Annotated in this window: 91 protein-coding genes, 1 pseudogene and 3 riboswitches (2 of these 95 cut by a window edge); of the genes and pseudogenes, 69 read left to right on the forward strand and 23 right to left on the reverse strand. The window is 40.9% G+C overall.

From position 1 onward, the window contains the following. Positions 1-37, forward strand: the end of a protein-coding gene (yycI, locus tag H9647_RS17690) for a two-component system regulatory protein YycI (protein WP_191802424.1). 710 nt of this gene lie to the left of the window's left edge; 37 of the gene's 747 nt are visible here — the last part of the coding sequence; its start codon lies off the left edge, out of view; its stop codon occupies positions 35-37. A gap of 6 nt (positions 38-43) precedes the next feature. Beyond that, positions 44-850: an MBL fold metallo-hydrolase gene (locus H9647_RS17695; protein WP_191802426.1), complete on the forward strand. Its 807-nt coding sequence runs from the start codon at positions 44-46 to the stop codon at positions 848-850. On the opposite strand, the gene H9647_RS17700 is transcribed toward H9647_RS17695, so the two are convergent. Continuing rightward, complete coding sequence (locus H9647_RS17700; RefSeq protein WP_191802428.1) at positions 819-1,025, reverse strand: hypothetical protein; 207 nt, start codon at positions 1,023-1,025, stop codon at positions 819-821. The two genes, H9647_RS17695 and H9647_RS17700, sit on opposite strands and share 32 nt — an antisense overlap. A 468-nt stretch (positions 1,026-1,493) precedes the next feature. On the opposite strand from H9647_RS17700, the gene H9647_RS17705 reads away from it, so the two are divergent. The 5 genes from H9647_RS17705 to H9647_RS17725 all read left to right on the forward strand — a co-directional run bounded on the left by H9647_RS17705 (position 1,494) and on the right by H9647_RS17725 (position 7,122). Further along, positions 1,494-2,741, forward strand: coding sequence for a S1C family serine protease (locus H9647_RS17705; RefSeq protein WP_191802430.1), 1,248 nt, complete (start codon positions 1,494-1,496; stop codon positions 2,739-2,741). A 290-nt stretch (positions 2,742-3,031) separates the two neighbouring features. After that, on the forward strand, positions 3,032-3,199 hold the full coding sequence (locus H9647_RS17710) for a CxxH/CxxC protein (protein ID WP_160035581.1): 168 nt from the start codon (positions 3,032-3,034) through the stop codon (positions 3,197-3,199). A gap of 187 nt (positions 3,200-3,386) precedes the next feature. After that, positions 3,387-3,866, forward strand: coding sequence for a 23S rRNA (pseudouridine(1915)-N(3))-methyltransferase RlmH (gene rlmH / locus H9647_RS17715; protein ID WP_191802431.1), 480 nt, complete (start codon positions 3,387-3,389; stop codon positions 3,864-3,866). Positions 3,867-4,518: 652 nt separating this feature from the next. Beyond that, positions 4,519-5,604, forward strand: coding sequence for a 5-methyltetrahydropteroyltriglutamate--homocysteine S-methyltransferase (locus H9647_RS17720; RefSeq protein ID WP_191802433.1), 1,086 nt, complete (start codon positions 4,519-4,521; stop codon positions 5,602-5,604). Positions 5,605-5,631: 27 nt separating this feature from the next. Next, positions 5,632-7,122: an aldehyde dehydrogenase family protein gene (locus H9647_RS17725; RefSeq protein WP_191802435.1), complete on the forward strand. Its 1,491-nt coding sequence runs from the start codon at positions 5,632-5,634 to the stop codon at positions 7,120-7,122. Between the two features lie 253 nt (positions 7,123-7,375). Here the strand turns inward: H9647_RS17725 and H9647_RS17730 are convergent, their stop codons facing one another. Then, positions 7,376-7,828, reverse strand: coding sequence for a HEAT repeat domain-containing protein (locus H9647_RS17730; protein WP_191802437.1), 453 nt, complete (start codon positions 7,826-7,828; stop codon positions 7,376-7,378). Between the two features lie 615 nt (positions 7,829-8,443). Between H9647_RS17730 and H9647_RS17735 the strand changes: the two genes are divergently transcribed. Then, positions 8,444-12,214, forward strand: a complete 3,771-nt coding sequence (locus tag H9647_RS17735; protein WP_191802439.1) for an AAA domain-containing protein — start codon at positions 8,444-8,446, stop codon at positions 12,212-12,214. Positions 12,215-12,321: 107 nt separating this feature from the next. Here H9647_RS17735 and H9647_RS17740 read toward each other — a convergent pair whose 3' ends face one another. Continuing rightward, positions 12,322-13,674 carry an MATE family efflux transporter gene (locus tag H9647_RS17740; protein ID WP_191802441.1) on the reverse strand — a complete coding sequence of 451 codons (1,353 nt, stop codon included), beginning with the start codon at positions 13,672-13,674 and terminating at the stop codon, positions 12,322-12,324. A gap of 130 nt (positions 13,675-13,804) precedes the next feature. Between H9647_RS17740 and H9647_RS17745 the strand changes: the two genes are divergently transcribed. The 15 genes and pseudogenes from H9647_RS17745 to H9647_RS17815 all read left to right on the forward strand — a co-directional run bounded on the left by H9647_RS17745 (position 13,805) and on the right by H9647_RS17815 (position 29,374). Continuing rightward, complete coding sequence (locus tag H9647_RS17745) at positions 13,805-14,488, forward strand: TetR/AcrR family transcriptional regulator (RefSeq protein ID WP_191802443.1); 684 nt, start codon at positions 13,805-13,807, stop codon at positions 14,486-14,488. A gap of 107 nt (positions 14,489-14,595) precedes the next feature. After that, entirely contained in the window at positions 14,596-15,213 is a 618-nt protein-coding gene (locus H9647_RS17750; RefSeq protein ID WP_191802445.1) for an NAD(P)-dependent oxidoreductase, read from the forward strand. Between the two features lie 367 nt (positions 15,214-15,580). Then, complete coding sequence (locus H9647_RS17755) at positions 15,581-16,672, forward strand: hypothetical protein (protein WP_191802447.1); 1,092 nt, start codon at positions 15,581-15,583, stop codon at positions 16,670-16,672. Between the two features lie 577 nt (positions 16,673-17,249). After that, positions 17,250-18,239 carry a biotin synthase BioB gene (bioB, locus tag H9647_RS17760; RefSeq protein WP_318245335.1) on the forward strand — a complete coding sequence of 330 codons (990 nt, stop codon included), beginning with the start codon at positions 17,250-17,252 and terminating at the stop codon, positions 18,237-18,239. A 377-nt stretch (positions 18,240-18,616) separates the two neighbouring features. After that, positions 18,617-19,162 carry a 50S ribosomal protein L25 gene (locus H9647_RS17765; protein ID WP_191802449.1) on the forward strand — a complete coding sequence of 182 codons (546 nt, stop codon included), beginning with the start codon at positions 18,617-18,619 and terminating at the stop codon, positions 19,160-19,162. Positions 19,163-19,334: 172 nt separating this feature from the next. Continuing rightward, positions 19,335-20,345, forward strand: coding sequence for an alpha/beta hydrolase (locus tag H9647_RS17770; RefSeq protein ID WP_225229382.1), 1,011 nt, complete (start codon positions 19,335-19,337; stop codon positions 20,343-20,345). Between the two features lie 48 nt (positions 20,346-20,393). After that, on the forward strand, positions 20,394-21,101 hold the full coding sequence (locus H9647_RS17775) for a DNA alkylation repair protein (RefSeq protein WP_191802451.1): 708 nt from the start codon (positions 20,394-20,396) through the stop codon (positions 21,099-21,101). A 129-nt stretch (positions 21,102-21,230) separates the two neighbouring features. Continuing rightward, complete coding sequence (locus H9647_RS17780; RefSeq protein ID WP_225229383.1) at positions 21,231-21,374, forward strand: hypothetical protein; 144 nt, start codon at positions 21,231-21,233, stop codon at positions 21,372-21,374. Between the two features lie 15 nt (positions 21,375-21,389). After that, positions 21,390-21,581, forward strand: a pseudogene (locus H9647_RS17785) (DapH/DapD/GlmU-related protein); the annotation flags it as partial. Between the two features lie 189 nt (positions 21,582-21,770). Further along, positions 21,771-22,442 (forward strand): DUF4956 domain-containing protein, encoded by a 672-nt coding sequence (locus tag H9647_RS17790; RefSeq protein ID WP_191802453.1) that lies wholly within the window; start codon positions 21,771-21,773, stop codon positions 22,440-22,442. A 12-nt stretch (positions 22,443-22,454) separates the two neighbouring features. After that, positions 22,455-23,921: a CotH kinase family protein gene (locus H9647_RS17795; protein ID WP_191802455.1), complete on the forward strand. Its 1,467-nt coding sequence runs from the start codon at positions 22,455-22,457 to the stop codon at positions 23,919-23,921. Positions 23,922-23,935: 14 nt separating this feature from the next. Further along, positions 23,936-26,077, forward strand: coding sequence for a hypothetical protein (locus H9647_RS17800; protein ID WP_191802457.1), 2,142 nt, complete (start codon positions 23,936-23,938; stop codon positions 26,075-26,077). A 12-nt stretch (positions 26,078-26,089) separates the two neighbouring features. Further along, positions 26,090-27,274: a HEAT repeat domain-containing protein gene (locus H9647_RS17805; protein ID WP_191802459.1), complete on the forward strand. Its 1,185-nt coding sequence runs from the start codon at positions 26,090-26,092 to the stop codon at positions 27,272-27,274. Then, positions 27,243-28,643: a glycosyltransferase family 2 protein gene (locus H9647_RS17810; protein WP_191802461.1), complete on the forward strand. Its 1,401-nt coding sequence runs from the start codon at positions 27,243-27,245 to the stop codon at positions 28,641-28,643. The genes H9647_RS17805 and H9647_RS17810 overlap by 32 nt, the downstream gene beginning before the upstream one ends. A 23-nt stretch (positions 28,644-28,666) precedes the next feature. Further along, positions 28,667-29,374, forward strand: a complete 708-nt coding sequence (locus H9647_RS17815; RefSeq protein ID WP_225229384.1) for a polyphosphate polymerase domain-containing protein — start codon at positions 28,667-28,669, stop codon at positions 29,372-29,374. Between the two features lie 89 nt (positions 29,375-29,463). On the opposite strand, the gene H9647_RS17820 is transcribed toward H9647_RS17815, so the two are convergent. Continuing rightward, positions 29,464-30,336, reverse strand: a complete 873-nt coding sequence (locus H9647_RS17820) for a hypothetical protein (protein ID WP_191802463.1) — start codon at positions 30,334-30,336, stop codon at positions 29,464-29,466. A 378-nt stretch (positions 30,337-30,714) separates the two neighbouring features. On the opposite strand from H9647_RS17820, the gene H9647_RS17825 reads away from it, so the two are divergent. The 5 genes from H9647_RS17825 (at position 30,715) to H9647_RS17845 (ending at position 37,525) form a co-directional block, all read left to right on the forward strand. Further along, on the forward strand, positions 30,715-31,947 hold the full coding sequence (locus tag H9647_RS17825) for an MFS transporter (protein WP_191802465.1): 1,233 nt from the start codon (positions 30,715-30,717) through the stop codon (positions 31,945-31,947). 66 nt (positions 31,948-32,013) lie between these two features. Then, a complete protein-coding gene (locus H9647_RS17830) occupies positions 32,014-33,039 on the forward strand; it encodes a LacI family DNA-binding transcriptional regulator (protein WP_191802467.1) in 1,026 nt (341 codons plus the stop codon). Positions 33,040-33,112: 73 nt separating this feature from the next. Continuing rightward, entirely contained in the window at positions 33,113-35,308 is a 2,196-nt protein-coding gene (locus tag H9647_RS17835; RefSeq protein ID WP_191802469.1) for an alpha-galactosidase, read from the forward strand. Between the two features lie 203 nt (positions 35,309-35,511). Further along, a riboswitch (glycine riboswitch) is annotated at positions 35,512-35,593 on the forward strand. 161 nt (positions 35,594-35,754) lie between these two features. After that, positions 35,755-37,104 (forward strand): amino acid permease, encoded by a 1,350-nt coding sequence (locus tag H9647_RS17840; RefSeq protein ID WP_191802471.1) that lies wholly within the window; start codon positions 35,755-35,757, stop codon positions 37,102-37,104. Between the two features lies 1 nt (position 37,105). Continuing rightward, positions 37,106-37,525 carry a DUF3237 family protein gene (locus tag H9647_RS17845; RefSeq protein WP_225229385.1) on the forward strand — a complete coding sequence of 140 codons (420 nt, stop codon included), beginning with the start codon at positions 37,106-37,108 and terminating at the stop codon, positions 37,523-37,525. Between the two features lie 119 nt (positions 37,526-37,644). Here the strand turns inward: H9647_RS17845 and H9647_RS17850 are convergent, their stop codons facing one another. After that, positions 37,645-38,247, reverse strand: a complete 603-nt coding sequence (locus H9647_RS17850; protein ID WP_191802472.1) for a hypothetical protein — start codon at positions 38,245-38,247, stop codon at positions 37,645-37,647. A gap of 372 nt (positions 38,248-38,619) precedes the next feature. Here H9647_RS17850 and H9647_RS17855 point away from each other — a divergent pair, with 372 nt between their 5' ends. The 8 genes from H9647_RS17855 to mqo all read left to right on the forward strand — a co-directional run bounded on the left by H9647_RS17855 (position 38,620) and on the right by mqo (position 50,664). Continuing rightward, a complete protein-coding gene (locus H9647_RS17855) occupies positions 38,620-40,350 on the forward strand; it encodes a methyl-accepting chemotaxis protein (protein WP_191802474.1) in 1,731 nt (576 codons plus the stop codon). Positions 40,351-40,509: 159 nt separating this feature from the next. Then, the gene (locus H9647_RS17860) at positions 40,510-41,229 is read left to right on the forward strand and encodes a cytochrome c biogenesis CcdA family protein (RefSeq protein WP_191802476.1); all 720 of its coding nucleotides are present in this window, start codon (positions 40,510-40,512) and stop codon (positions 41,227-41,229) included. Positions 41,230-41,243: 14 nt separating this feature from the next. After that, entirely contained in the window at positions 41,244-41,765 is a 522-nt protein-coding gene (locus H9647_RS17865) for a redoxin family protein (RefSeq protein WP_191802478.1), read from the forward strand. Positions 41,766-41,785: 20 nt separating this feature from the next. Further along, a complete protein-coding gene (gene msrB, locus H9647_RS17870; protein ID WP_191802479.1) occupies positions 41,786-42,895 on the forward strand; it encodes a peptide-methionine (R)-S-oxide reductase MsrB in 1,110 nt (369 codons plus the stop codon). A 100-nt stretch (positions 42,896-42,995) separates the two neighbouring features. Then, a complete protein-coding gene (locus H9647_RS17875) occupies positions 42,996-43,763 on the forward strand; it encodes a response regulator transcription factor (RefSeq protein ID WP_191802481.1) in 768 nt (255 codons plus the stop codon). Beyond that, the gene (locus tag H9647_RS17880) at positions 43,760-45,493 is read left to right on the forward strand and encodes a sensor histidine kinase (RefSeq protein ID WP_191802483.1); all 1,734 of its coding nucleotides are present in this window, start codon (positions 43,760-43,762) and stop codon (positions 45,491-45,493) included. The genes H9647_RS17875 and H9647_RS17880 overlap by 4 nt, the downstream gene beginning before the upstream one ends. A gap of 228 nt (positions 45,494-45,721) precedes the next feature. Then, on the forward strand, positions 45,722-48,892 hold the full coding sequence (locus H9647_RS17885) for a glycosyl hydrolase 53 family protein (RefSeq protein ID WP_191802485.1): 3,171 nt from the start codon (positions 45,722-45,724) through the stop codon (positions 48,890-48,892). Between the two features lie 266 nt (positions 48,893-49,158). Beyond that, entirely contained in the window at positions 49,159-50,664 is a 1,506-nt protein-coding gene (gene mqo, locus H9647_RS17890) for a malate dehydrogenase (quinone) (protein ID WP_191802487.1), read from the forward strand. An 81-nt stretch (positions 50,665-50,745) separates the two neighbouring features. On the opposite strand, the gene H9647_RS17895 is transcribed toward mqo, so the two are convergent. The 3 genes from H9647_RS17895 to H9647_RS17905 all read right to left on the reverse strand — a co-directional run bounded on the left by H9647_RS17895 (position 50,746) and on the right by H9647_RS17905 (position 53,702). Beyond that, positions 50,746-51,639: a formylglycine-generating enzyme family protein gene (locus tag H9647_RS17895; RefSeq protein WP_318245336.1), complete on the reverse strand. Its 894-nt coding sequence runs from the start codon at positions 51,637-51,639 to the stop codon at positions 50,746-50,748. A gap of 302 nt (positions 51,640-51,941) precedes the next feature. Next, positions 51,942-52,463 (reverse strand): cupin domain-containing protein, encoded by a 522-nt coding sequence (locus H9647_RS17900; protein WP_191802489.1) that lies wholly within the window; start codon positions 52,461-52,463, stop codon positions 51,942-51,944. A gap of 39 nt (positions 52,464-52,502) precedes the next feature. Then, the gene (locus H9647_RS17905; protein WP_191802491.1) at positions 52,503-53,702 is read right to left on the reverse strand and encodes a NupC/NupG family nucleoside CNT transporter; all 1,200 of its coding nucleotides are present in this window, start codon (positions 53,700-53,702) and stop codon (positions 52,503-52,505) included. A 212-nt stretch (positions 53,703-53,914) separates the two neighbouring features. Beyond that, positions 53,915-54,015: riboswitch (purine riboswitch) on the reverse strand. Between the two features lie 199 nt (positions 54,016-54,214). Between H9647_RS17905 and H9647_RS17910 the strand changes: the two genes are divergently transcribed. From H9647_RS17910 to H9647_RS17935, 6 genes are all read left to right on the forward strand, one after another. Then, positions 54,215-54,949 carry an SDR family NAD(P)-dependent oxidoreductase gene (locus H9647_RS17910; protein WP_191802493.1) on the forward strand — a complete coding sequence of 245 codons (735 nt, stop codon included), beginning with the start codon at positions 54,215-54,217 and terminating at the stop codon, positions 54,947-54,949. Positions 54,950-55,018: 69 nt separating this feature from the next. Next, the gene (locus H9647_RS17915) at positions 55,019-55,438 is read left to right on the forward strand and encodes a MarR family winged helix-turn-helix transcriptional regulator (protein ID WP_191802494.1); all 420 of its coding nucleotides are present in this window, start codon (positions 55,019-55,021) and stop codon (positions 55,436-55,438) included. A gap of 487 nt (positions 55,439-55,925) precedes the next feature. Further along, on the forward strand, positions 55,926-57,401 hold the full coding sequence (locus H9647_RS17920; protein ID WP_318245337.1) for a protein adenylyltransferase SelO: 1,476 nt from the start codon (positions 55,926-55,928) through the stop codon (positions 57,399-57,401). Between the two features lie 194 nt (positions 57,402-57,595). After that, complete coding sequence (locus tag H9647_RS17925) at positions 57,596-59,155, forward strand: tetratricopeptide repeat protein (protein ID WP_191802498.1); 1,560 nt, start codon at positions 57,596-57,598, stop codon at positions 59,153-59,155. Positions 59,156-59,266: 111 nt separating this feature from the next. Further along, entirely contained in the window at positions 59,267-60,388 is a 1,122-nt protein-coding gene (locus H9647_RS17930) for an SGNH/GDSL hydrolase family protein (protein ID WP_191802500.1), read from the forward strand. Between the two features lie 338 nt (positions 60,389-60,726). Beyond that, positions 60,727-61,854 carry an ATP-binding protein gene (locus H9647_RS17935; RefSeq protein WP_225229386.1) on the forward strand — a complete coding sequence of 376 codons (1,128 nt, stop codon included), beginning with the start codon at positions 60,727-60,729 and terminating at the stop codon, positions 61,852-61,854. A 64-nt stretch (positions 61,855-61,918) separates the two neighbouring features. Here H9647_RS17935 and H9647_RS17940 read toward each other — a convergent pair whose 3' ends face one another. Next, positions 61,919-63,364: a DEAD/DEAH box helicase gene (locus tag H9647_RS17940; protein WP_191802504.1), complete on the reverse strand. Its 1,446-nt coding sequence runs from the start codon at positions 63,362-63,364 to the stop codon at positions 61,919-61,921. A gap of 293 nt (positions 63,365-63,657) precedes the next feature. After that, positions 63,658-63,742, forward strand: a riboswitch (cyclic di-GMP riboswitch). A 157-nt stretch (positions 63,743-63,899) separates the two neighbouring features. Between H9647_RS17940 and H9647_RS17945 the strand changes: the two genes are divergently transcribed. Beyond that, on the forward strand, positions 63,900-69,065 hold the full coding sequence (locus H9647_RS17945; RefSeq protein ID WP_191802506.1) for an NPCBM/NEW2 domain-containing protein: 5,166 nt from the start codon (positions 63,900-63,902) through the stop codon (positions 69,063-69,065). A gap of 51 nt (positions 69,066-69,116) precedes the next feature. On the opposite strand, the gene H9647_RS17950 is transcribed toward H9647_RS17945, so the two are convergent. Then, positions 69,117-69,824, reverse strand: coding sequence for a Dph6-related ATP pyrophosphatase (locus tag H9647_RS17950; RefSeq protein ID WP_191802508.1), 708 nt, complete (start codon positions 69,822-69,824; stop codon positions 69,117-69,119). A gap of 201 nt (positions 69,825-70,025) precedes the next feature. On the opposite strand from H9647_RS17950, the gene H9647_RS17955 reads away from it, so the two are divergent. The 4 genes from H9647_RS17955 to dnaN all read left to right on the forward strand — a co-directional run bounded on the left by H9647_RS17955 (position 70,026) and on the right by dnaN (position 73,589). Next, positions 70,026-70,853 (forward strand): hypothetical protein, encoded by an 828-nt coding sequence (locus H9647_RS17955; protein ID WP_191802510.1) that lies wholly within the window; start codon positions 70,026-70,028, stop codon positions 70,851-70,853. A 33-nt stretch (positions 70,854-70,886) separates the two neighbouring features. Continuing rightward, complete coding sequence (locus H9647_RS17960) at positions 70,887-71,900, forward strand: serine hydrolase domain-containing protein (protein WP_191802512.1); 1,014 nt, start codon at positions 70,887-70,889, stop codon at positions 71,898-71,900. Positions 71,901-72,146: 246 nt separating this feature from the next. Continuing rightward, positions 72,147-72,386 (forward strand): ribbon-helix-helix domain-containing protein, encoded by a 240-nt coding sequence (locus H9647_RS17965; RefSeq protein WP_191802514.1) that lies wholly within the window; start codon positions 72,147-72,149, stop codon positions 72,384-72,386. Between the two features lie 51 nt (positions 72,387-72,437). Beyond that, positions 72,438-73,589, forward strand: coding sequence for a DNA polymerase III subunit beta (gene dnaN, locus H9647_RS17970; RefSeq protein ID WP_191802516.1), 1,152 nt, complete (start codon positions 72,438-72,440; stop codon positions 73,587-73,589). 103 nt (positions 73,590-73,692) lie between these two features. Here dnaN and H9647_RS17975 read toward each other — a convergent pair whose 3' ends face one another. Continuing rightward, on the reverse strand, positions 73,693-74,610 hold the full coding sequence (locus H9647_RS17975) for an aldo/keto reductase (protein ID WP_191802518.1): 918 nt from the start codon (positions 74,608-74,610) through the stop codon (positions 73,693-73,695). 188 nt (positions 74,611-74,798) lie between these two features. Here H9647_RS17975 and H9647_RS17980 point away from each other — a divergent pair, with 188 nt between their 5' ends. The 3 genes from H9647_RS17980 to H9647_RS17990 all read left to right on the forward strand — a co-directional run bounded on the left by H9647_RS17980 (position 74,799) and on the right by H9647_RS17990 (position 78,115). Continuing rightward, on the forward strand, positions 74,799-75,137 hold the full coding sequence (locus tag H9647_RS17980) for a zinc ribbon domain-containing protein YjdM (RefSeq protein ID WP_160032524.1): 339 nt from the start codon (positions 74,799-74,801) through the stop codon (positions 75,135-75,137). A 200-nt stretch (positions 75,138-75,337) separates the two neighbouring features. After that, positions 75,338-76,393 carry an LLM class flavin-dependent oxidoreductase gene (locus tag H9647_RS17985; protein WP_191802520.1) on the forward strand — a complete coding sequence of 352 codons (1,056 nt, stop codon included), beginning with the start codon at positions 75,338-75,340 and terminating at the stop codon, positions 76,391-76,393. A 156-nt stretch (positions 76,394-76,549) separates the two neighbouring features. Continuing rightward, entirely contained in the window at positions 76,550-78,115 is a 1,566-nt protein-coding gene (locus H9647_RS17990; RefSeq protein ID WP_191802522.1) for a histidine kinase N-terminal 7TM domain-containing diguanylate cyclase, read from the forward strand. A gap of 12 nt (positions 78,116-78,127) precedes the next feature. On the opposite strand, the gene H9647_RS17995 is transcribed toward H9647_RS17990, so the two are convergent. Next, complete coding sequence (locus H9647_RS17995; protein WP_191802524.1) at positions 78,128-79,015, reverse strand: diacylglycerol/lipid kinase family protein; 888 nt, start codon at positions 79,013-79,015, stop codon at positions 78,128-78,130. A gap of 170 nt (positions 79,016-79,185) precedes the next feature. On the opposite strand from H9647_RS17995, the gene H9647_RS18000 reads away from it, so the two are divergent. Together H9647_RS18000 and H9647_RS18005 are read left to right on the forward strand one after the other, a co-directional pair. Continuing rightward, entirely contained in the window at positions 79,186-79,512 is a 327-nt protein-coding gene (locus H9647_RS18000) for an ArsR/SmtB family transcription factor (RefSeq protein WP_191802526.1), read from the forward strand. Between the two features lie 116 nt (positions 79,513-79,628). Beyond that, entirely contained in the window at positions 79,629-81,425 is a 1,797-nt protein-coding gene (locus H9647_RS18005; protein ID WP_191802528.1) for a SulP family inorganic anion transporter, read from the forward strand. A 72-nt stretch (positions 81,426-81,497) separates the two neighbouring features. On the opposite strand, the gene H9647_RS18010 is transcribed toward H9647_RS18005, so the two are convergent. Continuing rightward, positions 81,498-82,049, reverse strand: coding sequence for a helix-turn-helix domain-containing protein (locus H9647_RS18010; protein ID WP_191802530.1), 552 nt, complete (start codon positions 82,047-82,049; stop codon positions 81,498-81,500). 226 nt (positions 82,050-82,275) lie between these two features. Between H9647_RS18010 and H9647_RS18015 the strand changes: the two genes are divergently transcribed. From H9647_RS18015 to H9647_RS18025, 3 genes are all read left to right on the forward strand, one after another. Further along, positions 82,276-82,668, forward strand: a complete 393-nt coding sequence (locus H9647_RS18015) for a DoxX family protein (RefSeq protein WP_191802532.1) — start codon at positions 82,276-82,278, stop codon at positions 82,666-82,668. 239 nt (positions 82,669-82,907) lie between these two features. Next, positions 82,908-83,336 (forward strand): MarR family winged helix-turn-helix transcriptional regulator, encoded by a 429-nt coding sequence (locus H9647_RS18020; RefSeq protein ID WP_191802534.1) that lies wholly within the window; start codon positions 82,908-82,910, stop codon positions 83,334-83,336. After that, positions 83,333-84,559 carry an MFS transporter gene (locus H9647_RS18025; RefSeq protein ID WP_191802536.1) on the forward strand — a complete coding sequence of 409 codons (1,227 nt, stop codon included), beginning with the start codon at positions 83,333-83,335 and terminating at the stop codon, positions 84,557-84,559. The genes H9647_RS18020 and H9647_RS18025 overlap by 4 nt, the downstream gene beginning before the upstream one ends. A 96-nt stretch (positions 84,560-84,655) precedes the next feature. On the opposite strand, the gene H9647_RS18030 is transcribed toward H9647_RS18025, so the two are convergent. The 5 genes from H9647_RS18030 to H9647_RS18050 all read right to left on the reverse strand — a co-directional run bounded on the left by H9647_RS18030 (position 84,656) and on the right by H9647_RS18050 (position 90,787). After that, on the reverse strand, positions 84,656-86,599 hold the full coding sequence (locus tag H9647_RS18030) for an FtsX-like permease family protein (RefSeq protein ID WP_191802538.1): 1,944 nt from the start codon (positions 86,597-86,599) through the stop codon (positions 84,656-84,658). Further along, a complete protein-coding gene (locus H9647_RS18035; protein WP_191802540.1) occupies positions 86,596-87,351 on the reverse strand; it encodes an ABC transporter ATP-binding protein in 756 nt (251 codons plus the stop codon). The genes H9647_RS18030 and H9647_RS18035 overlap by 4 nt, the downstream gene beginning before the upstream one ends. Positions 87,352-87,447: 96 nt before the next feature. Then, positions 87,448-88,452: a sensor histidine kinase gene (locus H9647_RS18040; RefSeq protein WP_191802542.1), complete on the reverse strand. Its 1,005-nt coding sequence runs from the start codon at positions 88,450-88,452 to the stop codon at positions 87,448-87,450. Beyond that, entirely contained in the window at positions 88,449-89,138 is a 690-nt protein-coding gene (locus H9647_RS18045; protein ID WP_191802544.1) for a response regulator transcription factor, read from the reverse strand. Before H9647_RS18045 ends, H9647_RS18040 begins: the two co-directional genes overlap by 4 nt. Positions 89,139-89,497: 359 nt before the next feature. Beyond that, positions 89,498-90,787: a multicopper oxidase domain-containing protein gene (locus tag H9647_RS18050; RefSeq protein WP_191802546.1), complete on the reverse strand. Its 1,290-nt coding sequence runs from the start codon at positions 90,785-90,787 to the stop codon at positions 89,498-89,500. 254 nt (positions 90,788-91,041) lie between these two features. Here H9647_RS18050 and H9647_RS18055 point away from each other — a divergent pair, with 254 nt between their 5' ends. The 8 genes from H9647_RS18055 (at position 91,042) to rlmN (ending at position 100,938) form a co-directional block, all read left to right on the forward strand. Then, positions 91,042-92,613 carry a stalk domain-containing protein gene (locus tag H9647_RS18055; protein WP_191802548.1) on the forward strand — a complete coding sequence of 524 codons (1,572 nt, stop codon included), beginning with the start codon at positions 91,042-91,044 and terminating at the stop codon, positions 92,611-92,613. Positions 92,614-92,945: 332 nt separating this feature from the next. Then, a complete protein-coding gene (locus H9647_RS18060; RefSeq protein ID WP_191802550.1) occupies positions 92,946-94,457 on the forward strand; it encodes a copper amine oxidase N-terminal domain-containing protein in 1,512 nt (503 codons plus the stop codon). A gap of 171 nt (positions 94,458-94,628) precedes the next feature. Further along, positions 94,629-95,483, forward strand: a complete 855-nt coding sequence (locus H9647_RS18065; protein ID WP_191802552.1) for an alpha/beta hydrolase — start codon at positions 94,629-94,631, stop codon at positions 95,481-95,483. Positions 95,484-95,574: 91 nt separating this feature from the next. Beyond that, the gene (locus tag H9647_RS18070; RefSeq protein ID WP_191802554.1) at positions 95,575-96,423 is read left to right on the forward strand and encodes a helix-turn-helix domain-containing protein; all 849 of its coding nucleotides are present in this window, start codon (positions 95,575-95,577) and stop codon (positions 96,421-96,423) included. Between the two features lie 149 nt (positions 96,424-96,572). Beyond that, the gene (locus H9647_RS18075) at positions 96,573-97,565 is read left to right on the forward strand and encodes an ABC transporter substrate-binding protein (RefSeq protein WP_191802556.1); all 993 of its coding nucleotides are present in this window, start codon (positions 96,573-96,575) and stop codon (positions 97,563-97,565) included. 22 nt (positions 97,566-97,587) lie between these two features. After that, a complete protein-coding gene (locus H9647_RS18080) occupies positions 97,588-98,598 on the forward strand; it encodes a FecCD family ABC transporter permease (protein WP_191802558.1) in 1,011 nt (336 codons plus the stop codon). After that, on the forward strand, positions 98,591-99,613 hold the full coding sequence (locus H9647_RS18085; RefSeq protein WP_191802560.1) for a FecCD family ABC transporter permease: 1,023 nt from the start codon (positions 98,591-98,593) through the stop codon (positions 99,611-99,613). The genes H9647_RS18080 and H9647_RS18085 overlap by 8 nt, the downstream gene beginning before the upstream one ends. A 236-nt stretch (positions 99,614-99,849) precedes the next feature. Continuing rightward, positions 99,850-100,938 (forward strand): 23S rRNA (adenine(2503)-C(2))-methyltransferase RlmN, encoded by a 1,089-nt coding sequence (gene rlmN / locus H9647_RS18090; RefSeq protein WP_191802562.1) that lies wholly within the window; start codon positions 99,850-99,852, stop codon positions 100,936-100,938. A 115-nt stretch (positions 100,939-101,053) separates the two neighbouring features. Here rlmN and H9647_RS18095 read toward each other — a convergent pair whose 3' ends face one another. The 3 genes from H9647_RS18095 to H9647_RS18105 all read right to left on the reverse strand — a co-directional run bounded on the left by H9647_RS18095 (position 101,054) and on the right by H9647_RS18105 (position 105,122). Continuing rightward, a complete protein-coding gene (locus tag H9647_RS18095; protein WP_191802564.1) occupies positions 101,054-102,556 on the reverse strand; it encodes a peptide MFS transporter in 1,503 nt (500 codons plus the stop codon). Between the two features lie 476 nt (positions 102,557-103,032). Continuing rightward, the gene (locus tag H9647_RS18100; RefSeq protein ID WP_225229388.1) at positions 103,033-104,076 is read right to left on the reverse strand and encodes a FecCD family ABC transporter permease; all 1,044 of its coding nucleotides are present in this window, start codon (positions 104,074-104,076) and stop codon (positions 103,033-103,035) included. Beyond that, the gene (locus H9647_RS18105) at positions 104,076-105,122 is read right to left on the reverse strand and encodes a FecCD family ABC transporter permease (protein ID WP_225229389.1); all 1,047 of its coding nucleotides are present in this window, start codon (positions 105,120-105,122) and stop codon (positions 104,076-104,078) included. The genes H9647_RS18100 and H9647_RS18105 overlap by 1 nt, the downstream gene beginning before the upstream one ends. A gap of 195 nt (positions 105,123-105,317) precedes the next feature. Here H9647_RS18105 and H9647_RS18110 point away from each other — a divergent pair, with 195 nt between their 5' ends. Then, positions 105,318-106,118, forward strand: coding sequence for a hypothetical protein (locus tag H9647_RS18110; protein ID WP_191802566.1), 801 nt, complete (start codon positions 105,318-105,320; stop codon positions 106,116-106,118). A gap of 93 nt (positions 106,119-106,211) precedes the next feature. On the opposite strand, the gene H9647_RS18115 is transcribed toward H9647_RS18110, so the two are convergent. After that, positions 106,212-107,114 (reverse strand): ArsR/SmtB family transcription factor, encoded by a 903-nt coding sequence (locus H9647_RS18115; RefSeq protein WP_191802568.1) that lies wholly within the window; start codon positions 107,112-107,114, stop codon positions 106,212-106,214. Positions 107,115-107,367: 253 nt separating this feature from the next. Here H9647_RS18115 and H9647_RS18120 point away from each other — a divergent pair, with 253 nt between their 5' ends. The 4 genes from H9647_RS18120 to H9647_RS18135 all read left to right on the forward strand — a co-directional run bounded on the left by H9647_RS18120 (position 107,368) and on the right by H9647_RS18135 (position 111,686). Continuing rightward, positions 107,368-108,597 (forward strand): extracellular solute-binding protein, encoded by a 1,230-nt coding sequence (locus H9647_RS18120; protein WP_191802714.1) that lies wholly within the window; start codon positions 107,368-107,370, stop codon positions 108,595-108,597. A gap of 80 nt (positions 108,598-108,677) precedes the next feature. Next, the gene (locus tag H9647_RS18125; RefSeq protein ID WP_191802570.1) at positions 108,678-109,556 is read left to right on the forward strand and encodes a carbohydrate ABC transporter permease; all 879 of its coding nucleotides are present in this window, start codon (positions 108,678-108,680) and stop codon (positions 109,554-109,556) included. A 56-nt stretch (positions 109,557-109,612) separates the two neighbouring features. Then, a complete protein-coding gene (locus tag H9647_RS18130) occupies positions 109,613-110,521 on the forward strand; it encodes a carbohydrate ABC transporter permease (protein ID WP_191802572.1) in 909 nt (302 codons plus the stop codon). A 148-nt stretch (positions 110,522-110,669) separates the two neighbouring features. Further along, positions 110,670-111,686 carry a Gfo/Idh/MocA family protein gene (locus tag H9647_RS18135; RefSeq protein WP_191802574.1) on the forward strand — a complete coding sequence of 339 codons (1,017 nt, stop codon included), beginning with the start codon at positions 110,670-110,672 and terminating at the stop codon, positions 111,684-111,686. A gap of 15 nt (positions 111,687-111,701) precedes the next feature. Here the strand turns inward: H9647_RS18135 and H9647_RS18140 are convergent, their stop codons facing one another. Further along, positions 111,702-112,148, reverse strand: coding sequence for a hypothetical protein (locus H9647_RS18140; protein ID WP_191802577.1), 447 nt, complete (start codon positions 112,146-112,148; stop codon positions 111,702-111,704). 273 nt (positions 112,149-112,421) lie between these two features. Between H9647_RS18140 and H9647_RS26205 the strand changes: the two genes are divergently transcribed. Beyond that, a protein-coding gene (locus tag H9647_RS26205) for a rhamnogalacturonan lyase family protein (RefSeq protein ID WP_318245334.1) crosses the window boundary here: on the forward strand, positions 112,422-115,343 show its 5' portion. It continues 2,208 nt past the right edge of the window; 2,922 of the gene's 5,130 nt are visible here — the first part of the coding sequence; its start codon is at positions 112,422-112,424; its stop codon lies beyond the right edge, outside the window.

Below are 115,343 nucleotides of genomic sequence, written 5' to 3' on the forward strand. Positions count from 1 at the left end.
GGTGATTAGTCCGAAGACAGAAAAACCGGAGGAGTAATGAGTTATGGGGATACGTTTTACCGTGTTGTCGAGTGGTTCGACAGGGAATGCGACAGTCGTTCGTAATGATGATACGGCTTTATTAATAGATGCAGGACTCAGTGCGAAGCGAATTGATGAACTTATGCTAGAGCGGGACATGCTGGGTTCACAACTGGACGGGATCTTAGTTACACATGAACATTCAGACCATATTCGGGGTCTTGGTGCGGTGGCACGGAAATATAATTTACCGATCTATGCAAACACGAACACGTGGAAAGCGATGCAAAAATCGATTGGTAAGATCGCCGAGGAAAACATTCGAATTATGGAGAGCGGAGAGGTAAAAGAGTTTAAATCACTTCGCGTGGAGTCATTTGGTATTTCTCATGATGCTGCAGAGCCTGTAGGCTATTCTTTCTATGATGGTAAAGAGAAACTTAGTGTAGCGACCGATCTTGGCTACATGAGTGATAAAGTTCGCGATGCGATCTCAGATGCAGATGTCATGGTACTAGAAGCCAATCATGATATTGATATGCTTCGAATGGGACGATACCCATGGAATACCAAAAGACGGATTATGGGCGACCTCGGTCACCTGTCTAATGAAGCAGCAGGTGCTGCTCTTAGCGAACTAATGAATGGGATCACGAAACGTGTATATTTGGCTCATCTGAGCCGTGATCATAATATGATGGAACTCGCCAAACTTACGGTACGAAATGCAATGGAAGAACGAGGATGCTTCTATAAGGATAGCGAATTCCAACTTTGTGAGACGTATTATGACCGGCCTACACCGTGGGATAAGGTGAGTTCTCCATAAAGCTGTCGAGATCGGCAGCTTTTTTTTCTACCTCTTCCCGGGTAAGGATGTTTTTTTCGATGAGCAGCTCAATGATGGTACTTAACGCAAGCGTGTTGCGGTAATGCTCTTCTTTGAGATCCGCTAATTTGGCGGCAAGACCGACCTCTTCCATAGCCGTGTATACACGATTCATAATGATACCTCCTTCTGATTTGAGCAGCCAAGTATATGAAACTTTCAGCGAGTCTAGTAAGCTCTTAATTGTATTGTAGTCAGACAGGGGCAAAAACATTCCTGTTTTTTCCTGTTTCTTGAAAAGTAAGGGTCATGCTATGCTAGAAAAGCTTTTTATGGAGTTTCATTTTGGTATAAAAATGGGAATAAAGACCTTGTTTTTCTGGCTTGTGTGGACAAAAAATGAGGTTTATAATCCATTTACGTTGCCGCGCTTAAAGCGGTAAAATGATGGTGATATATGTAATAGAGACTGATTTCTTACCCTTTTTTCGAAACTTTTTCGTTTCATATGTGTTAACTATAGTAGAGAAGATATGAGACCTGTAGCAATTTTTATAGATAACAATTCATGTGAACAGAGAAATAAGCACGTATTAAGGCAGTAAACGGTCTTGATGCAAGTGATACGAGGGGAGAGAATCCAATGGGATTGTTTGACGATGAGTTTTATTCCACCAAAGTATCAAAACGGACCGGAAATCTTCCAAACCGAATTAGAGTCAGCCGCAAAAGATGGTGGCCGAAAACAGTAAAGAATACGGAATCTTCCACTTTCTCAACGATTCAGGTTGCTGTAATCAGCTCGGTGATTAGCGCCATTGTATCTGTGACTTTATTTGCGTGGATTGTATATCCAGGAGATACACAAATGGCTTTTGCTGGACAAAGTTCTTATGCAAGCGGAGGGGCTGGCTCTTACGAGACACAAATCATGCAAGCGGGAGATAAAGTTCGTCCGGCTGTAGTAAGTATTGTGAGTCATAAAGAAGTTGAAGGTTCTAAAATTTCGGATTCGGCTTTAGGGTCGGGTGTTATTTTTAAAATTGAAGGTAAAAAAGCATATATCATGACCAATCATCATGTTGTCGATAGTGGTGAGAACTTAGAAGCTGTAACCGTAGATGGTGTATCCAAGGAAGCAGAACTGATCGGTAAGGACCGAATCAGCGATATTGCTGTGCTATCCATTGATAGCAGCGGAATTAATACAGCAGTAGAGCTCGGAGATTCTACCAAACTGCGCCGAGGTCAGACCGTACTTGCCATCGGAAACCCATTAGGACTTGGCGGTACGATGACAAGAGGGATTGTAAGCTATATTGATCGTCAGATTCCGGTCTCTATTAACCAGGACGGAGTATATGACTGGGAACAGTCGGTCATTCAGACGGATGCTGCCATTAATGAAGGGAACAGCGGTGGTGCCTTGGTTGATTTAGAGGGGAATTTAGTTGGTATTAATACGATGAAGATTGCGGATACTGGTGTGGAAGGGCTTGGGTTTGCGATTCCAACGCATGATGTGATGACGATTGTCGATGATCTGATGGTGGATGGAAAAGTATCTCGTCCTTATCTCGGTGTCTACACCGTAGATTTAACCAGCCCTTACGCTCCGCTCGATAAAGAACAGCGGGAAGAGATGAAGCTGCCTGAATCCGTTGAGGAAGGCGTGATCGTGCTCGAATCATCCGGTCCAGCAGAAGAAGCAGGGCTTAAGATGAATGATGTCATTGTGGAGTTCGATGGAAAGAAAATTAATTCAACACTCGATCTGCGTAAGCACCTGTATGAGAAGAAGAAAATTGGCGATGAACTCAAAATAAACTTTTATCGTGATGGGAAGCTGACGGAAGTTTCCACTAAGCTTACAGATAAACCTAATGAATAGCACCAGAGCGAAAAACGGTTTTCCCCGGGCAGGTGGAAGCCGTTTTTTATTTGCTCATCATGCATGGCAGGTTACTCGATCTGGGAAGGATAAACACAGGCAGCAGCAAGGATCACGATGAAAAGTCCTATTCTACCCAATTGTTAGGGAGGAAAAAGGATAAAGGGTTTCTTTTCATGCGCAGGTATGGTAGAACAAGAGAAGGAGCATGTCCATATGTGAGGGCGTTTGTCTCGCAGCATAAGGACACAGCCGTAAGAAGGGTAAAGACAGAAAGGATGCTTGAGTGAATGTACACCGTATGTAAAGATCATGTGGAGCATGCCATTGACCAATTTGTTGATGAATTCGAGGATGCACCCGATATTGTAGATTTGAAAGAAACCGAATTCTCCGACTGGGACCCGCCGGTAAAGTGCTCAGAATGTGATAACAACGCGGAGTTCTTAGTGGTCTAAGAGGTTCATACTTCGCACGGATATAGTTGAATAGTAAACATGGGGAGAGCGTGAAGTTTACGCTCTTTTTGCTTGTATATATAACGTAGATGGTAAGTGGATTAAGAAGATGAGCAAAGGTATAAATTAAGCGTGAATGTTAGTACATAACGGTGGATAGCCGTGTTATATAGGAGGTATGCAGAATATGTTTATTCAAATTATTAGTGTAGGGAAATTAAAAGAGAAATATCTGGTACAGGGAATCCAGGAGTATGCAAAACGACTGGCACCTTATATCAAGTTCCAGGTGATTGAAGTTTCGGATGAAAAAGCTCCCGAAAACATGAGTGATGCGGAGATTCAGAATGTGAAGGACCGTGAGGGAGAGAAGATCCTTGGTCATATCAAAGGCGATGCCCATGTGATTGCATTAGCACTGGATGGTCATCTGTGGAGTTCGGAAGATTTAGCAGCGGAGATCGATAAGCTCGGTACTTATGGGACAAGCCATATCGTCTTTGTGATTGGCGGTAGTAATGGATTGTCCAATGCGGTACTTCGGCGTGCACAGCAACGTCTGAGCTTCGGACGAATGACCTTGCCGCATCAGCTCATGCGTCTCGTACTCGTGGAGCAGATTTACCGTGCGGTGAAGATTAACCGCGGGGAACCGTATCATAAGTAGGGCGAAGTTCCGGCAGGAGTAATCCCCAGGCACTGTCACCACAATCAAACCTAAAGATCGAAAGCATTTAGCAGAACTTATGAGTAACACATTTTCTCATTTTATATGTATGTTTACACAAGAGGACATTGGGAGTTTTTTATGTTAGTGGAGAATATCAGTTTCAGTTTAAATGGTAAGCGTATGTTATTGAATTCTTGGTTCCAATAGATTAAGCAAAGCCGCTTTGCTTAATTATTTTGTTTTTTACTTTGGTAATTTAAGTGAAATGGGTTTAGACGGTATGACTTTGGTATCACCCTTTTTCAGCTAAAACAATTAAGCAAACACAATGGAGCCGTCCAGTGCTTGGGCGGCTTTTTACTTGCCGTTACAGGCAGCGCGGTAAACCGTACCATAAATAGTAGTAATATTTATGATATAAAATACTTTGAGAGTTCCGAGATGAGCATAAACATAATTAAGTTATCATTATGACCCCTGCTCCTCGCTCACCCTAAATCCACTACCATAGGAGGTTGTGGATTTTTGCGTATTAAAGTCTTTTAGCTATTGTTAAAAGCTATGACTAGCCATGCTTTTTTCATATAACAAGCATTCCTTTTCATCATGCTATACTCATTAGACTAAAAAGTTAGAAGGAGAAATAGTTATGATACCATTTCGTAATGATCATGTAGGTAGCTTTCTACGCCCTGCAGATTTAAGTCAGGCACGTGAACAATATAAATTAGGCAACATCACATATGAGGAATTAAGAGCTGTGGAAGATAAAGAGATTATTCGAATTATTGAAAAGCAAAAAGAAAATGGCGTATTGGCAGTTACTGATGGTGAATTCCGCAGAAGCTGGTGGCATTTTGACTTTCTGGGCGGCTTGGATGGCGTAGAGTTGTATGAGCAAATAGACGGACCAAAATTTCATAATATGCAAACTCGCAAGGGTGGGATTCGTGTTGTTGGTAAAGTTGATTTCTCGAGTCATCCCTTTGTTCAGGATTTTGAGTTTTTGAGAAAGCATGCAGGTGACGCAGTGGCGAAACAGACTATTCCAAGTCCAAACATGCTTCTATATCGATTGGAGAATGACGTCAATATATATAAGGACAGAGAGCAATTCCTTCAGGATACTATTGCGGCGTATCAAAAAGCCATTCAAGCCTTCTATGATGTGGGATGTCGGTACCTGCAATTAGATGATACAGCTTGGGCAGACCTATTCTCAGAAGCTGGTCACGATAAGCTACGTGCTAAAGGTCTAGAACCGGCAGAAGAATTGAAAACGATGCAGCGAATGATTAATGAATCCTTGTCTCATAAACCGGCAGATTTAGTTGTGACTATGCATATTTGTCGTGGTAACTATAAATCGAACTATTTCTCAACGGGTGGTTATGATTACGCTTCTGAAGTTATCTTTGGAGGCTTAAACGTAGATGGATTATTTTTAGAATTTGATGATGAGCGCTCAGGTGGTTTCGAGCCATTAAAGTATGTGAATCGAAAAGATTTGAAAATCGTGCTTGGTTTACTCACATCGAAAACAGGCGAGTTAGAGGATAAAGAACAAATTAAAGCTCGGATTGCAGAGGCAGCAACCTATGTACCACTTGAGCAACTTTGTTTGAGCCCACAATGTGGCTTTTCGTCTACAGAAGAAGGCAATATTTTAACGGAAGAACAACAATGGCGTAAACTTCGTTATGTTAAGGAAATCGCAGAAGAAGTTTGGAATTAATCCATCTAAATACGGAGGGGATGTAAAATGACGATACAAGCAGGCCAAGAGACAATTATAGTTGAAGCGTTAATTAATGGTCAAAATGTAAAATCCCTTTCGCAGTTAGCAAAAGAGAATCCGACAAACCCAACTGAGATCGTAGGCTATTTCCCTGTCACTACGAAAGAACAAGCGGTTGAAGCGATTGAAGCGGCGGCAGGGGCTTTTAAAACATGGAAACAGACCTCCATTGATGAACGCATTATTATGATGCGCAAAGCGATCGAGAAGATTAGAGCAGCTGAGAATGAAATTGTGCATTTGCTGTCTAGAGAGCATGGCAAGCCCCTGTATGATGCACACGGTGAAGTTTATGTTTCGTTAATGTGGATGGAGTTTGCTTGTAATGAAGCTAAACCGGCTCTACAGGAAGAGATCAAAGAGCATGAGAATGGCAAAACGATTCTTTCCTATGATTCAATTGGTGTGGTGGCAGCGATTAGTCCATGGAACTATCCCATTGCTCTATCTACGATTAAGATCGCTCCTGCCTTACTTGCGGGCAACACCATTGTGCTTAAACCAAGCCCATTTGCGCCACTGGCGGCAGCTAAAGTGGCAGAAATTATTGCGAGTGAGTTCCCGGCTGGTGTAATCAATGTCGTTCATGGTGATGCGGATGTGGGCGTTGAACTGACTAGTAATCCTTATGTTACTAAAATTGCCTTTACAGGTGGAACAGCAACAGCTAAGCATATTATCAAAGCTGCTTCGGAAACGATTAAGGATATGACGCTTGAGCTTGGTGGTAATGATGCGGCTATCTTCTTGGAAAGCTTTGATGTTCATGATGAGCGAGCAATGCGCCGGATTGTCATTTCTAATTTCTTGACAGCAGGCCAGATCTGTATGATTGCCAAACGTGTGTATGTACACCGTTCTATATATGATGAGTTTGTGGGAAAATATATAGAGGCGGCAAATCGCTGGATTCGAATTGGTGATCCATTTGATTCAAATACGACGGTAGGCCCGGTTAATAACCTGAAGCAGAAAAATTACGTGCTTGGTTTGGTTGAAGATGCGCAAAAGCGCGGGGCTAAGGTCATTCTTCTCGGTCAAATTCTTGATCAGAAGCTGTTTGACCAAGGTTACTACCTACAACCTACGCTTGTTTTAGGTTGCAATGTTCATGATCCGATTGTGGTGGAGGAACAGTTTGGACCTACGGTGCCGATTCTGCCATTTGACGATGAAGAGCAGGTTATTCATCTACACAATGAAAGTATTTATGGATTGACGAGTTCTGTCTGGGGGAAAGAAAAGGATGCCATCTCCGTCGCACGTAAACTCGAAGCTGGAACGACGATGATCAATACAGCTGCTGTGCAGGGGCTCGACGTTCGGTTCCCTTTCGGTGGCTTCAAGCAATCTGGTATTGGCCGTGAATACGGCGTGGAAGGTATCCGCACTTATACAGAAAAGCATGTCATCAACGTTCCGAAGACACTGGATCTTCCTTATATACCAGAATAAATTTTATAGCATACAACTTCGATATCGTACAGGGAATTTACATGTGAAATGGAAGTAGGCTCTAACTTTTCGCCTTGTTTACTGATCTTTAAGAATCAGTAGACAGGGCGTTTTTTTGTCAGATAAGTTTGAGCGCAGCAACTTTTCAGAAAAAAACAACACATATCTGATGGAGGTGACCCTGAAGAAATAAGGAAGCCACTCCATTATTTTGGAGTGGCTTTGTACTCAGCTATTATACGGTGAACGGCGGCTATCTTCTACCTAGTGTCTCCCAAATTCCATGGAGCCAGGAGTCGAACTCAGCATCTTTGTCGCCCTCGTAAGTATCATAAATATCCAGACGTGTCTTTTGCAGTTTTTCCTTAAATTGCTCAAATGTGTGACCTTCAGGAAGGCTTTTTTTAATCCGCAGCAAAATTTTGTTAAGACCTTTAAACAGCTCACCTTTGTTTTTGTCAGGCATTTGTACATCTTCATCCAACTGCTTGAGCTTGTGATATGCGGCTTCACGCACCTGGAACACTTGATCACTTGTCAAAACATGCTGCAGCAACTTAATGGTAGGTGCTGTATTCCAGTTCCCCAATTCGTTCACCGCATTTAGCCTGTCTCTCCAGCTTGCCGTCCGATTAGCCGCTCGTTTGAGCTCTTCAAAGTTTTCCGGTAGTTCGTTAACTGCTCCAATATCATGGTTGTTCGTCAAAATTCAATCTCCTTAATCATCGCCATCTCGGCAGAATGATGAATGTTATTTATGTGAACACTATTATAGCACGAACCTGACTAAACTACTCCTATGAAGCTGATTGACAGCCTGAAAATCACATTCACCAAATGTTAAAGATGTATCAACCTATCTAATCTCCTTGCCCCTCTTTTTTTTATGAATGAAGTCTACTGTGATTCTATAGTGTGTAGAAAAATAAGATTAAAAGAAGAAGAGAAAGTCCTTATCATACAAGGCGCCTCTCTTCCTTAGCTTCATAGGATTTTGAACTGAGGTTTGAAACACTTATAGCTTGCGGATAAGCCATCCCCATCTCGAATACCACAACTTGAGTTTTTTCATCAATCCACTGCAAATAGCTAAATTCTCTCAGGAAGATTGAAATTAATAGAGAATTAATTACCACTCCATTCATTGGAGTGGTTTTGTTTTGTAATAAATTTTATTGTCCATTCAGGGGATTAAATGAGTTGAGTTTGAACATGAAACATAAAAATTTGTTTTCTGTTACTATATACACATATGTAGATCCATAATTCACCATAATAATATAGTTCTATATAACCATTTTAACGAAAGAAGAGAGACAACATGAAAAATCATTTAATACACATGCGTGATAAGCTAAATAGCATAAACAAACGTAATCGCTCCATTCGCTTATTAAAAATTTATCAAAAATGGAGTTTTGACCTTAAAAGTATAGATACATTAGAGGCAAATGAAGACTCTCAGTCGATTTTAAAGAAGGTTATAGATCAGAAAGTTAAAGGGAACATTACGTTATTGCAACCTTCCCTGAATGATGACAAATCAATAATCCTATCACAAAAGCTTAGTGACCTTTATCGACAAATTAAAGCATTGGAAGATGAAACGGGAGTACATGACCTATATTTAGGCTATCCTTTTCTATCTGGTACTCTCCTCGATGGAACTTTTATTCAAGCGCCCTTGTTTTTGTTTCCGATCCGATTGGAAAAAGATAATACTTTGATGCAAAAATGGGTTCTACATTTGGAAGAGGGCGGACCACAGCTTAATCGTACGCTCTTCTTGGCGTTGAAAAAATTAAATAAACTTGGCTTCTCAGAAGATATTTTTGATGAGGCTAATACAGTTGCGGCTTCCATGGATTTTTCCGAAATTATAGATTTTTTAGAAAGACAGCAGTTGAAAGTTCAGTATGATAAAACAGGTCTCCGCCGTTTAAAGGAGTATAAGGCGAGTGATATTCCAGAAATAGCGAATATAACCCTGTTGGAGAATGCGGTCATTGGTGATTTTCCACAAGGTGGTTCATCGATTGTTCGTGATTATGATGAGTTAATTAACTTATCAGAAACGAGCAAACTCTCACTTGTTGGAGAGTTGATTAATTCTGAAGGTGATTTGTTTATCGAGGGCGGAGTATTACTTGATCAAGTGAAGAAAGAAGAGCAGCCTAATATTAAAGAGGATATATTAAATCTGTTACAAACGGATGGATCGCAAGAAGAAATTTTACGAGAAGTCCGTCATCAAAAAGGATTAGTTGTACATGGGCCTCCTGGAACGGGGAAATCGCAAGTTATTGTGAATCTAATAACCGACGCACTTCATCAAAAAAAGAAGATACTTGTTGTCTGCCAAAAGCGAGCGGCACTAGACGTTGTTTATCAACGGATGAACAGTCTTGGGCTTGGTAATCATGTTGCTCTTGTACATGATGAGAAGGGCGACCGAAAAGAACTTTATCAAAAGATTTCGACCGTTTTAGAACAAAATGAGGTGCAGTTTGCAGAAGCGGTTGAGGAGCTAATTAATGTCACTTCTCGGTTAAATAATCAAGAACAGTTGCTGGACACGATTGCTAAAGCACTCTATGAAAGACAGCCCCATGGATATAGATTGTATGAACTCTATGGAAAATCAAAACCAATAACGAATTCAAATAAGATCATTTACTTAGAAGGTGTGGCTGATCGATTAACAAAAGAATCTCTACGAGATGTGGTGGAGGCATTATATACATATGGAGAGTGGTACGAACAGTTCGGAAAAGAGACCTACCCATTACGTGACAGAAAGAGTTTTGCTAACTTTGATATGAAAATGAAGTTAGAAGTGATTGAAAAGTTGAAGACATTAATCGAGAAAGCCGAAAAAGCAACAGCTTATATTGAAACTTTAGATATTGAAAAGATAACACCTGCTTATACATGGGAAGTACAACAACGCTTAAATAAAATCTATCCGGACCTAGATAGAAATGAAGGACGTACCCTTCAACGCTTACGTATATTTTGGTGGACTACAGTTACTGGTAAATCTATTATTGAAGAGATTACAAATGGAGAGAAGTTTAAAGGAACAAGTTCTAGTGATTGGGTAAGGATAAAGCAGTCATTAAAGAGCATGCACAATCTAGCATCATTAACCAAGGATATGGCTAATGATATGAAAGCCCTGTCTATGTTAATACAAGAAGAACAAGTGAAGAAGTTACAGGATCGAGTAGCTGAAGGTGATATTCCATTAAAAGAGTTAAACTTATTATTAGAATATCTCTATCGTGACTTTGATGATCTGAAATTAATGGATACGTTCTGGGTTCAGGCAAGCAATGACATAAAAAGTGTTATTCATGCCTTACAAGGAAAACAATTTGATGAAGAGCAACCATTGTCGGAGTCTTGGGTCGAAATCTTTAGAAATTCGGTATTTCTTCATTGGATTGATCAAATCGAAATTAAGTATCCAGATGTGCAAAAAATCTCTACAAACGAGTTTGGAAGAATACGTGAAGCATTTTCCAATCTGTTAGAGGAAAAACGGAAAGTAGCAGCAAAGTACTTGATTCATGAATTGAAGAATAAGGTAAGCATCTTACATCATGAACAAGGAAAAAATACAAAAGAGTTAAAACATCAGACGGGTAAGAAGAGAATGATTTGGTCCCTTCGTAAATTAGTGAATAATTTCGCGGATAAAGGATTAGTTGATATTTTACCAGTCTGGCTTGCTTCGCCAGAGATGGTATCTTCTATTTTTCCGTTAAAAGAAGGTTTATTTGATATTGTGATCTTCGACGAAGCTTCCCAGTTAACTGTGGAAAGTGGTATACCGTCTATATATCGGGGTAAGCAAATTGTTGTAGCGGGAGATGAAAAACAGCTTCCTCCATCCAATATGTTCCGAGCAGGATACGCTGATGAAGAAGACGAGGAAGATGAAAAATATGATACGGATGAGTCAGTTAGCTTACTTAACTTAGCCAAACGACGTTTCCCGGAGAAGATTTTACAATGGCATTATCGTTCTAAGTATGAAGAGTTAATTAATTTTTCTAATCATGCATTTTATAACGGCTATGTTCAAATGGCTCCAAACGTAACTCCTTTTAGTGAGCCACCGGCTATTGTCTGGAAGCGAGTTAATGGTAGATGGATGAACCAATCTAACGAAGTAGAAGCTTTAGAAGTAGTGACGCAGCTAAAACATGTACTACTAGAACATCCAGGAAAAACAGTTGGAGTCATCACCTTCAACTCGAAGCAGCAATCTAAAGTACTCGATGTAATTGATTATGCTGCGGCAAATGATGAGGAATTTAGAGTGCTTTATAGTGAGTTAATGGCTAAGGGATTAGATGAAAGGTTATTCGTAAAAAACATTGAGAATGTACAGGGGGACGAGAGAGATATTATTATTTTCTCCATAGGTTATGCCAAAAATGAAGAAGGAAAAGTTTATAACCGGTTTGGATCACTTAACCAAAAAGGTGGAGAAAATCGTTTGAATGTAGCGGTTACCCGTGCGAAGGAAAGCATTATTGTTATTTCTAGTATAGAACCCGAAGAACTGAATGTAGCCAACGCATCTGAGCGTGGACCAAAGCTATTAAAGTCTTTCTTGAAATATGCCAGGGCCGTTTCAGCAGGGAAGATTGAAGAGATCCAATCTGTAATTCAAGAGATCAACGAAGCAGTCAACACACACGTTGTAGAACAATCTCTTCACTTCGATTCTCCATTTGAAGAACAGGTATATCAGCGACTCCGTAATTTAGGTTATGAAGTTACCACACAAGTAGGAATGTCTGGCTATCGTATCGACATGGCAGTTACCCATCCAAACGATAGTTCTAGATTTATTCTTGGAATAGAGTGTGATGGAGCTATGTATCATAGCTCGCCGAACGCTAGAGAACGAGATGTTTATCGGCAACGATACTTAGAATCAAGAGGTTGGATCATTGAACGAATATGGAGCAGGAATTGGTGGAAGAATTCTACAAATGAAATAGAGCGTATTGACCAGCGAATTAAGGAGTTGTGTCGGAAAGAAGAAGTTCGAGCTAAATTGGAAGAGGGAATATAACCTTCATGAGGTTTATTGAGGATAGAAGATCTTATTCCCTGCTTTGTAGCGAAAATAAGCTGGATCAGGAAATGTCCTGATCCAGCTTTTTGCATGTTATAGATTTTTTAGTGAACTAAACTATCCAAATCCGGCTGTAATTTATTTCGCAAAACATACATCATGATGGCACCAACAAGGAATGCGACAGTATCTGCAATGACAAGTGACCAGACCACTCCGTGGAAGCCATTCATATGATTAGCGATATAGAGCACAGGAATCAGAGTAATTCCTTGTATAACTGACATAATGAATGCAGCAGTTCCTTGCGCTGTTGCCTGGAAGATCCCCATAAATAACGTGGTCATTCCTGAAACGAATAAGGACAAGAATGTCACATGCAGAATGTAGCTGCCCATTTCAACTAATTGCGGGTCATTCGTAAATAAACCAATTAGGTTATCGGAAATGAAATAGACGATGATGCCGAACACAACGGCTAACCCCATAATGGCTTTGATCGTGAATCCAATCGTTTTCTTCATGCGTAATTTATTCGCTGTAAAAGAGAAGGCAATAAGCGGCACGACTCCCTCGCATAATCCCATTAGTATAAACTCAGGCAATTGCAATAATCGAGATGAAACTCCGTAAGCCGCCACGGCCAGATCACCATATTCGACAAGAAAATGGTTAAAGATGAGCGACATTGCGCCCATGAAGATACTCATAATAAAGACAGGAGTTCCGATTTTGAGAACATTGCCTAGAATGTCCTTAGTAGCCTTGAACCATTTTGCGGATACGGTTAGGAATTGACTCTTGTATCCCATATGGAAAGCAAAGAATACACTCGCAACCAAGTTGGAGACGACCGTAGCGGACGCGACGCCAATTATGCCCCAATGGAAGACGAAAACAACCATTGCATCGAGGATAATATTTATGACAACACTGAGAATCATACCGATCATCGACGTGATTGCTGCACCTTCTGAGCGTATGATATTTTCTAGTGTGAAGAACAATACGACGAATGGTGAGCCGATAAGCATAACCGTGACATAGTCCTTCGTAAATTCGAAGGATTCAGGTGTTGCCCCTAATCCTTGAACGATGGAATCGATTAAAGGAAGGCCGACAGCCATCAGAATAAGACCGAGAACTAAGCTGCTATAAAAAGCAAATGAAGATACATGTTTTACCTCATCATACTTTTTCTCTCCTAGCAAACGGGAGATGAACGTACCGCTGCCCACCCCAATCAGGTTGCCTAGCGCCATAATGATCGCGAATAACGGTAAGGTTAATGCGAGAGCGGTTAACACGGCAGTATTGTGGAGCGTACCAAGGAAGTAGGCATTCAAGATGGAGTATATGACACTCATTGACGTGCCTAGCATCATCGGTATTGCAAAGTGAGCTACGGCTTTTGCGACCGGTGCTTTCTCAAAATAATGGAGGTTTTCTGCATCCATGCGGATCACTTCTTTCTTTTTCATGTTTATCTAACAGTGTTAGTTTGAGTCTAACAGTGTTAGATGGTATCATGAACTTATAAATCTGTAAAGCATAAACTTACACTGTTAGATAAAAGGGCGGATATCAATGAAAAAAAAGCAGCAGCCTCAAATTTCGGAAGATAAGATTTTGGAAGCCTCGTGGGAGCTCTTAGGAGAGGAGGGAATTGAGAGATTCAGCATGAGACGTTTAGCCGACAGGCTAGGGATTCAGGCTCCCTCTCTGTACTGGTATTTCAAGGGCAAACAGGATCTCTACCAGCGTTTAGCTAACCAGATATCCAAAATAATTCTGGAGGAGTTTCACTCTGAAGGGGATTGGAAGGAACAGCTGACTACGCTTGCGGTAACAGTACGGAGCGTGCTTAGCCGCTATCCCTGCTCTACACAGCTCATGATGATGACACTGCCTCATGAACCGGACATCATTCGTTACACCAACCGCATGCTTCTTTGTGTAGAATCGACACCGCTTGAGCAAGAGCAGAAAATACAAGTGGTTACTACGCTTGCGAACTATGTTTACTACTTCGTCTTAGACGATTACCAGCATGAGCGCAATGTCTCCGCCATCCTTAAGGAACAGAAGTCACTTCCGGGTGAGGAGATGATTCGTCTTCTGGACTCCATGAGCGAAGCGGAAGCAGGACTGTTCCGGAGCATGTTCACAAACGGGCTGTTCAAGCTGATGGGGACGGATCGTGCGTTTGATTTTGGATTGAAGCTGATTCTGCTTGGGATTGAGCAGGTGATAAAAGAGCAGGAAAAGTAGAATATAAAAAACCGCTCATCCGGTTACTGGATAGCGGTTTTCAATTAGGATTTACCTTGATATTATCAAAAAGTGAAAAGAATGATGGAAAAGGAAGGTGAAGTGTTATGAAAATTATTGTTTTCGGAGCAACGGGCGGTGTAGGCCAATGTGTTGTGAAACAGGCAGTAGAGAATGGTTTCGAGGTAACAGCATTTGTACGGACACCAACAAAGCTAGAAGTTACACACGATAATGTGAAAATTATAAAGGGAAATGCTTTCAACCAAGCAGAAGTCACAGCAGCAATTGCTGGTCATGATGCGGTCGTGTCATGCTTAGGCTCCAATCAAGGGATGAAAAAATCAACCGATCTCCAGGAGATGACGAAAAATATTGTTGCTGGCATGCAGGAGCATGATGTCAAACGAATCGTCTATACCGCATCCGCAGGGATACATAACGAGCTACCAGGGATAAGTGGGAAACTGATCATGAGAATGCTTAAGAATACTCTAGCAGATCACAGGGCTGCTACGGATTATATTGAGACACATGGACTGAACTACACCATTGTTAGACCCTTGGGATTAACCAATCGTCCCTTTTCAGGAAAGTACAGAGAATCTGCGACGAGTGTACCGAAAAACTCAAGATCCATACCACGTGCTGACGTTGCACACTTTATTCTAAAAGCATTAAATAATTCAGAATATGAAAATACATCGATTGGAATTGCTACTTAGAAAATAACAAAACTCTACTGACGTCGAGGATTCCCGGAAGACCCGTACGGCTCAGGACGAAAAGGTCCTGCTGGGACAACCCAGAGCTGACTGCCATTGCTGATCGCCATCGCAAGTCGGTTACGCCGCGGTGAACCGCATTTAAATAGGGCAAAGTATTTATTCTGTATAAATACGTGTTGCAGTTAATATAATGGTCTAGTCGAACCCATTTGTTGTCGAAATTATACTCGGCTTTCAGACAGATGGCAGTTCCGCAATAAAGCCAGAAAGTTACATATTTTTACTAAAAACCCATATTTGTGTTTCGAAAATCAATAACAGGTTTAAGAGTAACTTATTATACATAAGAAAGAGGAGAACAAAATTGAGAAAACTAAGTAAACGTGGTACCAGCAAGGCACTAATTATTTTGATGTTAACTGTTCTTTTTATTTCAGGCTGTAGTGCGAGTAACAACGGAAATAACGCATCGGGCGGTGACAAAGAGGAGAAGATATTTACTTCTAAAGACTGGCAGGTCCAGTTGACTTTGGATAATGGTTGGGTAGAGGACCCAGCTCTCAATGAACAGGCCATTCTGGCAGTTTCCGAGAGAAAAAATGAAAAATATGTCATAGTAAATTCTTTTCTAAAATCTAGTTTGGCGGACGATGCTACATTGGATGATTTCAAAGTTATATTTACTAATAACATTAACTTGTCTATAACAAATGCGGAGGAATCTAACAACAAAACAATAAATGTGGCTTCTACTGAAGCTGAGCTATTTGAAGTTACCGGTGAGGCACAGAAGGTGAAAGTGCATTATTTAGTGGCTTTACTTGAAAAGGGCGGCTCTTTTTATCAAATTATTACATGGTCTACACAATCTAAATTTGAAGATAATAAACAAGAGCTATTACAGGCGATTGAATCATTTAAGGTATTAAAGGAAACACCAACAACTCCAGCCTCTACTTCTCCCTCCGAATCTACAGATCCTAACAACAAAGACGATGAGAATACAGAAGTAACCACCATGACGAGCGATGACAAGAAGGCAGAAATTACGATTCCTGCTTATATGACATACGAACTTGAGTTGTCTCCTGATGCTGACATTCAAGCCTCACGTATGCAGCAAGAAGAATATTTGATGGTTCTACGTGAGGGTAAAGATGTTTTTGCCGATAACTTCACTTTGACCGATTATTATACAGCGGTTACTGACTCTATGTCTCAAACATTATCGAATACCACTATAACAGAACCCAAGGAAATTGAGATCAATGGACAGCCAGCTGTGCAATTCGAGCTAAACGGGGAAATCGACAAAGTTAAAATTAGCTACCTGATCACACTTGTAGAAACAGACGGTAACTTTACTCAATTGTTATTCTGGACTCTTCAAAATCGCATGGATGAAAAACGCGACATGTTCATCAATGCTGCTGGTACGTTTAAAGAGGTTCAATAATCCATACTATTTATGCAAACGGAATAAGACCCTGACTCCAAAGACTTGGAGTTCAGGGTCTTATTCTTTTTCTCTCTTGAAAATAAAAAATGCCCCTCCAAAGAGGAGGCTGTAATCGAAGTATCCATAGTAAGAAGTATTTACCAAATTGTTTCCGAATTGCTCTTGTATTTATACTTCTTTAATTGTATTTACTAATTCACCGCAGTCTGTTAAAATACCAACAGTTAATTGTTAACCTAAATATTTTTTTATTGGTTTACAATTAACTGTGATTTGATGGTGAACTGACATGACAATGCATTGTAATTGTTCGCCGAAATGAATAAAGCGTACCTGTGACATCCTTTTACCCAATGGAAGACTACAACAATTCGTATCTTTTAATTATCGAATATGGCGGCTTAGAATCGCTTGAACACTACTGCAGCTTAAAGGTGATTGGTCGGTTTCCTACTTGGTGAAAAAAAAACGGATATGGACACCTTGATACATATCGTTCGATCAAAGATTCAGTTAGCTTCAATTAGACAAGCAATTCCATTTTAATCTATGGGGGATGATGAAAATAATAACGATGGAGAATGATCTCATTTGGCAGTCGCTCGCAAGTAAATCGCTACGTGGGGAATGTTTAACGCTTGAAGAAGGACTAGCTGTTCTTGAAGCCGATAATGACCACGTACTTCCGCTGATGCAAGCTGCATTTCAGGTAAGAAAGCATTTCTACGGTAAGAAAGTGAAGTTAAACATGATCATCAATGCTAAAAGTGGACTTTGTCCCGAAGACTGCGGCTACTGCTCGCAATCCATCGTCTCGACAGCTCCTGTGAAAAAATACACGCTGCTAGATAAAGACACCCTCTTAGCGGGCGCACACGAAGCGATGGCTCGAAAGGCAGGAACGTATTGCATTGTTGCTTCTGGGAAAGGTCCGACAGATAAAGAGTTGGATCAGGTCGTTTCTGCAGTCAAAGAAATTCGTGAAACGTTGCCACTAAAAATTTGCGCATGTCTGGGAATATTGAAGGATGACCAAGCCGAACGGCTCGCTGAGGCAGGCGTTCACAGGTACAACCACAACTTGAACACGAGTAAAACTAATTACCCGTCCATCACGACAACTCATACATATGATCAACGCGTCGAAACGATAGAAAAGGCGAAGACGAGCGGCATGTCTCCTTGTTCCGGCGTCATTATCGGAATGGGAGAGACAAATCGCGAAATCGTAGAAATGGCTTTTGCATTACGAGAGCTTGATGCAGATTCGATTCCCATTAATTTTCTCAATGCGATTCCGGGCACTCCGCTTGAGCATGCAGGACGAACACCGGCAATGAAAGCGCTGAAGGTATTGGCTTTGTTCCGGTTTATCTGTCCGTCTAAAGAAATTCGTGTGGCGGGTGGGCGTGAAGTGAATTTGCGAACGCTACAACCATTGTCTCTATATGCGGCAAATTCGCTCTTCGTAGGTGATTATTTAACCACGGCAGGCCAAGAAGTGTCGGCTGATCAACAAATCATTGAAGACTTGGGCTTTGAAATTGAGTTAAACGCGTTGTAAGCTGATTCTGCTTGGGATTGAACAGGTGATAAAGGAGCAGGAGAAGTAGATTGTAAAAACCGCTAATATGGTTATTGGATAGCGATCTCAATGAAGTTTAACGGGCAGAAAAGAACATTTATCATATTTACAGAAAAGTATCATATCGACATAAACACCAATACATGGTATGGTTGGTGAAACCCATAGGCATTCCACTCCTCGGAGCGGAGTGCTTCGTCTATATTTGCGGGTTTTTTACATTTAAAGTATTACTATCTACCCGAAAAAGGATGGAGGTCATGATGCTGTGTTTCTCTATTGATCCCTGCTCAGGGACGGTTCGACGGCTGCTATTAATGTGCGCTAAGATCACTCATATAAAGGAGAGGTAGAGCATGGCTACATCCATTCATACAGAAAGACGTCCACAATTGAATCCTTCCGGACTGCGTAATTTACGTCAGGAGGGGCGTTTGCCAGGGGTTGTATTCGGGAAAAACGCAGACAATCAAATTATTCATATTTGCACCAAACAATTTGAAAAGTGGATAAAGAAGGGGGCTTCCGGCTTTATTGAGCTGAAGATCGAAGGCGATAACTCGTTTACGGTTCTATTGGAAGATCTTCAACGGAACCCAGTAACCCGCGCGCCTTTGCATGTCGATTTTCAACTCGTTCAAACCGATGAGATCATTCGGACGAAGCTAGGGGTCAAGATCATAGGTATTCCTGCCGGAGCGAAGTGGGGAGGAGTTGTGCAAATTCAAGACCCGTATGTGGAAGTGGAGGCATTGCCGAAAGACCTGCCATCTACAGTTGAGCTGGACATCAGCGCGATGGAAATCGGAGAAACGCTCTTCGTGAAAGACCTGGTCCTACCGCCGGAAGTGATAGTTATCTCCGGTGATAACGAACTCCTCGTATCGGTGTCGAAGCCTTAATGCCTATGAGGCCATTTTCATCTGTGAAGTGCCTTTAAATAGTTAGATATAAATATGTATCAGGCAATTTAATGAAATGAGTCCGGTAATTATACCGGGCTCATTTTTATTTATGTCTGCAAGTGGTCTATAGTGTTCAATATAGTCTTTTGATTCCGGAGTTCTATATTGCATGAAATCGAAAAAAAGAGGTGATGAGATGAAAGTGACGACCGACATGATCGATAAGCAACTGCGATTCAGAGGAAAGCTGTTCGATTCACTGATGAAATCGAAGAATGAACAGAAATGGCAGAAGGCAATGTATAAATTGAAGAAGCGATCAGATCGATCAGCGGGAAAGAACATCGAGGGTCTCCATTGCAGCGAAGAATGGATAACGAGAAGAGACGGCTCGAAGCTGCGAATTCGGATCTATAAACCACTTGGAGACACTAATCAAGTACCTGGCGTTCTTTGGATTCACGGCGGTGGCTATGCAATGGGTATCCCGGAGATGTTTGGTGGAGCGTACAAACGATTAATCCATGCCAGCCCGTGTGTAGTCGTTGCACCCGATTACCGCCTATCCATCGAAGCACCATATCCTGCTGCACTGGATGACTGTTACGACACGCTTTTGTGGATGAAAAGTCATGCCAAGGAGCTCGGTATAAGAGAAGACCAGCTGATGGTTGGAGGAGAAAGCGCAGGAGGCGGACTTACGGCTGCTCTTACGTTGTGCGCAAGAGACCAGGAAGAGGTCAGTATCGCTTTTCAAATGCCGATCTATCCGATGATCGATGATCGAATGGATACCGAATCAGCCAAAGCGAATCATGCACCAATCTGGAATTCTGATTATAATCTGTGGGCATGGAAGCTGTACCTTGGGGAGTTATACGGTGGAAATGTGCCTCCATATGCAGCTGCCGCAAGGGAAACGGATTACAGCAGTTTGCCGCCAACCGTTACTTTTGTTGGAGACATCGAGCCGTTCAGGGATGAAACTGTTCAATATGTAGAAAACCTACGGAGTGCTGGCGTACCGGTTGAATTTAAAATGTTCCAAGGCTGTTATCACGGCTTCGATATCATCCATCCGAAAGCGCAAGTGAGTAGGGAGGCTCATTCCTTTTACATCAACGCATTCAAATATGCGGTGAAGCATTATTTTGCGAAGCAGCCAACGGACGGAGTCTGAATGGAACATATACAATCATATAAACCTTTAAAAAAGGAAGTGCGGACAATGGATCTAGAAATGGTCATGCAAGAGCTTGAAGCTCTCGGCAAGGAACGAACCAAGAAAATATATCAGTCGAATGGTGCGCATGAACCGCTTTTTGGTGTGGCTACAGGAGCGATGAAGCCGCTCTTTAGAAAAATAAAACGAAATCAGCCATTGGCTGAGGAACTCTATGGTACAGGAAATTACGATGCTATGTATTTTGCAGGGATGATTGCTGATCCTAAAGTGATGACGGAGGCGGACTTTGAGCGTTGGATAGATCGAGCTTATTTTTATATGCTATCGGACTATGTAGTTGCCGTAACTTTGGCAGAAACAGATATAGCACAAGAAGTTGCTGATAGGTGGATTGCAAGCGATATAGAGTTAAAGATGTCAGCAGGGTGGAGCTGCTACTGTTGGCTGCTCGGCAATCGTCCAGATGGTGAATTTTCGGAAGAGAAAATAGCTGCTATGTTGGATCTTGTAGCGAGCACCATTCATGATGCACCTGAACGCACAAAATATGCGATGAACAATTTCATTTACACTGTGGGACTATCCTATCTGCCTCTCCATGATAAGGCGGTCGCAATCGCGAAGGAATTAGGGCCGGTAGAGGTTAATGGTAATAACAATAAAACCAAGTTTCTGAATGCTTCTGTTAATCTTCAAAAGGCAATAGATAAAGGGCAACTCGGTTTTAAACGAAAATATGTAAGGTGCTAGTGTAATAAAAGAGAGCCCTCATTACGTTTGAGGACTGTCTTCTTACATATTATTGGGCGGAGTATCCGCCCACCGATAATTAACGTAATTTAACAGATCGCCATCTACTATAATCATCAATAACTGAAAGTGGGAGAAGAGTTACATAAAGCCCAAAAGGAATGGGGTCTATCTGCAGAGGATATTGCGCAAGCAGTCGCTTATGTTATTGATACACCGGAGAGAGTATCTGTTAGTGATATGATCATTCGTCCAACAAAACAAGAAGTATAATAAAGGTCAGGTGGGTATCCCTCTCCTGTTGTGATTGGAGAAAATGTATGGATTGGGTCGAGCGCAACGATATTACCCGGGGTAACGATTGGGGACAACGCTGTGGTTGCCGCGGGAGCCGTTGTCACTAAGGATGTGCCAAAAAACACGGTTGTTGCAGGAGTGCCGGCAAAAGTAATTAAGAAAATAGATACAAATTTAAATTAATTTCATAATAACTTTCGTTGCTTTAATCGGAACGATATAAATTTGATATCAAAGTTTATATCGTTTTTTATTTACAACTCCAATTCTTGACGACATTTATTGTTGATGCTATCTTATCTACTAGCTATAAAGGATTGGTAGTTTACACCTATCCTTTATTAATCAATTTTAAGTTTGGAGTTGTGATTTATGAAAGATGCTTTATATGAACTTTTGTATGGTAGTTCGGCTGATGTTACGACTACGCAGCTACTCGGGAATACGTTAGTCGCATTAGCACTGAGTTTAATCGTATTTATTACATATCGGTTCACCTATGGAAGCATTCTGTATAGTAAGAAATTTAATGTTTCCCTCATTATGTTAACCTTAATAACTACCGTAATTATGAGCATTATTGGTGGAAATATCGCTCTGTCATTAGGGATGGTCGGGGCTCTTTCTATTGTTCGTTTTCGTACTGCAGTTAAAGATCCGCGTGATACAGCGTATATCTTCTGGACCATTGCTATCGGATTAGGAGCAGGTTCAGGCAGTTTAGCGATTACTATTATCGGGACTGTTATCATCTCCTTAGTATGTTTTGTTTTTAACTATGGTATTGGAAGTGATGAACGATATTTAATTATTATCCGCTCTGAAAATATAGACGAATCTCTAGAAAATATTAGAGCGCATATGTTTAAAGTGTGCAAGGGTTATAAATTACGTTCAGAAACGGTAAATGATCAGTTTGTTGAACTTGTTTATCAAATTAAGCTAAAAGGCAATGCTTCAACCAAGGAATATGAATATATGAAAAAGATTAAAGGCGTTATTTCAATTAATGTAGTTTCTCAAAATGGAGAAACACTAGAATAGGTGTATGACAATATGAACAAAAGAAATAATGGAAGAAAAACGTTGTTGTTCATTATGGTCATATTATTGATTGCTAGTTTTATTGTTGCAATTCCTCGATTGACCTACTCTTCTGAATATGGAAAAGAAAATTCCGAGAAAAAGGTAACCTCAATTCCTGATGTACATTCATGTGAAGGAGATCACAATTTACCGGTTGTTATTATTGATACTGATGGTCAAAATATTGAAACCATATCTGATACTTCAATTAATGAAAAGACGGATAGGTATAATGTGGATTTCTCCTTATATGATGTTAATTCTGATGGAACCACCTGTATGGATCCGCAAACAAAACCAGCAATTAAAGAAAAGGTGGAGATTGGTATCAGAGGACAATCTTCACGCATTAATCCCAAGAAACAGTTCTCTCTAAAATTTATTAATGAGACCGGGGGAGACAAAGATGTTTCCCTATTAAATATGCCCAAAGATAATGAGTGGGTATTAAATGGGGTTTCTGCAGACAGTTCCCTGATTCGAAATCATATAGCTTACCAAGTTTCGGGTGAAATCATGGCATTTGCACCCGAAACTCGGTTTGTTGAAGTGTACATCCTTGATGATCAAACAAATGAGGTCAACGATGTAAGCTACCGTGGTGTATATATGCTGATGGAGAAAATCACACGTAGTTCGGATCGGGTAAATATAACAAAAACCGATGAGCGCTACACCGACACGAGCTTTATCATTGCTAGGGACAAGATTAAAGAAGGAGAGCCTGTTTTAGACAGTTTATGGAGTAGTGTCTTAACAGATCAAATTGTAAGCGCGGATGGTACGGTCAAGAAAAGAAGTAGACTTACGTATGTATATCCTGGCAAGACACGGATTACGGACAACCAAAGACAAATAATAGATAACTATATTAATGATTTTGAATTGACCTTGTATTCTCGTGATTTTGCCGATAAAAAAAGCGGATATCGTAAGTACATTGATGTGAAGTCATTTGTAGATTATGCGATCATTAACGACTTTTTTAATAATGTGGATGGTGGTGATGTAAGTACATATTTTTACAGGGATGTAGGTGGTCGTTTACATGCAGGACCCGTTTGGGATTTCGATTTGATATTGGGATCACCTAGAAACTCCTCATATTCTAGTGCAGAAGGATTTAAAATGTTCAATACCACTTGGTTTGATCAGCTTTTTAAAGATCCTTATTTTGTTGATACTTATATTAAAAGATATCAGTATCTTCGCAAAAATGTATTATCAGAAAAATATTTATATGATTTGATAGATAATGCTGTTGAAGAACTGGGAGATGCTGTTCAGCGAAATCATGCTAAATGGAACGTTGCTACGTCGCAAGCAGAAGAGTATAAAAAAGAAATTCAACAAATAAAAGACTATATTGCGAAACGGGCAAGCTGGATTGATCAGAATACAGCTATCTTATACAGAATGAACGAGAGTGATTTGTAAGGGATTGATGTAACTTGCGTAAATTCATGCTAATTGTCTTTGGTACCATATTAATCATCATGTTGATGATTTATCTGTTTTTTCTAGGTGGTTTACATGTTAAAACAGGTGCTTTTAAAAACTCGACTGAAGAACAGGGTGTTCATTATGCAGTAAGAGTCAGCGATGATCAGATTGAACGTTATGATGGTGAAAAATGGAGTGAATTTGTGGTAAAGGGTATTTCTTTAAGTGACAGTGTACCCAATAAAGAGCAACTAAGTTCAGATCAACTGGAAAATAAAATTAGTACATGGCTAGATCAAATTAGCAAGATGAATGTCAACACCATTCGTATTCCTTCTATTCAATCGCCAGCTTTATATAGTGCACTGTACGAGTTTAATAAGAATAATCAGAATCCTATATATATCATTCATGATATCCCTATAGATGAAGATTTAATTGATGGTGAATATAAACGAACAAAGGAAGAAATATCGAAACAGTTACAAGCAAATATTGAAGATACCATTGATGTTGTCCATGGCAGAAAGATGATGTGGAGTAAAGATATTTTTACAAGCAGATGGTATGCAAATGATATTTCTCCCTATGTACTAGGCTACGTTATTGGTAACTCATGGGATTCCACATTGGTGAAAATTATAAATAAGAGAGATCAAGAGTATTCATCTTATGATGGGAAATATGTTACTGCAGAATCTTTAAATGGATTTGAATATATAATGGCTCAGGCAGTAGATTATACTGCCCAATATGAAACTGAAAAATATAATCAGCAGCGATTGGTGTCCTTCCTAAACACCACTGAGCTTGATCCTATTATACATTCGGCGCAATCCAGTGTGTTTCGCGATACAGAATTGAATATTGAGAAATTCAATATAACGAATGATTTTCATACTGGAATTTTTGCTAGTTATCAGGCATCACCAAACGATACCGATTTTCTAAACATCAGCTTAGAAAATTCTCTCCCTTCAGAGAACGAAGGATCCTTTGAAGCATATTTGCAACAATTAAAAAGCATCCACCAAAAACCGATTGTGATCACAAATATTGGATTATCTACTTCTAGAGGTATGTCCAAAGAAGATGAATATAATCATTACAGTCGTGGAGGAATGACCGAAGAGGAGCAAGGAACATACCTAACAGAGTTGCTCGATGATATATATCAAAATCAATATGCAGGGGCCATTATATATAATTGGCAGGATGAGTGGCAAAGGAGCAGAACCTGGAATACACGTCATATAAAAAACATAGACAATACAGAAAACTGGTTAGACGTGCAATCTAGTGAACAACATTTTGGAATTATGCAGTTTGTTCCAAGCAATGAGCAGGCTGTTAAAGTGGATGGGATCACCACGGATTGGAATGAAGAAGATTTACTATACGATAATGAAAATGGGCAATTGTACGCTAAGTATGACCCAAGCTATTTATATCTTATGATTCAAAAGGAAAAATTTCATTTCACTAAGGATCATCTGCATATAGCTATTGATGTTAACCCATCTATAGGAACCCAAAATTATGAAAAACATAATGGGTTATTTAATGTAAATGCCGACTTTGTAGCTAGAATACAAGGGGTAAACGATTCAGATATTCAGGTTCAGTCAAGGTACAATATTTTCGATTTTCGTTATAAGTATTACGCTAATATCGTGGATAAAATGACAACGATCCCTACCGAAAATACAAATACATTTGATCCAATCTATCTATTAACACGGAATGTATTTCAAAATGACGGAACCATGGAGAAAGTATCACCAAAATATATGGAAACAGGTACGCTTACATTTGGAAGCTCAGATTATGATTCTAACGAATATAATTCACTTGCCGATTTTTATGTGAAAGAAGATGTAATAGAACTTCGAATTCCGTGGCTATTAATTAATGTGATTGACCCGATTGGCGGGATTGCATTAGGTGATTTTTATAAGGATGGAATCAATGCTAAAGTAAAAATAAATCAAATTGGTTTACAGGTTTTTACGGAGAGCGATGGGCAGATAACAAAAGTTACTTCTCCTAGCTATATAAGTCTAAAGAATAATAACATTCAATATCAGGAAAGAACCAAAGAATCTTATGAAGTGCTTCAAGCCTATTTTGAAAATGTAGACGACTCTTAAGAAAGGACTAATATGGATCTGATATACTTCTTTATTATTTTCTTCTTCGTTATTTTACTTCTTGTTATTTCATATATTGTTTTTTCAAAAGTGAAACAAGGAATGGACCAAAGAAGAGTCAGCCAATTGGAAAATGAAATGCAGCCGATTGTTGACAAGTATATGGAATCAGAAAGTGGATCTAAAATTTCAGAAAAAGAAATTTCAGATCTGCGGAAAAAGGTTCAAACCAAGACAGGCCTCCAGGCATTTAATTCTATTTATTTTGCCAGAGTGAAACAGGACGGTTTAACTGAGAAGCTGCATCAGTTGGTCACTCTTATCATTGATTTCCAAATGTTAAATAACAATCGCATCGTGCGCAATAAGTATCGAAAGAGCTATATCTTATATTTGTGTGCTGAATATTATATGAATTCGGAAGAGGTTATTGATTTTGCACTAGAAAGTCTAGAAGATCCTTCGCTATATGTGAGGAATAATGCACTCCGAGTCCTTAGAAATACAGGGAATGTGGATACCATTATTGATGCATATCGCAAAATCTCAAAAGGAAAATTGTACTTTAATAATAAAGTGATTGTGGATTTTATGGGTAGTTTTCGCGGGGATATGCAAGAGTTGAATAAAGCTTTAGCTAGTAATATGGTTGAATTCAGCCCAAAAATACAACGAGGTATTATGGATCATTTTACAAATCGTAGAATAAGTGAATATTCTAATGAGATTTTACGATTCATTGAGGCATCTAGTGATAAGGAAATAATCATTGCGGGAATCCGATATTTTGGAGTCGTTCATAAGCAAGAGGCATACCCATTTATTGTCGAAAAATTCAAAAGTAAAAGCTACGAAATTAGAGCAGTGTGTGCCAGAGCCATTGGTTTATATCCTTGTGAAGAAACGATTACATTACTCAAGGAATATATAAAAGACGCGAATTGGTTCGTACGGTACAATTGTGCTTTTACACTTTTTCACTTAGAAGAAGAGAACATTTTTAATAAGGATAGTTCCATCGGGAAAGTCATTTGTGAAAAGGACACTTTTGCTAGAGATATCATGATTTACACTCTCTATTCCAAAGGTTTAATCAACTCTGATAATGATCAAGTTAAATTAGCCTGCTTCCAGATCGAGAACGTGGAAAAGGAGGAGAGAAGAGATGGATTTAAAACAAATCATCTTGTTCATTAATTTCTTTTTCTTGGTCTATATGTTTTTATATGCGGTGTATGTGTTTTTAAATACCATGGTAGCTTCTTTTCAGCTTGATGATTTTTCTATAAAGAAAAGCCATATGGTTTACCCGCAGCTTAATAATAGGGAGAACTATATTCCTATTTCTATTATTGTTCCTGCCTACAATGAAGAGGTAACGATTATAAGTTCTATCACCTCTTTATTGCACCTAAGGTATCCCAAAGTTGAGATTATTATTGTTAATGATGGTTCGAAAGACTCCACCATGCAAAAAGTGCGGGACCATTTTGAGTTAAAAGAAGTGAAACGCCCTATTCATAAACAAATAAACTGTAAAGAGATAAAGAGTATTTATGAAGGTGATTTTGAAGGAAAGCAAATCGTACTTGTAGATAAACAAAATGGGGGAAAGAGCGACGCTCTTAATACCGGGATTAATGTAAGCAGATATCCCCTGTTTATTTGTATGGACGCTGATTCTATTTTAGAGTACGACTCTTTAGAGAAGATAGTTGTACCGTTTTTGGAAAGTGATGATGTAGTTGCGGTTGGAGGAAATATTAATGTTGCCAATCAGGCCACGATCCAAAATGGTAAAATAGTAAAAATAGATACTCCAAAAAAATGGCTCGTTATGTTCCAAATGATTGAATATTTCCGTGTGTTTCTGATGTCACGTGTAGCCATGAATGGACTCAATGCGAATTTAATTATTTCTGGGGCATTTGGTTTATATAATAAAAAAGCAGTGATTAAGGTGGGCGGATATACTACAGATATCATTGGCGAAGATATGGACTTAATCGTAAAGCTGCACTGCTATTATCGAAAAAACAAACTTCCTTATAAAATTGAGTATGTACCAGATGCCTTTTGTTGGACTCAAGTCCCTGAGAAAGTATCGGTGCTGAAGTCGCAAAGAAAACGTTGGCATATAGGCATGGGACAAGCCCTCTTTTCACACTCTTTTATGTTTTTTCGTCCCATGTATGGAACGGTGGGTATGATTTCTTATCCGTATTTCGTTTTATTCGAGTATATAACCCCGATATTAGAGATTCTCGGAATATTAACGGTTACGTTATCCTTTTTCTTTCATATGATTAATCTAGAATTTCTTATTTTCTTTTTAATTTTTTATATGGTATTTAATATACTCGCTTCCTGGATTTCGATTATATTCTGTAATTATTTATTTAGTGATTCTCTGTCTCTAAAAGGTGTCATTAAACTTCTTGCTGTATCGGTATTTGAATGTATCGGTTATAGACAAATGTGTTCACTATTTCGAATTGGTGCTTTTGTGGGTACACGAAAAGGAAAGCACAAGTGGGGAAATATGGAGCGTGTTTCAATGGAATAAGGGAACGAAAGGATTTCTTACTAATGAGTGAAACAACTTTGAATGTATCAAGAAAAGAAATGAAGTATGTGATCAATTCTTTTCAGTATGCTGAGTTATCAAGCGTGTTGAATGATGTTCTTATCCCCGATAAAAACAATAAAGCTTTTGGATACCTCATTCGTTCTTTATATTTTGATACCCCTTTTAATAAGGATTTCTATGAACGAGTAGATGGAATAGAAAATCGCAAAAAAATTAGAATAAGAACGTATGATGTGAATCATCCAAAGGTAAAGTTAGAGATTAAACGGAAATTTGGCTCTGCACAAAGAAAAGATAGTGTCGTTATTGATCGTGAAGATGCCCAAAGATTAATGGAATGTGATTACGATGTTTTACTAAAATATAATAGTAAAGCAGCGAATACCATTTATAATATTATGAAGATTGATCATTATCGTCCTGTTGTTATCATTGAATATCGGAGAAAAGCATTTATACATCCTACCAATGATATTCGGATAACGCTCGATTCAGAGATACGCAGCAATGAGATTGATTTAGATTTTTTTAACCAAGATACGATTCTGTATCCGCTATTTGATTTTGATACAAAGGTCTTGGAAGTGAAGTATAATAAATTTTTATATCGGTGGCTTAGTGACATCCTAGGAAGATGTGATGTTAAGCAACAATCGGTTAGTAAATATAGTTTATCACGAGGCTTTTTTGAGAATTATATGTCATAAATATCAGAGTATAAAAATGGTGTCTAGAAGAAGGATTGGTTCTTTCTTTTAGACACCATTTTTTCATATTCTTTCGATGGGTTAGGGATTTATTGCGATCGTTTTTTCATACTCTCGAAGGAATGAATAGCAATTCCAGCTATACGACCCTTGTAATGGTCCTGTACAAGTTTGATCTCGGAAACGAGGGTGTGTTTATTTTCATTATGAAACGAGACATGTTCTTCAGGAGTTTTTTCAGTTTCAACGGCAATCGTTATTTTTTTGTTTTCTTGCTCGGCCCAGTCCACTTCTTGCGTGCTGATGTCGATAATCCCATTATTGCCTTCTGCAAAATTTCGATATGCCATGATCGTAGTTTCATCTGTATTTTGTATCAGCCACTGCGATAGGTAACCTTGTCCGTATTTATTATCAAAGGGTACCTCATCAAACCAAAAAGGGATATCCACTCCTAAACTTGTGTTCCTATTTTCAGCGAAATCCTTTAGTTGCAAGAGGAGGGTTTGAAACTGGAAGATGATTTCCTCCTGGTTTGTTTCCCAATTTTCTAACAAATAAGGCTCGATATCGAGATGCATACCTTTAAATTGCTCATGAAGAGGCGCATCTGCTTGGTAGTTATGAAACCATTTTAAAAACTGTTCTTTACTTTCATGGTCTGTAATACCCCAGTCAGGTGCACCATCTAATGCATATACTTCTACCCCTTCTTTTTGCAATGAAGAAATAAAGTTTCTGTAGGTTTCGTTGGTAACCTTTGAAGAGTACTGTAAATATACAGAATGAATGTTCATGTTATGAATGGACTCCACGGTACGTTCCATATCCGTCTCTATAACAGAGGTATCCCAAATCCATGTGGCATAGGGTGCGGTATCTCTGTTTGAGAGCCATTTACCTAGTGCCGCAATAAGAAATATGATCAAAAGAATTGAAATTTTAGCTTTATGACGAATCAAAAAAACACCTTCTTTAATAATACTTAGTCTATTGAAATGTCCACTAACTATTATCTCGAAAAACAGGCTTTTTGTGTCGGTAAAATTTTGTGACTAAATGTATGAGAGTGTAGTTATTGATCGTGAGGATGCTTCTAAGTAATTTTAGTAAAATAAATTGATATTATAACTAATTTTACTTAAATAATATAAAATAAATCATTAAAAATCAGCATTTTACTAGATATATGAACAAAATCATGTCTAGTATTGTAGTTTCCAATATTTTTTGCTACACTAAATTTACTAAAACAAGGTTAATATAACTAGTTATTTTATGTAATCGCTTTATGTAATCGTTTTACTGCTTTCTTGAAAAAAGATGAAAGAAGGATTGAAATGAAGACGCTTAATAAGAACTATTGGTTATTTGGATGTTTCTTTTTACTGTATTTCTTTGTTTGGGCTGCATGTAATATGTTTTTATCTTTGTGGCTGTCACAAGTAGGGGGATTAAGCTCTACAAGTACAGGAATTGTCTTTTCTGCAATCTCTATCGCAGCCATTTGCTATCAACCGTTTTTTGGAATTATTTCAGATCGATTGGGATTAAAGAAAAATTTATTATGGGTTTTCGTAGGACTGTTAGTTCTGATTGGTCCTTTCTTCGTCTATCTATTCCCTGCTTTGCTCAAAACCAATATCATTCTTGCAGCCATCGTTGGAGGCGCTTACCTTGGTGCTGTTTTTAATGGCGGGGTAGGAGTAATCGAAGCCTATATTGAAAAAGTCAGCCATGTAAATGATTTTGAGTATGGCCGCGTCAGAGTGTTTGGTAATATCGGTGCTGCAATTAGTACCTTTGTAACCGGTCATTTATTTGCTACCAATCCAAATATTATTTTTTGGATTTGCTCCATTGCAGCGATTTTATTAGCACTCGTATTAAGCTTTGCAAAAATGAGCGGAAACAATGCTGAAGCGCTCTATAATGGGGATCAGCCCTCCGCACCTAAAGTTTCGACAGTTTCTCTGTTTAAGAACAGAAAGTTCTGGTTTTTTGTAATCTATGTACTTGGTGTTGGCTGTATTTATGATGTATATGATCAGCAATTTCCAGTCTACTTTACTCAGTTCTTCTCATCAGAAGGTCAAGGTACGGAGGTGTTTGGAAACCTTGTCACCCTCCAAGTATTCCTTGAAGCAATCGTCATGGTTCTCGCACCATTTATCATCAATAAGTTTGGTGCAAAACAAGCACTAATCTATGCTGGATTTATTATGTCATTCCGAATACTGGGTTCCAGTATTGCAGACGGCCCTGTTGCTATCAGTCTATTAAAATTAATGCATGCCGCAGAAGTGCCTATTTTACTTGTCGGTGTATTTAAATACATTTCAGCTAATTTTGATATGAGATTATCGGCAACCATCTATTTGATTGGATTCCAGTTTTCAAAGCAAGTAGGAGCCATCTTCTTATCAACCATCGCTGGTAATATGTACGATACTGTCGGTTTTAAAAGCGCTTACCTACTCTTAGGTACGGTTGCCCTCGTCTTTACACTTGTATCCATATTCACGTTGTCTGGAGAGAAGAGAGCGAAACTGGGTGAAGTAAGTCTTTCCTAGTCTCTTAGGTTAATATTCATGGTATGATATTTAAGTAAAATTAACTTAAAAAGTATAGGTGATACCATGATAACTATTAAAGATATAGCAAGACATTCCAAAGTTTCTACTGCAACAGTTTCAAGAATATTGAATAACGATCCGTCACTTTCCGTATCTGAAGAAACAAGAAAAAGGGTTTTGGCTATCGTTGATGAGTTAGATTATAAACCGTTACGAAAGAAAAGTGTGAAGGTAAAAAAACAAGAAGAAGCCTACAGCATTGGCGTCATTATGTTGAATGATGAAACGATTGATCCCTATTTTCAGTCCATTCGACTTGGGGCGGAAGATGCCTGTAATCAATATCCCTTACGTATCGTTTCCACGATGATCGTTGGGAAAAGTCAAATCACAGCTGATAGTGTAAGTGGGTTAGATGGGTTAATTGTCATCGGAGATGTAGATATCGCTGATTTAAAAGGGATTTATGCTCATAACAACAATATAATCGCTGTTGACTATTTACCAAAAGATACGAACGTTGATGTTGTTATCTCTGATTTTGAAGGCGCTACAGAGCTCGTTATTTCCTACTTACTCGAACTTGGGCATACGGATATTGCTTATATCGGCGGAAAAGGAGAAATTTTTGGCGTCAGCAAGTTTAAGACGAGCGATAAAGAAGATACCAGACAGAGTACTTTTGAAAAAACGATGAAGGAAAAAGGATTATATAATCCGGAGAAAGTCTTGATCGGTGAGTGGAGTACAGCAAGCGGGTATACGTTAATGAAACAGCTGATTGAAATGAATGATCTGCCAAGTGCGATTGTTGTCGGAAGTGATCCTACCGCAGTGGGAGTGCTTCGGGCGCTTCATGAAGCAAATATCAGGGTTCCTGAAGATGTATCTATATTTAGTTATGACGATATCGAAGCTGCGGCTTATATGAATCCTCCGTTATCCACCGTAAAAGTGTATGGTGATGAAATGGGAAAAACAGCAGTGAAACTCCTCTATGATCGTTTGAAAGGGAGAACCATTCCACTAAAGGTAATTCTTCCTGCGGAGTTGGTCATTCGAGATAGTGTTAAACCAAAAACATGCTAGAAAGATCAATTAACCTATTATAGGCACGGTTATAAAGGAGCAATCAAATTGAGATAGGAGTTGTTTTATTAAAATGGGAATTCATTATAATTCTGAAAATAAGACCTTCCATTTGAGGGCTAAAGGTACCAGCTATGTAATGGGTGTATTACGTGATGGGTACCTTGCGCATTATTACTGGGGCAGAGGTGTTAGCGACTATCGGCATTCTAATGCTATTCAATATGTAGACCGGGGATTCTCGGGAAATCCTTATGATCATAGACATGATCGTACGTTTTCTCTGGATACATTGCCGCAAGAATACCCGCAGTATGGGAATACAGATTTTAGAAAGCCTGCTTACCAAGTTCAACTGGATAATGGCTCAACCATTACAGACTTACGGTATGTTGATCATAAAATTATAAAAGGAAAAACGCCGCTAGAGGGTCTTCCTTCTACCTATGTTGAGAAAGAGGATGAGGCAGAGACTCTTGAGATCATGATGGAGGATTCGTTGATTGGTCTGAAGGTGATTCTAACTTATACCGTCTTTGAACAATTCAATGTGATTACTCGGTCTGTCCGTTTTGTGAATGAAGGAGCTCATTCTATCAAATTACTCAGCGCACTAAGCTCATCCGTTGATTTTCGAGATGCCGAATTTGACTTTTTACACCTGCATGGCGCCCACGTAAAAGAAAGACATATTGCACGTCAGCCGCTGCGTCATGGAATCCAGTCTGTGGAAAGTACAAGAGGGGCAAGCAGTCATCAACATAATCCGTTTATGGCGCTTCTCAGAAAAGATGCAACTGAAGATCATGGAGAAGTATATGGATTTAACTTTGTCTATAGCGGGAACTTTTTAGCTCAGGCTGAGGTGGATCAATTTAGAAATACGCGTGTAACGATGGGAATTAATCCATTTGATTTTAGTTGGAAACTGGAGAACGGCGAGAGCTTCCAAACACCTGAAGTTGTTATGGTGTATTCATCCGAAGGGCTTGGCGGGATGTCTCGAACATTCCATGAGTTATATCGTACCCGTCTAGTTAGGGGAACTTACCGAGACAAAGAACGTCCGATATTAGTTAATAACTGGGAAGCTACTTATTTTGATTTCAATGCAGAGAAGATTATGGATATTGCTAAAGTAGGTCAAGATTTAGGGATTGAATTATTTGTTCTTGATGATGGCTGGTTTGGCAAACGTGATGATGATACTACCTCGCTGGGGGACTGGTTTGTTGATCGCAATAAGCTCCCTGAGGGTCTTGATCATCTTGCGGAGAGTGTAAACAACATAGGTATGCAGTTTGGGCTGTGGTTTGAACCGGAGATGATCTCTGTTGACAGCGACCTGTATCGTGACCACCCTGATTGGTGTCTTCATGTACCCAATCGCAGCCGTTCGGAAAGCCGTAGACAGCTTGTACTCGATTTTTCGAGGGATGATGTATGTGAAGAAATTACGAAACGGGTTTGCAACATCTTGGCGAGTGCTCCCATTTCGTATGTGAAATGGGATATGAATCGACATATGACGGAAATTGGTTCGGCTCTTCTTCCGGCAGATCGGCAAAGAGAAACCGCACACCGTTATATGCTGGGTCTATATAAAGTAATGGATGCCATTACATCTTCTTTCCCGGACGTTTTATTTGAAAGCTGCTCCGGTGGCGGTGGAAGATTTGATCCAGGAATCCTGTATTATATGCCGCAGACATGGACTTCTGATAATACAGATGCGGTATCACGTTTGAAAATACAATATGGTACAAGTCTTGTTTATCCGATCATTTCAATGGGATCCCATGTTTCCGCTGTTCCCAATCATCAAGTTCACCGAGTCACATCGTTACAGATGCGGGGAGATGTAGCTATATCCGGTAATTTAGGATATGAGCTTGATTTGACTCAAATGACGGATGAGGAGAAGGAGATCGTCAAAGAGCAAGTTTCCAATTACAAAGAAATCCGTGGATTAATTCAGTTTGGAGACTTCTATCGACTGGAAAGTCCTTTTGAAGGCAATATTACGTCTTGGCTGTTCACGAATAAAGATAAGTCAGAAGCCATTGTATTCTATTTCCGTGTTTTAGATGAGGCAGCTGCACCTAGCACCTTCTTAAGACTAAAAGGAATCGATCCTGCGAAGCAGTATGCACTAGCTGGAGATGAGCAAGTATTCGGCGGGGATGAATTAATGTATGCTGGTTTGCATATTCCCGTTGAGATAAAAGGGGACTTCCAAAGCTTAGTTTGGCATTTAAAGGAAGTGTAGTTCTTTATGGAGAAGAAGGCAAGAGATAGAATCTCTTGCCTTCTTCTTTTGATTAATGATTGATGTACGGGTTTTACAGTTGTGTGAATGTCATTGACAAAATATTTGTCTGTGATTAATATTGTGAACATATTTAAAAGAGTGAACACACTTAAAAATTGAATAACTAGCAGGCTATGATTGCTATGGATCACACTATAGCAGGAGCAGCTTCTGGAGAGACCATGAAATATTTCATGGCGCCGAAGGGTTCACAATCTCAGGCAAAAGGACAGAAGAGTACTAGATAATTTATTTGTTATACATATTTATGTGTTTAACGAATCTTATTTATTACTTTTAATGACCTTGAGAGATTGGAGAATATCCAATCTCTTTTTTTATTTTTATTTTTGCTGTTTAGGGTTGAAGAAAAGAATTTTTAGAATGGTAAGGGAGAGATACGTATGGCACAACAAGAGTTACAGAGGGGTTTAGAGAATCGTCATGTACAGCTCATCGCGATCGGCGGAACGATTGGTACTGGATTGTTTTTAGGATCTGGTAAAGCGATACAACTGGCCGGCCCTTCAATCATCATTGCTTATCTAATCATAGGTATCGCCATTTTTTTTGTAATGAGGGCACTGGGGGAACTGCTGTTATCTAAAGCGGGTTATCAGTCCTTTACGGATATTGCCGAAGATTATCTTGGTCCGCGGGCAGCATTTGTAACGGGATGGACTTATTGGTTCTGCTGGATCATGACCGCTATGGCGGATGTAATTGCGGTTGGAGTGTATGTACAATACTGGTTTGATATTCCCCAGTGGGTACCCGAAGTTATCTGTGTAATTATCTTATTAGGACTTAATTTGTTAACAGTAAAGAACTTTGGTGAACTCGAATTTTGGTTTGCACTAATTAAGGTAGTCACGATTCTCGCTTTAATTGGTATTGGCGTTATCTTGCTCGTGATTGGATTTAAAACAGATACAGGAATGGTTACGGTAAAAAATATTTGGGAGCATGGTGGAATCTTTCCACACGGAATATCTGGATTCTTACTTTCGTTTCAAATGGTTGTGTTTGCCTTTGTCGGTGTGGAGTTAGTAGGCGTATCGGCTGCGGAAACATCGAATCCAGAAAAAAATATTCCATCGGCCATTAATAAAATTCCTTTACGAATTTTGTTTTTCTACGTTGGTGCAATTATTGCCCTATTATGCATCAGTCCTTGGACGGAGCTTAGCGCAACCGAAAGTCCTTTTGTTAAAACATTTAGTTTAGTTGGGGTCCCAATTGCTGCAGGAGTGATTAACTTTGTCGTATTAACTTCAGCTGCTTCTGCTTGTAATAGTGGAATGTTCTCAACCAGCCGAATTTTATATAGTTTAGGAGGCAATAAGCAGGCACCTTCCTTTTTCTCTAAACTAAATAAACATCATGTGCCCAGAAACGGATTATTGGTATCAACGCTTGTCCTATCCGCGGGAGCTCTGCTTAGCAAACTGATTCCAGAACAAGCATTTGGAGTCGTCACCACAATTAGTGCCATTTGTTTCATTTGGGTCTGGGGTGTACTCCTCATATGTCATATCAAATATAAGAAAACACAGCCTGAGTTACATGCAAAATCGAAGTTTAAAGCACCGTTCACACCTTTTGTGAATTACGTTGTCTTAGCACTGTTTGCATTTATTCTCGTTATTATGCTGTTTGCGGATGAAACACGTCCAGCATTACTGTTAACTCCTCTATGGTTTGTTTTGTTATATATTTTGTACACTCTGAATAAGAAGGGGACTGCGGACTAATATGCTGACATGGGAAGAGGTATTCACCGTACAAGTTAAGATTGATAAGTCAGCCGAGCTTCAGAATAGTGATGGAGATACAGTGATCATGATTTCTTTTACAGGCCAAGTAAAAGGGGATCTATTTCAAGGGGAAGTATTAGACGGAGGAGTAGATACTCAGATCATCAGTAAGTCCGGCAGCCACAGTCTATCTGCTAGATACATGCTTCACGGCAAGGATTATACGGGAGAAACCTGCCAGATTTATATTGAGAATAATGGGAACTTTCATAAAAATGAGAAGGAAGCTTTGTTTCGAACCTATCCTAAATTAATAACGAATAGTAAAGCACTGTCTTATTTCAATGAAGAACTATTTGTAGCAGAAGGCTTTCCAACCGAAACCGGGGTAGATATTAAGATATACAGGTGGGTATAAACTAAAAATGTAAATAGTAAGACCTCTTTTCTTGTTGAATGAAGTCAGCGCAGTGCATGACTGAGTCGCAGAAAAGAGGTCTTTTCTATAAGGTCTTTTTATAAGCTTATTGCGTGATGTTAATCCATCTTGTCTGTTTTTACGTGTTTAGTCATTACATAGAGGGAGGTTGCGCCAGCACCAACCGTTCCGCAGATGATATCCCACATCGTATCCGTCAAACTGCCATTTTGTGAATTGAGACTGAATAGATGATCCACCGAAAACTCATAGATCTCCCACATTCCAGCCATGGCAATAGCAAAGAATAAAGAGAACCAAATCATAATGTTGGAGGGCAGGCTATCCATCCCTTTATGCTTTACCATCTTATTCACGATGAACTGGCCAACGAAGAATAAAATAACGCCAGACAGCAGATGTTCAATTTTGTCCAGATAGGGAATGACACCATACATACCAAATAGATTGGCAAGCATCATCGTAATTGTGATAAAGATCAGCACTGATAGGTACAGTGCAGGAGGCAACTCCGTTTTGGTCCACTTCATTACCCCTCTTAAAAATAGCAGAACGAAAATAATAAGACCCGCTTGAAAGGTCTTGTCATAAGCTCCAGTCATAGCAAAATAGATAACCGATACTCCACATATAACGAACAACACCAATTCAAAAATGTTATTAAACTTATGATTTCTAGAAGTATCTCGCATTTCTCGCATCGTAGTTCCTTTCTGACTTATATGATAGTAAGTAACTATCTTAACAAATGTATTATCACCAGATCAAAGTTGCCTCATACAACAATTAATATTATTCAAATACTTTATAAAAGGTACGGAGAGTATAAGCTATTTCACAAACTAACAAAGGTATGTCACCTATTCATCCATGGGCATAGGATGCCGATATAATATGTATTGAGCAATTGAAATGTTTAGAACAAATTGGACAAGTAGGAGGGCCTCATATTCTAAAAAGCAATAAATTCAGCTGAAGAATGAACATCGTCCTGTTCAACCATCTCGTGTATTTGAAATGAGAGGATTTTTTTTGCTGTTAAAAAGATAGGATTCATAAAGGAGTGTAATGACATGGGATTTGGAAGCAAGCTGAGAAACAAAATTACATTTAAAATGACAATCGGTAGAAAATTAATCGGTTCTTTTATCATTGTTTCCCTATTACTGGGGATGATCGGATCGATAGCAACTGTATATTTAACTAAAGTAGATAGTACATACACAGATTTAATAGATAGAAGAGCAGTCATATTATCTAACATGTTAAAAATCCAAGTAGAAATTTCGAAAGAAAATAGTTTGATACGGGCTTATATTGTGACCAAAGATCCTGAGTTTTTAGACAAATTAGCAGTGGAGTATGAAACAGCTACCAAACTGATTGCAGAGACGCAGGTGTTGTCTCATATCCCTGAGTTTGATGCAAGATTGCAGGAACTCCAAGAAGGAAATAGTCAATTCAAACAAAAGTATGAGCAATTAATTGAGATGATCCAAGGGAATGCTTCTTCAGCACAAATTACGGAGTATTTCCTGAGTGAAGTATTTCCACTCGGAAATGATCTGGATCCTTTAGTAGAACAACTGGCAATCGACCAAATGGAGTCGATGAATGAATCAAGCAAAGAAAGCTCGGCAGTAGTTAAAAATGCCATTATCACTGTTATGGTGATTAGTATTGTTGCATTTATTTTGGCAGTGCTTATTGGCTATCTCTGTTCACGTTCCATATCGAGACCGGTAGTGGCGATTACCTCAGCTGCTGAGCAAATTGCGCTTGGGAATCTGGCAGTAAAAGATGTCAAAGTAAAAAGTAAAGATGAGATTCGAACTTTGGCGAGTTCTTTTCACCAGATGAGGGATAATCTTCAGGATTTAGTTCGTCAAATCAGCATTAGTTCAGAACATGTAGCTTCATCGTCTGAAGAGTTAACCGCAAGTTCAGAGCAGTCGAGTCAAGCATCCGAATCGATTACAATAACGATCCAAGAAGTATCCAACAATGCCCAAATGCAATCGAGAAGTGTAGATGAGAGTCTCCAGGCAATTCATGAAATGTCATCTGGGGTTCAGCAAATTGCTTCTAACGCACAAATGACCTCCTCGCTCACTATGGAGACGGCAAGCAAGGCTATTGAAGGTAACCAGTCCATACAATTGACTGTATCGCAGATGGAGTCCATCCAGCTCACCATGAACAATTTAGTGAATGCGGTGACGGACATGGAAGAACAGTCAGAAAAAATAGAAATGATCGTTGAAGTGATATCAGAAATTGCTGCACAGACGAATCTGTTAGCTTTAAACGCAGCGATCGAGGCCGCTAGGGCAGGTGAACATGGACGAGGTTTCGCAGTGGTTGCTGATGAAGTAAGAAAACTAGCGGAACAATCATCACAGTCGGCAGGACAAATAACAGAGCTCGTAACGACGATTAAAGAGCGGACGCATCATGTAGTGGAAACAACAGAAGCAGGCGTGAAGGAAGTCAGCGATGGAATTGGGGTTGTTCATAAGACGGGCGATTTATTTGAGGTGATTAAGCAAAATATAGAAGAGGTTTCTAATCAAGTTCAGGAAATCTCGGCAGCTTCTCAGCAAATATCAGTAAGTACAGAGCAGGTCGTTCACTCCATAGGACTTATATCGGATGGCTCCAAGACGGTTGCTGCTGAATCGCAGAATCTTGCTGCATCCACGGAAGAACAGTTAGCTTCAATGGAAGAGATAACAGCATCTGCTGCTTCACTGTCTACGATGGCGGAGGACTTGCAAGAACTAGTAGGTAAATTCAAAGTATAATTGATAAGCGTCAGAATACGGTCTCTCCGTATCTGGCGTTTTTCGTGTTTTTCAGGATATATACATGATCATTTTAAAGATTTACAACATCTCATTCTATGTCATAAACAGGAAAATCCTTGTAATATGAATGAAGCAAGTATAAAGGAGGTGTTCCTGTTGGCTATTGAACAGCTGGTTTTAAGCTCTGTCTTCATTGCAGGTTTATTGTCCTTTTTCTCTCCGTGTATATTACCGTTACTTCCTGTGTATATCTCCATTTTATCTACCAATGAACAGGGACAAACAACAAATAGTATGGGCTCGCTGTTTAAGGGAAAGCTGAACCTTCATTTGTTGCTGAAAACGTTTATTTTTGTAGCCGGCTTATCCACAAGTTTTATTATACTCGGCTTTGGAGCGGGCTTTCTAGGCGCTGTACTGAATACAAGCTGGTTTATCGTTGTCTGTGGTGCCTTTGTGGTATTGCTTGGATTACATCAAGTTGGTTTGTTTCAGGTCTCTATTTTAAATCGTGAAAAAAAAGTGCAGATCAATCGAAGTGAAAAACGAGATCTTGTTGGTACTTATCTATTAGGTTTTACGTTTAGTATCGGCTGGACTCCATGTATTGGACCTATTTTAGGTGCCGTACTAGGTTTATCTGCAAATGAAGGTCAGGCATTATACGGAGCATTCCTTATGTTCATCTATGCACTTGGCTTACTTATTCCGTTTTTAATTCTAGCTCTATTTTCCGATGTTTTACTGCGTAAGGTAAAAAAATTAAATAAGCATATGAACAAAATGAAGATTGCTGGTGGTGTCATCATTATTATTATGGGGCTGTTCCTTATGACCAATAATTTAAACTGGTTTACTACACTGATCCCACAGTAAAAGGAGTGGAAACAATGAAAAAGATGATGCTGATTTTGCTCGCAGTAACCATGATCTCCTTGCTTGCTGCTTGTTCATCCGGAACGAAGGCAACAGAAGCAGGAGGTACTACAAGTGCAGAAGCAACCAATTTCACTTTAACTGACATTGACGGCAAGACACACAGCTTATCCGATTATGCAGGAAAAAAAGTATATGTGAAGTTCTGGGCATCCTGGTGTTCGATCTGCTTAGCAGGTCTTGAAGAGGTAGACGAACTTGCAAAGAACGATGAAGATTTTGTTGTCTTAACCATTGTTTCTCCAGGATATAAGAATGAAAAAGAAACAGGGGCTTTTAAAAAATGGTTCAGTGGTGTGGAAGAAGCAGCAAATACAACGGTGTTGCTTGATGAAGGCGGTAAAGTAGCCGATGCATTTGGGGTTCGTGGATATCCAACGTCTGCGTACATTGACTCGGATGGAAAACTCATTCAAACCCTGCCTGGTCATGCGGGTAACGAACAAATCATCGAAAAATTCGCATCAATCCAATAAAGGAAAGGCTGTGAAGACGAATGAAGAAAATGGGATGGTTTCTGCTTTTGGGACTGGTTATTGTAATCGCAGGATGCGGAACGGTAAAAGCAACGAATGGATCAGGGTTATCTTTGAAGGCAGAGTCAAAGTACCCGGAGAATCCAAATGTAAATTTAGCTTTTGATGAGAATAATCTAGAGGAAATCTGGCTGGCTGGCGGCTGCTTCTGGGGCGTCGAAGCATATATGGCCCGTGTGTACGGCGTTTATGATGTGACATCTGGTTATGCAAATGGACACACGGAGAACCCTACTTATGAGCAGGTGATTCGCGGTAATACAGGATATGCGGAAACTGTTCATGTTACGTATGATCCAGAGCGCGTTGATTTAGAGAAGCTGCTAACTTATTATTTTAAAATCATTGATCCAACGATTCTAAATCAGCAAGGAAATGATCGGGGAGAGCAATACCGTACAGGTATTTATTATACAAATGAGGAAGATAGAAAAGTCATAGATAAAGTTGTGGCAGCGGAACAAGAACGTTATGATGATCCAATCGTTACGGAAGTTGAGCCCCTGACCGGTTATACACTGGCAGAAGAATATCACCAAGATTATCTAGAGAAGAATCCAGACGGATATTGCCACGTTGAATTTGATTCATTAGAAAATCAGGAGATTCCTTCTCTGATCGATCCTGCTCTATATCCAAAGCCAAGTGAGGAAGAGATTAAAGCAAAATTAACGGACGAACAATATGAAGTTACTCAAGGGAAAGGCACAGAACGAGCATTCTCCAATGAATATTGGGATAATTACGAACCAGGAATTTACGTGGATGTAGTAACAGGCGAGCCTTTATTCTCATCTGCAGATAAGTATGACTCGATGTGCGGATGGCCGAGTTTTACTAAACCGATTGACCCAGCTGTTGTGCTTGAATATGAAGACACCAGTTATAACATGGTTCGCACCGAAGTAAGAAGCCGTACGGGGAACAGCCATTTAGGTCATGTATTTGAAGACGGACCAGAGGACCGTGGGGGATTAAGATATTGTATTAACAGTGCCTCCATTACTTTTATCCCGCAAGCAGATATGGAAGCGGCCGGTTATGGATATCTGGAACATCTTACAAAATAGATACAATATTGTACAATATATATAAGGTAAACAAGGGAGATGGTGAAAGCCATCTTCTTTGTGATGGACATATGGTCCAAGCCTTAAGAAGGAGGAGACAATGTATAAACTACTTCTAGTTGATGATGAACCCATCATCATTCGAGGAATTCGTTCCTTTGTTGATTTTGAAGCATTGTCCATCTCTGAGGTATATGAAGCCTCAAACGGGGAAGCCGCGTTAGAAATTTTCAAACAACACGAACCTGATTTTATTTTAGCTGATATTAATATGCCGAAGATGAATGGGCTTGATTTTGCCATTGCGGTTAAGAGTCTAAAACCAGACGTGAAAATTGCCCTGGTGACAGGCTATGATTATTTTGATTACGCTGTTTCTGCTTTAAAAGCAGGTGTGGATGATTATGTATTGAAGCCAGTTTCTAAAAAAGATATAGAGCAAATGCTAAGGAAACTCATTGAAAAAAGACAACAAGCGGACAATTACATAGAGGTGTCACGACTTGTACAAGATTTGAAAAAGAGTACAGATACAGCAGATGACACGGGTTATAAAGTGAAAATACAAAAAGAGATCGAAGAGAATATTGCAAATAAGGATTTTTCCTTAACGTATCTAGCAAAACAGCTCGCTCTCAGCACATCGTACCTCAGCAGTCTTTTTAAACGTCTGTACGGTCAAACCTTTCAAGAGTACATGGTAACCATGCGCCTAGAACGTGCCAAGATTCTGCTGCTCAGCACACATATGCGAGTGTATGAAATTGCAGATGCGGTTGGTTTTGAAGATCCGAACTATCTGAGTGCCTCATTCAAACGAAAGTTTATGCTATCCCCTAACCAATTTCGGGAAAAGGCACGGGAATGAGGATGCCACGTTTCTTTATATTTAAAAAACTGCGTGTTCAAATCGCTCTCCACTATATTGTTTCAAGTGTGCTGACCCTGCTTTTTATCGGAATTATTCTTTACTTTAGCATTGCATCCATTGTTCAGAAAGAAGCAACCACGAATACGGAAAATGCAGTGGAGCAGAGCGGAATGTATATAGATTTGTATATTGACCGGCTAAAAGCTCTCTCGTGGTTGCTTGCGGAAAATCCGCAGCTTGTCGATTATTTTTCAAATACAGACCGGCAGCAAGCAGACAAAGAAATGATTCTTAGCATGATTGATACATCCATAGCTACAGATCCGTTCATTGAGTCGATTGTCATAGTCAGTAAGGACGGGCAAATTATCTCGAATGAATCCGGTTTATCGATGAGCATGTCCAGCAATATGATGAAAGAAGCTTGGTATGTATCGGCCATTGATAATGGGAACGTTCCTGTTCTAACTTCGGCGCGCATGCAGGATTTTAGTATGGATAAAGATAATTGGGTCATCTCGCTCAGTCGTGAAATTAAAAATGAACAGGGCAGAAATATTGGTGTTCTTCTCATTGATGTTCAGTACAAAGTAATAGAAGACTATCTAGAGAATTTAGATTTAGGACATACGGGCTTTTCTTTTATTCTAAATGCCAACCATGAGGTCGTATATCATGAAGATCCTGCATATTTTCAAAATCAAATCAAACAGCAGGAACTGTATGAAATTGCTCTAGATCCAGCAGCTTATGATCAGACAGAGCAGACCTTCACACATCTGTATTCCTTACGTAATGCAGACTGGATTTTTGCAGGGGTATCATCCCAAGATGAACTGACCGCAATTAAAAATAAATTGTTTAACATTTTCATCCTCTTCGGCTTCGTATTTCTCGTTATCGCAACGGTCAGTGTCGTTCTTTTTACAGGCAGGATTACCACGCCTTTTCGGAAATTAGAGCGAGCCATGCAAGATATTGAACAAGGACTTACAGAGATAAAGGTTGATAGCAGAGGATGTTATGAAGCGCAAAGCCTTTCTCGGCACTTTAACGGTATGATGATGGAGATTAGAAAACTAATGCAGGAGATTACGGACAAAGAAAAGGATTTACGGCGCTTGGAAATCAGCACACTGCATAGTCAGATCAATCCCCATTTTCTCTATAATACGCTTGATACCATCGTGTGGATGGCAGAGTTTAATGATAGTGAGAAAGTCATTGAAATGACGAAAGCGTTGGCACAATTTTTCCGTTTATCTTTAAGCGGAGGAAATGAGCTGACGACGGTGGAGAATGAACTCGATCATGTAAGGCAGTATCTATTTATTCAAAAGGAACGTTACGGCGATAGGCTTGTCTATACCATCGATTGTGACCCCTCCTTATCACGAGTACAGATGCCTAAGATTATCTTACAGCCGATTGTTGAGAATGCACTGTATCACGGGATACGGGGACTGGATCGTCAAGGTATAATCGAGGTTCGCGCAGAGATGGATGAAGACCAAGTTATTTTTACAGTTCGGGATAATGGAGATGGATTTGATAAAGACGCACTATTGCAAAATCGAGCGAATCAATCGACAAAACTTGGCGGTGTCGGAATTAAAAACGTAGATGAGCGTATTCAGTTGTATTACGGCCAAAAGTATGGGGTAAACATCCATTCAGATCATAATGGGACAACCGTGCGCATCGTAATATCAAAGACGCTGGATTGAAATGAACTTATATATTAGATGCTAGGTGTCGTTTCCTTTAAACAGGAAGCGGCTTTTTTTCGTTTGTCAGGAGTGGTTTGTGTGAGGTGAATGCTTGCATAAGGATACAAAATGTTTCATTTACATACGTTACCCGCCATATATTCTCTTGTATATTTAGATGTAAGTGCTTACAAGAGGAGAAAGTCTCTTTTGTAGTGAAAAAAAGGGTTAAAGGGTGGTCTAAACATGAGAAGAAAAGAAAAACAGATATCTTTATTCATGGTATTGATCTTGGTGTTAAGCACGTTTTCGTTCAACATGGGGACAGCGAAGGCAGCAGATGTAAACAGTACATATATCAAAAATGGGGGATTTGAATCCGATTTTTGGACGGACAAGTCTTGGACTGTGGAACCGGAATTGCGGGATCAAGTGAAAATCGATCATTTCGCTTATGCCGATGATTCCTCGATCACAGTTGAAGAAGGAGACCATGCATTTAAATATTGGATTGATAATACAAAGGAGGCTACTGATACCCAAGTAGTCACGTTAAAACAGTCAATTAAGTCCCTTCCGGCTGGAACTTATGAGCTGTCAGTGAGGTCAATGGGCGGAGCTGATAAGGAGGCGGGAAGCGTTGAACTATTTGCGGGAAATGACAAAGCAGCAGCGGTTTCTACCACTGAATATAATGCTTGGGGAACAGCCAGCCTGAAATTCGTCCTAAGACAAGACGCTTCTGATTTTGTCATTGGGGCCAATATAAGCGGTTCTCCAGGTGCATGGGGATATATCGATCGTTTTGAACTGAAGCAAGTAAGTACCGATACAACCCGGCCGGAAGATGCAAATATTTTTGTGAAAAAGGTAGAAGGACTCTCACCTGATTTTATTAAGGGTGTTGATATCTCCAGCATCATTTCTTTAGAAAAAAGTGGAGTGAAGTTCTATGGTGAGGACGGAGAGGTACAAGATATATTTACAACGCTAAAAGAAGCCGGGGTCAATTATATTCGGGTACGTATATGGAATGACCCTTTTGATTCTGCTGGTAAAGGTTATGGCGGCGGTAATAATGATGTGAAAACCGCGATAGAGATCGGTAAAAGGGCTACTGAAAATGAGATGAAGCTGCTGGTGGACTTCCATTACTCTGACTTTTGGGCCGATCCTGCCAAACAGCATACGCCCAAGACATGGGCAAATCTGAATTTTGATGATAAGAAGAATGAACTGTATGAATATACAAGGGATAGCCTGCAAAAGCTGCGCAAAGAGGGCATTGATATTGGTATGGTACAGATCGGTAATGAAACCAATGGGCAATTTGTTGGTGAAAAAGATTGGGCGAAGATGAGTCAGTTGTTTAATGCGGGAAGCCGTGCAGTTCGAGAGATTGATTCGAATATTCTGGTCGCTTTGCATTTTGCGAATCCAGAGGCATCAGGCAGGTATGATTCCTATGCAAAAGAATTAAAGCAAAACGAAGTGGACTATGACGTGTTTGCGAGCTCCTATTATCCATTCTGGCACGGCACACTGAGTAATTTAACTTCGGTTTTAAAACAAGTTGCCGATACCTATGGAAAGAAAGTCATGGTTGCAGAAACCTCTTATGCATATACGAAAGAAGATGGTGACGGACATGGAAACACTGCGCCGGGTCCTAGTCAAACGTTAAACTATTCCATTACTCCACAAGGTCAGGCCAACTCCGTCAGAGATGTTATCCAAGCGGTGGCGGACGTCGGTGAGGCAGGAATCGGTGTTTTCTACTGGGAGCCTGCATGGCTTCCGGTAGGTCCGAGAGAAAACTTGGAGCAGAATAAAATCAAATGGGAACAGTATGGATCGGGCTGGGCATCCAGCTATTCAAAAGAATATGATCCTGATGATGCAGGAAAATGGTACGGCGGAAGTGCCGTCGATAATCAGGCTCTATTTGATTTTGACGGACACCCGCTTCCTTCACTGAACGTGTTCAAATATGTGGATACAGGGGCGGTTGCTCCCGTTGCTATTGATGAAATTAAGGATGTAGCTGTGACGGCGATTGCAGGAGAGAAGATCACTTTGCCGACCGTTGTAAATGTTACTTACAATGATGGAAGTACAAGGACGTTATCGGTTGTGTGGAATCAAAGTGAGCTGGAACAAGCCAAAAGTAAAGGTGCAGGCAGTTATGTGATTAGTGGAATAGCAGAAGGTGAAAGAACGGTAAAGGCTATTCTTGAAATTAAGAAAGAAAATCACGCCCTTAATGCAGGCTTTGAGAGTGATAATCGGAGTATGTGGAAAATCACTTATGGAGAAGGAAGAGAGCCGCATACGAAATATCAGGATAAAGTGACAGATGCAAAATCGGGCAACTATTCTCTGCATTTCTACTCAGCAGAAGCAGTAGACTTTAGAGTTGAGCAGACGATCTCAGGCCTGAAGGCCGGCTATTATAATCTCTCTATGTTTATTCAAGGGGGGGACGCGCCTGATTCCGATATGAATCTTTTTGCTGTATCCGGCGGTAAGGAAGTGAAAGTGGGTACAGATGTAGGTGGATGGGCGCAGTGGAGAAATCCAGAGATTCAGAACATTCTAGTTACCGATGGAACCATTACAATCGGAGCGAATATCAAAGCAGGCGGCGGTGCTTGGGGAACCATTGATGATTTTTATCTGGGCTATGTAAAAGAGGTGGAATCCGCTCCTGATTCAGGTACGGGAACAACGCCGGAGAGTCCTGGAGGAGAGCAGCCTCAGCCAGAGGCTCCTACTAATCCAACTCCAACTCCTGAGAATCCAGCTCCGCCTGCAGACTCACAGCCAAATGTTCATCAACCGTATATGAAAGGATACCCGGATGGAACCTTTAAACCTGATCAAGCGATGACCAGAGCGGAAATGGCCGCAGTCTTATCACGACTTCAGGCAGGACAAGAGGTAACCGCTCAGACAGTAAACTATACGGATGATTTGGGTTGGGCAGCAAATGAGATACGGGAAGTAACTTCAGCAGGTTTAATGACAGGATATAGGAACGGAACCTTTGGACCGAATAAGATGATAACCAGAGCAGAGATGGCGGCAGTTGTGGTGCGCTGGATGGATTTGAGTGGAGATTCCTCTTCACCATTCACGGATACCAAAGGTCATTGGTCAGAACAAAATATAGCCTTGGTGCAAAAGGCAGGTTATATGAAAGGAATGCCTAATGGAAGTTTTGGACCGAACCAATATCTAAGCCGAGCAGAGGCCGTAACTCTAATCAATAGAGTATTAAAAAGAGGACCAATATCCGGCAGCACGGCTTCATCATGGTCTGACGTGTCACTAAATCACTGGGCCTCGCAAGATATTGAAGAAGCCACTGTGAATCATAATTCTGCTCAGGATGATGATAAAGAAGTAAAAGAATAGATGTAGAACGTTCACTTTCGGTGTACGTTAAGATGCGGTACAGGGATGACATCCACTGTGCCGTATTCTTGTTATTCTTTGATGGAATGCAATCCTAACAATCAGTAAAATTTACAGAGTTTTCTATTATTTAAAAGTAGGTAAAATAGTGATATGCTAGGTACAGGTTCAATTCATCTAGAAAAGGTGTGCAAAAGGCAGTATTATCGCATGAATGATAGCGCATACATCTTTTCTTCAAATACTAGCGTATAAGGACGGTAATTATGAGCAACAGACAAACCGAAACAGACGTAATCTTAATTGGTGCTGGAATCATGAGTGCGACTTTAGGGACATTGCTAAAAGAATTAGTACCGAACTGGAACATTAAAGTATTTGAAAAGTTAGCAAGTGCAGGTGAGGAAAGCTCTAACGAGTGGAACAATGCAGGAACGGGTCATGCCGCACTCTGCGAGCTTAACTACACAACTGAAAAAGCGGACGGCTCGATAGATATTAGTAAAGCAGTAAATGTGAATGAACAGTTTCAAGTATCTATGCAGTTTTGGTCTTATCTAGTAAAGAGTAATTTGATTCGCAATCCACATGATTTCATCATGCCATTACCCCATATCAGTCTAGTACATGGCGAAAAAGATGTAGCATTTTTGAAAAAACGTTATGAAACGATGATAGGCAATCCTTTGTTTCAAGGCTTGGAATTTTCTAGTGATCCGAAGAAACTGAAAGAATGGATTCCGCTTATTATGAAAGAACGTAAATCAAGTGAGCCTATTGCTGCCACAAAGATGGAAATGGGTACGGATGTGAACTTTGGCGCTTTAACACGCATGTTATTTGGCCACTTAAAGAACAAAAACGTTGATATCAAATATAAACATAGTGTCGAAGATATAAAACGAAACAGTAACGGATCTTGGGAACTAAAAGTACGAAATGGCAACGGACAGGTCGAACGTCATACAGCTAAATTTGTTTTTGTTGGCGGCGGCGGGGGCAGTCTTCCATTACTACAAAAGTCAGGAATTCCCGAAGGAAAACATATTGGCGGCTTCCCGATTAGCGGACTATTCATGGTATGTAATAACCCGGAAGTTATCGCAAAACATCATGCTAAAGTGTATGGCAAAGCTAAAGTGGGTGCACCACCCATGTCAGTTCCGCATCTGGATACTAGATTTATTGATAATAAAAAGTCATTACTTTTTGGGCCGTTTGCCGGCTTCTCGCCAAAATTTTTAAAAACCGGATCTATGTTCGATTTGATCGGTTCAGTAAAACCAAACAATGTACTCACGATGCTCGCAGCTGGAGCTAAAAATATGTCTTTAACAAAATACCTCATTCAACAAGTGATGTTATCCAAAGAAAAACGGATGGAAGAGTTGCGAGAATTCATTCCAGATGCCAAAAGTGAAGATTGGGATTTGCTTGTATCGGGGCAGCGCGTCCAAGTCATTAAAGATACCGCGGCTGGCGGCAAAGGAACACTGCAATTTGGTACAGAAGTGGTAAGTGCCTCCGATGGCTCAATTGCTGCTTTACTGGGTGCTTCTCCAGGGGCTTCAACTGCTGTTCCTGTTATGCTTGAAGTTATTGAGAAATGTTTCCCTGAGCATTTGAATAATTGGAAACCGAAATTAAAAGAAATGATTCCTTCTTACGGAATGTCTTTAATGAAAAATCCTGATCTCATCCATCAAATTCATACCTCCACTGCACGGACACTTGGTCTAAACAACGGTGAATTGCAATCGTTGATCAAATAATGCACACAGGCATCGTTCCCGCTAAGAAGCGGAGAACGATGCCTGTTATTATATATACGATCTTATTTGGTTAGCGGGTCTCTACTTATAATCAGCGACACAGCGAAATCCGATATTTCCGGTTGAGCTGTCAGGCGTATTGGAACTGCGAGCAGCAACCCGATATCGATTGCAGTAGGAGCTGTGACACAAGTAAGATCCTCCTCGCATAACTTTGTGTGATCCATGTTCCGGTCCTTCAGGATTAACCCTGTTACCGAGAATACCCGCCTCTGAGCTAAACCAGTCGGAGCACCATTCCCATACATTCCCCACTACATTATAGAGTCCATATCCATTTGATTCGAAGGAGTGAACAGGCGCAGTACCCACGTACCCATCGCTCGCGTGATTCTTTTCAGGGAATTTACCTTGCCATATATTGCACCTATGCTGTCCACTTGGTCTTAGTGAATCACCCCAAGGATAGCCCTTCTGAACCAATCCTCCGCGAGCAGCATACTCCCACTCTGCTTCGCTCGGAAGACGCTTCCCTGCCCAATGGCAGTAGTTGACGGCATCGTTCCAGGATACGTGAATGACCGGATGGTCTCCGCGTCCCTCAATCGTAGAACCAATCCCTTCGGGCTGATACCAATAGGCACCAGGGATGCCCTTCCACCAGGGTGTCCCGGGGACATTCATTCTCTCCGCCAGCCCTACAGATGGAGAGACGAAAGAATGGAATACAAAGGACCATCCGTACTTTTCTGCTTCGGTAACATAGCCGGTTTCTTGGACAAAACGAATGAACTCCTCATTTGATACAGCATAAGGGTCGATATAGAAGGAATCGAGTGTAACTTCTCTGACAGGACCTTCTCCGTCAGCAGGAAATCCTTCCGAGTCATTCGTTCCCATGAGAAAGGATCCTCCGCCGAGAAGAACCATTCCTTCTGTGCTTAATTTGGTTGGGTGTATTTTAGACCAGGAGATCGTACTTAGAACGGAATTCCGATTCACGTTGCAGCATGAGCGATTAGCGGGATCTTGTTTTGCAGCATCTGCGTCGATTTCAATCACCTCATCCAAATTTATGGTTTGATATTTTGCATAGATTATTTCCACAATAACACAAATTTGGATTATATCTAGAGGGTAAATTAGGCTGCGTTGTTCTTGATAGAATAAGCTTCATATAAATATTCCTAAGAAAAAAACACCTTTTTGCTAAAGGATCAGCATGTTGCCGATCTTTTAACTAAAGGTGTTTATTATGAAACAATAATAAGGAATGCCTACTCTGGGATTACCTCATATGCTAACTTCATGATAATCTCTTTATGCTCAGGGTATGTAGCCAAGAGCTGATCTTGTGTAAACATTTCAAAATCTCGGAATTCAAATCCAGGTGAAACCATGCATCCAACGAGGGAGAAGGTATCTTCGTCCATCACAGAGGAACCAAAGATTGAGTTTTTAGGAACGAGAATTTGAGGAACTTCGCCTTGCTCCAAATTGATTCCTAATTTGTGCGCTTTATATTCGCCGTTCTCATCAATGACATGAATCGTAAGCGGACTTCCTGCATGATAGTACCATAGCTCGTCTGATTTCAAACGATGGAAATGGGAGATATCATTGGAACCGAGGAGAAAATAGATACTGGTATAAAGCTTTCTAGTTCCTTCAAAATTCACACTCAGTTCTTGATCTGAGGTCTGTTCCTTAGATTCGAAAGTTCTTTTATAATATCCGCCCTCTGGGTGTGGTTCGAGTCCTAGTTTGGATACATAATATTGCGCGTCTTGTCCTTGCATAGCTGTATACCTCCTATAGATCTGTACTATCTTTCCATTTTACCAAACAAACAGTCCTACAACCATTGCCGTTAAACTGGATACCAGCAGTCCGCTTGCTAACAGTAACCAAGTATATTTTGAAATGAAATTCGCTCTTTTATCTCCGAATAGAGCCTGCATACTGCCAAGAATAATACCGATCGTTGTAAAGTTACAGAAAGATACAAGAAACGTAGAAATAACGGCTTCTGTATGTGGAGTTAAGCCTGACATGATCTCACTTAGACTTGTCATGGCAACAAATTCATTTAAAACGATTTTCTCACCCATTAACTGACCGACTGTGAAAATTTGTGAGAAGTCTACACCCATTAAAAAGCTGATTGGTGAGAAGATGACACCAAAGATATTTTGAAGCGTGAGCTGATCATGAAATAATCCCAAAATCGTATTGATTGCGGTAATCAGGGAGACAAAACCAATCAGCATAACGGCAATAATTAATGCCAGTTTACCGCCAGTCATCATACTTTTAGAGATCATATCGAAGAAGTTACCTTTTTCCGATTTGGACGGCGTATACACAATATCCTCTTCTTCCGTAACACGATACGGATTTATGATAGAGGTAATAATAAGTGCTCCAATTGCATTCAATGGAATGGCTGTCAGTACGTATTTAGCGTCTAGCAGCTGTAAATAGGAACTTAGCATCGGTGCACTAACACAGGACATACTGATCATCGAAACGGTTAACAGCCGTTTGTCGCTCATTTTATTGAGCTGAGTACGTGTTACGGCCAAAGCCTCATTATTCCCAAGAAACATAACTTGTATCGAATAGAAACTTTCGAAACGTGGCGTTTTTGCTATTTTGGAGAATGCCCAACCGACCGCATTAATCAGAGCTGGCAAAATACCAAAATGAGTTAGGATATCAAAGAATACAACAACAAAGATAATCGGCATAAGTACATTCATAAAGAACGTATAGGCAGAGCCGTCAAGAGGAGCAAAATCTCCGAACACAAAATTGACACCAGACATGGAACTATCAATTAACCATAAGAAAAAGTCAGAGATCCAGGTAATCACTTGTCCGCCAATATCGGTCGATAACATAAACCAGGTTGTGACTAATTGCAGAATGAACAAGATGATGATGGGTTTTAGGGCGATTTCCCTTTTTTTGAATGACAAAAGATAGCTTAGCCCTAATAAGACAATAATTCCAACGAGGTTTATCAAAAAATACATTTTGGTTTTGCTCCTTCTGATTATCTAGGATGTGTAACATTAAAATATTTTTCTCTAAAAATAAAAGGGAGAAATAAATAAATGATATTAGCCTTATTTGTCTAATAAAAAAGAGAAACCCAAGAACTACCATACTCTTCCATGAGTAGATAATAGTTCCTGGGTTTCTGCAAGAAATCAGACTCCTACAATATACATAAGAGAATGAAACACCAATACATATCACTGCTCATAGTCGAAACCTTTAAGGGGCTCGGTAGAAACTTGCAGGCCATATCCCTGCGATTATATGAGAGAAAAATTATTAATTTTTTAACGTTTGGGTTGAATTATAGCAAAATATTAAAAATTAATAAACAAGTTTAATTAATTATAGTGACATAGTGCATTGTATCCCCTTACATTTCTTCATTGCTTTCTCTTAGATTCTCTGTTAAAGTTTAGATAGTTAATATTTAGACGTCTAAATATTCAATATGAAGATAACTTTTTAGTTATAGGAGGCTTTTATAATGGGAAAATTAGATAATAAAGTAGCGATCATCACGGGTGGTGCTTCCGGTATTGGGGAGTCCATGGTGGATCTATTCGTACAAGAAGGTGCAATCGTCATTGCTGCAGACATCAATGAGGCAGCACTTGAAAAAGCAAGCCAAAAAGAAAATGTATATGGAATGAAATTAAATGTTGCTTCTGATGAAAGTTGGAAAGAACTAGCTAAAGAAGTAAATGATCGCTTTGGTAAAATTGATATCCTTGTTAACAATGCAGGTATCTCTTCTGAGAAACCTTTCGCAGAGATCAACGAAGAAGATTGGCAAAAAATGCTTTCCATTAATGGATTTGGACCATTTGCAGGTATGAAACATGTAACTCCTTACATGGCTGCTCAAAAGAAAGGTTCGATCATTAATATTTCTTCCTACACTGCAATTATCGGTCAAGGATTTAACCATTACTCTGCTTCTAAAGGTTCAGTACGTGCTTTATCTAAAGCAGCAGCTACAACTTTTGGACGTCAAGGTATTCGCGTAAACGCTTTGTTCCCAGGAATCATTGAAACACCGATGACTAAAAACTTGAGTACTTCAAAAGATTTGCTAGATCGTTTGGTACAAGCAACTCCGTTGCAACGTTTGGGTCAACCTAGCGATATTGCACAAGCTGCTCTGTTCCTAGCTTCGGATGATTCTTCCTACATTACAGGATCTGAAATTGTTATTGACGGTGGATTCTCTGCTCAATAATATAGTAACCAGTGTGACAGCTCTTACATTATTATTTAAGAGCTGTCATGTATAACCGAGGAGGATTTTATGGAAAGACAACCCTTTTTTGAACTTATACATAATATGGATAAGGTCACTAATCAATTGATTATCCAATGGAATAAAACATTTAACGAAGACCTCGGTATTTCACAGATTATTGTGCTCGGTCATTTGAAAATGAATGGAAAAAGCCGGCCATCTGACATTGCAAAAACTTTGGGACTTACGCCTCCTACGCTCAGTTATTTATCAGATAAACTGGTAAAGAGAAAGTTCGCTACCCGATTGACGCATGAGGGCGATCGTCGAGTGATTTATTTAGATATTACAGACGAAGGTGTAGATGTCTTGAATAGAGCAACACAAGCAGGTGAGAAACTGCGCATGAATCTATTCAAAAAGTTAACAGACCAAGAACGGGATCAATTAATGAGTCTATATCGAAAGCTAAATAGTGAAGAGTAATGCTAGAACCTCATTTACCCCTCAGTAATATACTGTAAACCCTTGTATTTTCTTGTATTTTAATTCCCCTTGAAAGTATAATTCATAAACAATAAAATGACAGCGCTCTCCCTTGATATCCTTCTACAATTATATTTACTACTTTATTTAATATATCGGAATGGTAGGCATCTTTTTTTACAATTACTCGTACTTGAATAATATATAAAACCCTCTTTATTAACCGGCAATACCCTAATTGCCACACCTATCTGCACTTCCTCGGCAAGTCGTATAATAAACTTTCTCCATCTTTTGATATTACCGGTTAGCCCTATTTCTAAGATCATCTAGAAGGACTATTTAACTCAGATCATGCAAAAAAATGTGGTGTAAAGCCAAGCCGGTGGGTAAAGAACATTAGATTATTTACGTGATAAGCAAAGAATGGATGGAAAGGGTATACTACAGAACAAGAAGTGTTCTAAAGGCCAAAAGAGGGGATGAAATCATGAATAAAAAAGAAACCTCAGATGCAGGCTGGAATTATGACAACAGTTACTGCCGTCTGCCTCAAATTTTCTATACCCACCAGAACCCTGAACCGGTACGTTCACCACATTTGGTTGTATTTAATGATGAACTAGCGAAGACTCTTGGACTAAATGAACAGGTGCTGAATAGTGATCAAGGTGCAAACCTACTCGCAGGTAACGAAATCCCAGAGGGAGCTTACCCGCTCGCTCAAGCTTATGCAGGTCACCAGTTTGGGTATTTCAACATGCTTGGGGATGGACGAGCTGTGCTCATTGGGGAACAGGTCACACCAACGGGAGAAAGATATGATATCCAGCTGAAGGGATCAGGCAGAACGCCGTATTCAAGGCAGGGAGACGGCTGTGCATCGCTTGGACCTATGCTACGTGAGTATATCATTAGTGAAGCGATGCATGGTCTTGGAATCCCGACAACCCGAAGTCTTGCCGTGGTGAAGACAGGCGAGCTGATTATTCGTGAAACCTATCTGCCGGGCGCTATTCTAACGAGAGTAGCAGCAAGCCATCTGCGTGTAGGAACATTTCAGTATGCTGCCCATAGAGGAACGAAAGAGGATTTAAAAGCATTGGCCGACTACGCTTTACAAAGACATTTTCCAGATTCCGCTGATGCGGAGAGCCCATATCTCCGTCTGCTTCAGGAAGTAATTCAACGACAGGCCCTTCTTATAAGTAAATGGCAGTTAGTCGGCTTTATTCATGGAGTGATGAATACCGATAATATGACGATCAGCGGAGAGACCATTGATTATGGTCCTTGTGCATTCTTGGATGATTATGACCCGGCAACTGTATTTAGTTCCATCGATCGGGAGGGACGGTATGCATATGGAAATCAACCAAGTATTGCGGGGTGGAATCTCGCAAGATTAGCAGAAGCCTTACTACCTTTGCTGCATGAGGACACGGAGCAGGCGGTGAGTCTAGCCCAGGACGTACTAGCTGAATTCCCTAAGTTATATCGTCATCACTGGCTGGCGGGAATGAGAGCAAAACTCGGAATGTATACGGAAGAGCCGGAGGATGAATCCCTGATTGAAGATCTGCTTACGATGATGTACAAGCAAGATGCCGATTACACCAACACATTCCGTTCCCTAACTTTGCAGCAGCCTGAAGATGTGGCAATGTACGGAAGTGACGAATTCAATTCTTGGTTTGAGCAGTGGCAGACAAGATTAGGCAGACAGCCAGAAGAAAAGGCTGAAGCGTATGAGCTGATGCGCCGCAGTAACCCTGCCGTGATTCCTCGTAACCACCGGGTAGAAGCTGCATTAGAGGCAGCAGTAAATCAAGCAGACTACAGCGTTATGGAGCAGCTGCTAGATGTTCTTAAAAACCCTTATGCATATACAGCTGAACAAGCTGAATTTGCTGCACTTCCGCCGAAATCAGCTGTACCGTACCGAACCTATTGCGGGACCTGACGGTAAACACCAAGACAGTACTATTATCATATGAAGCTTAAGGAACAGGATATGTAACCCGCATGTTATATGGGAATGTATCCTGTTTTGCTGTAGAATTCGTGACAGAAGGAAAAAAAGAGTATGATAGAGTAAGAAGAAAGATGCATGATACAAAGCAATAAATAACGGGTAGAGAGCAGGATAAAATGGAAATGATAGAGAACAAAAAACAACGTTATCGCTTTAGCGAAGCACCAATATGGGACTTGTCGCGAGCTTATTATGAAGAAAAGGGAATGAAGGCATGGAATAATGACCAGGTCCCTCAATATATAACGAGTAATCCAATGATTGCTACAGCTTATGCAGAAATGATATTTGGTTTTCTCCAAGATCGGGCCGGGCAAGGACATACCACAGAGCCGGTTACGATCGTAGAGCTGGGAGCTGGAGCAGGACGCCTGGCTTACCATGTACTTCTCGAGTTGTATAAACTCAGGGACTATGCGGGAATATCGTTGCCGCCATTCCGTTATGTGATGACGGATCTTGCCATGAGTAATGTACTTGCATGGAAGGAGCATCCGGCACTGCAATCTTTTATTCAGGATGGTGTACTTGATTTTGCGAAATTTGATGCCGTTCAAGACACGGAACTGGACCTGGTAATGGCAGGCATCACCGTTAGTAAAGGAGATGTAAAACAACCTTTACTGGTTGTGGCCAATTACTTCTTCTGCGGAATCCCTCAGGAATTACTTTATATTCAGGACGGGAAAATATATGAAGCTGATGTTTTTGTGGAATATCCTGAACATATGGATACACTGAAACCGTCTGAAGTATTAGATCAAATATCTTTGCGTTATGAACATAGGAGAGCACCTGAGTATGAGCAGGAAGCTTATCCTTATCGTGATGTCATTGCAGTTTATCAAGAGGAATTAGAAGGATCACATATTTTATTTCCTGCTGCGGGACTCACTTGTTTAGAACGTTTGAATCAGTTGTCACAGGAAGGTTTTGTATTAATTACGGCGGATAAAGGAGAGCACTTACTCGACTACTGGAGATTCTCAGAACCGCCGGAACTCATAATGCACGGAAGTTTTTCATTAACGGCTAACTATCATGCACTTCAACAAGTTTTTGAACAGAGGGGAGCCGAGGCATTATTCTCCCCGCACCACTATCGTAATATAAATGTGGGCTGTATTCTCCAACTAGATAATCCAAAGGAATATTCAAATACAAGACTGGCATATCGCCGGTTTATTGAGCGGTTTGGTCCAGATGAATTTTATAGTATGAAAGAATGGGTCGATCAAAGAATAGACAGCATGGGATTGCAGCAAATTTTAAGCTTCTGGCGTCTCGGTGGATACGATGCAGAATTCTTCATTCAGAGTGCAAAACAGATTAGTAGTCTGCTGCCGGAGGCAAGAGATGAAGAACTGCTGGATATCAATAGAGGTATCGAGATCATGTGGTCATCGTACTATGTGATGGAACAGCGCTATGACTTAGCGCTGGATGCAGGATTGGTATTGTTCGAGATGGAGATGTATGAAGAGTCCAAACAGTACTTAGAAATATCGATCCAATTAAGCGAAGATGAGGAAGAGATTGTATCTACCGTCTTCTATTGTTTAGCCATTTGCTGCTTTGAGTTAGAAATGATTGAAGAAGCACTTCATTACCTCAGAAAACTGTTAGAACTTGAACCAGACCATGAAGAAGCTTTAGCCTTATTGCAAGGGTTTGAACAATAGTCTTTTCAAAAGACAGGTCCATTTGGATCTGTCTTTTATTATTTAAAAGGGTATATTTTACATCCGGCGAAATGTATATGAATAAAGAGGAATGTTTAGGAGGATATATACATGGAGACGCTAGCTAAACTAGAATTGCATCCCTTATCTGAGATCGGAAATTTGAAAGTTCACGGAAGAACGACAGGACGGCTCTCACCGCTCACGTTATTCTGGACAGGGAGTGCAGTTGAATTCAATGTAAAAGGCTCCGAATTATGGGTAGAAGTAGAGGCTGATTACGATACATATGAGCCTTGGATCAGTATCCTGATTAACTCGGTTCCTGTGAGCAGACAAATGATAACGGCAGGGAGAAGCTTTATTTGTGTATTTAGAGGGATGAATAAAGATGTTGTAAAAAATGTGCGCATTGTGAGGGATATGCAAGCGATGAGTGGAGATCCCGGTAGTTCACTGCAGATTCATGCTGTGAAGTCTGACGGAGATTTTCTGCCTGTGGAAGAGAAGCCGTACAAAATTGAATTTATTGGGGACAGTATTACATCGGGAGAAGGAGCCATTGGTGCGAGAACGGAAGAGGATTGGATCCCGATGTGGTGCAGTGCAATTCACAATTACAGCATGATGACGGCTAGTAGGTTACATGCGGATTACCGAATTCTCTCTCAAAGCGGTTGGGGTGTCCTTACAAGTTGGGATAATAATCCACGTGCAAATATGCCCGATTATTATGAGAAAGTATGCGGCATTCTCACAGGGAAGAAAAATGAAGCTTTAGGGGCCTTTGAGGAAAATGATTTTGAATCATGGCAGCCTGATATTGTGGTGGTGAATCTTGGGACGAACGATGGAGGAGCATTCTATTCTCCAGAATGGAAGGATGAAGTAACGGGGGAGATCCATAAACAACGATTGAATGAGGATGGTTCCTATCACGAGGAAGATTTACAATCCTTTGAGAATGCAGCGGTGCGTTTTCTCATGAAGATTAGAACGTATAACAAACAGGCAAAGATTGTATGGGCTTACGGGATGTTAGGGATACCGATGATGCCTGCCATATACCGAGCGGTTGATGCATATAAGCAGAAAACAGGAGATCAGAACGTCTCTGTATTCCAACTGCCAAATATGACAGAACAAACAACGGGCGCTCGAAGCCATCCAGGAGCAACAGCTCATGAAAAAGCTGCAGAAGAGTTATCCGCTTATATCCGAGATCTCCTATAAAGACTTAGCTAAAAGGCATCCTCGATGGATGCTTTTTTTCAATTGTATAAAATTGGATGTCTAAAATCGCGCCTAAATTATAGTCAGCAGATTCGACTTTACTTATAATAGTAACTTAGCGTGATATGCTAATTAAATCCAAAAACCTTATAACTGCTATCTTTTATGGTGAAAGTTAGAAAGAGAGATATTATTTGTTTCAGATCTTGCTGCTTAATTTCTTGTTTTTACTCTTTCCAGTCCTCATATTTCTGATCTTTTTTGAAAACAAGCCCTTTTGTAACATTCGTTACGTTTTTGTGGCTCTCTCGGCAGTAACCATGAGTCTTTGTATCATCATGCCGATTCGCTTAGAAACCGGCTTTATTTTTGATCTGCGATATATTCCTTTTATTATTGTTGCTTTATTCGGAGGGTACAGAAATGTTTTCCCTTTATATATTCTGCTGAATATTATTCGCTTCTATGTGGGGGGAGAAGGTACAATCCATTCCCTTCTTTTCTCGACGGGTGTACTGATTCTGGTTCCGCTCTTCAGTAAGAGGTTTACGAGATTGGAATCTAAAGGCCGTATGATCGCTGCAACATGCTTCTCTTTCTTGACCATGGGATGTTATCTTATCTCTTTAGCTTGGGTTATTAAGGATTTAGATCATAAGTTCTGGATGCTTGTTGTAAATGCACTCGGAACATATACTCTTGTAATGCTGATCATTATGATTCTTATCGAGAAAATAATTGCAAATATTAAGGGACGCGACCGCATCCTTTACTCAGAAAAGTTAAATGTTGCCAGTGAACTGGCAGCTAGTGTATCTCATGAAATAAGAAATCCGCTTACGGTAACCAATGGGTTCTTGCAATTATTAGCGAAATCCCAAACCGTAACAGAGCAAGAAAAAAGATATATTAACTTATCTTTGCTGGAACTGAAGCGGGCAGAGAAGATTGTAAGTGATTATCTCTCTTTTGCTAAACCACAATCGGAAAATATGGTTTATTCCAACATGAGAGAAGAGGTAGATTACACCCACGAAATTATTATGCCCTATGCCTTGTTACATAATGTCGATGTGAGGCTTACATTTAATAACACGTTAAAGGCACATTACGACCGGAACCAAATCACGCAGTGTCTTATTAATCTATACAAAAACGGGATTGAAGCCATGACAGAAAAGGGCGGCGGAACGCTTCTCATCGACATTTCGGAGAAAAAGCAGAATATTATGGTCCGAATTGAAGACACGGGAATTGGCATGACCAATGAAGAAATTTCACACCTGTATAAGCCTAGATATTCGACGAAAGAAGAAGGAACCGGTCTTGGAATGTTGATGGTTTACAGTACCTTGAATAAGGTGAAGGGTAACATTGAAGTACATAGTGAAAAGGGCAAGGGAACTACCTTTCTATTAACGATACCCGCCTCAACCGTTGAGACTTTTGAAATGAATAAGAAATAGAAAAAGACGAAAGGAACGCATACAGCTGCGCGTTTTCTCTCGTCTTTTTTATATGGCTTAGATTTTATTTGTTTCCTTTACGGACTTTCAATTGCTTTCCTTTTATGGTTGTATCCTTCATCATTTCAAGCACCTGCGGTCCTTTGCCATTCAGAATTTCCACATCGGTTACATGATCGTGAATCGTAATAATACCAATATCGTCCGCAGTGATCCCATCCAGTTTCGCAATGGTTCCTACGAAGTCTACCGCTCTGAACTTTTTCTTCTTGCCGCCATTGAAGTTGAGCTTCATGATCTGATCATTCAACAGCTCACGCTTATTCTTCTTAAGTTCTGTACGCACATGTAATTTTTGTTCAAATTCTTCTCTGCGAAGGTCAACGGCTTCCTCGGAAGGAGCTTTGATCTTAGGAATCTCAAACCCAATATAAGCTTCAATATCCGCTAAACGTCTGCCGTCTCTAGGAGTAACGAAGGTAATCGCTTTTCCTGTCTTGCCTGCACGCCCTGTACGACCTGTACGGTGAACATAACTTTCTTTTTCCAGTGGGATGTCGTAGTTAATAACATGCGTGATATTCGTGATATCAATCCCTCTAGCTGCTACATCGGTAGCAATCAGGTAACGGAATTGTCCTCTTCTGAAGGCATTCATCACTTCAAATCGTTCTTCTTGTTCCATACCGCCGTGAATCCGATCGCATGGATATTCAAGCTCAGCAAGTTCTCTGAACAAGGAATCGACATGCTCCTGAGTACGGCAGAAAATAATACAGCTGTCCGGGTTCTCGGTTACGAGTACATTTTCTAGAAGAGCGAGTTTGTCTCCCTCTTGTACTTGAATAAGAGTATGTTCAATCGTTGATGTAGTAATCCCGGTTGCTTTAATTTCAATTTCGGTTGGACTGTTCATATACTTACGAGATAGCTTGGCTACATCTTCAGGGAAAGTAGCGGAGAATAACATCGTAACTCGATCCTTCGGTAGTGCCTGAATGATGGACTGAACTTGTTCAATAAAGCCCATGTTCAGCATTTCATCGGCTTCATCAATGACGAGATAAGCGATTCTTTCTAGCGCAAGTGTTCCTCGTTCAATATGATCAAGTACGCGTCCAGGTGTACCGACCACCATGTGAGTCCGTTGTTTTAATTCAGCCTTTTGCATATGAAACGGATGTTTCCCATAAAGCGGGGTAGCTTTGATCCGCTTGAAGCGGCCAATATTCGTGATATCTTCCGTTACCTGTAGGGCAAGTTCGCGAGTTGGCGTCAGAATGAGAGCCTGTGGCTTATTTTCGTTCCATTCTACTTGCTCGCAAAGGGGAATACCGTATGATGCGGTTTTACCGCTACCTGTTTGTGATTTGGCTACCAAATCTTTATTTTGAAGTACGACAGGAATGACTTCCGATTGAACCTCTGTTGGCGTTTCATAACCTAGGCTATGAAGTGCTCTTATAATTTCTTCACTTAAAGGGTAATCTGTAAATTGCTTCTGACTCATTCTCAACCTCTTCTGCACTAATTTTGTCTCTAATCTAACCTGTACTTATACAGTATACTCTATTGTTTGATTTCTCTCTAATTCTTCACCACATTTCATTTAATACAAGAAATAGATCTAGAGTCATATAAACTTTTGATAGGTGTAGTCCTTACGAATTAAAAATAGTGGGGTCAAAAAAGAAAATATTTGCATATTTTAATAAAATTTAATGTTAACGACCTATATGGAAATTGTACAATCCGTTCCGATAATAAAAGAGAACCGTAAATATATTTTCTTTTGTAAGACCAAAACTTAATAGGCAAACCTATGGAAACATAGGGACGCAAAGCTATAGGGACTACGGCCAAAAACTATTGTCAGCCAGCTGCCAAAGAGTGTACTCCACTTTTTGATATAAGAAGGTATAAGAATGAAGAGTTCATTTCTTATGCTTTTTTAGATGCGTACAAGTTGCTCTTTAGGGGTAGCTTTTTTTGTGCAAATTTTAAGGGTTGGAGAATTACGCACAACACATCAGGAGGTAGAGAGTATGAAGAAAATGATAGTAATCGCTACATCAGCGGCAATGCTTCTCAGCGTGTTAAGTGAGACGAGTTATGTTATGGCAAATGAAGTACAGGCTTCAAAACTAGCAAAAAGCGTAGCACAAAGTGAGGTTGGTTCAATAACCAAAGCAGCAGTAGTTCCTTTTGATTTATATGGGCAAGATGTATTACATACGTACAATAGTGTTTATAAAATGGATAATGCAAATATCACATCGATCACAAGTAATGGCGGTAACTACCCTGGTTCTCAGATCAATAAAGCAATTGACGGAAATATGAGTACCCAATGGGAAACCGGAAAACCGAATAGTACAACGTTTACGAATGAGGTCGTATTTCAACTAAATGAAATAACGATGTTGGATCGAATGGTGTATGCAGCTAGACAGGATAGCGCGAAAGGAAAAGGATTTGCGCAAGAATTTGAGATTTATGGATCGACTACAGACGAGGGAAGTAATTTTACATTAGTAACTACAGGGGAATACATAGGTTCGACAGGAAATGTTGTAGAAATTAAATTTGCACCAACCGCGTTTAAGAGAATCAAGTTTGTATACAAAAAGGTAAATCAAGATTGGGCAAGTGCAGCTGAGTTTTCTTTTTACAAAGAAGATGCTGTATCTAATAAAATGGAAAAATTGTTTACGGATTTCAATCAAAATCAAGTATCTGAGGAATTTAATACAGAAGAAAAATTGAAATCGTTAGAGGAAAGTGTGAAAACACATCCTTTATACGAATTATATAAAGAAGATTTTGAGAATGCCAAAATATTACTAAGCGAAGATAAAATAGAAGCTACAAAGGCAGCAACGAAACCGGTTGATTATTACTCTAATGAAGAATATTCTGAGTTATTTAGAATGAGCAATGATAACATTAAGAGTTTCAAAAACAATGGTGGTAACTACGCTAGCCAAGTATTAAAAAATGCGTTTGATGGGAATGTAAACACGTATTGGGAAACCAATAGAAGAAATACAGCTGACTTTGCAAATGAAGTGGAAGTAGAATTTAACGAACCGGTAACACTGAATAGAATTGTGTACGGAGCAAGACCCTCTGATCGTAAAGGATTCGCTCAAGAGTTTGAGATCTATGGTTCTAAAACCTCAAAAGGCGACACTTATGAACTCGTAGCAACAGGAATACATAGTAAGGTATCTGGTTTAGTGGAAGCTAAATTTGAACCTACTGCGTTTAAACGCTTGAAATTTGTATTCAAGAACTCAGATCAAAACTGGGCAACATTATCAGAATTAGCTTTCTATACAGAAGATGAAATTGGAAATGTAATGGAAGACGATCTTTTTATCGATGGAACAAAGAGTGCCGTGGTTCCTGAATATAATTCCATAGACAAAATAAATGCACTGGAAGACAAGGTGAAGTCACACCCGCTATATTTTGTTTACAAAGAAGATTTGGAATTAGCGAAGAAGCTAGTAAGTGGCGAAGTCGATATGGAAGGGAAAATCGTCAAGGCTGAACAGCGCGGGGATATGAGAAAGCATGCACAGCAAAACCTGCGTATGAATTTCGGAACGAACAGTCAGCCTACAGGTCTTGTTGCTACGCCAGGCGATACAATTACGGTTTATGTAGATGCGCCAAGCGGTAGTAAGGTTCCTTCTCTAACCTTTACACAACAAGAAGGTTCATGGAATAGATGGTCGAGCAGCGTATCTCTTAAATCAGGAAAGAACGTAATTACGGTGCCAACCATTTCACAAGATGGCTATCATCATGGAGTTGTTAAAGGCGGTACTATTTATATCCAAAACCCATATACACCCGAAGAGCAGGGAGAAGCTCCAGTGCTTCGTTTCGAAGGTGTAGAAAAGATCCCGATGATGACTTTAGATACAGATCCGGAACAGTTTAAAGAAGAGTTGATCACTTATAAAAAGAAAATAGATGAGGATGTAGCAGCACATCCTAATGTGGCTGATCGCCAAGTAGTCAATGTTGTGGAAATGGCCAGCGACCATGTGATTTTTACAGGAACGGCTACTGAGGCTTACAACCAGTTTATTACCAAAGGCAATAACCCGATGGATACAGTAACTGGTTATGACGTATGGATGAATCAGATTTTCAAAAATTATGGGCTAGATGGAAGCAGTGAGACGAACGATCCAAAACGGATGCGTGAAAATATCCGTCTGATGCAGCCGTATGGTGCGATGTACGCAGCAGGTGATCATACCGGGATTCAAAATGGAAGTGTGGCAGTGATGCTGTCTGATTTTAGTGAGGTTGCTCCAGGATGGGGACTTAACCATGAAATCGGTCACCGTCTTGCAATCGGAGAACGGGAGTACGGGGAAGTTACAAACAACATGGTATCCATGTTGATGTCAGTTGAAGCTCACAACATGAATAACAGCAATGCGATTGATAATCGCATTCCGTTTGAAACCATTTATAACTATGTAATTGAAGAAAATAAAGTGACGATGGATTCACAAGGATTATTTGCGCGCTTAGGTGCTTACTGGCAGCTCGAGCTTGCTTACCCAGGATACTGGAGTGAACTGTCCAAGATGTACCGTGAACAGAAGGTTTCACTTACAAACGGCGATATTTCTAAACAGCAGTATTATGTGGAATTTTCTTCTGAACTACTTGGCTATGACTTAAGCAGCTATTTTGCTAGACATGGTTTCACTGTTACAGATGAGACTAGAGTAAAGACAGCTAAGTATCCAGAACCTAAGAAACTTTGGTACTTAAACAATTCGGTTCTTCAATATGAAGGGACAGGAATTGAAAATAAAGATGCATCGGGTTCAGTGCAGGTCAGTATTGCTGTAAATGCTTCAGCACAGAAGAACACCTTAAACATGCGTATAGATGAGAAATATCAGAATGATATCTTAGGTTATGAAATTTATAGAGATGATATCCTGGTTGGTTTCACAAGCACAAGTCAATTCATTGATTCAAATGTAGATGCAAGCGTCAATCATACCTATCAAATTATTGTATATGATAAAAAGTTAAATCCATTAAACCCAATTGAATGCAATGCATTTCAACCTAAACTATCAGTAGAAGATCATGTAACCCTGAAATTAAACCAAACTTTTGATCCGATGGATTATGTTAGAGCCGTAAATTATCAAGGAAAAGAGATTACAAGTGAAATTGTTGTTAGATCGAGCAATGTCGATGTTACGAAAAAAGGAAGCTATAAAGTTGTGTACGAAGTTCAGAGCGAAGGAACGACTTTGACGAAAACAGCGAATGTAACCGTAATAAGTAACTTTGATTATGCTTCTGATCTGACTGCAGAATCGGCTAGAGTAGGTTATGGTCAGTTCAAAAAAGATACTGCGCCAGGTGGCAATATGATCACTCTTCTTAGACAAGGACTTGAGGCGACATATGCTAAAGGGATTGGTGCACATGCTAACTCTGAGGTGGTATACGATATTGAAGGCAAAGGATATGACTTCTTCGAAAGTTATATCGGCGTTGATTACGCTACGGATAGAACAAAGGCTTCGGCTACATTTGAAGTTTATGTAGATGGTGAGAAGAAATTTTCCAGTGATGTGATGAAAGCAAGCTCAGAGCATGCATTCATAAAAGTACCGGTTACAGGAGCGAAGAAAGTTACGCTTGTGACAACCGATGCGGGTGATAACAATACACATGACCATACGGTATGGGCTGATGCTAAATTTACGACGGCTTCGAGTGCACCTGAACTTTCCATACCTAAATCCGTATCTACTAAAGTAGGTCAAGAAATGGTGATTAGTGCAGATTATTCGGCCGTTGATGCAGAAGATGGTGATATAACTTCCGAGGTCATCGTTACGGGAGAAGATAAAGTTAACTTTAATAGAGCGGGAGAATACCCGATTACTTACACGGTAACAGATCGTGATAGCAATACAGCCACGAAGACAAGAACCATAGCTGTTGTAGACATGAAAGATTATACGTATTTAACGGATTATGAATGGAGTTCCACGCAGAATAGTTATACGGCTCCGCTGAAAGACATCTCTATTAGTGCGAAGACGTTACGATTGACGGATGAGAATAGTAGCGAAGTATCCTACACAAGAGGCATTGGTGCACACTCTAATTCTACTATTGTATATGATCTAACGGACAAGAATTTCGATTACTTCACCTCTTTTGTCGGTGTGGATCGTCAGATGTACGGTTCTGTAGGGTCTGTCAGCTTCGAGGTGTTTGTAGATGGAGAGAAGAAATTTGATAGCGGGCTCATGAATTCAAAAGCTCCGCAGAAATTTGTAGAAGTTGATATGAATGGAGCAAAAGAACTTAAGTTAGTCGTTACCGATGGTGGGAATGGAAATGGGTCTGACCACGCAACATGGGGAGATACAAAACTTCATTTTGCTAATGCCAATCGCTTGTTTACGGATGAGCTTGAACAAGTAATTCAAGAAGCGAAAGCTTCTATTTTAGAAGGATACACTTCGGAAAGCATAGAGGTGTTCACATCCAGTTTAGCAAGAGCTGAAGAAGTCCTCGCTAATCAGGAGGCTACTCAAAATGAAGTGGAAGCAGCGATAGCAGCTTTGAAGAGCGCAAAAGAAGGTTTGAATCAGATAGACCTTACTCAAGTGATAACGGTAAAAGACAGCTATTTAAGTGACACGATTAAGAAAACGTTAGGTGTTAACGGGGAATTAACACTAGGTGATATGTATAATCTTACTTCATTAACCTGTGTGCCTGGGGGAAGAGATCGAGTTCGTTCTCTTGAAGGGTTAGAATATGCCGTAAATCTAGAGACCCTTACGATCAGTGGAAATGAAGTCACAGATTTCTCTCCACTAGGCGGATTGGTGAAACTTAATAACTTCACTCTGGATCCTCAATACGTGGAAGTAGCACAATTAAATGGACCTGTTGTTGAAGTGGATAATCTCGTTACAGGGATAGATGGTAATAAAGTAATCCCTTATACAGCGGTAATTCGAAACAATAAAACATTCAAAGAGACAGCGCTTGATGTTAGTGAATGGTCACAAACCCCTGAAAACTTCACCTTTGATCTAACGAATGAAGAGAAGGGATACTATACGTTTGTAGTGGCCTACAAAGTAGAAGGCAGCCTGGTACAATTAATGTATATCATCGATAATAGTAAGTAAGGAAATTCAAAAACAAGAGCACCCCGCAGGGTGCTCTTGTTTTTTGGGTATTTATGAATTGAACTCTACAGCTTTAGTTAGCTCTAATGGTAAAAAGGCATATACGCCTTCTTTACGAATCGTACATTTTCGTACAGGAATAGGTTGCTTGAATATAGGGCCGTCAATTACCGTGGTGTGAAACTCTCCACCTTCCCCGCATGGATCAATACCGCGGGCCTCCAGTTCATTTATATAGTCATGAGTTAAGGTTCTTCCTAAATCCTCTTCTCGCATGCCTAAAGATAGATTGACCGTAACTACAATTGTAGTAAAGCCAAGGTCAATAAATTCTTCCACCGCTTCCCGGTGATCCATTTCCCATAGCGGCATACCAAGCCCTAAACCTGCGTTTTGCGTCACTTTCTCATGCCAACAACCATGAGCAGGCACATCTAAATCTCCTGTGACCAGAACTTCTGCTCCTTGATTCTTAGCTTGTGTAAGGAGTTCCATAAATACAGCTTCGTACCCTTCCCAGCTTGCAGCAGCCGTAAATACCGGCAGTCCGATCGAGTCAGCTTGAGCTTGAATAAGTTCGGGAGGCATGCCGTGGGATCGGGATCGTTTTCCTTCCTCTTCTAACATGACAATGAGCCCAACAGCTTTTCCTGTTTGCATCCCTTTATACAGAGCAAGAACGCTGTCTTTGCCGCCGCTAAACGAGGCAATAAAGGGGCGACCGACTGCACCGTTTTTCCAATCTTTTATTTCCTCCACCGTGCTCGTCCTCTCTTGATTTCTATTCTATGTGCTTCATTCTATCACGTTATAGCAAGTGGACTTGAGAATAAGCTTGTCCATGCTAGAATTTCCTTATAATACAATATATGATATGAATTGTAACTTTTATGTTTCATATCATCTAGTGTGCTATCATATACGAATTTATTTTGATGAAGCAAAAGGGGGTGAAAAATCATGATTAGAAGGGCAACTCCTTATATCTTGTTCATTGGACTCACCTGTATCGTTGTGGATGGTCTCTGGATTGTGGAACATTACGATACGTATGTTACGTATCCGGCAGAAGCGTTCATCTACCTCATCCTCGGACTTAGCTTAACTTTAGCTGCTCATCTGATCATTCTGCTTGGACAGAGGCAGGTGACACCGAATGGAATAAACAGCAAAGCAAGGGGAGGTAAGAATCACCGAGTTTTTCTCCAAAAAATATGGGCAGATGGCGAGAAAATAGCAAATAGAGCATTTTTGATTTTGCTTGTCTTCTTTATCCTCCTCGCTATTTATGATTTAGGGTTGGCATTACGCCTGCTGAATCCTGTCATTTTCATAGGGATGACCGGTTATTGGTTTTTGGAGATTGTGCAAGAAGAACCGGAAGATCAAGCATCGACCGACCTTGAACCGAAAAGCCATAGAGTTCGATATTTACTGAAACGAATTGATTATCGAAGACATCCCTTTAGTATACCGCTGATTCTGTTCACTCTGATTGTTTTCACCTTTTTATTATCTAAGCAATTTGGATTTACCTTGGGCTTAGAGACAAGCGGGAACCCCTACTATGTTATGAGTTTACCTTCAGGGACATTTATTACGGGTGGTTTCGTTTTTGCTTGTGGTTTTATTTATATTTTTCAGCATGGTGACTTCTTAGGGATTCGCCAAGCCAAACAGAGTGATTATAAAGTAATGCGACTTCATTTTTTTGAAATCATCATATGTGGCTCTACCTTTTTTATCTGGTTACTCATTCTGGTTGATGCTTTGTTCACTAGTTACTAAAAATAGATGAAGAAATGTAGGGGGAATTTACAAATGAAAAATATAGTCCAACGGATCTCGGTTATGCAAAAGCAGATAAATTTTTCAGGGTCAATATATGTGAAGCAAAAGGAGTCGGTTATTGCTGAACTTAGTTATGGGTATGCAAACCGTTCTGAAAAAATTAAAAATCAGCCGAACACTAGATTCGGCATCGCGTCAGGCTGCAAAATTTTTACGTCGATTGCTATAGCGCAGCTCGTAGAGCGAGGTGTACTGTCTTTTACAGATAAGCTTACGGAGTGTCTTGATATCCCTTTTCCTAAGTATGATAAGGACATCACAATTCATCATCTGCTCACTCATACCTCAGGTGTTCCCGATTATTTCGATGAAGAAGTGATGGATGATTTTGAACAATTGTGGGTGACTCGTCCCATGTATCATATCAGACAGCTGCGGGATTTCTTGCCGCTCTTTCAGAATGAAGCGATGAAATCACTACCGGGAGAACGGTTTCATTACAACAACACGGGCTATATACTGCTTGGGCTTGTGGTGGAGCAGGCTAGCGGGCTCCCTTTTAGTGACTATGTAAAATCCTATATTTTTGATCGGGCTAATATGAAGGACTCTGGTTATTTTGAAATGGATGCTCTGCCGGAACGTACAGCGCTCGGGTATATTGATGCGAAGGATGGCAGCTGGAGAACGAATGTATACTCACTTCCGGCGAAAGGCGGTCCGGATGGGGGAGCGTATACGACTGCGGCGGATATGGTCCAGTTGTGGGATTCACTGACCCGCTATCAGCTGCTGAGTCAGGAACTAACCGACCTAATGCTACATCCCCATATAGAAGCAGGAGACGACACTTATTATGGCTATGGGGTGTGGATCGGGACGTATGCGCAGGATAAACGAAAATTTGTGCTGATGGGGTATGATCCGGGCGTTAATTTTAGAGCAGCATTCTACCCGGACCTTTCCCTGAAGATTGTCGTTTGTTCCAATCGATCAGATGGAGCCTACGATATCATTTCGGAAATTGAAAATGAACTTACATAAAGTCAAAGAAGTATCGAATGAAATAAGACCGGTGAGGTAGCTCAGTGAGTATGAACCTGAATATGAAGTGTGAGAGCGTAGAAATGATCTGAAAATACAGCAGCGAAAGGGATCTCTTAGAGGAGGTCTCTTTTATTTATGTGTTCACCCACTTGAAAATATTGTAAATAAATCGGAGTAGTGATATGATTGAATTATACATATGATTTAAGTTACTTAAATCAATTAGTGGGGAGGGAAATAAGTTTGACCAACAACAATATTAAAGTGGGCGTCTCAAATAAAGAAGGTCAGCTTGGATTTCTTTTTACCAAAGGCGGGCTTCGTGAAGGCGCAGGTCGAAAAAGTATAGGAGTAACGAAAAAGGTATCGCTGACCTTAACGGAGGAAATGTGGGAGCAGTTTGAAAAACATTGTGCGGAATTAGGATTATCTAGATCAGAAGCGATACGCACCATGATGGAGCAGAATTTTTCATCTAAATGAATCAATTTCATAATACCTTTAGTTCATATAACATAGTTTAGAGAGGCTGAGGTGATAAATGTGCTTCTGGTAGTAGCACGGGAGGAATTGTACCAAGCACTTCGGCTTGTCATGAGAGCGGTATCTCAAGATACGATGCTAGGAATCTCAGGGGTACATATTCAGGCTAATAAGGATCGACTTACACTTACAGCAAGCAACTCCACTTTCATCCTTGAACATATTGTTATTACGGGAGACTCTGATGATCGCATCTGTTCAATAGAGCAGACAGGAAGCATAATTGTTCCAGCAACATACTTATACGAAATTATACGGAAGCTAGGCACAGGGTTCGTTACGTTAGAGGCGAGTGATAAATCCACTCTTTTAATTTCTTCAAATAAAGCGCATTTTCGTATAAGGGGGACAGAATCGGCAGATTATTTTCCTTTACTACGGCACAATGTAGGTGACGATAAAACTAGGTTCTTTGTATCTAACAAAGCGCTTCTCTCAGCGATAAAACAAACCTTGTCAGCAACAGTAGATACATTGTCACGGCCACTTTTAACTGGTGTGCTCTTTGAGTACAAGGACAAGAAATTGACTTTGACGGCAACGGATAGTATAAAACTAGCGACAATGACTATAGAAGTATTAGAGGTCACGCATGATATAGGCCAGCGAGTGGTTGTTCCCAGAAAAAGTCTCAAAGAACTGCTTAAAGTAATAAAAACGATGGAAGGTACAACAGAAATTCAAATCAACACAAATAACATTAAGTTCCGATCTGGTCAGATAGAGCTCCAATCCGTTCTTCTTCAAGGAGATTATCCTCACACTGAACATCTCATCCCCAAATCGACCGAGTCAGAGGTGACTCTCCATACCGCAAGCCTTTTGCAATCAATAGAGCGTGCCTCTGTACTCGCAAGCGAAAATCTCATCCATATATCCGTAATCGATAATAAAATAATGCTTCATTCTCATCTCTCCGAAGTAGGCGATATGAATGATGAACTTTCCATCTCTACGAAAACCGGCAACGATTTTCAAATTTCATTAAACAGCAAATTTGTTCTTGATGCTTTGCGTCATTTTGACACCGAGAACACTACAATTCGGTACGGAGGACATTTACAACCGGTTATCTTTGAGCCTGCTGATGCAGATCGGACTTACTGTTGTCTTATTCCCCCTGTTCGAACTTCTCACAGGTAAGGACTTTAGAAGAGCAGTAGGCTGGTTAAGAAAAAAACAGCCTCTGTTCCGAAAAACAGAGGCTGGCTCATTTCATTAATAATAGTTTATTAACTACATTGCTTTATGGAAGTACGTTCCCGGCTGCGCGATAGACTTCATACCATTCCTCACGAGTGATGCGAATATCAGCTGCTTTACAGCAGTCTTTTAGACGCTCCAGATTCATGGTGCCAATGACAGGCTGCATTTGTGCAGGATGGCGAAGTAACCAGGCGATTGCCATCGTTGTGTTGCTTACTGAATATTTCTTAGCAATCCCGTCAATGGTTTGATTCAATTCAGGGAATTTATCGCTTCCAAGGAATACCCCTTCGAAGAATCCATATTGGAATGGAGACCACGGTTGAATGGTAATATCGTGCAGTCTGCAATAATCAAGTATACTTCCGTCCCGATTGACTGCAGCCTCATTATTCATATTTACGTTAATGCCGCTCGAGATCATCGTTGTGTTCGTGATGCTAAGCTGCAGTTGGTTCGCAATTAAAGGCTGCTTCACATATTTCTTCAGTAGTTCAATCTGCATTGGGTTCTGGTTGGATACACCAAAGTGACGGACTTTACCTGAACTCTCTAGAAGATCAAAAGCTTCAGCTACCTCTTCTGGTTCAACCAAAGCATCTGGACGATGAAGCAGCAATGTATCTAAATAATCGGTTTTGAGACGTGCCAAAATACGGTCAACTGAATCTAAAATATGCTCTTTGGAGAAATCAAACATGCCATTTCGAATACCGCATTTGGATTGGAGGATGATCTTTTCTCGGATGTCATCGTTCATATGAATGGCATCTGCAAAGATTTCTTCGCATTCTCCACCGCCGTAAATATCTGCGTGATCAAAGAAGTTCGCTCCCTCTTCAAGAGCCGTTTGAACAAAATATTCAGCTCCAGCTTTATCCAGAGAGTTGATACGCATACAGCCTACTGCTATAACCGGTACTTCAAGTGAACTGCTTCCAAGTTTCATGGTTCTCATTCATGTTCCTCCTTTTTATGTAGACAATCTATGCTCTAGATTGATTTTGACATACAATTGGTATCGTTTTCAAGACGAAATCTATTTTCATATTTCTTAATATCTGAAAGTTATGATATTATATAACGGACCAAGGACCGAAAGGTCTGTCTACGACAAACAAATATCTAATGAATTGAGGAATGAAGATGTCTGATTTGCCTAACTGTCCGAAATGCAATTCTGAATATACGTATGAAGATGGGACTTCGCTAGTATGTCCGGAGTGTTTTCATGAGTGGAACCCAGCTGATATGGAAAGCAATGAAGATACAAGAGTAATTAAAGATTCAAACGGTAACGTGCTAAACGATGGAGATACGGTAACCGTAATTAAGGATCTGAAAGTAAAAGGGAGCTCATCTGTTATCAAGATCGGTACGAAAGTGAAAAATATCCGCCTGATTGACGGAGATCACGACATCGATTGTAAGATTGATGGATTTGGAGCGATGAAATTAAAGTCAGAGTTTGTTAAAAAAGTATAATAAGCATTGAAAAATAGATAAGAGTAACAAGAGACAAAGAGTCATTCCTTATAGGAATGGCTTTTTTTACTATACAGACACACAGTCATGGAACAAAAGAAGAAACTTCTTGCCAAAACAAAGGCAAACCATCAGTATATAGTTATTAAAATAAAGTTATTTACTTACAAAATTAAATAACTATACTTGGAGGGATTAGGATGGAGATCGGCATTAGTACGTTTGCAGAAACTTCTCCGGATGTGCATACAGGTGAAGTCATGAGCCACGCGCAGCGTTTACGTGAAGTAGTTGAGGAAATTGTGCTTGCAGATGGGGTGGGTCTTGATGTATACGGAGTAGGCGAGCATCATCGCAAAGATTATGCGGCTTCAAGTCCTGCTATGGTACTGGCTGCAGCCGCAGCTCAAACGAGTCGTATTCGCTTAACAAGTGCGGTAACCGTATTATCTTCGGCTGATCCGGTGCGAGTGTTTCAGGATTTTGCTACACTCGATGGAATATCGAATGGCCGGGCTGAGATTATGGCCGGACGTGGTTCTTTTATTGAATCCTTCCCCTTGTTTGGATATGATCTGAACGATTATGATACATTGTTTGATGAGAAACTGGATCTGTTACTAAAGTTACGTGAATCTGAGAAAGTAACTTGGAGCGGTACGCATCGTCCGGCGATTCACAATCTAGGCGTATATCCGCGTCCGGTCCAAGAGCCGCTGCCGATATGGATTGGAAGCGGCGGGAATCAGGAGTCCGTCATTCGTGCGGGACTACTTGGTTTACCGCTTGTACTAGCGATCATTGGGGGCAGACCCACTCAGTTTGCGCCGCTGGTTCAGTTATATAAAAAAGCAGCTGCTCATGCCGGTCATGATGCTTCCAAGCTTCCGGTTGCCTCTCATTCTCATGGTTTTGTAGGCGATGATTTGCAGTCTGCAGTGGATACGTTCTTTCTGCCGACACAGCAGAGTATGAACGTCATTGGCAGGGAACGTGGATGGCCTTCTTACACTCGTTCAAGTTATGATGCGGCTCGTAGTCTCGAAGGTGCACTATATGTGGGTGATCCGCAGACGGTGGCTGAGAAAATCATTTATCTGCGCAAAAATGTGGGTATTACCCGGTTTATGCTGCATGTTCCCCTTGGTACAATGCCGCATGCAGATGTAATGCGGGCGATTGAACTGCTGGGCACGAAAGTTGCTCCTATCGTCCGTGAAGAAATTGCAAAATGGGAAGCCGCAGGCGGCATCTAAGCTTTTACAATACTGTTAAACCTCGATTTCTCTGTAAGGGAGAACTTCGAGGTTTTTTGAATTTGTCGATTTTTGTAATTTACTGCTGTTTTTATGGAAGTTTCTGCTATATAATAAGACATTAGATTTAAAATCGGGGCTGGTGAAGATGAGAATATGAGTATGACAGAAGAGTTGCTGGCTCCTATTATAATCATTCTATTTGGAGGGACACTCAGTGTCTTTTTATGCATTTACGGTACGCTAACATTTAAGAATTCTCCGGGAGGCCGTTATTACATTGTTTTATCTCTACTAGCCTCCCTTTTTTCTTTTTCTTATATTTTTGAACTGGTGAGCACGTCCATAGAGAGGATTATGTTTTGGATTAAAATCGAGTATATCCCACTGGCACTGATCCCAGTATTTACTTTACTCATGTGCATAGAATACGTGGGACTTCAACTAAAACGGTCTATTTTCTACAGTCTATTTCTGATTCCTGCCATCACCCTATTGCTGCAAGCGACAAACGACTTTCACCATCTGTATTACACATCAATGAAACTCCGTAGCGATAGTCCTTTTCCTATGGCGGATTTAGAATACGGGTTATGGTTTGGTGTGCATACGGCTTTCTTATACGGCTGTATGATTGCAGCAATCACTGTTTTATTTCGAGGACTTCGCAGCGCGCACAGACCCAAGTTTCGGTTTCAGATTCTTGTGATGGTCACGGGGCTATTTGTTCCTTTAGTGGGAGGTTTTCTCTATTTGATGGAGCTGAGTCCGTATGGGATTGACCTAGGGCCGGTTTTTACAAGTATTTCTTATATATTTCATGGTGTTGCATTACTGAGATTTAAAATGTTTGATGTCATTCCTATTGCAAGGGATACCGTGTTTACGAATATGGAAGATGGGATTGTGGTGCTTAACGAGAAAGAAATGGTCGTTGATTACAACCAGGCCATGTTAGAAATCGTACCTACACTTCATAAAAAAGTGATCGGAATGCAGATTAATGAAGTGTTTAGCGGCTATCCTGAACTGATTCTGATTATTGAAGCAGGAAGAGAGCAAGATCAGCAGTTTTTACATAATGGAGTAACTCGTTATTATCATATTCATTTTGCTCCTATTCGAAATAAACAAAAAGAGAGAATCGGAACGATCGTATCCTTTGCGAATATTACTGAGCGAGTTGTCATGGAGGAAAAGCTGAAAGAACTGGCCGATACCGACAGTTTGACAGGATTGTTGAATAAAAGGGCACTGATGCGTGACTCTGAAATCTACTTGAACAAGCTCAGTCAATTCGGTGGTTCCTTCTCCATGATTATGTTTGACGTTGATTATTTTAAACAGGTCAATGACAAGATTGGACACGAAGCAGGCGATATTGTACTAACCCATGTAGCAGAAGCAATCAGATCCAATATACAGCCGGTACATATTGCAGGCAGGTATGGAGGAGATGAATTCATATTATGTCTACCCAAGACTTCGCTGACCGAGGCTTATGAGGTAGCCGATTCAATAAGAGCTCATGTTGCCGAGAAGTTTATGCTGGTGAATGGCAAGGAGGTCCGGGTCACATCCAGTTTTGGAGTAACGCATGTCCATATGGAACAGGGAGAATCCCTTCCTTTAATTACACTGATGAGACAGGCCGATGAGGCTCTCTATATGGCCAAAGAAAAAGGGCGGAACTGTGTCCACCCTTACAGCAAGGCTTCCTAATAGAATAATTAACTACTCTTCCGGCACAATGACCTCAATATGAGAAGGCAGGATGCGGAGTTCGAGCGGAAGAGGAGGGCCATCCTCGCCATCGACGTTGGTGTGGAGCTGCTCTGTTGAAGTTACTTGAACCTGTTTGGCGGTAAAATAGACGACATCCTTATGTTCTTTCAGGCTTCCAAATAACAAAGATGTACCTACTGTAATTGTGTTAAATACGTTAATATCTTTTATGATAAAGCAGTGGAGCAGGCCGTCATCAACGGATGCCTCTGGAACCATTTTTTCAAAGCCGCCTACGGAGTTTGTGAGTGCAACTACAAATAAAAGCGACTCACCGATCCAGGACTCTCCATCATGCATAATGGTAAGAGGGTGCGATGAAGTTTTTATTAATTCTTTGAATCCTTCTTTTAAATAGGCAAAAGCGCCAAGCTTCGTCTTATCTTCAGAAGATACGGAAGATAATGAGTCCGCTAAAGAACCTACCGCAACGACATTGGCGAACAAGCGGTCATTCATTTTGCCAAGATCGACCGTTTTGACGATGGATGATGTCAGGGTATGGATGGCTTTTTTCGGATCAAGGGGGATGTTCAGAGCACGGGCGAAATCATTTATTGTACCAAGAGGCACAACACCCAGTGTAGGTCGGTGTTCTTGATCTATGAGCCCGTTAATCGTTTCATGCAGGGTACCGTCACCACCTATAGAGACTACAAGATCATAATATTCCTTGCAGGCCTGTAGACAGAATTTTGTTGCGTCGAGTGGTTTGGCAGTCTCACTTACACTGACTTTATATCCCTTGTCACGTAAGATATCTTCTACTTGGCGGACATACTCTAGCGCCTCTTCTTTCCCCGAGGAAGGATTGATAATAATCATGGCTTGCTTCATAATCCATGGTCTCCTCTATTTTAAGTTTATTTGAAATTCAGTAGCTTCTATCCATTACCCAGTAGATAAGCCCATTGAATAGTCAACTTTTGACTAGAGGTTTCAGCACAGCAGGTCCTGTGCTATGATAACAATATATTTTCAGGAAGAATCCAAGGAGTTTACTACCTATGAATAATGAAGTCCAACAATTTAAAGCTGAATTTTTCAAGGCGCTGGCTCACCCTATGCGTATCCGAATACTTGAGGTGCTCAGCGAAGGAGAAAAGACAGTCAACGAAATTCAAACCATTCTTGGATCTGAAGGCTCTGCAGTTTCTCAGCAGCTTGCCGTACTCCGTTCCAAAAATGTGGTATCTAGCGTGAAAGAAGGAACTTCCGTTATTTACTCCCTTCGGGATCCTCTTATTAAGGAACTACTGTCTGTTGCTAAACAAATTTTTGATAAACAACTAGTCAGTGCGATTTCCATGCTCGAAGATATGCGTAAAAATTAACAAGACGTGTAAGTGAACGTGTTGTGATTTTTGACGTTGATTTTTTTAGCAGGGCGTCGTATTATACTTCATATATTCAAATAATCAAATATTTAAAGAAAAGAAGGTTATCGTATATGACAGGATGGGGCCGATTCAAAGGCTATAATATGGCTTCTTTGCGTAAGGATATCGTGTCAGGTACAATCGTTGGAATTATCGCCATTCCTTTAGGGATGGCTTTTGCTATTGCATCTGGTGTGAAACCGGAGTATGGAATTTATACGACGATTATTGCCGGGATTCTGATCTCCTTGTTTGGAGGGTCGAAATTTCAGATTGGTGGTCCTACGGGCGCCTTTATCCCGATTCTTTTTGCGATTGGGATGCAGTATGGGTATGAAAACCTGCTCATTGCAGGGATGATGGCGGGTGTCTTGCTGGTACTGATGGGAGTTTTTAAGCTTGGAGTACTCATTAAGTTTATTCCAAGACCGGTTACCATCGGGTTCACAGCAGGGATTGCTGTTATTATTTTTACAGGTCAGATTGGAAATTTCCTAGGTCTCACTGGGATGGAACGTCATGAAGCTTTTATCGATAATATGAAAGAGATCGGCGCTCACATCTCTACAATAAATATATATAGTATCATTACAGCTGTCGTTTCTTTGGTGGCTATTTTAGTGCTGAAAAAATATGCTCCCAAAGTGCCTGGTTCCCTAGTGGGTCTGGTGCTGGCAACCGTGGTAGCCACCCTGTTCTTTAAGGGAGAAGTAGCTACGATTGGTTCTGCGTATGGGGCTATTCCAAGTGAACTTCCTAAGTTTCAGTTCCCTGATATTACTTGGGAACGAGTAACTCAGCTCATACAGCCTGCTTTTGTGATTGCGATGCTCGGAGCAATTGAGTCCTTGCTATCTGCGGTCGTCGCAGATGGAATGACTGGAGAAAAGCATGACAGTAATAGAGAACTCATTGGTCAAGGGATCGCGAATATTGCTGCCCCGATGTTTGGCGGGATTGCCGCAACAGGTGCGATAGCAAGAACAGCTACCAATATTAAAAGCGGAGCGGTATCCCCGATGTCAGGGATCATTCACGGGATTGTTGTATTCTTAATCCTTTTACTGTTTGCACCCTACGCTTCGAATATACCTCTAGCAGCTATGGCGCCTGTTTTGATGGTGGTTGCGTGGAATATGAGTGAACGAAAAGAGTTTGCTCGTTTGTTCAAGACAAAAACGGGAGATTCACTCGTGCTTGTCATTACCTTTTTGCTTACCGTGTTTACTGATTTGACGCTTGCGGTTGAGGTAGGTCTTGTGCTCGCCGCCATTTTGTTTGTGAAGCAAATGGGCGACACGCATAACGTATCTAAAGTGCTGCCTGATCCGGAGACAGTCAAAGTGAAACCCCATATGGTGAGCGAACATCATGATTGCCCGCAAATTGGGATTTACACGATGGAAGGACCGCTATTTTTTGGTGCAGCTTATCGGTTTGATGACACGATTCCTTTATCCGCTGCAGAAGAGAATAAAGTGATTTTGCTTCGGATGGGAAAAGTTCCTTTTATGGATACAACAGCCGAACTCATGTTAGAAACACTTGTAGAAAAAGTGCATTCTGCTGGAGGAAAGCTGCTCATTTCGGGTATTCAGTCACAGCCGTTATCCTTATTACAGCGGACAGGTTTATACGAGAAGATCGGGGAATCTCATTTCTATGATCATACGGGAGAAGCGATTAATGAAGCTTTGACCAGCATTCAGTATGGTACATGTTATGGCTGTCAGCATGCCGCTTTCCGTGAGTGCAGTGTGCTTTGCAGCAAGGAAATCAAAGAAGGACAAGACTTGAAAGACTCCCTTCTCCATTTAGGAAAAATAAAGCATAGCCCAGCTGCTCATCTGAGTACACCGGCTGAATAAATAATAGCAAAGCCTGCTCTGACCCGTGTCAGTGCAGGCTTTTTGTGTTGTCGCTTCACTCTTGTATGGCTGCTATAGCGCAGTCCAATCTTTGGGTTCATCTGTATATACCGAGATCATGATGAGCGCTGTTTCCTCACCGATATTCTTTACTTTGTGCGGAGTACAGGCGTTCCAGCTAAAAGAATCACCTTCGGTTAGTTCTATGCCTTCTTCCCCTTGTTCAGCTAAGATTTTCCCCTTCATGACAAGATGAACTTCTTCGCCTTCATGAGCGTGCGGCTTCTCTCCGGTAGAAGAGCCAGGCGGCATTTCAACAATCATCATTCGGACGTGCTTGGTGGTGGCTAGATGAGATACTTTCAGTTGATCGGGTCCACTAGAGGTCTGCTTCCGATCTTCCTTACGAATGATCTGCATCCGTTCTTCTTTCTTGAGCAGTAAATAGGCTAAAGGAACTTCCAGTGCGCCAGCAATATGTTCAAGTGTAGCGATAGAGGGAGAGGTTTTGTTCGTCTCCACCTGACTCATGAAACCTTGAGACAATCCTGTCATTTCACATATTTGAGCAATGGTAATATTTTTTCGTTTACGTATAGAACGAATGGTAGAGCCAATATCCAAGGGTAATTCATCCTTTCATCCCAACCTTATCATTCTTTATAGTTTATCACTTTGTGGGGAGGATCGCACAGTTTTGGAATCATTAAGCAGACTAAAATATTAGAAATATGAATATAAAATATATATTAACTATATTTTTGTTGACAATAACACAAGCACCCTGTAATTTTATATATAAATAAAAGTTCTGTATTACTAATATTTCGGAACGTATTTAGGGGGAAGCATGATGAAAATGAATATAGTTACTACGATTATGAGAGTTGTGTTCGGTATTTTATTCCTTGCACATGGGATGGACAAGTTTAACACGGGGCTTGGTAATGTAGCCGGATGGTTTGAAAGTATTAATATTCCTGGATTCTTGGCTTATATCGTAGGGCCTGTAGAACTTATTGGAGGAATTCTGCTGATTCTCGGTTTGTTCACTCGTTATGTGTCTGCTATTTTGCTCGTTATTCTGCTCGGAGCAGTACTTACTGCTAAGCTCTCTGCGGGGCTACTTAATGGATACGAGCTCGATCTCTCGTTTATGCTCATTGCTCTATATCTGGTATTTGCAGAAATGACACGCTGGTCACTTGATCATTTGATTTTCAAAAAAGCAAAAATGAACTAAATCCGTCATTGGCGGAACAAAAAGCAATCACCACTGGTAATGAAGCCAGAGGGGGGTTGCTTTTTTTGTTTTAACTCAAGAACACGACAGCATTTTTACCAACTTGAAACCTTAATGAAATATACTGAAAACAGAAGGTGCTTTCATAATAATTTTCAGAAATAACTTTACATATGTAAAAAGTTTCATTATACTTTAGAAAGTAGTTACCTAGAGTAACTAAATTTCGGAGGTTGAAAATGGAGGACCATAGAACTTTTTTTCATAAATACTTTTTGCTGTATCGTCCCTTTGTCAGTGAGCTGAATCGTATTCTTGCGGATTATGATCTTCACAACGCCCAGTGGTCTATCATGTATTACCTTGATATGTATCAGTCTAGTTTTTCGCTCGTGGAGCTATCTAAACATTTATATGTGGAGAAACCTACGATTACAAGAACCGTAATGACGCTTCTTCGCCTTGGATATGTGGAGCAAATTCCGGTCAGTGACAAGCGGGAGAAAAGGATCCAGTTATCAGAGAAGGGCAAGGAAGTAGCGTCACAAATCCGTCTTTTGCTGGATGAGTATGAGAAGAGCATTATGGAGGGTGTTTCGCCTGAGGAACAGAATCTGGTCATTCAGGTGATGGATCAAGTCCGGAACAAAATTATTGAAAAAAGGTGATTGAGTTGGAAACTGCAGATACAAAAGAACGATTATGGACGAAAGACTTCCTAATCGTTTTTGGTGTGAACTTCTTATTGTTTTTATGTTTTTATTTGCTTGTCGTTATTATTCCTTCCTATGCTATAGATGAGTTTCATGTCAGTGATGGCATCGCAGCGCTGGGATCTAGTATTTTTGTTATCGGTGCTCTTATTGGTCGTATTGCAGCTGGGAGATTAATGGAGAGTGTAGGCCGTAGACGTATGTTATTTACAGGACTTATTTTCTTTACCATCCTGAGCTTGGGTTACTTCTTTATCAGCAGCATAACTACCTTGCTCATTATCCGTTTCTTTCATGGTTTGGCTTTTGCTTTGGCTTCGACAGCCACAGGTACGATCTCGGCTAGTCTTATTCCTCACAGCAGAAGAGGGGAAGGTACGGGATACTATGGGGTTAGTATTATCGTTGCTTCGGCGATTGGACCTTTCCTCGGTGTATTGATTAGTAATAATAGTTCTGTCACTGGAAACTTTATATTATGTGCTGTACTTGCTGTATTCTCACTGTTTGCCGGCTTATTTTTGAACGTGCCTAAGCTTACTCTGACTGCAGAACAAAAGAGTGAAATGAAAGGCTTTAAAATCTCTAATTTTTTCGAGCCAAAAGCAATACCCATTTCGATCACGATTCTATTTATGGGGCTTGCCTATTCTAGTATTCTTTCTTACCTAAAGCTGTATGCTGGACAAATCAATCTGACGGAAGTCGTCAGCTTCTTCTTCATCGTGTATGCCGTTGTCGTTATCCTGACAAGACCGTTCACGGGCAAATGGTTTGATAAACATGGCGTTAATTTTGTAATGTATCCGGCTATTATCTGCTTTATTATTGCAATGATCCTGTTAAGTCAGGTTCATTCAGGACTCATCCTCTTACTGTCTGCGGTATTTGTAGGCCTTGGATACGGTACAACACAGGCCAGCGCACAGGCATATGCAGTAAAAAAATCTCCAGTACACCGTATGGGGCTTGCTACCTCTACATTTTATATCTTCTTAGACCTCGGAATCGGTGTAGGTCCGTTCTTACTCGGGTTCCTGACTCCATTCATTGGATATAGGGGAATGTACATGGTGATGGCGGGACTTCTTGTCGTTTCTTTCTTCGTGTACTACGTGATGGTAGGCAGAAAAGAGAAGGCAGAAGCGCAGGACCATACATTGAAAGTATTAAATTAGATTAAAATACAGAAGGCCGCAAGCCCATGATCAACCGGGCTTGCGGCTTTTTTTGAAGTGTATGGATCCAGAAGGGCAAAGTGGCTTAAAGACTTATTATAGTGACTCCTTAATTACTTTTTTATAATACAGTACCGACAGAATGCCAAAGATGGAATAAAGAACGGTGTAAACCACCATAACCAGAATCATAGGCGTAAGCAGCTCTGTTCCAAAGAAAAACCAGCCTGATTTTACGGCAAAATAGCTGTGACACAGTCCGACCACCAGCGGAATCCCAAAGTTAAATAGCTGTTTAAACTGAATGCCGCGAAGCAGATTCCCTTGCGTGAACCCAAGTTTCCGTAAGATCGTATAGTTTGGACGTTCTTCTTCGCTTTCGTCCATCTGTTTAAAGTATAAGATACATCCGGAAGTGATCAGGAAAGTAAGTCCCAGGAATCCGACAATAAACATGATCAGCCCCATATTTTCGATCTGCGACAGCTTCATATCGAGCTGAGAGAAATTTGGGGAATTCAAGCCTTGTTCATGGAAAATTTCATTTGCAGCAGGAACTTCAGATCGATCCGTGATGTCGATCCCATAGTAGGTGGAGTTATACTCCGTCTGATACCCAGGATCATACTCTTTGCGGAAGTCTTGATATACACTGTCATCAACAATGGCAATAGGCATTCCGCCATTGTAAGAATAACTGAGCAGAGTCTCTTCATCCATGCCAGTAAGCTGCAGTGTCTGTGATTTTGTCGTTCCAAGCAGCGTAACTTCCCCTTTATCTTTCAGCGGCAAAAATGAGCTGATTGCTCCTGTATAACCTGCAAATCGTACTTCTCCCGGTTTCATATCTGTACTGCCAGCTTGTTTTTCTGAAATTACGGGAATGACAAAGTTATCGTTCATGTCTCTGGCGATCATGCTGTCATTAGTTAGAATTTGAGAAATATCAAACCTTAGCATAACCGGTTCTCTAAGCGTTTCTTTATACGCAATTTGCTGGTTAGTAAGTTCGGTAACAAAAATATCCTTAGTCTCTGCTGTAGAAAATGAGAAGTCATTAGGAACACTGTTCTTTGCTGATGAACCTGCTGAATAATATGAGATATAGCTAAGTGACAATAAACCAATCGCAAGTGCTGACACGGTAGTAATAATCGTGAGCAACAGAGCGTTCGACTTCATCCGGAACATAATGGACGACAGAGAAAGGACTTCACTTATCGACAAATATCCTTTGCGATGTTTACGAATCATATTGAAAATAAAGCTTACGGATCCTTTGTAGAACAAATAGGTCCCAATAATGACACTAGCCAGAATAAATAGCATCGTCATCATAAGCTGATTCATCTCATCAGCAAAATTACCTCCGAAGAGCTGGGAGGATACATAATAACCAACGATAATGAGAGCTAAGCCGAGCATTCCTATCAAGATTTCCCATACGGACATCTTCTGTACACGCTGCTGTGTAGAAGAGGTAACCCGGAATAAAGAGAGGATACTCTGACGTTTAATAAACAGGTAGTTCATGATCATGATGAGCAGATAGATAGCCGCAAATACAATGACCGTTTGGAAAAGTGCCTCTGTAGAAAAACGCAGTTTTGCGATTTCATCTACTTGTAGGATTTTGAACAGAATCATCAGCACCAAGCGGGAAACAGCAAACCCTGACGCAATACCGATGAGCATAGAACCAAAATAAAGAATGAGATTTTCGGCACTGAGTATTTGAAATATCTTTCCTTTCGTGAGACCAATGAGCTGAAATAATCCGATTTCTTTACTGCGCCGTTTAATAAAGATCGTATTGGCGTAGAGCAAGAATATAGCAACAATAGCGACGAGCAGAACAGAAGCAGTACCGATAGCTGCAGCGCCCTTTACTGAACCGGCTGTTTCATCCATCGCAGGATCGTACTGAAGCGTAACAAACGAGAAATATAGGGCAACGCTAAAAATAAGAGCGAAGACATACAGATAATAATTTTTTATGTTTTTCTTTAAGTTGCGAAAGATTAGGTAGTTAAGGTTCACTCTTGAACACCGCCCAGTACGCCTTGGGTTTTAATGATGTCATTAAAGAAGGACTGTCTTGATTCTTCCCCTTTATTAAGCTGGGTATAGATCTGACCGTCTTTGATAAAAACAACTCGGCTGCAGTAACTGGCGGCTACCGGATCATGCGTAACCATAATAATTGTCGCTTGGTGTTTTTCATTCATGTCGCTCAGTTTATTGAGCAGATCGGAAGCGGACTTGGAATCGAGAGCGCCCGTTGGTTCATCAGCAAAAATAATGCTCGGATCATGGATAAAGGCTCTCGCGGCGGAGGTACGCTGTTTTTGTCCGCCTGAGATTTCACTCGGATATTTATCCTTCAGCTCATAGATTCCAAGCTCAGAAGCAATGTTCTGGAATTTTTCATTCGCTTCTTTTTTGGATACGTTCTTGATGGACAGCGGCAGCAGTACGTTTTCCCGAACCGTTAGTGTGTCCAGTAAGTTATACTCCTGAAAAATAAAGCCAAGGTGATGTTTACGGAACTCCGCCAATTGTTTTTCCTTCATCCCTGTAAATTCTTTCCCCTCAATCTGGATCGTTCCTTGACTTACCTGATCAATGGAAGAAAGAACATTCAGCAGAGTTGTTTTACCTGAACCCGAAGCTCCCATGATACTCACGAATTCCCCTTTATTTACTCGAAGGTCAATGCCTTTGAGGACTTCCTGTTTGTTGAATTTATTCCCGTATGTTTTATGAATTTTACTTGCTTCAAGTATGATCAATTCACTCACTCCTTTGTTATGTACCTATCATAATAAAAGCGGAGCCGGCTTTCCTTCGATTTAACGAACAATATACAAAAGCATGTGACGATGTTGTCACATGCCCGTAATACGAACAAATTCATTTTTTCGCGGGAAGGTCAAAGTAAAAGTCGTACCTTCTCCAAGTACAGAAGAAACGTTCATGCGAATGTGCAGCGAATCCGCCACTTGTTTTGCAAGATATAAACCCATACCAGTCGAAGCACCGTCCTCGTGATGAGTAGTAGAAGTGAATCCCCGTTCATAAATACGAGGCAGATCTTTGGGATCAATGCCTCTGCCTGTATCTTGTATCGTGAGTACAACATGATCATCTAGGCGAGAACTCTCAATAAGAACATCAGAGGATGCACTGTATTTTACCGCATTGGTAATCAGTTGTCTGAGGATAAAGCCAAGCCATTTGGCATCGGTTAGTACCTTCGTTTCCGTCAGAGAAACATCAAACCCGATACCTTTTTGAATACACCAGGATTTCAGAACTCTAATTTCTTGGTGAATAATCGGCTCCAGCTCAGAAACTTCAATATAAAGATCATTTTGAATGAAAGGAATTCGCTTCTGGTGCAACTGCTGATCGAGAAGGTGATGAATTCGCAGCCACTCATACATCAGTTGTCTTTGCAGGGTCTCATCAGGAAGCCGGTCGATCATCAGCTGCATCGCCGTCAGGGGTGTTTTTACTTCATGAATCCAGGAGAGCAGCTCGTCCTTTTCCTGTTCAAGGAGTATATAATTATAGGAAGTTTCGCGTTTGTAACGTTCGGTCTGTAAAGTGACAGCGTCCAGAACAATCTGCTCAAAAGGACTGTCTGCACTACTTAGTTCAGCAAGATCATAGGTGTGATCCCAATTCTTCATATTTGAATAAAACCTAGTTTCCTTCATGTACCTTAGAACAACAAAGGTGATGCAAAGGAGGGTGAGAAGGAGAACAATGTACAGCATCGACATAAACGGAATTGTACTATCGATATAGGAAATAAACAGAATGATCAGCTGTATAGACAATAAAAGAAGAAGCCAAGTTCTGCGTTCTTTGAGAAAGGTCCAGATCATACGCTGACCTCTTCCGTAGCGATATATCCTTGTCCCACTTTTGTCTCAATATAGATATCCAGGCCAATCGTTTCGAGTTTCTTACGCAGCCGATTCACATTTACCGTCAGGGTATTATCACTGACAAAGTGTTCATGATCCCATAAGTTTTGGATGAGTTTTTCTCTGCTGACAATCTGGTTTTTATGCTCGGTTAATATTTTGAGAATGAACATTTCATTTTTAGTGAGGTCTACCGATCCATGCTCATTTGAGATCGTATTTTTGACGTACTCGATGGTGGCTCCGCGCCAAGTCCGGAGTTCAATACGCTCGGTATTATAATTATATACCCGTCTAAGGGTAGCTTGTATTTTGGCAATGAGAACATCAAAGTGAAAAGGTTTCTGTACAAAATCGTCGGCTCCGAGCTGCATGGACATGACCATATCGGTTGGGTGATCCCTGGAGGAGAGAAAAATAATCGGCACATTCGAATGGGACCGGATAATCCGGCACCAGTGGAAACCATCAAATTTCGGAAGCTGGATATCAATGATGACAAGGTCTGGTTTTATTGCTGTGAACTCTTGAAATACCTGATCAAAATCCTGTACTCCATATACGTTATATGACCACTGAGCTAGTCGTTCCTTGATTTCATTAAAAAGGGTCGCATCATCTTCAATAAGCATAATAGTAGACAAAGAGTGTCACCGCGCTTTCTGACAAGTTAGATCTCCTATGGCAAGTGTAACCGAAAAGGCCTCTTTCTTAAAAGAGAGCGATGTGATTTTAACGATATGTAAGAAGAAGAGCAGCTGGGTCGTATGTTTAAGAGAACGGAATAAGAGGTTATATATAAAGAAGACAAGTCACTAGAAATTTATCTTTGAAAAGAGGGATTTCGATGGTAAAGCTGATGAAAAATACAGATCCGAACGAGAATGAAGAAGATAAGGCGATCCGTGATGATGAGCCAGATGCATTCGAAACGGATGGCAAATAAGAAAAATAAATAGAACAATCGCCTGCTCTCACAAGTTGAGGGGCAGGCGACTTTTTGTTATTCCACAATAACACTTGCCTCCATACTAGGATGCGTGGCACAGTAATAGGGGAAGGTTCCCTTTTCCTGAAAAGTATAGGAGTACTGCTTGCCGGGTTCGATATGACGAGAATCAAATTGATCATCTATTGAAGTCACGGTATGAAACATAGGATCGTTGTTGATCCAAGTGACGGTCGTCCCTTGCTTTACTTTGAGTTCTGGAATGGAGTAACGCATATCGCTGATAACAACGGTAATTCCATCTCTGATTTCTTCAGGAATGGGTTCTGTATGCTGATGATGGTTTGTACCTTGCGGTGTTTTTCCATCCTTAGTGACTTGGACCATCGTATGCATCCCGCCAGGGTAAATGCCATTGTTCGTATTGTCGATAATGTTATGGCTATGGAAAGGATATGAGCCATCTTGATCGAAAGTAATGAGCAGATCGTATCGTTCTCCGGGCCCAACATTAACGGTGTCTTTGATCAGCGGCGAAGCTAGCGGTCTTCCATCGGAAGCAATGACTCCAAAATGAAATCCATGCAAGTGCATAGAGTGAGCTTGATACCCCGTATTAATGAGACGTACGAGCACCTTGTCTCCGAGTTTACCGTCAATCATGGTCGATGGGTCTTTCTCTGTATCAGGATAGGCTTTTCCGTTGATGGTGAAGTATGTGGGATGGAAGGTGGTTCGATCATATTTTTTACCTTCTTCCACGGCTTTGTGCCACACAGGGTCAATCTCGTTCAGCATAAAGGTATACTCTTTTGTAAAAACAGGTCCGCTGGTCCAAGCTGTTTTTATTCCGTCTTTTGCTTGGACAATGAATGCACCGGTCATCCCCATCTGCAAGTGTTCTACCGTATCGACATGGCAGTGATAGAAATAAGTCCCCGCATGCTTAGCCTGAAATTGATAGGTGAAGCTTTCACCTACAAGCAGATCTTTTGAGGTATGAGGAACACCGTCATTCGCCTGATCCGTATCTAGACCATGAAAATGGATAGTATGGCCTACCCTCTTTATTCCTTTCTTGGCAGTGCCGATATTAGTAAGAGTTACTTCTACTTGGTCGCCTTCGTTAACAGTCAAGGTAGGGGCAGGATAAGTCGCCGATCCTTTCTCATTTTTTTCACTATAACCCCATACATAAACGGAAGTTCCGTCCGGCAATGCAAGTGTACCATCCGTTGCATAGAGATGAAATTGTTTAACTGCAGGTAGTTCATCCTTCTGCCCAGGATCTGCAGCAGCAGATGACGGAATAGCCTGAGCTGGCTCATGAAATAAAGGGCTCACCACAGGAAGAAACAACAAGGCTAGTAGCAGGGAAACTAAACATATATATAGAAATTTATTGAATATTTTTCTCATAATGTATTCCTTTCATCTAGATCTGGGTAAAGGGTAGGGGGATGTTTGAAACATAGGTTCTCTACTTTTCGTCATTATTATTAAATTATGGCTTAAACATAAGGATATTAGTCTCCTATATAGGAATTCGAATACGTATAAGAATAGAAAGTACAGTTATAAAGGGGAGGATACGGGGAATGAAGAGAGTAATAACCATTGTACTTACGTTTTTATTTGCGATGGGTTGGGGGGGACAAGGCACATATCTATATGCTGCTGGGCAAGGTCTAGTAAAAGACCCATACTTGGACAATGGTCTAAAGATGATCCTGAATAAAGCACAAGACGAGGAACTCACGGTAAGTGACTTGGAGGAATTAACGGTGGTTGACCTTCCTTCATCGGGAATTCGGAGTCTTTCAGGGCTGGAGCATGCAGTTCACCTCACGCATCTGCGGATTCCATATAACCAGGTCGAAGATTTGTCACCGCTTAAAGAATTAACAACCCTGCGGGAAGTCGATGTTACGAATAACTATGTCAGTTCTATAGAACCACTTGAGAAAAATACAGGGATGGAACGACTTATTGTAAGCAATAATGCAATTACATCACTCGGTGTGACCCGTAACTTTCCAAGGTTACATACACTTTATGCGGGAGGAAATCAGATCACAAGTTTAGATGGTCTGTTAGGAGCAGCATCCTTACGTGCGCTAGACATCAATTTTAACAAAATTGAAAGTATAGAGCCTTTAGTAAATATGACATCATTAAAGGAACTCTTGGCTTCCGCAAACCAAATTAAAAATATATCCGTTCTTACCAAGCTTCCAAATCTGCAAATTCTCGATCTTAATCAGAACCAGATAACAGATGCAACCTACATAAATGAGTTACCTAGATCCATTGTCAGTCTGAAGCTTGCATATAATCCATTGTCCAATATAAACGAGCTGCAAAATATGAGTCATCTTACGAATCTTGAGATTCTAGATCTGTCAGGCTTACAGCTAAACAATCTTACTCCTATTCAAAATTTGCAGCAGCTCACTGATCTAAACGCTTCTGATAATCAGATAACAAGCCTAGAACCACTGAAGGATCTAAAATCACTAACTAATCTGGATGTTTCCAAGAATTTGATTTTTAATCTTGCGCCTTTGCAGCAATTGAACCATATTCAGAGTTTAAATCTATCCAGTAATCTGGTCTGGGACCTGCAGCCAATCCAGAATCATCATTTTATCTATGCACGGCAAGGATCATCGGGAGAACCCCCTTATTACGGACTTAATCTAAAAGATAACTATCTTGATCTAACTTATGGATCGAATACATGGAGTTTGTTTACTGAACTTGAAGGGAACCCGGAAGATGTTACTCCGCAGGGGAAATACCAGCGCCTTCAGGAAGGTTCGAAAACAGCCTATATCGGGGATCAATCCTATTCACTTCGAGTTGCTCCTTTTCTTGAAAAAGGACGTACTTATGTCCCCCTTCGTTTTATATCTGAGCAGCTTGGAGCCGATGTTACATGGAATCAAAAGAAGAAAGAGGTAACCATCCAGAAGAATGATACGTCCATCCGGTGGACTGTCTACAATAGACAAGTGAAGGTAAATGGCAAGACTATACTCTATGATGCTCCGCTGATGCTAAAGAGTGGAGTGACCTGTATTCCCCTCCGTTTTGTATCCGAACAGCTCGGAACGAAAGTCGGCTATATAAACAACTCAAAAACAACACTTATCTTTGCGGATAAATAAGCTTAAACCCCTGTCTATGTACGGGGGTTCTTCTCTTTCTGTACGTAGATCGATAAAAGAAAGAATACTAATAAATATTAATTTTCTAGAACAGGTAAATAGGTATTTCCCTTGGTGCACTCTCTTTTTATAGAAACTACAAAAATCATTTATTTTCATAGGTATTCGTCATATTTATATGTCTAGCCTGGGTTTGCCAATCAATGTTGTCCCAATCTGTCGAACAACATGTCATAGGATGTGCAAAAATAATCAAGGGTTTACATATATTTCCTTTGTATGTAAGATAAGATCTGGATGTAAACTTCAATACCAAGATCGAGGAGGAGAATATGATTCGAATTCGTAAGCAGTTAAAATGGTTCGCGGCACCACTAGCTCTTTTGCTTGTTATCCTTACCGGATGTCAGGCTGTTGGTGGCCTGGATGTAAGCTCAGCTCTACTTGGAAGTAAAGATCGTATGTATCAATCCAGTGAGACAAAAGAGACTTTACAAGTAAAAGTTACACCTTCAGCAAATGCATCGGAAGAAGATCTCGCCATCATAGAACTTATCAATTCATTTTCTCTATATATTGATAGTGCAAAAGTAGAAAATAAGGACAAAGCCTCCATTAAGGGAAAAGTTCATTATCAGAAAGCGGAAATTCCCTTTCTTTTGAGTTTGGATGAAAAAGGAGCTGCCCTGCAAATAGAAGGAGCTAAGCAGCCAATCTATCTTTCATACGCACTAGATCCGTCTCTTCCAGATATGACGGCATACAATGAGCAGATGGAAGATGCCATATGGAATGTAGCCAGCTTTGTCGTCAAGCACCTTCCTAATCCGAATAAGATCTCGGTAGGTCAAGAAGAAGCAACGGTAAATGGAGAGAAATTGAATCTTACAAAACTTCATGCTGAGATTAGCGGAGCAGAAGTACTCAAGATGGTACGTCCTTTCCTCAGCAGTATTGCACAGGATGAGAAGGGCCTAAAGCAACTAATTGGAGATATTTATGATGCGGCTAAAGGGCTGTTCTCCTCTTACCAAGAGATAGAAGGAGCAGAAGGATTAGCAGAGGGCATCTTGCCTGCTACCAAAGAAGAAGCAGTAACGATTTATTATGGCATGATTAAGGGTCTTCTTGATGAATATGTGAAGACGATCGATACAGAGATTGACAAGATGCTCACTGAAACTCCAGAGATGAAAACCGTCTTTAGTGATAAGAGTAGTCTAGTTGTGAATTATTACTTCGATAAGGATCTGAATGCACGGAAGAGCAATATGGAACTAACAGTTGCACTCCCTGTTTCTAAAGACATCCCCGTTTCCGAGATTAAAGTCATCAGTGATGCCGAATCATGGAATTTTGGCGAAAAAGTAACGGCTGATCAAGTTGACCTTTCTAAAGGGTACCTTGATCCACTCTTTGGAGAGGTGACAACAGGCCAGATGCTTCGTAACTTTGAAGGAACGAAGCCGGTATATGATCTGCTTTTGCAATCTGGCATGACAACTTCTTATCTTTACCTGGAGTCAAATGATCCAATGTACGGAGCAGAAAATGTAAAAGGGACTGCATTTGTTCCTCTCCGTTACTTTGCTGAACATTTCGATGCAGAAGTGAAGTGGGCAAAAGGCTCTAAACAACTTACCGTAATTAATGATCTTACACTTGAGCAATCGACATATACACTAGGCTCGAAAAAAGCCACAATCAACGGAAAGGCAGTTACATTGCCGCAAGCTCCTTACACAGCTCAAGGGACGATTTATGTACCGCTGCGCTCGATTGCTGATGCACTCGGAGCTAGTGTAACTGTAGAAGCAGATGGTTATTCCGTTCAGCGTAACTAGTCTTTAATTACAGCGCAAATATATTCGATGAGAAGGACTCCACTAATCTTAGTGGAGTCCTTTCTTAGGTCTTACCGATGATATTTCCGGAGAATATCCATGTCTCTCCTATTATCAGTGCAATATAATGCGGAAAACAAGGTAAGTTAACTGCGTGAAGGAGAGAATAGAATGGAGAATACTTCAATGAAAAAGGTGACTTTAGCGGGAACCGATGCATGGTCTGTCACTTCAGGCATAAATGGACAGGAGTATCGAGTACAGATTTATCAACCGAGCGGAAAAGTGCCCGCCTCTGGATTTCCCATCATTTATACACTTGATGGAAACAGCACCTTTGCGATGACAGCGGAGATGATGCGTATTCAGTCATTAAGACCGGAGAAGACTGGCGTGGCACCTGCCATTGTGGTTAGCATTGGGTACAATGCGGAAGCTCTTTTCCCACCTAAACGCCACTATGATTTTACGATGCCTGCACCGGAGAAGGATTTACCGAAGATCCCGTTTGGAAGGCCGCTTCCCGAACAGGGAGGAGCGCTGGACTTTATGTCATTTGTAGAAGATCAACTAAAGCCGTTGGTAGAGAGTCGGTACTCAGTTGATTCGAGCAGACAGATGATTGTGGGACACTCGCTTGGCGGACTTTTTGTACTGCATATGCTTTTTGTTAGACCTCATTCTTTCCACACTTACATCGCAGGCAGTCCATCGATTCACTGGAATGCGATGTATTTACGTCAGCAGGAACAGAAATGGCTGGAGGAGGTTAGCAAGGGTAGAACTAAACTGAATACCCGGGTGCTGATTGCGGTAGGGGAACTCGAAGGGAATCTAAAAGTTCCGATGATCAGGAATGCAGAGGAACAGGTTGAGAGATTAAGTAAGCTTGAAGAGTTTGGAGTGCAGGTAGCTTATCAAGCCTTTGAAGCTGAGAATCATATGTCTATTGTACCTGTACTCATTAATAGAGCTTTGCGATTTAATGGATGGGCAGAAGAAGAATCGAACGAATCAAAAAAGTGAGAATTAAATCACTGCTAAACAGAAAAGTATGATAAACTCTGTTTTATGATATTGATAATCATTATCATTAATAAGGCGGTGATTATTTTTCATGGTTGAGATGACAACTTCAAAAGCAGCTAAGGTACAAGGCAAACAACTCTTAGATTCCTCTGTTGTTAAGCTGAAAGAAGTTCTTAAGGTGAGCGCATGTAAAAAGTGGAATCCTTCTGATATGAATCATCACTCTTCTCATCTGCTGATGGTTGCTGAGGGCCAGGGGTGTTTAACATGGAGGGATTGTTCTTTTCCCGTTGACGGTACTTGTATCTATTCGTGTATGAATGAGGAGAAGCTGGTGATGGACTGTAAGGATAGTAACGAAGTGAACCTTACTATAATTGGCTATGATGTGTATCAACAAGATGACCAGAAACAGCATCTTCTTGTATCTGAGGTACCGCCTGTGGGGCACTTATTGGATCTATCGCATCATGAGGTCAACTGGTTTACCGATATATGTAATTCCATTTATGGTCACTGGCACAGCGGGGAAGGACTTGGGAGATATCGCAGTCAGCTTCTTTTCCAGGAGGCTCTATACTGGATAGCGAAAAGCAGTGATCAGGCTCGGGCAGACACGGATTCTGCATTACAGCTGACTAAAGATTACATTGACCAGCATTATACTGAAAGCTTACCGCTAGACAAACTTTGCCGGATGGCAGGACTAAGTTTGAAATACTACAGCGAGCTGTTCAAAAAACATTATGGAGTCAGTGTAACGGAATACATAGCCACCGTCCGCATGGAGCACGCCAAACGACTCATGATGGACCCCGAACTGAAGCTAAGGGAGATTGCACATCTCGTTGGATATCCGGATGAGTTCTATTTTAGCCGAAAGTTTAAGAAGATGATGGGGACTTCCCCTTCTGCCTATCGAACAGGTGCTCATTAATTTCGGCACCCCGCTGCAGAGATGATCGGTAATTAGGACAAGTCCGTCAGGAAAATGTCCATGGATAACCGTTCTCTTCTCCAGTATCATTCAATAATGATAATCATTATCAATTATTGAATGAGGATACGGAGAGGGGTCCATTAGAAATGAAGAAAACAGCTTTCATCGGAATGCTAGTCCTTCTGCTTGTGATGCTTGCAGCATGCGGAAATAGTGGCGGAGATAAAGAGGCTACGGGTACAGGCGAGCAGACACCGGCTACATCAACAAAAACGGAAACAAATGAGACAGCTAGCGATACTCGCAGTATTACATACTTGGGTCAAGAATATACTATTCCCGTAAATGCAGAAAAAATCATCATCACAGGTGCAATGGAGGCAATGGAAGATGCGCTTGTACTTGATGTGCATCCAGCAGGTGCCATTACGGTAGGTGGTGAGTTTCCGGAACGTTTCGCAGCAATCACTGATCAAGCGCAGTCTATTGGAGAAAAGGCGGAACCTAACTTTGAGACCATTCTCTCCCTGCAGCCAGATGTGATTCTGGGTACGACAAAGTTCAAACCGGAAGTAGTAGAACAACTAAAGAAAATTGCCCCGCTGATTCAGGTTTCACATATCGCTTCTGACTGGAAGGATAACTTGAATCTGATGGCGGAGCTCACTGGGAAGCAAGATCAAGCGAAACAAATCATTGAAGATTACGAGGCTCAAGTAGAGACTGCGAAATCGCAATTGGGAGATACCCTGAACGATAAAGAAGTTGTCGCCATTCGTATTCGTGGGGGAGAAATGTATATCTATCCGGCGAATGTATTTGTAAACCCGGTTTTATATGAAGATCTGGGACTTACGCCGCCAGCTGAAGTTCTCGCAGCAGAAGCCCAGGAGATGATATCTGTTGAACAGTTTGCAGAAATGAATCCAGACTATGTATTTATTCAGTTTGAAGAGCAGTCAAACAAAGACAATCCTGCGGCATTAGAGGATCTGCAGAACAATCCAATTATCCAAAAGACCACAGCTTTTAAAGATGAACATGTATTTATTAATGTCATTGATCCTCTCTCCGAGGGTGGACCGGCTTGGAGCAGAACGAATTTCCTAACAGCTGCTGTAGAGCAACTGACGAAGTAGACCGCGGCGACCATAGAAACTTATGATACCTAAAGGAAAAATAAATCCGGCCCTTATTCTGGTGACGGCTCCTATTCTTGTGGCTCTAACCATTCTATTCTCCATTCATTATGGAGCAAAAAATATCGAACCTGCCGAAGTGTGGAATGCAATATTCCACTTTGACACAGACAGCATCGATCATCAGATCATTATGACCTCACGGCTCCCAAGAGTCGTGGGGGCTCTGCTTATTGGGGCATTTCTTGCGATCTCGGGTGCACTCATGCAGGGAATGACTCGCAACTATTTGGCTTCTCCCTCTATTATGGGTGTCTCCGACGGCTCTGTTTTTGTCATTACCTTTTGTATGATACTGCTGCCGGGTACATCGACTCTAGGTTACATTGCTTTCTCATTACTTGGATCAGCGATTGGCGCAGGAATTGTTTTTTCACTTGCTTGGCTATTACCGAGAGGAATGACTCCGGTCCGTCTCGCTATTTTGGGGACAATAATCGGTACGTTTCTGAGTGGATTATCGGAAGCAGCAGCGACGTATTTTCAGGTGTCTCAAAATATAAGTTTCTGGTATAACGCAAGATTGCATCAAATGGATCCTGAGCTAATAAAACTGATCATTCCTTTTGCTATCGTTGGACTGGCTCTTGCCATGAGCTTATCCAAATCGATAACGATCTTGTCCCTTGGAGATGAGATGGCGACTGGACTTGGGCAACGTACCAAATGGGTAAAAGCATTATCCATTCTCAGTGTCGTTATTTTAACGGGAATTTCAGTGGCACTTGCCGGAAAAATTGCATTTGTCGGGCTTCTGATTCCGCACATTACTCGTTTTTTTGTAGGTGTGGATTACAAGTGGGTTATTCCTTGCTCAGGTATTCTTGGCGGGCTTTTTCTCGCTTGGTGTGATGTGCTGAGCCGATTCATTAATGCTCCTTTTGAAACACCCATCGGTGTGATCACGGCACTGTTCGGGGTTCCTTTCTTCCTGTATCTGATTAAAACCAGAGGAGGAAAGGCAAATGTATAATACGAATCGGAGAAAAAAAGGAATGGTAGTCCTTGTTACGTCGGCTATTATTCTTCTGGCTTCTTATATCAGCATAACGAACGGTACGTTTGATATGACGGTGAGTGATGTAATAAAGACGCTCTTAGGCATGGATACATCACGGGAACACCACCTCGTTATTTTTGATTTTCGCTTGCCGCGAATTATTATTGCGTTACTCCTCGGCTTAGGTCTTGGCACTGCCGGTGCTGTCGTTCAGGGCATCGTACGCAATCCCCTTGCGGACCCTGGCATGCTTGGTATTAATGCTGGAGCAGGTACAGCAATTGTCCTTTTTATGTTTCTCTTTCAGGGGACCATTACGGGGGCTAGTTTCTTCTCCATTATGACGATGCCTTTATTTGGTCTCGTAGGGGGGCTCGCTGCTGCTGCGCTCATTCTCATGTTTGCGTTAGAGCGCGGGAAGCTGGACTCCCAAAGGCTTATTTTAGTCGGTATCGCCGTGTCCTCAGGATTTGGGGCTATAACGCTCTTCGTATCCCTTAAGATGAATCCGAAGGATTTTGAGATGGCTACCGTGTGGCTGGCGGGAAGTATCTATAATGCCAACTGGCAATTTATTATTGCTATGCTGCCTTGGCTTATGATCTTCATCCCACTGATTTGGCGGAAGTCACTTATCTTGGATGTGATGCAGCTTGAGGAAGGAAGCGCGATGGGAGCAGGCGTCTCGGTAAATCGGGAACGTATCTTACTGCTGCTGTATAGCGTTGGGATTGTCAGCGCCTGTGTAGCGGTAGCGGGAAGCGTAGGTTTTGTTGGGCTTATTGCACCTCACATTGCGCGGAGGCTTGTCGGTCTTCATCATCGTCATATGATTCCTGTATCTGGGCTTGTAGGAATGGCGATGGTCGTTGTGGGTGATCTCATCGGGAAAACGATATTTGCCCCAGCAGAGCTCCCCGTAGGGATCGTTATTTCAATTATTGGGGTTCCGTACTTCGTGTATTTACTCTTTAAAACGAGGGTGTAGACGATTTTACATATCCGTATTATTTAAAGAGTTATTTAAAGCAGTTAAGGAGGCTTTCGTATAGACGGAAGTCTCCTTTTGCTATTTTGTCCGTGTTATTCGTGATTAGACCTTGTTTAAACCTGAAAAGTTTGGGACAATAATAAACGGATTAAGAAAGTAAACCTATTTGTAAATGAGACACGAAGTTTTGAATAGATTACATTTTAAAGTTTTGAAAAGAGGGCCGTTTTGTCATGAATAAACCATCCATTTATGGATTAACTCAGGAACATATGGGAGCGTGGCTGGAAGAGCACGGCCATAAGAAATCTCGGGCATCCCACGTATGGGAGTGGCTGTACCGGAGACGTGTGAAGGATTTTGCGGAGATGACTGAAGTGAACAAGAACTGTGTTCAGCTGTTATCTGAGCATTTTGTAATAGAGACATTAACGGAGCATACAAGGCAGGAATCAGCAGACGGAACGATCAAATTCCTATTTCGTCTGGAAGATGGCAATCTCATTGAGACTGTGCTGATGCGTCATAAGTTTGGACTCTCTGTCTGTGTAACGACGCAGGTAGGCTGTAATATCGGCTGTAGCTTCTGTGCGAGTGGTCTGCTTAAGAAGAGCCGTGACCTTTCAGCTGGGGAAATTGTTGAGCAGATTATGAAAGTTCAGTTCCACCTCGACCAGGCTGGTAAGGGTGAGCGGGTGAGTCATATCGTGGTGATGGGTATTGGAGAACCGTTTGATAACTATGACAATATATCTGACTTTATCCGTGTCGTGAAGGATCATAAGGGACTGGCTATTGGTGCAAGACATATTACGGTATCGACTAGCGGACTAGCGGATAAAATTAAAGAATTTGCCGATTCTGATCTGAACGTCAATCTTGCTGTATCACTGCATGCACCGAATAATGAACTTCGTACACGGATTATGAAGATCAATAAGGCGATTCCGATTGAGAAGCTCATGGAAGCCATTGAATATTATTGGGACACTACAAATCGGCGGATTACGATTGAATATATTCTTCTCCAAGGAGTAAATGATCAGCCTGAACATGCGCTAGAACTTGCAGAACTACTGAAGGAGCGCCGGAATCTAGCGATCGTTAACTTGATTCCATATAATCCGGTAGATGAGCATAGCCAGTATCAGCGGAGCGAGAAAGACTCCATAACTGCGTTCTATGATGTACTGAAGAAGCAGAATATTAGTGTTAGTGTGAGACTTGAACACGGTGCGGATATCGATGCAGCTTGCGGCCAGCTTCGGAGTAAGCAAATTCGTAAAGATCAAGATGGAAGTCTAGAGAAAGTATTATCTTAATTTAGATCAAGCTGCTGTAGCAGTGAATTGAATACTAGATAGGTACAATAAAAAACCTCTGTATCCAAGATGAACGAAAGATTCATCAAGGAGCAGAGGTTTTTTACGTTCTATTTTATTTAATCCCCTTCATGTAGGAAGAAATTTTTGGTGCAATGATAAACAGGATGATACCGAGGACGATGGACGCTCCGCCGATCACTCCGAAGTAAACCATTTCTGTTTCTTCTGAATACAGAGGTGCGATAAGCGCGTTAATCGCTTGTGCTGCTGCATTCGTCAGGAACCAGAGACTCATTGTTTGTGCAGAGAACGCTGCAGGTGCAAGTTTTGTTGTTGCAGAAAGACCAACCGGCGACAAGCAAAGCTCACCAAGCACGACAATGAAGTAACTCAGTACTAGCCACAGCGGGCTTACCAGGCTGTTTTCTCCTCCGAAGTAAGAAGGCAGAAGAATAACCAAGAAAGATAGACCTGCAAACAGCAGACCAAAGGCAAACTTTCTAGGAATAGACGGTTGACGACCGCCAAGTTTCACCCAGAGTCCAGCAAAAACAGGTGCAAGCAAGATAACGAATAGTGGATTTAGAGACTGGAAGAAAGCCGGGGAAATTTTAAACCCGAAGACTTCCAGTTGTGTTCTCGTATCTGCATAGCTGGCAAGAATCGTGGAACCTTGCTCTTGAATTGCCCAGAACATAACAGCTGCAATGAACAATGGAATGTAAGCAACTAAATTGGAGCGCTCCACAGCAGTTGTTTTTGGACTGCGGTACATAACAATAAAGTAACTAACCGGAATCAGTATTCCGAGGAATGCGATAATATTTACAAATACCGGGAATGTAAGCCACCCAGTTTGAATTCCGAGAACCGCGATTAGGGCGATAACAACAATAGCTATAGCAAAAATCGTAAAGATCTTTTTCTTTTCATGTGGTGCAAGCGGATTATTGACAATAGTACCAGCAAGTCCAAGATTTTTCTTCTTCGTAGCAACGAAAACAATCAAACCAATCAACATACCAATAGCTGCTAAGCTGAAGCCGAGATGGAAGTTGTTTGATCCGTTATCCATTGCAACAGATCCTACTACAAGCGGTGCCAAGAATCCGCCAAGGTTAATTCCCATGTAGAAAATACTGAAACCAGCATCACGGCGATTATCTTCAGAGCTGTAAATATCTCCGACTACGCTGGATACGTTCGGTTTGAGTAAGCCTGTCCCAAGGACAATGAGAACCATGGAAGCAAAGAATAAAGAAACACTGCCGGGAATAGCAAGTGCGATGTGTCCGAGCATGATGAGAACACCGCCGTAGAATACGGCTTTTGATGTCCCGAAGACACGGTCTGCTAACCAACCGCCGATGATCCCTGACATGTAGACAAGGGAACCGTAGATTGACATGATCGATAGAGCCAACGACTTATCAAGACCAAGTCCGCCTTGTGAAACTTCGTAATACATATAGTAAACGAGGATTGCCCGCATTCCGTAGTACGAGAACCGTTCCCAGAACTCAGTAAAGAAGAGGGTAAACAATCCTTTAGGGTGTCCAAAAAATCCTTTCTGGGGGACACTGTCTACAATTTCTTTTTTCGTGATGTCTGCCATTACATAACCTCCCTGATTTGATAGATATAATAACCTTATATGTTTTGGACTGTCAAAAGATATGGGACATGTAAATTCAGGAACTCCACATTTCTTTTAACAACCTATATATAATTCACAGTTACACTCTGTTTATTTATACCCAGCATGCCTCTCTTTTAACAAAAAATGATAACCGAAAAGAGGACACTACACTGACACGCTAATCTGATAAAGTGTTTAGGCACACGTAAGTAGGTGATGGGTAAAAATAAAAGGGTTAGATACGGGATAAAATATCATAGGCCTTATTTATGACTCAGTGAAAAATGTCACACTTAATCATGATAGATCCGTGACAGATATAAAGGTTATTGAAATGGAATTGTATCATCTCTTGCGCAAGCTGAACAGACAAGATATGGAATCTAATAAATGACGAAAAAAAGCTGCCAAGCATAGGCCTGACAGCTTAATTCTACTGGAGTAAGTTCTCCTTACATTTTCGATCTAGACAACAGATAAAGGAAGTATGGAGCCCCAATAATGGCCACCATAATTCCGGCATGAATTTCTGTAGCAGGAAATATCAACCGGCCAAGTGTATCTGCCATGAGCAACAGCAGTGCACCGCCGAGTGCGGACGCAGGCAGCAACATTCGGTGCCCTGGACCAACCAGACGGCGTGCGAGATGAGGAGCAATCAGACCAACGAATCCAATTCCACCCGTAAAGGCAACGCAGGCAGCAGCTAATCCTACCGCAATCAGCAGCAAGTACAGCCGTTCACGATTGAGATTCACACCAAGCGAAGAGGCGACATTCTCATTTAGTGATAAAGCATCGAGCATTCGCGATTTCAAAAAGGCGAAGGCGATAAGCAGCAATACCCAAGGCAGGAGAGTAAGTACCTGTTTCCAGGTCGATCCCCAAATGCTCCCGGCAAGCCAGCTGGCTATCATGTCGTACTTATTCGGGTTAAGCCTGAGCATAAGTACAATCATTAGACCATTCACAGCTGCAGTAACCGCAATTCCCGTCAGCACCATTCGATTAGGATTCAGCCCATCCTTCTTACTATAAGAGAGCATATAAATAATAGCTGCGATCATTAGACCCCCAGCTAGGGCGAGAAAAGGCAATAGCAGCGTTGGTGCTTTAGCAGCACTGCTGTAGAAGGACAGGTATAGCACAACGATGAGCCCGGAGCCTGAAGTAATTCCTAAGATCCCGGGGTCTGCTAGTGCATTTCTGGATACCCCTTGCAGAATGCAACCTGATACAGCAAGTCCAGCACCTACAAGCATCGAGATGACAATGCGAGGCAGTCGAAATTCAAATAAAATAAGGCTTTGCCGAGAGGTACCTTTGCCAAAGAGTGTGTTTAGTACTTCCGCAGGTGTCAGCTTCGAGAAACCAGTGTTCATACTAATGAAGATGAAAGCAACCATGAAGACAGCAAAAGTGATCATGACTGCCCATTGGCGTTTACGACGTTTTTGTGTACTTTCTTGCATTTGTTCAGCAAGTGATTTTTTCATTAGAGACCCCTCCCTGATTTACGTGAGATATACAGGAAAAAGGGAACACCAACAAGCGCGAAAAGTGCACTGATGGGTGTTTCGTAAGGCGGATTAATCATCCTTGCACCAATATCAGCAAGAAGCATCAGGAGGCTTCCGACAACGGCTGAGCAGGGAATAATATAGCGGTAATCTACACCAACGATGTAACGGACAAGGTGAGGAACGACAAGCCCTACAAAACCAATCGGTCCGGCAACCGACACAGCTGCACCAGCCAGCACGAGCACAATTATACCGCCCATGATTTTGATGAGTCCTGTTTTTTGTCCAAGTCCCGACGCGACTTCATCACCTAGACTAATCAGCGTAATCGATCGTGAAATTAGCATAGCGGCAATCAGCGCTAAGCAGATCCATGGAAGAATAGATAACACCTGAGACATTTTGATGCCTGCTACACCGCCAGCAACCCAATAAGCAAGATCTTGGCTCAACCTGAAATGAATAGCAATGCCTTGGCTCAGTGCAGTAAGCAGTGCGGATACAGCTGCGCCCGCAAGTACAAGCCGAATCGGAGTGACTCTGACTTTGCCTAGAGAGCTTGTTCCATATACAAGTACTGTTGCAATAAAAGCACCAATAAAGGCAAAGATCATCGTACCGTTATAGGACATTCCAGGAAACAATGCGAGTGCTACAGCAATCATAAAGATCGCCCCTGAATTAATACCAAGCAGACCAGAGTCAGCAAGCGGATTTCTCGTCATTCCTTGCATGACTGCCCCGGCTACTGCAAAGGCTGCGCCTATCAGTACATCGGCGATTGAACGCGGAATTCTGAGTTCATGAATAATCGTATGCTGGGTGATGTCCGGATTAAAGCTGACAATAGCTTCATAGACAGTAGAAAGCTGGATATCAGCTGCACCCACAGCAATAGATACACCCATGAATAGAACGACAGCAATCAGACCTATAGCGAGGGTCAAAAAAGCTCTGACAGGTCTAACATGTATTTTTAATTTTGATGAATTATGATTCTTTGAAAAGGGATTATTCAATTTGATGACTCCTATTTCCAGCAGTAATGATGAGAATTATTATCACTCCAGAGTAGAATGAGGGGGTAGTTATAATGAGTCTTATCGGCCAAAAGGAGGCCCTAGCCCAATCTACTATATCATAACACCCGAACTTTTTATAATCATCGAAGCATATAATATCAGGTGTACAAGGAAGGGGAAAGGGGAATCCGTATGCCAACAATTACGACACGAAATCTTATAAATATACCGATTCAGGGGATTAGGCCATACGTCCAAGTCATTGTCAAAGTCATTAATAATAATACCTCTTCAGGACTTTGTTACTTGAAGGGTCTCGTGAATAATGGGAGTCAGCAAGCTGCTTTTGCAGAAGATCTCTTTTTTTTGTATGCAGAGGAAGTGATCAACCGCACATACGAGGTGGGATATGATAATTTTCAGATTAATGCGGTTTACTCGACAATCGGGTTGGAATTTTCCTTTTACGGAGTCGACGCAGAGGGTCTCTATACTCCAATTGAAACGGAGGAGGTAAATATCAGCAGGATCACTTCTGAGATTAGATCTGTCAAATCTATTACACAAGTTGATAATTATGCTGTCATGAGTTTCAGAAAAAACCTTTCTTTTACGAATCCGAATGGAGTAGCCGCTTCCGTTTATATAGAGGGATTGGATATCCTGACAAGGAATCCTATTAGGTATACTTTGGTCCAGGGTGGGACAACCGACGGAAGTTTTAATCGGTATCCGACGCCGACAACGCAGATTCCTGCGGAAGAAACAGCGTTAGAAGTAAATACAACGTGTACGGTCGTTACGAATGGACGAGTTGTCACCCAAGGAACCATGACGGGTATAGCCGGAGCCTTTACCAATACCTCTGTTAGTCTAATGGAAGAGGGTGTGATGTTGGATCTTGAAGATGGAGATAACCTCACCCTCGTTATAGATTCACTTATGGAAGATATTGATGTAGTAGTTACACTACGAATGCTAGAGCAGTGGTGACAGAAAAAGGAAAGGGAATATCATTTATATTACGGACATCCGAAGAATGGATGTTCTTTGTCTTGGATGACTTTTTTCTGAGGATAAGGTCGATTAAAGATAATATAATTTAAACATGATATCTTGATCATGATTCCCAAATTTCTTACCAAATAGGGTCGCCCCGCCAATGTGTTCGGCATCTTCTTTTACTTCAATCCGGAAAGTCCAACGACTGCAGGTTGTATCTAAATCATTTACGGATACGGATGAAATCGGATCCCCGTCAATATAAGTGCCATGGCTTGTAATACGGATGGTTTTCAACAGACCATACTGGTTAATATTATGCGGCCACCATTTGGGTGTGAACTTTCCTCTTGCATCGCCAAAATCACCGGGACTTGTCCATGTTCCAAGTTCTAATCCATTTAAAGAAAAGGTAATGTCAGAAGGCCATACATCATTGGAGAAAGGGAATTCAGAGGCGATTTCTAAGCTGATTTCAAACTGTTGTAACTCTTCCTCTTTTTTTAAGAAGTTAGCGATATTGTATTGGACAAACCCCTGAGTAAACCATAATATTTCCGCATCTACTCGCTTTGAATCCATAAAATACTTTGGTTCATCCACTCTTCCTATAAACTCTTTATCCGTAGCAAGACCACAGGTAGGTTTCAGATCGAAATCGTTGTAATGACCGATCGGAACAGAGGTTTCATAAGAGGCAAAAGAATGAAAGATTTTCTTGGGAAAATTAATTTCAATGTGGTCGACTCTCAGTGTGGAAATTTTCTGAAGGCCGGACTTCCCGGGAACTTTTTCAGTTTTAATAATTCCGGCATCTTCCAGCTTCTTGATATGTTTAATAACAATTGGGCTGCTAATTTGCAACTCTTCTGCTAGGTCTTTGATGTTCATTTTATTCTTAGAGAGTAACTGAATAATTCTAATTCGCACTTCACTTGCCAAGGCTTCGTAAACAACGAGCGAGGACTTATCGATTTCCAGCTGCATGTTATCCACTTCTTTCCAAAATAATTAATCTTAACATATATTAACCAGTACCAAAGTAACACGAAAGATAATCAAAGTAAATATTGGTACTTTATATATGCTTTTAATAAACAAATAAGTTAACTTTACATAGAAAAAAAGAATTAAATTTACATAAAAGTTATTGACACCGCTTTCAGTATGGAGGTATGATGATTGCGAATTGTAATAATTTCCAATATACAGAAAACGGGAGGAAAACGTCTTGAAAAAAATGCGGGGTCTTACATCTTTAGTTCTTGCTGTTGTGCTAATTACAGTTTTGTCGGGTTGTGGTGGGAATGATAAAAACACAATTGTATTCTGGACACCACTAACGGGTGACGATGGTGCTTACATGGATCAGCTCGTTAAAGATTACAATGCAACTGAGCCTGAAATAAAGGTTAAGCATGTAGTTACTTCAGATATGTATACGAAAAACTCTACCGTACTAAATTCCGGTAAGGGAGTACCAGATCTGTCTATTATCCATGCTGACCGTGTTCCAGGATATGTTAAACAAGGTGCTTTAGAAGATATGACAAATGTGATGGCTGCTGAGCCTGAACTTAAACAAGAAAACTATCTTCCTCAAGCTTGGTCAACAGGAACAGTTGATGGTAAACAGTATTCTGTTCCTTTGGACATTCATAGTGTTGTTATGTATTACAATAAAGATTTGCTCAAAAAGTATGATGCAGAATCTTTCCTTGATGATAACGTCGTAACCATTGATGAAATGCTTTCCTTGCAAGGTAAACTCGATGCAAACGATTACGTAGTGAATGATGCTTTGCTGGGCTGGGTTATTCTATCTCAAGTTCAGAATTTGGGCGGGGACATTCAAGAAGATGGAAAACCTGCAGTGAATACACCAGTTATGAAAAAAGCTTTTGAAGAAGTGAAAAAAATTGCGGACGCTGGCTTGATGACACCATATGGTGAAGACGGCTATCTGATGTTCCAATCCGGTAACGTTCTATTCTCCACAGACGGAACTTGGAGCTCCAATGCGCACGGTGATGTTGAAGGATTAAACTTTGGTGTAACAAATGTATACACTCCAACTGCAGACAAGTTCACAAACAGATCCTCTTCTCACTTGTTCGCCATGCTGACCAACGAAGAAAGAACAGATGAGAAAGAAGCAGGGATTGCTAAGTTCCTTGAGTTCGTTCGTGAAAACTCTCTTGAATGGGCAAAAGCAGGACAGAACGTAGCAAGTAAACAAGTTAACGAAAGCCCTGAGTACCAAGAATATATGCAGTCCTTCTTTACTTCTAATGAGAAAGAGATTGAATCTTTGTACATCTACACGTATGAATATTATGCATACATTGCTGAAGCAGTAGATACTTATGCACTTGAGCTGGCTCGCGGTAATGTGGACATAGATGAGACATTAAACACAATGCAAAAATTTGTAGAAGATAAAATTGCAGAAGGTACAAGCGGACAATAGGATTTGAACTGAATAGATTGTATAGAGTAATGTGCCATCCATTGGCACATTACTTTATTCAGAAGGAGAAATGATTTCCTATGAAAAAGAAGATTAACTGGGCTCCCGCTTTCTTTGTAGGCCCTCATATTATATTATTCGCCATCTTTGTACTGCTTCCAACGATCTATGGTATTTATGCATCATTTACAAAATGGAACTTAATGAATGAACCAGTTTGGGTAGGATTAGATAACTATAAAACGATTTTGTTTAATCAAGATTCTACGTTTCATACCCAATTTTTTAATGGGATGAAAAACACCTTTATCTTTGTGGGGATCAGTGTCCCGCTGCTCATTATTATTCCTTTGATGATTGCCGTTGCCTTAGAGCATAAACAAGTAAAAATGAAAAACCTGATCCAGTCCATTATTTACATTCCGGGATTGATTTCTATATCAGCAGCAGCTCTGATCTGGCTACTGATCTTTAATAAACAGTTAGGTATTACGGGGAACTTGCTTGGTTCCGATGTTGCATGGCCCGCTACTCAGCCTTATGCCTGGATAATTATCATTGTTATTACTGTCTGGGGCGGTGTTGGCGGTAATATGATTATCTACCGTGCTTCGATCAGTGGAGTATCGCAAGATTTGTATGAATCTGCAGAACTCGATGGAGCAGGACCTGTCCGGAGATTTGCCAGCATTACCTTGCCTTCCATCCGTTTCCCGTTAATTTATACCTTTGTTATGACTACCGGTGGTGCCTTTAACGTATTTGGACAACCGTTAATGATGACAGATGGCGGACCGCGACAAAGCACGCATGTGCTCATGATGTATATCCGTCAATTGGCCTTTGGTAACGGTGAATCCATTGCGGGTATGGCATCTGCTATGGCAGTACTGCTCGGACTCGTTATCTTAGTAATCTCTGCCCTGCAATATTATGTGATGAACAGAAACGCTGCTTAAGTTCATAGAGAATAATATTTTGCTTACAATGGAAATGGAAAGGTAGATGGACCGCTATGTCAAATCCGTTAGTAAATGAGATTGATCAGCCCCTAAACAGAAATACTCGAGGGAAAAAGAAACCTTCTGATAATAGCGTATCTAAATACGCAGCTTATATTTTCTTAGGATTACTTTGTGTTATTTGGGTCATCCCTGTCGTATTCGGGATTTCCACCTCCTTTAGGTCACAATCTGAAGTCGTATCATCCGGATTTAGATTGTTACCTAAAGATTGGACGATTGATAATTATATTGCGACTTTAACGAATACTTCTACAGCCCCTATTATGCGGTGGTTGGGGAACTCCCTGTTTATCGCAACAACACATACGCTTCTCGTTGTTGTCGTTATTTCATTAACAGGTTATGGGTATTCCCGTATGAAATTTAAAGGAAGAGACGCTTTGTTTTTTACATTACTAGGGATTTCTTTCTTTCCAGGTGTCGTTAATCTAATTCCTTCCTACAAAATTATTGATGCATTCGGTTGGGTAAATACAGCCTGGGCTATGATCATTCCTGGTTTAGCAGGGATGGGGAATATATTCCTCGTGAGACAGTTTATGAATGGACTTCCCAAAGATTTAGATGAATCGGCTCGTGTCGATGGTGCATCTGATTTTAGAATCTATTTATCTATTATCGTTCCGCTGGTTAAACCCATCTTAATCGTATGCGCGCTCTTCTCTTTCACCGGATCATGGAATGACTTCCTCTGGCCGGTAATCGTGTATACCGATGTTGAAAAAATGCCGGTTACCGCGGGTCTACTGTTATTACAAGATATTTATGGTAACTACCGTATGATCGGACAATTGATGGGGTCTGCCATTCTTGCTATTATCCCTACTTTATTGCTGTTCTTATTTGCACAGAAGTATTTTGTTCAATCCATTAACCTCAATTCCGGTATTAAAGGTTAGTTTATCATGTTAGAAAACAAGACAATTCCTCCCGTATAAATAACAAAGAAAACCAGTCCCTCGCCATGTGAAGCGAGTGCTGGTTTTTTTTAGGTTTAAAACATATAATCCCTATAATTACTTATTTATGATAATGAGGAGGGAGAACATGAAGCATCATCAAGTGATTGTAGCAGGCTGCGGCGGAATGTCGAATGCTTGGTTAGACTATGCGGCGGAGCGGGACGATGTACATATCGCTGCCTTAGTAGATATATATGAAGAGAATGCGATGAAGATGGCAGAGAAGAGAGGACTTATAGTGCCGATTTATAACGATCTTAGCACTGCTCTTCAGTCTGTGAATGCGAATCTAGTATTTGACGTGACCATACCCTCAAGTCATAAATCAGTGGTAACCACGGCGCTTGAGGCAGGATGCCATGTATTTGGTGAGAAACCGATGGCGGAATCTCTGGAAGATGCACGTGAAATTGTGGAGGTCAGTAAGCGTACGGGTAAGCGATATGCTGTGATGCAAAATCGCCGTTATCTCAAGCAGATTCGAGCGCTTCGTGATCATTTACAATCAGGGGCTATTGGCAAAATAGGATCAATACACGCTGACTTTTTTCTCGGTCCTCGGTTTGGCGGATTTCGGGATGTCATGGACAGCCCGCTTATTATTGATATGGCGATTCATACTTTTGATCAAGCCAGATTTATTACGGGAGCAAATCCCGTGTCGGTGTATTGTCATGAATATAACGCAGAAGGTTCCTGGTATCAGGGAAATGCTTCTGCGATCTGTATTTTTGAAATGAGTGATGGTTCTGTATTTAGCTATCGGGGGTCTTGGTCAGCTATCGGCCAGCCTACTTCGTGGGAAGCAGATTGGCGTGTGCTGGGAAGTCAGGGATCTGCCCGTTGGGACGGAGTCCATATGCCCTTCAGTGAGCAAAAGCAGGAACAGGCTGGTGAAGGATTTTTTCATGAAATTGTCCGAACGGAAGCAGAAGCAAGGTGGAACGGAAGAGAAGGACATAGCGGGTGCTTAGATGAGATGTTTGCTGCACTTGCGGAGGATAGACCAGCGGAAACAGATGCCCTTGATCATATCCATAGCGCAGCAATGGTTTTTGGCGCGCTAGAGAGTGCAAGGACAGGGAAGAAGGTCTTTTTATAACATGCTGTCTTTTCTTTATTCAGAATGTGATTTTCTGTTGTCAAAGTAACGAAAGATAAACAAAGGTACAACAAGAGTAAGCGTAATACGAATCACAATTTGAAGCCACGGAACATCTGCTGGTGGTGTTCTCTCCACAAACAGTTTATAAGAGGTAATGAAGACAATAGAGCCTACCCCGGCTAATACGATTTGGTAAGGTTTTAATGGTTTTCTGACTTGGCCCTGCTGCTTCCTATGTACCGTACTTGTATAAGCATATACTAACGTTAATGCTAGAACTAAGAATATAGCTGTAAGAATAGAATCGAGCCCTAGAAGAAAATATTGTGCCCCAGTAAAAGCGACTGCGATCGCAGATGTAAAAATCGTAAGCAATTTACTATCATATTCATACCCTTTTATTAGACTGATCGCTGTATATATGGCCGCAACAACCAAAGTGAACAAAAAGGAAAACATCGTTATTTCACCTCTTATAGTAATAAACTCAGCATGTAACGAAGTATAAGGAAAATACTTCCTAATAACATTACCCTATTTAAATAGGTAATAAAAGGGTTAGAAGTATGAAAAAAGTGACGATTTCGATTAGAAGTCGTCACTTTTTTGTTCAATACCTGGGATAAAGAACACTGATATATGCACGAAATACACTGTTTTTTTGATGTTAAAAGAAGTTATCTAGAGCTACGATGAAAGGGGTTACATTTCGAACGTAAAGGAGGCATCTTCATGAAATCAAGCAGGAAGCACCATTTTGGAAAATCTCGATTTTTTATCATTTTTCTTGTTTTTCTTATGGTGCTGTCAACGATGGCAATGCCAATGGAATGGGGTGGACAGACGGTAAAGGCAGAGGCAGTACAAGATGAGGTCCAAGATGAAGCAGACGAGGGTGTGCAAGAAGAAGTGCAAGAGGATGCACAAGAAGGGCAAGAAGTAATAGAAGAAGGCCAGGAAGGAGTAGAGGAGGAAGTGCAAGGGGATGAGACGCAAGCGGATGTGGATCGCGACGTTGTGGCGCCACAGACGAACGATGCAGAGAATAACCTGAAGATGGCTGCTGAAGGCGAATATCGCTTTGATTTTGGGGATGGAGCGGTAGCTGAAGGTTATATCGGAGTAAATGCACAGTCCTCTTATTCACAAGAGGCAGGGTATGGTTTTACAGATTTGTCCACAGTTACTGTACATGACCGTGGCGGAGATGACCTGCTTCGCTCTGATTATGCACATGTGGATAATGGCATATTTCAGATTGATCTGCCAAATGGCGATTATAACGTAGCTCTTATTGCAGGGGATCAGGGGGAAGGCTCGGAGATTGCGATTAAGACAGAGCGGATGCAAAAAGTACAGCTGACTGCCAAAGGGGCAGGCGAGTTTTTGGAGATGAATTTCTCCATTGCACTGGTTGATGGCCAGCTGAGTCTGGAATTCACCGGATCTGCAGCTAAATTGAACGCACTGGTCATTACAAAGCTTCCGGACCGGACACCAGGCAGTAATCCGGCAATCTATATCGCTGGAGATTCCACAGTGCAGACTTACGATCCATACTGGAAGCCGGAAGCTGGATGGGGACAAATGCTCCCTCGTTTCTTCGGAGAAGAAATTGTGATTAAGAATCAATCGATTGGCGGACGAAGTACGAAATCTTTTATCGATCAAGGCAGACTCGATGATATTCTAAAAGTCATCCAGCCAGCAGATTATTTTCTTATTCAATTCGGTCATAACGATGCGACGATCTCGATTCCGGATCGGTACGCTTCGCCAGCTGACTTTAAAGAATATCTCAGAACTTATATCCACGGTGCAGAGCAGCGCGGGGCTATCCCGATTCTTGTTACACCGGTAGGAAGAAGAGATTTCAATGCAGATACAGGTAAATTCAATGTGAGTTTCCCAGAGTATGTAGATGCAATGAAAGAGGTAGCAGCAGAGGAAAATACAAAACTTATCGATCTTAGTACGCTGAGCAGAGCCTACTATGATTCCATTGGTCCAGAAGAGACCAAATCTGTCTTTTTGCATACCGACCCAGGAGTGTACGCAGCATTTCCAAATGGATCAGCTGACAACACACACTTTCAGGAGTATGGAGCTATTCAGCTTGCTAGAATGGTTGCTCAGTCGATCAAAGAACTGAACATTCCACTATCGGAATATGTAAAAGAGCAGGACCTGCCGGATGCGAAACCAAGTCCTGTAACCGGTCTTGTAGCAGGTAACATCAGTAACAGTGGTGCGTTATTAAAATGGAATGCGGTAGAGGGTGCTGATATTTACCGGATCTACGTCAAGCTTCAGACAGATGCGGAATCGGCATATAAGTTAGCAGGAACAGCTACCGTGCCTAGCTTCTCCTTGGCTGGTCTTTCGGAAGGAAATGCATATACTGCGCATGTTATCGCGGTAAATGGAAAAGGTTCCTCTGATCCTTCTGAAGAAGTAACGATTGGAACAAAATCAGCCACTTATCGTTATGATTTTGGACCTCCGAGTTCCCCTGTAGCGGAAGGATACACGGAGATTAATCGTAATATCCTCTATACCAAGGAACGCGGTTATGGACTTGTCGTTCATGAAGGTGCTTTGGCAGACCGTGATCGAGGCGGGGCTACGGATGCCCTTCGCCGTGATTTTATTATCAATTTCGGTGGGGTTTACGAACTTAAGGTAGATCTTCCTAACGGTACATATGCCGTGAAATCGTATACTGGAGACTGGATTGGTTCTACAAGAACGAACGTGAACATTGAAGGGAAGGACTATGGAACAATAAGCTCTGGCAAAGAGAATATTGCTGAGAAGCTGCATGCACCAATAACAGTACAAGATGGACAAATCAATATGGTTTTCTCTGGACAAACCGCACATGTGAACGGAATTGAGATTACACCTCTTCTGCTTGCACCAACGGGTCTGGAACTTGTGAAAGTGGACCTTGCGAGTGAAGTTCCTTCCGCTGAGATTGCTTGGAAAGGCATGGATAGTGCAGCCTTATGCCGTGTATATCGTCAGGCAGATGGAGAAGCGAAAGCATCTTTCTTAGCTGAAACTTCCGAACTCACTTGGAAAGATGAAACGGTGGATTTTGGTATGAAATATACCTATACAGTAACCGCAGTGGATGCGGCGGGGCTTGAATCGGTTGCTTCTACACCGCTAGAGGCTTCCATGATCGATTCCTCTGTTGAGAAAGCCGGCATTCCTACGGGCTTAAAAGTAAGTTCTATTCATAAAAATGAGGTCACATTTACTTGGGAACCGAACGAAAAGGCTCGTTCCTATAATGTATACCGTTCGGATAAAGAGAACGGAATTTACAATCTCATCGGTAAAACAAAAGAAGTGCAGTACACAGATCAAACGATTCTCAGTACGATACCTTATTATTATAAAGTGGCGGCTGTAAATGCTGGAGGAATCTCTGATTTGTCAGAGGTACTTGTTACCGAAGCAGTAACCACGTTATATCGTCAAATGGAGAACCTGGATCGTGCACCTGTTGCAGTCAAAACAGAAGACGGAGTATTTATTAGCTGGAGAATGCTTGGTCTGGACCCAGATTCAATCGCTTTCCAAATTTACCGTGATAACAAGCTCATTACGAGCAAACCGATTACGGATCGTACCAACTATGTTGAT

This window comes from Paenibacillus gallinarum, from assembly GCF_014836635.1.
Classification (GTDB): Bacteria; Bacillota; Bacilli; order Paenibacillales; family Paenibacillaceae; genus Paenibacillus; species Paenibacillus gallinarum.

Bases quoted from the DNA above. Each gene is read 5' to 3' on its own strand.
- H9647_RS17885 (WP_191802485.1), top strand. From the start codon at position 45,722: ATGAGAAGAAAAGAAAAACAGATATCTTTATTCATGGTATTGATCTTG.
- H9647_RS18080 (WP_191802558.1), top strand. From the start codon at position 97,588: ATGATACCTAAAGGAAAAATAAATCCGGCCCTTATTCTGGTGACGGCT.
- H9647_RS18060 (WP_191802550.1), top strand. From the start codon at position 92,946: ATGATTCGAATTCGTAAGCAGTTAAAATGGTTCGCGGCACCACTAGCT.
- H9647_RS18000 (WP_191802526.1), top strand. From the start codon at position 79,186: ATGAATAATGAAGTCCAACAATTTAAAGCTGAATTTTTCAAGGCGCTG.
- H9647_RS17700 (WP_191802428.1), bottom strand. From the start codon at position 1,025: ATGAATCGTGTATACACGGCTATGGAAGAGGTCGGTCTTGCCGCCAAA.
- H9647_RS17805 (WP_191802459.1), top strand. From the start codon at position 26,090: ATGGATCTGATATACTTCTTTATTATTTTCTTCTTCGTTATTTTACTT.
- H9647_RS17725 (WP_191802435.1), top strand. From the start codon at position 5,632: ATGACGATACAAGCAGGCCAAGAGACAATTATAGTTGAAGCGTTAATT.
- H9647_RS17915 (WP_191802494.1), top strand. From the start codon at position 55,019: ATGGAAAGACAACCCTTTTTTGAACTTATACATAATATGGATAAGGTC.
- H9647_RS17830 (WP_191802467.1), top strand. From the start codon at position 32,014: ATGATAACTATTAAAGATATAGCAAGACATTCCAAAGTTTCTACTGCA.
- H9647_RS17845 (WP_225229385.1), top strand. From the start codon at position 37,106: ATGCTGACATGGGAAGAGGTATTCACCGTACAAGTTAAGATTGATAAG.
- H9647_RS18070 (WP_191802554.1), top strand. From the start codon at position 95,575: ATGGTTGAGATGACAACTTCAAAAGCAGCTAAGGTACAAGGCAAACAA.
- H9647_RS17975 (WP_191802518.1), bottom strand. From the start codon at position 74,610: ATGAGAACCATGAAACTTGGAAGCAGTTCACTTGAAGTACCGGTTATA.
- H9647_RS17835 (WP_191802469.1), top strand. From the start codon at position 33,113: ATGGGAATTCATTATAATTCTGAAAATAAGACCTTCCATTTGAGGGCT.
- H9647_RS17825 (WP_191802465.1), top strand. From the start codon at position 30,715: ATGAAGACGCTTAATAAGAACTATTGGTTATTTGGATGTTTCTTTTTA.
- H9647_RS17960 (WP_191802512.1), top strand. From the start codon at position 70,887: ATGAAAAATATAGTCCAACGGATCTCGGTTATGCAAAAGCAGATAAAT.
- H9647_RS18110 (WP_191802566.1), top strand. From the start codon at position 105,318: ATGCCAACAATTACGACACGAAATCTTATAAATATACCGATTCAGGGG.
- msrB (WP_191802479.1), top strand. From the start codon at position 41,786: ATGAAGAAAATGGGATGGTTTCTGCTTTTGGGACTGGTTATTGTAATC.
- H9647_RS17935 (WP_225229386.1), top strand. From the start codon at position 60,727: ATGCCGATTCGCTTAGAAACCGGCTTTATTTTTGATCTGCGATATATT.
- H9647_RS17910 (WP_191802493.1), top strand. From the start codon at position 54,215: ATGGGAAAATTAGATAATAAAGTAGCGATCATCACGGGTGGTGCTTCC.
- H9647_RS17765 (WP_191802449.1), top strand. From the start codon at position 18,617: ATGGCTACATCCATTCATACAGAAAGACGTCCACAATTGAATCCTTCC.
- H9647_RS17925 (WP_191802498.1), top strand. From the start codon at position 57,596: ATGATAGAGAACAAAAAACAACGTTATCGCTTTAGCGAAGCACCAATA.
- rlmN (WP_191802562.1), top strand. From the start codon at position 99,850: ATGAATAAACCATCCATTTATGGATTAACTCAGGAACATATGGGAGCG.
- H9647_RS17750 (WP_191802445.1), top strand. From the start codon at position 14,596: ATGAAAATTATTGTTTTCGGAGCAACGGGCGGTGTAGGCCAATGTGTT.
- H9647_RS18055 (WP_191802548.1), top strand. From the start codon at position 91,042: ATGAAGAGAGTAATAACCATTGTACTTACGTTTTTATTTGCGATGGGT.
- H9647_RS17745 (WP_191802443.1), top strand. From the start codon at position 13,805: ATGAAAAAAAAGCAGCAGCCTCAAATTTCGGAAGATAAGATTTTGGAA.
- H9647_RS18115 (WP_191802568.1), bottom strand. From the start codon at position 107,114: ATGCAGCTGGAAATCGATAAGTCCTCGCTCGTTGTTTACGAAGCCTTG.
- H9647_RS17735 (WP_191802439.1), top strand. From the start codon at position 8,444: ATGAAAAATCATTTAATACACATGCGTGATAAGCTAAATAGCATAAAC.
- H9647_RS18075 (WP_191802556.1), top strand. From the start codon at position 96,573: ATGAAGAAAACAGCTTTCATCGGAATGCTAGTCCTTCTGCTTGTGATG.
- H9647_RS17995 (WP_191802524.1), bottom strand. From the start codon at position 79,015: ATGAAGCAAGCCATGATTATTATCAATCCTTCCTCGGGGAAAGAAGAG.
- bioB (WP_318245335.1), top strand. From the start codon at position 17,250: ATGGAGAATGATCTCATTTGGCAGTCGCTCGCAAGTAAATCGCTACGT.
- H9647_RS18100 (WP_225229388.1), bottom strand. From the start codon at position 104,076: ATGAAAAAATCACTTGCTGAACAAATGCAAGAAAGTACACAAAAACGT.
- H9647_RS18120 (WP_191802714.1), top strand. From the start codon at position 107,368: ATGCGGGGTCTTACATCTTTAGTTCTTGCTGTTGTGCTAATTACAGTT.
- H9647_RS17790 (WP_191802453.1), top strand. From the start codon at position 21,771: ATGAAAGATGCTTTATATGAACTTTTGTATGGTAGTTCGGCTGATGTT.
- H9647_RS17880 (WP_191802483.1), top strand. From the start codon at position 43,760: ATGAGGATGCCACGTTTCTTTATATTTAAAAAACTGCGTGTTCAAATC.
- H9647_RS17905 (WP_191802491.1), bottom strand. From the start codon at position 53,702: ATGTATTTTTTGATAAACCTCGTTGGAATTATTGTCTTATTAGGGCTA.
- rlmH (WP_191802431.1), top strand. From the start codon at position 3,387: ATGTTTATTCAAATTATTAGTGTAGGGAAATTAAAAGAGAAATATCTG.
- H9647_RS17990 (WP_191802522.1), top strand. From the start codon at position 76,550: ATGAGTATGACAGAAGAGTTGCTGGCTCCTATTATAATCATTCTATTT.
- H9647_RS17955 (WP_191802510.1), top strand. From the start codon at position 70,026: ATGATTAGAAGGGCAACTCCTTATATCTTGTTCATTGGACTCACCTGT.
- H9647_RS17900 (WP_191802489.1), bottom strand. From the start codon at position 52,463: ATGCAAGGACAAGACGCGCAATATTATGTATCCAAACTAGGACTCGAA.
- H9647_RS17770 (WP_225229382.1), top strand. From the start codon at position 19,335: ATGAAATCGAAAAAAAGAGGTGATGAGATGAAAGTGACGACCGACATG.
- H9647_RS17720 (WP_191802433.1), top strand. From the start codon at position 4,519: ATGATACCATTTCGTAATGATCATGTAGGTAGCTTTCTACGCCCTGCA.
- H9647_RS18125 (WP_191802570.1), top strand. From the start codon at position 108,678: ATGAAAAAGAAGATTAACTGGGCTCCCGCTTTCTTTGTAGGCCCTCAT.
- H9647_RS17795 (WP_191802455.1), top strand. From the start codon at position 22,455: ATGAACAAAAGAAATAATGGAAGAAAAACGTTGTTGTTCATTATGGTC.
- H9647_RS18085 (WP_191802560.1), top strand. From the start codon at position 98,591: ATGTATAATACGAATCGGAGAAAAAAAGGAATGGTAGTCCTTGTTACG.
- H9647_RS18095 (WP_191802564.1), bottom strand. From the start codon at position 102,556: ATGGCAGACATCACGAAAAAAGAAATTGTAGACAGTGTCCCCCAGAAA.
- H9647_RS17850 (WP_191802472.1), bottom strand. From the start codon at position 38,247: ATGCGAGAAATGCGAGATACTTCTAGAAATCATAAGTTTAATAACATT.
- H9647_RS17875 (WP_191802481.1), top strand. From the start codon at position 42,996: ATGTATAAACTACTTCTAGTTGATGATGAACCCATCATCATTCGAGGA.
- H9647_RS18020 (WP_191802534.1), top strand. From the start codon at position 82,908: ATGGAGGACCATAGAACTTTTTTTCATAAATACTTTTTGCTGTATCGT.
- H9647_RS17740 (WP_191802441.1), bottom strand. From the start codon at position 13,674: ATGGATGCAGAAAACCTCCATTATTTTGAGAAAGCACCGGTCGCAAAA.
- H9647_RS18140 (WP_191802577.1), bottom strand. From the start codon at position 112,148: ATGTTTTCCTTTTTGTTCACTTTGGTTGTTGCGGCCATATATACAGCG.
- H9647_RS17940 (WP_191802504.1), bottom strand. From the start codon at position 63,364: ATGAGTCAGAAGCAATTTACAGATTACCCTTTAAGTGAAGAAATTATA.
- H9647_RS17980 (WP_160032524.1), top strand. From the start codon at position 74,799: ATGTCTGATTTGCCTAACTGTCCGAAATGCAATTCTGAATATACGTAT.
- H9647_RS17945 (WP_191802506.1), top strand. From the start codon at position 63,900: ATGAAGAAAATGATAGTAATCGCTACATCAGCGGCAATGCTTCTCAGC.
- H9647_RS17855 (WP_191802474.1), top strand. From the start codon at position 38,620: ATGGGATTTGGAAGCAAGCTGAGAAACAAAATTACATTTAAAATGACA.
- H9647_RS17710 (WP_160035581.1), top strand. From the start codon at position 3,032: ATGTACACCGTATGTAAAGATCATGTGGAGCATGCCATTGACCAATTT.
- H9647_RS18015 (WP_191802532.1), top strand. From the start codon at position 82,276: ATGATGAAAATGAATATAGTTACTACGATTATGAGAGTTGTGTTCGGT.
- H9647_RS17815 (WP_225229384.1), top strand. From the start codon at position 28,667: ATGAGTGAAACAACTTTGAATGTATCAAGAAAAGAAATGAAGTATGTG.
- H9647_RS17775 (WP_191802451.1), top strand. From the start codon at position 20,394: ATGGATCTAGAAATGGTCATGCAAGAGCTTGAAGCTCTCGGCAAGGAA.
- H9647_RS17930 (WP_191802500.1), top strand. From the start codon at position 59,267: ATGGAGACGCTAGCTAAACTAGAATTGCATCCCTTATCTGAGATCGGA.
- H9647_RS18130 (WP_191802572.1), top strand. From the start codon at position 109,613: ATGTCAAATCCGTTAGTAAATGAGATTGATCAGCCCCTAAACAGAAAT.
- H9647_RS18005 (WP_191802528.1), top strand. From the start codon at position 79,629: ATGACAGGATGGGGCCGATTCAAAGGCTATAATATGGCTTCTTTGCGT.
- mqo (WP_191802487.1), top strand. From the start codon at position 49,159: ATGAGCAACAGACAAACCGAAACAGACGTAATCTTAATTGGTGCTGGA.
- H9647_RS17810 (WP_191802461.1), top strand. From the start codon at position 27,243: ATGGATTTAAAACAAATCATCTTGTTCATTAATTTCTTTTTCTTGGTC.
- H9647_RS18135 (WP_191802574.1), top strand. From the start codon at position 110,670: ATGAAGCATCATCAAGTGATTGTAGCAGGCTGCGGCGGAATGTCGAAT.
- H9647_RS18040 (WP_191802542.1), bottom strand. From the start codon at position 88,452: ATGATCTGGACCTTTCTCAAAGAACGCAGAACTTGGCTTCTTCTTTTA.
- H9647_RS17865 (WP_191802478.1), top strand. From the start codon at position 41,244: ATGAAAAAGATGATGCTGATTTTGCTCGCAGTAACCATGATCTCCTTG.
- H9647_RS17985 (WP_191802520.1), top strand. From the start codon at position 75,338: ATGGAGATCGGCATTAGTACGTTTGCAGAAACTTCTCCGGATGTGCAT.
- H9647_RS17840 (WP_191802471.1), top strand. From the start codon at position 35,755: ATGGCACAACAAGAGTTACAGAGGGGTTTAGAGAATCGTCATGTACAG.
- H9647_RS18065 (WP_191802552.1), top strand. From the start codon at position 94,629: ATGGAGAATACTTCAATGAAAAAGGTGACTTTAGCGGGAACCGATGCA.
- H9647_RS17695 (WP_191802426.1), top strand. From the start codon at position 44: ATGGGGATACGTTTTACCGTGTTGTCGAGTGGTTCGACAGGGAATGCG.
- H9647_RS17705 (WP_191802430.1), top strand. From the start codon at position 1,494: ATGGGATTGTTTGACGATGAGTTTTATTCCACCAAAGTATCAAAACGG.